Below are 115,343 nucleotides of genomic sequence, written 5' to 3'. Positions count from 1 at the left end.
CTTTAGATTCGGAGGACTTTTAGGGTTGTGCCTGCTGTTGTTCTTCAGCAACAGGTTAGCGGCAAACATTAAACTTCCTGCCCTGCTTTCTGATAATATGGTTTTGCAGCAGAATACAGGTGTAACACTCTGGGGTTGGGCTGACCCGGGCGAAGCAGTGGAAGTGACCGGGAGTTGGAATAACCAGGCGGTAAAGACGAACGCTGATGCAACCGGCAATTGGCAGGTAAAGCTCTATACCCCGAAAGCAGGCGGACCTTATACCATCTTGTTCAAAGGGAACAATGTCATACAACTGAATAATGTGCTGGCAGGCGAAGTGTGGATTTGCTCCGGCCAGAGCAACATGCATTTCCCTGTGGCACCGATTGAAAATTCCGGCTGGGCAACGGGTGTGGTCAACTACCAGGAGGAAATAGCAAAGGCAGGTTACCCCCAGATAAGGATGTTTACGGTAGCGCGCGAAGTAGCAGACGAGCCACAGCAAGATGTGGAAGGAAACTGGCAGGTTGCCAGCCCGGCTACTGTTGGTGACTTTTCGGCAGTGGCTTATTTCTTTGCAAGAGAAATCTATGAAAAGACCGGACTGCCGATAGGCTTGATAAACACCTCATGGGGCGGAACACCCGCAGAAGGCTGGACCCAAAAGGAGGTGCTAGAATCTGATGCTGACTTGATACCGATACTGGAAAGGTATACGGTGGATGTAGAAAAGTATCCGGAGGCGATAGAGGTGTACAGGGAGGAGCTGGAAAATTGGAAAAAGGAGTCGGAGGAAGCAAAGGATAGAGGCGAAAAGCCTGCCGCTGCCCCGCGTGAGCCAATGGGGCCGAAGCATCACAAGTCTCCTTACAAGCTATACAATGCCATGGTTGCGCCGCTGTTGCCTTATACTATCAAAGGTGCTATCTGGTACCAGGGCGAGTCCAATGCCGAGAGAGCCTACCAGTACCGCAAGCTTTTCCCGGCTATGATTGCCAACTGGCGGCAAGGCTGGAAAAGTGATTTCCCTTTCTACTTTGTGCAGATTGCCCCGCACCGGAGCCAGCGGCCAGAGATACGGGAAGCGCAGTTATTAACCATGCAAACGGTTCCCAACACAGGTATGGCTGTTATCACCGATGCCGGAGACTCGCTGGATATTCACCCGCAAAACAAGCAGGTGGTCGGAAAGCGCCTGGCACTATGGGCACTGGCAAAGAACTACGGGCAGAAAAATATCGTCTATTCCGGCCCTGTCTACAAATCCATGCAGGTAGCTAAGAATAAGATAAAGCTATCGTTTGACCATGTCGCCGGAGGTTTGGTAGCAAAGGATGGCGACTTAACAGAGTTTACCATTGCCGGTGCTGATCAGCAGTTTGTTCCGGCGCAGGCTAAGATAGAAGGAAACAAAGTGGTGGTCTGGAGTAATGAGGTGAAGAATCCCGTAGCCGTACGGTTTGCCTGGGAGCGGATACCGGAACCAAACCTGTACAACAAAGCCGGACTGCCTGCTACTCCTTTCCGGACAGACACCTGGCAGGCGGAGACTTATGGTAAAAATTGATACAACTGCGGAACTAAGAAGCTAAGTAATCCTGAAAAAGTGTTTCAACCTGATATTCCTGAAATATGCAAATAAGCTGTTCTACCCTTCAAATAGCAAAGCGACTGAAACTACTTTTTCTGACATCAGGAGGTGCCGGAATGGTGATAGCAGGTGTAAGTATTCTAGGGCTTTCTTCGACGGCCTCGGCACAGGTTGTGGAAGGTATAGATTACTCTGACAGAGCCCATGTGGACAAGACCTTTGATATGGCGGGTACCGATATCTTTGGGCAGCGTTTCCCTTCGGAAAGCCTTATTATAACAGACCCTGTAACAGGCGTTAAAGTAACAGCCCTAACCACCTCCAGGCACAGCAGTTCTAAAATCTACCAGGACCACCCCAACTGGACGGCGGATGGAAAGTACATCGTCTTCAGCTCGAACAGGAATACTGCGGCAGGAGGGAACGTAACGTTTGCCAGCGACAAAACACCGCAGAGAGTCCGGCAGTATTACGCCATCTCCATGGATAACCACGAAATTGTTCAGGTGACGACAGGCCGCAGTGGTGGCGATCTGCTGCTAGGACATAAGCGAAACGTAGCTTTTCAAATCCGGGATAACCAGGTAGTGGAAGTGAATCTGGAGAAATTACTCGCTGACAGCAAACAGGGAAAGGTGAAGCACCCCACCAACTATGAAAAGGTAGTGGCTACTATCCCTGACGAACTGAAGCCAGGTGGGATGTGCCTGGATGTAAGCGAAAAAAGAATTTTCTTCTCAACAAGAGCAGATAACGATCACTCTGCTATTTATAGCGTGGACTTTGACAGCAACAAAACGACAAAGCTTGTAGAAGTACCTTTCAGAACAGGCCATTTTCAGGCAAACCCCTTTGTTTCCGGTGAAATGATGTACTGCTGGGAAACAGGTGGCGACGCGCCGCAACGGATGTGGGTCTTGAGTGTCGACAAAAAAGGTAAAGTAACGAACCGGCCCGTCTATAAAGAAAAGGCTGATGAGTGGGTAACGCACGAAATATTTGCAGGTCCCGACCATATCATGTTCAACATAATGGGTCATATTGATCGGCTGAGAAAGAACCCTACAGGAATTGTCTTGTTTAACATCCGCACCAATGAAGTTGTCAAAAGACTGGGGCAGGCCAAAGAGCTAGGAGGCTACTGGCATGCTGCAGGCACAAAGAATTTAAAGTGGGCAGTAGGCGATTCTTTCGACGGTAATATTTATCGGATAAATGTAGAAACAGGTGACGCAACGCTACTCACGACTGGCCACCGACCTAACACCAAAAGCCCTTTTTCAAGCCAGGCACATGCCCATCAATCTATTAGCCCGGATGGAAAATGGGTACTCTTCAATTCCAGTATGCTCACAGATAGTGATATCATGATGGTGCCGCTGCATCCGGAAGGGTTGTAGAGTAGGAAAACGGCAGTAGGAGCGATTGTAGCAGTAAAGCATTAGCAATGGAAAAAGTCTGAGGCAAAACGAAGCAGCAGACTCCCCTCCTTGGATTAGCCAAAACGAGAGTTTTGACCTAACGAGCGTAGCTCTGAGGGATAGGGGTGGTTTGACCCGGAAAGCACAAGCGCGTCTGGAGACTCGCACCCACTGTTCGTCACCGGTTGGATACCGGCGCCAGAATAGACTATAACCGCTTCTTGCTCTTATCTTTATTGTCGGTCTTTTTTGGAACGATAATATCCGGACGGGGCGGCTTTTCCATACCATGCCCCAGGTAGAAACTGGTGTGCGGCGGCTGGTTATATCCTACGTTCTGCCACGTAATGCTCAGCCGGTACTGCGGGTCGTGCATCAGGGTGTACAGGCGGTGGTTAGTGGGGATGGTGGTGGTGTAGATGCGGAGGCTTTGATTGTCTTCTGTTCTGAAAATCACTTCCTCGCGCCAGTCGCCAAACAAGTCTGCGCTTAAAGCGGGGGTTGCTTTGGTACCGTTGTTAGAAGTAGCACCTTCCGCTGTTAGTAAGCGCACCTGTTGCTCCTGATTATAGTCCCACTTATCAATGTAGTTGCTGTTGAGGAGTTCCCGCAGCAGGTCACCGTCCCACCAGATGGCGAAGTTGGTGGAAGAGGGATTTTTGCCGATTTTCTCGCCCTTTACATTATACAGCCCCTTGTTGCCGTTCCACCACATTTCTGCACTGGGGTTACGTGGATCGATGTCTGCTGCCAGGCCACGGCCAACATCCTGTCCTTCTTCGCCTCCCCAGATGATTTCTCCTGTCCGGGCGTTGTAGAGGGCTACACCGTAGCCGGTTGCGTTTGTTTCGTTTTCATGGATGCCCCAGGCCAGCTGGTCGGGGTTGCTTGGGTCAAGCTGACTTACGTGCAAAGCATCGCCGTGGCGGAGGCCGGTGGTGTAGATGCCCTTGCCATTGTCGTCTACCGCCATCGCACCGTAGACAATTTCATCTTTGCCGTCTTTGTCTATATCGTTTACGCTGAGGCTGTGATTGCCCTGGCCGGAAAAAGGATTTTCACCGTCTTCTGTATCAAATACCCAACGGGAGGTTAGCTTTCCGTCGCGCCAATCCCAAGCAGCTATCACAGACCGGCCATAGTAGCCGCGAGCCATCAGCACACTGGGCAGTTTACCGTCGAGGTATGCGGCTCCTGCCAGGAAACGATCTACCCGATTGCCGTCGCAGTCGTTGCCGCTGTTGCCACCCACGCCGCCCCAGCCGCACAAGTCGCCTCTGCCGGGTATGAAATCGGCGGTAGCAAGCGCTGCACCGGTTCGCCCATCAAACACGGTAAAATATTCCGGCCCTTGCAGGATTTTCCCGTTTTTATCGCGCCAGTCTTTACAAGCATCGCCAATCACTTTGCCCTTTCCGTCTACAGTGCCGTCGGCGGTTTTGCAGGCGAACTCTGCGATGCCGTCTCCATCCATATCTATAACGATGAACTGCGTGTAGTGCGCTCCTTCCCGGATGTTCTTGCCCAGGTTTATTTTCCAGAGCAATTCACCGTCCAAAGTATAAGCATGAAAAATGGGTTCATCGGTGAAGCCTTTTGCAGGCGTGTCGCGGCTCCTGCCGGTCATATGGATGATGATTTCATATTGTCCATCCCCGTTCAGGTCACCTACAGAGGCATCGTTAGGCGAGTAGCCTTCCGGCGTTTGTAGCGGAAGGGTTAGGTAGTTCTGGCGCCATGCAGCTGCGGCTTCAGAAGCTTCACGCTCTTTTCCGTTCAGCACTGGTCTCACAAAATAAACAGTTTCCTGATTCTGGTTTACTCCTGCATCTGTGTAATTCGTACTTTCGGTAATCGGCTTTTTGTTTAGCTTCACAGGTTTTTTACTTCCTGTCTTCCGATAAAGGTTGAAGGCTGTTTCTTCTGGCTCTGTTCCGAGCAGGCGCCAGCTTACAAATACAGAATCATCCCCTGCAGGTACAGCTACCACGCCACGGTTCAGGTATTCCATTTGCCGCTGCGCAGTAGCCTGCGTCAGATTCAGGAAAAGGAAAAAGCTTAACAAGGATATTATTTTACTTTGGTTCTTCATGTCCATTTCTTTATGGAAGCAGATGTGTCAAAAAAACCGTCTTAGCTTCCGTCTGGCTTTACTGCCGTTACATCAGGACTTTGCGGAAGCTGCCATTTCTCCACCGGGTCCGGGTTAGCGGGATCAAATGGTTTCACATCGTCCCGCAGGTAATCTGCCAGCTTTAAGTTGTTTTTCTTAATGCCCTCCACTATGCCTCTGGCAAGCTGGTAGGCCCCATACGTGCTAAAGTGGGTGTTGTCTTCCAACTCTGTATCCTGTCCGGGAAAAGTGCCGGCAGGATAATGCACAAAAGCTTTTTTAGACTTTTCAGGCCCCATGGCTTCATAGAACTCCTTGCTCATCGCGTTCAGGTCAACCAGTGCTACCTGCTCTTCTTTTGCCGTCTGGCGCACCGCCTCCGGGTAGTCTCCCAGCGTGTTGATGATCTTGCCCTGCTCGTCAAAGTTGCGGCGATGCATCGACGTGACCAGCACTGGTATGGCTCCGCGTTTACGAGCCTCGGAGATATAGTGCTTCAGCATGTCTTTGTACGTGGTGAATGGCTCTACATGAGAGGAGCCTGGTTTCTGATCGTTATGGGCAAATTCAATGAACAGGTAGTCGTTGGGCTTGATGACACTCAATATTTTTGCCAGCCGTTTCTCCCCGACAAAAGCTTTTAATGACTCCCCTGATTCGGCATAGTTGGTGACTACCACACCGGGTTTAAAGAAGCGCGGAATCATCTGTCCCCAGGCGGCCCATGGTTCGAATTCCTGGTCTACCACCGTAGAGTTTCCTGCCAGGTACATGCTAATCACATCGTTTACCTCCCTGATTTCAATGGCGGCCACACAGGGGCGGGAGTTGTTGAATTCCAGTGTCAGCTTATCGTCCCAGTTCAGGTATACATTTTCCCGGGGCTTCAGGCGGATGCTTTCTTCAGCACCAATGCGAGGCGTGCGCACGTTTACGGTGAAGGTGTGGGATTCTACTTTGCCGGATGGCGTTTGCACCTCTTCCAGCATCAGCCTTCTTGACTCCGCTTTTACAGTGGTATTGGAAATGCCCTGCAGGTCGCCCAGCAGTACCGTTACTTCGTAATTTCCCTCTGGCAGGTCTACTGCAAAATAGAAAGGAGCTTGGCTGGTTACAAAGTCGCTGCGTAAGGCATCTGCACCTTCCCGGTTGATGGCCTGCACAGGAGATTTGCTGATGATGCCGTAGCCACGCTCTTTTGTATAAATAGTAGCTGGTGTTATCTGCTGATACCCTGGCTGCACCTCTCCGGAGCCAAAGTCAAATTTTTTTAGAATAGCCTGCGCTGTCTCAGCGTTGGCATTGTCAGGTGTGGTTGGCGTTTCAGAAGGCTGTGGGGCAGCGTTGTTAGCCTCCAGTTGTGCATTCGCCTGCCCTATACCTGTCTCGTCCGTCTTTGTTGTTTTACAGCCTAACAAGAAGCAGCAGATAGTGCTGCTTAGCATTACCTGCCTTATAAACTGATGCCTCATTGGCTGACGAACGCTCTGCCTCATGCCGGGTTGTGGTAAATGATGAAATGGTTTCGGCTATTGGTTCTGGGAAGAGAACTGCACAGAACTATCGTTTATCTCGTATTTGCTTCCCTTTAAAAGGTTGATAACTTCAGCGCCTGCCAGTAACACCGGACCATAGCCATGGGCTGCATACACATTGATAGGGCGGTAAAAATAAAAGGCGGGGTCAAAGGCCATGCCTGTGCCCACGCAGGTTCCTCCCACCTGCCCCTTGTCGTTCACCTGTGTAGCGACTGCATTCCAGGCCAGCAGCACCATCGGACCATACGCCTGCTTATCTACCCAGCCTTTATTTATAGCCCGGGCGATGGAGTAGGCATATATGGCGGTAGCGGAGGTTTCTAAATACGAGTTGTTGCGGTCGATGAGCTGGTGCCAGAAGCCTTCACCTGCCTGATAGGATGCAAGGCCTTTTGCATGTGCCTGTAGCTGGTCCATCACTTTTGGATAACCCGGATGGTCCTGCGGCAGTACTTCCAGCAGTTCAACCAGAGTCATAATAGCCCAGCCATTGGCACGTGCCCAATGGAACTGTGGATGCGGCTCCATGCCTTGCACCCATCCGTGCATATATAAGCCTTTCTCTTTGTTAAACATGCGTTCCGAGAACTGCACGACCTGCTTTACGGCATCATCATAATAGCGGCGCTCCCCGGTCAGTTTTCCCATCTGCGCCAGCGCCGGTACACTCATAAACAAGTCATCGAGCCATATGGTGTTTGGCAGCGGGCGGTTACGTGCAAGCGTGCCGTCAGGAAGCCGGAATTCTTTGTTGCTGATGTAGTAGATGTAGTTGTCGATGAGGGGGCGCAGGTCTGACTTTGTTACCCCGTAGCGGCTGGCCTTTATCATGGCGGCACACATAGCACCTGCGTCATCGAGGGCGTGCGGTGCCAGCACCTGCCGGAGCGGTGTATCTACCTGCGGGTTTTTCTTCATCTCGTTCCGGTAGTAGGGTGCCAGGTCAGCCAGGAAATTTAACCGCTCTGCCGTATAGTTCGTAAAGCGCGGATCCCCGGTGGCTTCCCCCGCCAGGAGCATCCCCGCATAGGTCACGCCCCACTCGTAGCTGGTTAACCGGAAGTCGCCCTGTTCTAATTTCGCATCACTGTTCAGCTTCTTGAGGTTTGTGATTTGCTTCCCTGTTTTCTGGTCTACCATGCGGGCGGGAGTAGTGGCGTCGAGGTAGGCATGCACCCGCGTCAGTACCTTAGTAACATCGGCTACCGTGGTGTTACCATATGGGGTGGGATAGTCGGGCTGCATGGCGTGCAGCGGCGTATTAACATCTGAGACTTTGGCTGGCGTCGTCTGCGCCTGCGCCGTTTGAAAAGCAGCTACTAAGGAAAGCGCAAAGAACGCTTTACGGGCTTTAGTGCTAAACCAATGGTAGTTGCTGCTATGTACAACAGGATTTGAGTATTTTGCTACTGCTTTCATTCGAATGTTTTTTTGTATTGCGGGAGATGCTTTACCTCACAGACTTAAGCCATTAATGTTGTTCCTGTTCTTGCTGAGATAAGAATAATGTTTCTAAAATAGGAAGAATTAGAAAAAAACCTATCCTGTACTGTCCGGCTTCTGGTTTGGAAGGGGCTAAATTTCAGAAGCTAACTGCCATTACCTTACCTGTACATCAACCTCGGCAGCTAACTGGCGGGTGAGGTCCTGCACATAGTTTCGGAAGGAGGCGGAATCTTTGAAGGCTTCGTTGCTTAGCTCCCAGCCACCTACTGCATAGTAGGTTACAGGTTGGTTTTCCTGCACTTTCATTTTGGCAAAGTAAGCCTGTGCCAGTCTGCCTGAAGCTGGTGCTTCCATATAGCCCTGGTAGGCAGTCTTCGGTAAAATTAGCGCCAGGCCCAGTATCCATTCGTTGTTGTAGGTTTCGCGGTCGTGCGTCAGCAGTATCACCCACTCATCATCCACATTAATTTCTGCAATGGAGTCTGTCTGATCCAGGTTATTCATGCCGATGAGCAGCGTTTCATCACCCTGCAAACCAGAAACGCTGGCCGTATTGCGGTACGCGTACATGCCTGGCCAGATGGTGGGCTGCTCTTCTACCTTATATGTTCGGTCTGTGCCATCCGGCTTCCAGTTGTTATAGCGGAGGTGCATCATCGACCGTACCGGTCCTTCGGTGATGATATTGAATGTGGTGTTCTCGACATTGTTTGCCGTGTCATTTACGGTTACTCCCAAGCGGTAGGGGGTGTCGCCAATCATGAGGGCAATGCCGCCAATGCCTGTTGAACTGCCTACTGCCATAATGTCCCGGCCCCATTCTTTCATTTCATGATAGTTGTCTTCCACGGCACCAGTGTTACTGATGCCCACCGTTTCCGGTGACATATAGGAAACTTTCTTGCCGAAAATATCTTTGGCGTTCCGTCCATCTAAGTAGTGGCGGAAGCCCACCTTGTCGTTTTCCCATGCAGGCCCATCTGTTTGGTAAGGCTGATAGCCCATGCCGGCACTTTTAGGCAGTTGATTGGCATAAAGCGTGTCGCTAGTTCTAGGCTGCACCGGCGACTCTGCAGCCGTGCGTTTCCCGAACCGGACACTGGTGCGTGTGGTATAATCAGGTTGTGCGCTTGCCCATGACAGTTGCAGCGTCTGCTCGCCGTTAGCGGGTAAATCAATGACAAAAAACAGCTCATCCCATTCATTGTCACCATCCAAATCATCTAACTGTGCCGCAATGGTATCACCGGTTTGGGTAAGGAGAACTGGATATCTGGCTCCGTCGGGCATACCAGAAAGTTTGTCCCGTTTGATGGAAATGGCTTTATCGGTGAGTGCAACCGTTGATTGGTTTGTGAGAACAACTTCCTGTGGTTGGTTCTCTTTTGACTGGCACGAAAATAGCATGCTGCAAAAGCAGACCAGGGAGAGCGGAGCAATACCTTTTATTATCATGGAGAATAATGGTGGTTAAATGTTTGGAGATATAACTGCTGCTGATAAACAGGTATTTCCAAATGTAATAAATAAGACATAGCTGGCTATCCTGTTCTAACCTGTTTGGAAAGAAAACCAGAAAGCAGGCGCTGTTGGCTGGAATGCTGTACATCTAGCTTAACATCATTCATTTTTAGGGAGGAGGCTCACAGGATAGAGCAGGATAGAAAAATAAGTATTGTCTCTTACTTTAGCTTTACAGAGCATACTATTTACTTCTTTTGTATTCAAAGTTTATAAATTGGTGCTGATAAAACAGTGTTTTTTTGTTTTCTTATCAGCTTAAACAACAGCGAAAGAGTTCTAAAATTTAAATAACCAGCATGACTATCAGTATCACATCCCTTCGGAATACCTTCTTTTTGTGTTTGCTAGCGCTCACCTGTGCAGCCCAGACTACTGGTGTTGAGAAACTGCCGAAGAAGAAAAAAATTCTAAAAACCCTTACGCTTGCCAATGACTATTTCATGCAGAAATGGACGGACCCTGGTAAGGAGATAGTGACAAACAAAACCCGCCCAAGCAATATCTGGACGCGTGCCGTTTATTATGAGGGCCTGATGGAGTTATACAAGGCGGACCCGCAGCAACGATATTACGATTATGCAGTGGAGTGGGGTGAGAAGCACAACTGGGGTTTGCGCGACGGTGTGTCTACCCGAAATGCCGATAACCAGGCTGCCGGCCAGACTTATATTGATCTGTACATGATAGATCCAAAGCCGGAGCGAATCCGTGATATCAAGGCATCCATTGATAACATGGTGAACTCTGAGAAGAAGGATGACTGGGACTGGATTGATGCGCTTCAGATGGCCATGCCGGTGTATGCAAAGCTGGGCGTCTTGTATAAAGATGATGCTTACTTTGAGAAGATGTATGACCTATACGATGCGGCCAAAAATGAAATTGGCGGTGGCTTGTATAACTCGGAAGATGGCCTGTGGTGGCGTGATGCTGACTTTGTGCCACCTTACAAAGCACCAAACGGGGAAGATACTTATTGGTCAAGAGGCAATGGCTGGGTAGTAGCAGCTTTGGTAAGAACCATGGAAATTATGCCGAAAGACGCACCACACCGTGAGGAATACGAGAAAACATACCTGGAGATGATGAAGGCGCTGGTGCCACTTCAAAGACCAGATGGTTTCTGGAATGTAAGTTTGCACGACCCTACTCACTTTGGAGGTAAAGAAACCACCGGTACTGCTTTATTTGCATATGGTATGGCTTGGGGAGTAAACAATGGCCTGCTGGACCCTAAAGTATATACCCCAGTTATTGCAAAGGCGTGGAATGCAATGGAGAAAGATGCGGTACATAAAGATGGGTTTTTGGGCTATGTGCAAGGCACTGGTAAAGAGCCTAAAGATGGTCAACCTGTGTCCTACACCAGCAAGCCTGACTTCGAAGACTACGGCCTCGGCTGCTTCCTCCTCGCCGGCACAGAAATCCTGAAAATGAAGTATTAGTACCCGTTTTAGAACACTCTACAATGCAAAAGGGATGTGGCTAACGAAGCCACATCCCTTTTGCATTGTAGAGCAGTTTTATGTAGATGATTACTGCTTATTCTTTATTCAGTGAATTTTGGGTTCAATAAGGTTGCATACATTGTTAGCCTTCATAATATATTCCCTAATAACTTTTTTATTTCATTACCTCCTCATTAAGTTCTGTTCCTCTTGACTGCTGCTGCTTTTTGAACTCTCTTCTAAGAAATGTATAGGTTAGGCCTACCTGAAAAACCTTATTAGCCCCTACTGTTCTCAAGGTGTGTACATGCGCATCCTGGTCAAAGTAAACGAAATGAAAATAATTCCGAAGGCCGTGAGCGTATCTTACCTCTACACCTAATTTAGAGGTTATGCTGTAGGCCAGGCCCCAGTTGAAAGCCCAGTCGACTTTCCGATTTGGATTACCAAGGGTATGAATCTCATCCCTGTACCTCGAATAGTACCCTGCTAACAAATTGATTTCAGGACCAACAAGTAGCTTTAGCCCTTCATTTACCTTAAACCCGGCCAAGACAGGAACACTTATATAATTATAGTTTATCAAGCCGTCACCATAAACTTCATGGTCCGAGAACCGAGTCCCTTTACTAGAATACAACACTTCGGGCCTGATGATGAGTTTCTCTGTTAGGTTCACTTCTGAAAACGCTCCAAAGTAGTAACTTGGCTTGATACGGCTATCTTCTACTCCTCGTAATTCCATGTTTGCTAAAGCTCCTCCCGCTTTTATGCCTAATTCTATTTGGCCGTGGCTAAACTCAATGGAACAAACTAAAAGGGTAAGTGCTAGAATAACCTTTTTCATAAACTGTAATATTACTTTCTTTTGAGAGACAGGTAGTAAATAAAGGCTATAAAATTACTGTAATTTCTCAAACTCAGCCTTCGTCACTTTGAAGATGCTGCCATGACGCATTCCTTCGGGGAAGGAGATTTTATCGGAGATGTCGGTCCAGTTTTTCAGGTCGTCTGACTGCACCGCACCCATGCTGTGGTCTATGTATTTATCAAAATAAACGAGCCACTTATCTTCGAGCTTTAAAGTTGTGGGGCCTTCTGCCCAGTAGCTACCAGTAATGGGAGGGCTGGCGGCACTGTAGGGACCTGTTAAGTTATCGCTGTAGGCCACCTTTATGTTTTTCTGAGCTGGCTCACGTGTTTCGTCTTTCAGAAACATCATATAGCGGTTGTTGTCATTTACAATAGTGGCATCTATCACATTGAAGCCCGGCTCATAAAGCAACTTTGTCTCACTAAAATCCTTGAAATCTTTTGTGGTGACATAGTACATGCGGTGGTTGTAGGCATCATCTTTCTCAGATTGAGTTTCAGGGTAAAGCCCCGTAATAGTAGTAGCCCAGTAGATCATGTATTCCTTCTTCTCGTCATCGTAGGTTGCCTCCGGAGCCCATGTATTGCGGGCATTAGGTTCATGTGCCATCACGGGTATAAACTTCTGCTCCGACCAATTGAGCAGGTCTTCTGAACTGGCGTAGCCAAGACCTTTTTCATTCCAGCTCACCGTCCATACCATATGGAACCTGCCGTCTGCTCCGCGTATGATGCAGGGGTCGCGCATGAGTTTGTCGTTACCGGCAGTAGGTTTTAGAAAAATAGAGTCATTCTTCAGGGCTTTCCATTCATAGCCATCCATGCTGTAGGCCAAATGCAGGCCATCTCCGTTTCCTTTGAAGTAGGAGAACAGGTATACATCCTCTTGTGCCGCTTGTTGTTGCGAGATGGTACAGGAAATGAAGGAGAGTAGTAGAAAAATGAAGCACAGTGGTTTTTTCATAAGGTTTATATAGTGGCAGCTTCAGTGCTGGCATGTGAAGTAGATTTAGTGCGGAGGTTTTAAAAACTTGTAATGAATAAACAATGGAATTACCGAAGTATAAAAATGTTAGCCTAGAAATGCAAGAAGCTTATAGATAGTAGTATTGTATAGTGGGCTTTTGCTACATACTTGCCAAACTTTTAGGATAGAGAAAGTACTTCAGCTGCAAGCAGATTTTGCTCAGAAATATACTTATTCCTGTAGATGTGCTCAACTATAATTATGCCTTCATGTCTATTTCATACTACTTTCATCTGTTCTGATGTACCGGGTCAAACCACCCCTTCCCCTCCTGGGGGTGAAGGGGCCCCCTTTAGAGTCCAAGGAGGGGAACCTGCTGCTTCATTTGCGTAGGACTTTTCCCATAGTAAAGGCTATACTTACTACTTTAATCAGCTAGAACGAAATGAAAGCGATTCCAGTCTTTGGGTTGAGCGCCTTGTATTTGATGTGATGCCGAACGCAGTGAGGCAGCCCGCAGCGGAGCGAGGGCAGCTTCAAATGCACAGCGCGATGCACAAAGACGAGGCCTCTCGGCCTAGAGAGCTAAGACAAATAAGGTGAAACAGTAGGTGAGGTGCCGCTGGATAAACTATCACTACGGTAGGTTAAACAGAATCAAGCACCAGCAGATGCCCCTGACTCAGTAAATAACTTCTGTACATGTGCTTGTTAAAACAGGCAAAGCGTAGAAGCGAATGCCCCTTCAGAACATCCGCTTCTACGCTTTACCACCCCAACAGAACCGCCTTTAATGGCAGGGTATAAAACAGGTTAACTGTCCCAGGTCATGATTTCGCCCCGGTCCTCGATTTTAAGGCATTGCGCCAAGGTCTTTTCGTCGTAATACAGGCCGTATTGTTTTAGCACTTCATCCGGAACACCATCCCAGGCGTTGGGTTTATTGCCCTTGTAGTTCATGTCTTCGATGCCCATTTTGCTCGAGAAGAAGCCCATGGCGGTCATGTTGCGCATCTGGTTAAAAAAAGTTACGCCCTGGCTATTCTCCGGAGCCGCTTTCTCGGGGTAGGCAATCAAATCTACCAGTTCTATCTGCTGGGCTTTACTGGCCTTTGCAAACGGCTGCCCGAAAAGCTTATTTGATTTTATATCCAACCAGCGTAACCCACCCCGCATCGGAACCTGATTTTCAGGCCGGTCTTTCACGATGAATTCAATAAACTCGGGAACGCCTGCATCCGAGGCACTGCCGGAGCGGTCATCTGCCGGAATGATAATATCGCTCAACATAGTTATCGTGACCATTTCCGCATCAGTAAAGAACTTTTCCTCCATAAGGCGGGCATCGCGCTCTTTTTCCTCGGCTGTCCGGCCGTATCCTTCTGAGTTGGCCTCCCTTTTAACGGCTTTGGCACTCTTCTTTTCGTCAGTAATGATATTGTTGTCGCAGCCTGCCAGCAAGGTGCCGGCACTTAACGACCCGATAGCTAGTGCTTTCAATGATTCTCTTCTATCCATAATGATAATGCTTATACTAAACGATATTTTGCTTTTTAACCTGATCTAACATGTATTCGGAAGCCCGCATCGATAAGGCCATAATCGTCCAGGTTGGGTTTTTATCGGCCTGCGACACAAAAGGTCCGCCATCTACTACAAAGAGATTCTTTACTTCATGCGCCTGGCAGAATTTGTTTAGTACAGAGCGTTTCGGATCATTGCCCATACGGGTGGTGCCCACTTCATGAATAATACGTCCTGGGTTTGCTAAACCATACTTTTCATCTGCCCCTGGTTTATCGCCTAAAGCCACGCCGCCCATAGCATCGATGATACTCTCGAAGGTATCGTGCATGTGTTTGGCCTGTTTTAGCTCGTGCTCACTCCAGGTGTAGTTAAAGCGCAGTACTGGTATACCGTATTTATCCACCACGTTTGGGTCTATTTCGCAGTAATTGTCTTCGCGGGCAATACACTCGCCACGACCGGCAAAGCCGACGTTGGCTCCGTAGAAGCGGCGGTAATCATCTTTTAGCGAAGCCCCGTAACCACCAGCCGCTTTCATTCTGCCATCGCCTCCGGCATACTTGCCATTTAAGTTTTCGATACCGGAGCCGAAACCATAACCAGGCATGCCCATGCCACCACCATATTCTATATGGTAGCCCCGGGCAAAGTCAAGTTTACTGTTGTCGAGCCACCACGGAGAATACACGTGCATGCCGCCTACGCCATCTTCGTTGTAGCGCTTGCGGTCCATGAGCTTTGGGATAAAAGCACTGCGAGAGGCACCGGTAGAATCGTGCAGGTACTTGCCGACCATGCCACTTGAATTGGCTAATCCATCGGGGTGCTGCGCTGATTTAGAATTAAGCAACAGCCGTGCTGATTCGCAGGCGCTGGCGGCTAAAACAATCACTTTGCCGTTTACCTGGTATTCCTGCATATCGGTTTTATCAGTATATAAGATACCGGTAGCTTTCCCAGACTTATCAGTCAATACCTCACGGGCCATGGCGTTTACATATACCTCCACATTGCCCGTATTGCGGGCGGGCTTCACGAGGCAGGTAGAAGAAGAAAAGTCAGCGTGCACGGAACAGCCCCGGTTACACTGGCCGCAAAAGAAACAGGTGCCACGCTCCTTGTTGATAGGCCGGGTTAGCATGGACTTACGGGCCGGAATAACTGGTATGCCTATACCCATCGCCGCTTTTTTAATCATGAGCTCATGCAAACGGGGTTTAGGCGGTGGCAGGAAATAACCGTCTGGATCATTAACCAAGCCTTCGTTCGTGCCAAACACCCCTACCATTTTGTCTACCCGGTCATAGTAAGGCTTGATGTCAGCATAGGAGATAGGCCAGTCGTCGCCGAGCCCATCTAAACTTTTATGCTTAAAATCATGCGGACCGAAGCGCAGGGAGATACGGCCCCAGTGGTTCGTCCGGCCACCCATCATCCGGGAGCGGAACCAGTCGAACTGCGTGCCATCTTTGCGGGTGTAAGGTTCGCCTTCTATTTCCCAACCCCCGTAAGCCGCGTCGAAATCACCAAAGGCCCGCGTGGTACTTGCGCCCCGCCGAGGCGACTGATAAGACCATTTTAACTGGGTTTGCTGCTCCGGGTTAGCGGGGTCATAATCAGGTCCGGCTTCCAGCAGGGCTACCTTAACGCCTGCTTCCGAAAGTATTTTTGCCGCCATACCACCGCCGGCCCCGGAACCTACAATCACTACATCGTATACTTCGCCCTTCTTTTTAATTTGAAATGCCATAAAGTTGATTCGTTATCTAAGCACTTATAAATGGTGGATAAATTAGTTCTTCAATATTCTAATGAAAGCTGTGCTGGCCTTGCCTAGTAAATCCAGGCGTTAGTGGAGTAGGAAAAGATAGTAGCCGCTTCTGTAACCAGAAAAGCCTGGCACGCATTGTACCAGGCTTTCAGGAAGCTATTAGAACTCAGGATAGCCTGGGTTCTGAGGGCTGAGGTTCGGATTGTTCCGCCGTTCCGGTGTTGGTAGCGGGAACAGCAAGTGTTTTTCCTGTAAAGCCTTGTTTGAGTTAAGGTTGACATGCCCTACAAAATCATCAAATCCCTTCGTAGTTTCATTGAAGACTTTACGTAGCCGCACCATGTCAAACCAGGTGATTTGTTCGTAAGCCAGTTCATGCCAACGCTCCTTCCACACCGCTTCCCGGAAGGAAGCCTGGTCATAAGTGCCCAGGGCGGGGGTGCTCAACTGCGCCCGGTCCCGGATTCTTTTGAATGCATCGTAAGCCTCTTGTGTGGGACCTGTTAGTTCGTTTTGCGCTTCGGCATAAATTAACAACACATCGGCATACCGGATGATGGGTACATTCAGATTGTTGTTGCGAGTAGGAGTAAGGCCGGGGGCGCCAGCGGAGGTAGTATTAAAGTGCTTGAAAATATAAGGAGCACCTAATTCGAAGGGATCGCCTGTGCCGTTGGTATAGTAACTGGTATAGAAATAGCCTTCCTGGTTCTTGGTCCGCAAGTCGCCTGCCTCATAAGAGTCATAAAACGAGGTAGTAGGCACCGTGCTTCCAGTACCGGAAGGACCAGCATACGTAACCGGTTTAAAGTTCGGATACATGTTCTCCATCGGGTTACCTGCTACCAGGTTATTGTACTGCACCATAAAAATGTGCTCTAACGTGTTTTCGGTACTCTCATTATGTACATCGGCATAGGAAGAGAACAGGTTAATGGTGCCGGGGTTGGCATTGGCGTACGTAATCACTTCATAGGCTTTGTCGGCAGCTAACTTGTAGTGGGAAGCGCCTTTCTGCAGCGGGAAGCCGGCCATAGTCAAGTAAACCTTAGCCAGCAAAGACTTAACAGCAGCCGTAGATACCCGTCCGGTGGCGTCCATCCACGGTAAACCAGCCGCTTCCGCCTCCGTTAGATCCGCTACAATCAAATTGTAAACCTCTTCTTTAGGTGCTCTGCCGGGCATAAAATCCTCTGAGGTCAGGCTTTGCGGGGTGGTAATCAATGGAACATCCCCCCACAGCTGCACTGCCTGGAAATAAGCCCATGCCCGTAAAAACTTTGCCTGGCCTAGAATCCTTGTTTTATGGGCTTCGTCCATTGGCGTAATTGCCGGAACCCTGTCAAGCAAGAGGTTGGTTTGCGCTATCAGCCGGTACAGGCCATTCCAGTAGTTGGCTACATGGCCGGTATTACCATCGTAAATTAAACCGTACAGGTTGTTCAGGTCTGAGTTCTGGCCGGTTTCAGTCGTGGAGGTTCCGGTAGGTGCCTCCAGCATCTGCCAGGTAGACGAAAATATTCCGGAGCCATCATACACCAGGCGGGTATCGGCATAGGCTGCGGCTAAGGAAGCTTCCGCATGATCCGGTATGGTATAAAAGTTATCCGGGGTCAGGTTGGAAGGTGGCACCTCGTCCAGGAAGTCTTTACATCCTGTTGCGCTGAGCAGGAGCACCCCGCCTAGCAAAACCTGTGTTAATTTTCTTAATCTATAAATCTTCATGATGCGTTTCTTTTTTAAAATTGATAAACCATTTACAAGCCGATCTGCAGACCTACCAGGAAGGTTCGTGGTTTTGGATAGCCATGCCAGTTTTGCCCCTGGGAGAACACGTTTTGCGCATCAGAGGCCCTGATACCAACGGTCTCTGGGTCTCCGATGAGTTCGTCATCGACGATCAGAAATAGGTTCTGGGCGGAGGTATAAATTCTCAATCTGCTTAGCCTTGCTTTTTCAGCGACAGCAGTAGGGAAGGTATAGCCGAAGAGGATGTTTCTGCCCCGGATAAAGGATCCGTCCTTGATCCAATGCGTGTCCACGTTGGTTATATAGCCGGCCCGGGTGTCTCTTATTTCAGCAATCATGGTATTCTGATTGTCCGGAGTCCAGGCGTTTAATACAGTTTTGTAACTGTTTGCCAGGGCCTGGCGGTCCTCGCTGGAGTGCAGGGTCATGTCCAGTACATCATTGCCGTAAGAATACTGCAGATCTACTAATAAATCGAAGTTTCCAAAACGGAAGGTGTTGGTGAGCGCCCCCCAGGCTTTAGGACTACCATTGCCGATGATACTTCTGTCAGCATCCGTAATCGCATTATCACCATTTACATCCAGGTATTTAATGTCACCCGGCATAAGGGTTTGTCCAGGGCGATAGCTGGTAAAGCGTGCCGCTTCCTCTCTTTCAGCTTCACTCCAGATGCCTACTCGGGTAAGTCCCCAGAAAGAGCCTACTGGCTCACCGACACGTATGATGTTTGTTTGGTTTGTGAAACTAGGACCACCCACTCCAAAAATGTCGGCTGGTGAAGCTAAAGCCAGCACTTTGTTCCGGTTCATGGAAACATTAAAGCCAGTACTCCAGGAGAAAACACTGCTTTCAATGTTCACTGTATTAAGTGACAGTTCTATGCCTTTATTTTCCATAGAACCCACGTTCTTCCGGATGGTGGCATAGCCAGAAGTACGAGGCACAGGGGCATCCAACAGCATGTCAGTAGTCTTGCGGTAATACACATCCGCTTCCAGGGTAATGCGGTTGTTTAACAAGCCCAGTTCCACACCAATATCTGTTTGTGCCGTCTTTTCCCACTTTAGTTCCGGGTTTGCCAGGCGCGTAAGACCGGTTCCGCCTACTCGTATATCATCTAAAACAGCGGCATAGTTAGAGCTTAAAAGCGCCAAAGAGGAATAAGCCGGAATCTCGGAGTTACCCGTCAGGCCATAGCTGCCTCGTAACTTCAGGTTAGAGATAACACTGCTTTCTTTCAGGAAATCCTCTTCTGAAATACGCCAGGCCAGAGCGGCCGAAGGAAAAATGGCAAATTTGTGGTTTTCCCCAAAGCGCGAGGAACCATCTGCCCGTCCGGTTAGAGTAAACAGATACTTATCCATTAAACTGTAGTTAACCCGTCCGAAATAAGAGTTATAGGCCGTACGGGAAGCGCCCGTGCCCACCAAGGGAGACGTGCTGCCAGCACCCAGGTTGTTGTACAGGAAGTAGTCTGTGGCAAAGTTCCGGATAGAAGCATCTACGTTAAAGTTATTGGTTTCCTGCCAGGACAATCCCAGTAAGCCGGTGAAAGAATGAATGTCACCAAACTTCTTGTTGTAAGTAAGGTAGTTCTCCAGAGACCAGAAGCTTTCCTTCCGGTTACGGGAGGCTGCGTTTCCGCGGTTGCCAATGTCCAGGGTTCGGGTAGTAGATTCGTTGTTTTCCTGGGTGAGGATGTTGGCGCCCAATACTGTTTTCATTTCCAGACCTTCCGCGAAACGGATGTTGGAATATATACTACCGATAGTCGTTTGGGTATTCAGCAGGTACTTGCGGCCATGTAAACGGTGCATGGAGCTCATGGTTCCTTCCGCTAAAGGATAATCCCGGTTGTTGGCAAAAGTGCCATCGGGGTATCTTACCGGCATAAAAGGAAAGTCTTCCACAATCTGACGCGCCACCTGGTCCGATATATCCACCAGGTTCTCTTCCTGGTTATTATAGCTGAGTGTTCCCCCCACATTCAACCATGATTTTATCTGGTCGTCGATGGTAAACCGGCCAGAGTAACGCTTCATGTAAGAGTTTATCAGGAAGCCCTGATCATCGCGGTAGCCCAGGGAGAGGGAGTAGGTCGTGCGTTCGTTACCACCGCTAAAACTTAACTGGTGGTTTTGGGAAAGCTCAGACTGCGTCGTCTCTTTGAGCCAGTCGGTATCGTGCAAGGGGTTGCCATTCGCATCGAAAACACCTCTGGCAATCAGGTTCGGATCAGCCCGCTTCAGGGCCGGATTAAGAGACTCCCATTTGCCCGAAGCCCAACCTACCGGGTCGTATTTCTCCATATTCCGCCAGGCCAGTTCTTCTACTGCCAGGTATTCCTGTGCGTTGAGTACTTCCGGACGATTCGGGCCAATAGTTGTTGTGCTAAAGTCTACGTTGTAGCTTATCTGGCCTTCTCCGGAGCGCCCTTTCTTAGTCGTTACCAGTATAACGCCATTGGCGCCCCTGGCACCGTAAATTGCCGTAGAAGAAGCATCTTTCAACACTTCGACAGACACGACATCATTCGGGTTGATGTAGTCTATCGGAGAACTTGACTGCGCCAGGTTGCTCTGCGGCATCATTACCCCGTCAATCACATACAAGGGATTGTTAGAGGAGTTAATGGAGCTGAAACCCCGGATACGGATATTGGTTCTTCCGCCCGGGCGACCTGAGTTGGTGTTTACCTGCACGCCAGGCATTCTACCGGCTAGCGCCTGGTTTAAAGATGGAGTCGGGCGCTCCCGAAGCTCGGCTTCTTTTACCGAGGCAACTGCCCCCGTCAGGTCAGACCGTTTTGTGGTGCCATAACCGATTACAACCACCTCCTCAAGCGCCTTGGTATCTGCCTGAAGTTGAACATTGATAACAGATTTATTGCCAATCGGCACCTCTTGATTTGTAAAACCAATATAAGAAAACACCAGTGTCCCGTTTTCCTGCCCATCCGGCACGTTCAGGCTAAAAGTGCCATCTAAGCCTGTCGTAGCGCCCAAGGTTGTTCCTTTTAGCACCACGGACACTCCAGGCAGTGGCTCTCCATTACTGTCTGTCACCTTACCACTAACCTGAATGGCGTAGGCGAGTGGGCTGTTTATTGAAAGTTCTTCCCCCTTAGCTGAGGCCTCCATATAAGTTGCCGGCTTATACTTTTCAGCGGCATGGCTGTGTGTAGCAGTTAATCCTGCACACAATGTAAACGTAAGAATGCCGGTATAGAAGAACCGCCCTCTTGCTTTTACATGATCACCATCAAACAGACTTGTAAATTGGTGTTTCATCTGATTAAAATTTTAAGTGAATAGTTAACTTAAGTTGCATCTACAAAGATTCTGTTGGTGGTTTGGGCAAAGGTGAGTAGGCCCTTCAACATTGGAAGGCGAAGCAAAAGTCTAAAGCACCAACTTGTTAAGCATTAATGTTTAACCACTGATACTGCTGAGGCATAACACAGAATAATCTAAAAAACTTGGTTAGATTATTCTGTGTTCACTGTTGATAATATAAAGCTGCTATATAAAAAGGTGTACTTTCTCCATAGCGGTTTTTAAATGCTGGTTTACAGAGAATTAAAGCACTTTAAACTTGAAACTGAGGGAATGTTACTAATTGTAAGTGTATAGTCACTTGTAATGATTAAATGTAATGGTTAGTTTTTATATTGCAAAAATTTCTTTAATTATTTTATTTATGCAATATAAATGCTGTGGAATAAGATTAGTCTTCTGTAGTGTCTCTATCTATATGCTGATTGACAGGAGGTATACATATCGTGAGGACTAAGACAGAACGCTATAATTGATTACTATTGACAATGCTATAAGTACATACGGAAGAGGGGGAGCTCACTGGATTATCAAATTGTCAGCAGCAGTGTCTGCAGTTAACATCGGCGGGCAAACCGGGTATTAAATACGCTCATTAGCGGACGTGTCACGGAGTGAAGTGAGACTCTTCTTCTTTTATACCTCAATTGCGCTGGTGAACTGAGGCCTCTGGAGAGGTTTAATCTCTATCGCTGCTTCTGTTTAATCTTGCCGTTATACCTATCATAAAAAACTTTAGCTTACTCTTATATTTTTATGCTGAGGCAGCAAATATGATTAATCACTTGCTTCATAATAAATTGTTTATTAAGGCTTTTGTTTTTCGATATTACCTCTAAATTTGAATATATAAATGGTGGATGGGTATTAATTAGAAACCCAATATCTGTCCATAACTTATTTACTTGGTCTATTATTGAACTCACTTAATGAGCAATAACAGAAATTTGCAAAGATATGCTTGGTGGTATTGTGGCAGAGAGAAAGACATGGCTATGTATAGTAGAGGGAAAAAGGCTATGTGCGGCATATGAGGGAGGCTGTCTTATTTGATAGAAGTCTCACGCATGCGATGTTTAAGTGTACAGTATCTTCTTCTACCCAATATGCACAGAAATTCAAGTCTACCCTCAGGAACTAAGCCAACAAGAAATGCGGTGCGTGTGTATGTTTCAAAACATACGAATGATCCGGTTGACTTCCTTTCTATATGTCGGCCGCTCCTAACAAACAAAAAGGGCAAAGGCAGACGCCTTCCCTTACACGCTTTTAAATGAAAAACAGTGATTTGTATTTTGTAAACCTTGGGTAACCAAATAATAGACGGTATATGATTAAAAATAAAACAGCAACCATTCGTGGCGTACTGCTGGCGGGGCTAGCCTTGATGTGCAGTACAGTCATGTCTCTGGCGCAGTCTGCGGCACCTCAGACAGTGGAAATTCCTCTCACCGATTTGTCGGTTTTCCAAAGTCCGGGAAAGAGCTGGCAGATAGCCGGGGATGTGACGGCAGAGCTTGACAAGGCGAACAGGCTCAATACAGCGGAGGGCACGGGCGTGCTGGTGAACGAGCCCGGCAGAAGAAAGAAAGGAACCGACCTGGTCACCACTTTCGAGCACGGCGACATGGACCTGGAGCTCGACTACATGATGGCCAAAGGCTCCAACTCCGGCGTTTACCTGCAGGGGCGCTATGAAGTGCAGCTGGAAGACAGCTGGGGCGTGAAAAACCCGACCTCCGCCAACAACGGCGCCGTGTATGAGCGCTGGGACGAAAGCCGCCCCGCCGGGCAGAAAGGCTACCAGGGCTATGCCCCCCGCCAGAACGTGAGCCGGGCACCGGGTTTGTGGCAGAACCTGAAAATCTCCTTCCAGGCGCCCCGCTTCGATGCCAGCGGAAAAAAGATAGAGAACGCCAAAATTCTGCGCGCCGAGCTGAACGGCGTAATCATACATGAGAACGTGGAGCTCTTTGGCCCCACACGGGGCGCCATGGGCAAAGAAGAAGTAGCCATGGGTCCGCTGCGCTTGCAGGGAGACCATGGCGCCGTGGCCTTCCGCAACATGAAAATAACCAACTATGGCAAGCCCCGCCCTGAGCTTGTGAATCTGCAGTACAAAGTGTACAAAGGCAAGTTTCAGGGGGAGCTGCTGTATGACAGCATCCCACCGGAGGCCGAGGGAACTTCAATTGCCCTGACATCGGACATCAGCCCCTTCTCCAACGACTTCCTGGTGCGCTACACCGGCACCCTGCGAGTGACGGAGCCGGGGGAGTATACCTTTAACCTGAGTCCCAGCGGCGGCGGGGCGCTGATGAAAATAAACAACAAGATGGTTATCCCGCCAGGGGAAAGGAACCTGAGGGCCTCCGTGAACCTGCCCGCAGGCGAGATGCCTTTCGAGCTGGTGTACTCCAAGATTGCGGAGTGGGGCAGGCCGGGCATCGGCGTTGCCGTGGTGGGCCCCGGTATCAGAGAGTACCTCATGGGCGACCCGGTTGCGGGCGGGAACAACAACTCTCAGGGGCCGATTCTGGTGGACGCCCCGGTGAACACCATCCTGCGCAGCTTCATGGACCTGCCGGTTGAAAACGAAGACGGCAGAAGAGGTGTCAGGGTGGTTCACGCCGTGAATGTGGGAAGCCCTGAGCAGGTGCACTACACCTACGACATGGACAACGGGAATATGGTGCAGGTGTGGCGCGGAGGCTTCCTGGACGCCACACCGATGTGGTACAGCCGGGGCGACGGCTCGTCCCGTCCGGTCGGGGCGGTGCAGCACTTCGGACAGCCGTCCTTCACGTTAGCCAGGCTTGCCTCTCCGCAGGCGGCCTGGGTGGCAGACACAGCAGGCAGCGGCTTCCGCCCCGGAGGGTATGACGTGGACAAGGCAGATCAGCCAACCTTCAGCTACAGGGTATATGGCACTGCCGTGCAGGACGCTATCCGGGTACTGGAAGGCGGAAAGGGCTTTCGCCGCGAGCTGACGGTGCAGAACCCAGGGGAGAACCTGTACGCCCGCCTGGCAGGGGGTAGCACCATTGAGGCGGTGTCCAAGGACACATACCTGGTAGACGGCAAGGCTTATTACAGGATAGACGAGGCCGGTGGGGCAAAGCCCGTGGTGAGAGACGCTGGCGGCCAGAAAGAGCTGATTGTGCCGGTACGGGGCAAGGTGGCCTATTCTATCATATTTTAACCTCAGACCTTTTCACTTATGGAACATACAAATAAAAAATACCGACACGCCGCGCTGGCCCTTCTGCTGACAGCGGCAACTGCAACAGGTTTCAGTACCTCCGCCATGGCCCAGGAGTCACCGATGGAGGAGGATTACTTCAGGATTATGGGCGTAAGCTCGCCTGAGGGTGCCTTGCTGGAAGTGGGGGGACTGACAGTGCTTCCCTCCGGCGACCTGGGCGTCTCCACGCGCCGCGGAGACGTGTACATCGTGGAGAACCCCACGAGCCCGCGGCCCTATTTCCGCAAGTTCGCGACCGGGCTGCACGAGATTTTGGGCCTGGCCTATAAGGACGGTGCCCTGTACGCCGCACAGCGCGGGGAGCTGACAAAGCTCGTCGACACCGACATGGACGGCAAGGCGGATAAGTACAAGACTGTCTACTCCTGGCCGCTCTCCGGGCATTACCATGAGTACAGCTTCGGCCCTAAAATTGCGCCCGACGGTGACTTCTTCGTGACCGGCAACGTGGCCTTCGGTAATGAGGAATGGTGGCGCGGCGAGAGCCGGGTGCCGTGGCGCGGCTGGACGATGAAAATTAGCGAGGACGGAAAAATGGAGCCCTGGGCCACGGGCATGCGCTCCCCGGCAGGGCCGGGTCTTATTGACGGGGAGCTTTTCTACACCGATAACCAGGGCGAGTGGATGGGCTCCGGCGGTCTCTGGCACGTGCCGAAAGGCGCCTTCACCGGGCACCCCGCCGGCCTTCGCTGGACCAGCATGCCCAACTCACCGGTGAAGCTGACGACAGAGCAGATGTACGCCAAGCTTGACCCGCGCCAGGAGAAGAACGAGCAGGGGCGCTACATCAAGCCAGAGAACATTGTGGACGAAGAATATGTGGCGATGTACGAGATGAAGGAGGCCTTCCCGGAACTGCGCACCCCGGCGGTGTGGCTGCCGCACGGCATCCTGGGAATATCCAACTCAGAGCCTGTCAAGATACCGGAGGAGAACTTCGGCCCTTTTGGCGGCCAGGTGCTGGTGGGGGACCAAGGGATGAGCCTTATCTCGCGCGTGTTCCTGGAGAAGGTGAAAGGCGAGTACCAGGGGGCGTCCTTCCTGTTCAGGACGGGCTTCCAGTCAGGCGTGCTGCGCATGGCCTGGGCAAAAGACGGCTCCCTGTTTGTCGGGGAGACGAACCGCGGCTGGGGTTCTGCCGGCGAGGCCAACTACGGCTTGCAGCGCCTGGTGTGGAACAACAGGGTGCCTTTCGAGATGAGGGCCGTTCGTGCCATGCCGGACGGGTTTGAGATAGAATTCACCAAGCCCGTGGACAGGAAGTCGGCGGAGGATGTGAACTCCTACGATGTTTCGAGCTTTATCTACAAGTACCACCCGGTTTACGGCAGCCCGCCTGTCGACACAGAGGAGAACGTCATTAAAGGGGTAAAGGTGTCAGAGGACGGGATGAGGGCCCGCCTTGTGGTGGACAACCTGCGCCGCTACCACATCCACAACATCACCGTTGGCGGCGTGCGGGAGCGCGACAACTTTCATTCGCTGGTTCACCCGACCGCCTACTACACACTCAACAACATTCCGGAAGGGCAGAAACTTTCCCTGAGCGAGCTGAGCACTGCCAACTCCGCCGCGGCGGCAACCAGGGCAAAGGCAGCTGCAGGCACCTCTGCCAGAAAGGCTGCGCCGGCAAACAAAGCCGCTGCTGCCAAGAAAGCAACTGCCAGGGCCACTGCCCCTACCTATGACGAGGTGAAGGGCCTGCTGGCAAAACATACCTGTCTGGCCTGCCATAACACAGACAAAAGACAAGTGGGCCCCGCCTATGTGGATGTAGCCAAGCGCGGCTACACGCCCGAGCGGATCGTGGAACTGATTCACAACCCGGAGCCGCAGAACTGGCCGGATTACGCCACGGAGATGCCGCCAATGCCGCAGGTGCCGAAGGAGGACGCGCTCAAAATCGCCAGGTGGATCAATTCGCTTGCCCCTGCCGGCAGTGCTTCTTCCAAGTAAGCAGGGCCGGTTTTGTTCTGATTTTTACTTCACTTTACAGTCTGTTCCTCTCCATACAAAGGAGAGGAACAGACTGTATTTTTTTGCTACTCATACCAAATGACGTAAAGCTTCTTCTAAAGAACTCTAGCATTTCTACTCGTTAGCACGAAGTGAGACTGTTTCCAGTCTTTGGGTTGAGCGCCTTTGGAGATTTTTGGTGCCGCTCGCGCGGCAGCGCCCCGGCGCAAAAAACTCCCAGCGCGATGCCCGAAGACGAGGCCTCTCGGCCTGGAGAGCACAGAGCAATAGCTATGGAACAGTAGGTCTGATGCCGCTGGATAGGCCGTTGCTACGGCAGGTCAGACAGAATAAAGCACCAGCAGCGTATGCAGACTCTGAAACTCTGTGGAGTAATGTTTAGGAGAGGTGGTATCATATATAGAGGATAGAGACACTGCAACATCGCGAAGCTCAATGATGATTTCACCGGCTTTGTCCCATTAGAGGGATGCGAACCACTGGGTTACCTGTATCGATGAAATGTCTTTTGACGCAAACGGCCTCATTAAGTCTGTTACAATTACGATGGAAGGTGTACCTAAGCTTAAAGTAAACAAGCAGTGTAGCCGGTATGATTTTGCATGAACTAAAAAAAATGATGCGCTTTATCTATGTGGCGTTATAGCCTTCTTTGATGAGCCCGTCATTCGTTACCAAGCTAGCTTTTACCCTTTGCAAATGCCAAGCAGGTTACCACAGGATTGTGAAGGTATGGAAGTTAATTAATTTGCTGTAACTTAATCAATAGGATATCGCTCACTTAACCCCGGCTCTCTTATACAGGCAACAGATATGAAAAAACTGGTTTCTATACTTTCTGTTTTAGTGACCGTGCTTCCTTTCTTCGTTTTTGCTCAGATCCCTAACCCCACTTTGCCCGAGGAACTGCTAAACAAGCCCTGGCCCGCCCAGTGGATTGCAGTAGCTGGTGAGCCGGCTAAGGATTTTGGAGTATACCATTTCCGGAAAAATATTGACCTGACAGTTAAACCAGCCACTTTTCTGGTGCATGTTTCCGGTGACAACAGGTATAGGCTGTATGTAAACGGGCAGCAGGTGTGCTTTGGCCCCGCACGCAGCGATGTCTTTCACTGGAACTTTGAGACAGTTGACTTAGCACCCTTTCTGCACCAGGGCAACAATACGCTGGCGGCCGTTGTGTGGAATTACGGAGAAACAATGCCAGTCGCGCAGATGAGTCTTCGCACCGGTTTTATTATGCAGGGCAACGGACAGGCAGAACGCATGGTGGATACCGGTCCTAGTTGGAAGGGCATCAGAAGCAGAGCGTATGCGCCCATCAACACAAACCTGCATACTTATTTTGTTGTAGGGCCAGGCGAAAATCTGGATGCTGCTGCCTACGACTGGGGTTGGGAAACCGAAGCGTATGATGACAGCAAGTGGCCTGCAGCAAGTGCTATATCTCCTGGGCTTGTTGGTGGTTTGTTTGAGCCCTGGTATGAAGGCTGGCACCTGCAGCCCCGCAGCATCCCGGCAATGGAGCTTGCGCCACAGCGCCTGGCAAGTGTCAGAAGAACTACTGGAATTCCGGCTCCGAAAGGCTTTCCGCAGCAAGTGGCAGCCTTTACAATACCCGCCCATACAAAAGCAACTTTAATACTTGACCAAGGGGTTGAAACGACTGCTTTCCCGGTCCTGACCGTAAGTGCGGGGCAGGGGGCAAGCATTTCTGTTCGTTATGCTGAGTCTCTTTTCGTTGACGGAGGAAAGGGGGTGGCAGAGACAAAGAATAAAGGCAACCGCGACAAAGTAGACGGCAAGGTATTTATAGGCTACGAAGACAGAATCATTTCTGATGGAGGTGAAGCCCGCACTTATATGCCGCTGTGGTGGCGTACGTACCGCTATATTGAGTTAGTAGTAGAAACGAAAGACCAGCCGCTCACAATAAATGATTTGTACGGACTGTATACCAGCTATCCTTTTAAAATGCAGGCTATATTTGAAGCCAAACGACCGGAGTTAAAAAAGATACTGGAGGTCGGCTGGCGCACGGCTCGTTTGTGGGCCCATGAAACCTATGTCGATTGCCCCTATTACGAGCAGTTGCAATACGTAGGCGACACCCGCATCCAGGCGCTGGTTTCCCTTTACAACAGCGGGGACGATCGGCTGATGCGGAATGCAATCAATCAGATCCGCTACTCGCACGGCCTGAGCGGCATAACCCAGAGCCGCTATCCGAGCCACTTACCCCAGTACATTCCACCCTTCTCGATGTGGTGGATTGGAATGGTGCATGATTACTGGAAATACAGAGGAGATGAGGCCTTCATAAAAGAGCAGCTGCCGGTAGCACGGTCCATTATATCATTCTTTGAATCAAAGCAGCAGGAAAACGGCTCCATGGGAAGCGTGCCTTACTGGACCTTTACTGATTGGGCGGAAGCACCCGGGTGGAAAGCCGGTATGGCTCCAAAAGCAGCAGGAGGTGGCAACTCTGCAGTGCTGGATTTGCAGTTGTTGCTAGCCTATCAGGCGGCAATGCCTTTAGAGCGTGCAGTTGGCTTGCCTGCTTTTGCGCAGCAATACGAACAGAAAATAAACGAGCTGAAGCAAACAGTCAGAAACCTGTATTGGGATGCTGACAAAGGCCTTTTTGCCGATACGCCTGATAAAGAAAGTTTTTCGCAACACGCCAACACGTTTGCCGTGCTGGGCGGAGTGGTAGAAGAGGAAGAGGCGCGCCAGGTTATGGAGAAGATCCTGCGTGAGCCCGGCATAACACAGGGTAGCATTTACTTTAAGTATTACCTGCACCAGGCTGTTGCAAAAGCAGGCTTAGGAAACAGGTATCTGGAGTTACTGGATGAGTGGCGTGCACAGCTTTCGCGGGGGCTAACCACCTGGGCAGAGCAACCGGAGCCGTCCCGTTCAGATTGCCACGCCTGGGGAGCCAGCCCTAATATTGAGATCTACCGCATCGTGCTGGGCATAGACAGCGACGCCCCTGGCTTCAGCAAAGTCCGCATCTCTCCTAATCTAGGGGAGTTGAAAGAAGCCAGCGGTTCTATTCCCCACCCGAAAGGCCAGGTAACAGTGAAGTACAGTGTCGACAGGAAAAACCAACTGAAGGCGGAAATAACGTTACCAGCCGGTGTAAGCGGCACTCTTGTCTGGAACGGGAAAGAGACACCCCTTACCGGAGGAGAAAAGAATCGTGTTGCACTCTAACTTGCCTGAGACGAAAGCGCATAAATTACGGCATATGCGGGCCATTTGATTATGCTATGAGAAACAGGAAACCGAAGTTTTTGCTTCTCTTCTGAAATGCATTGTGTTCTAATAATGATATGCCTGATAAAATGTCTGTGAATGAAGTAGAAAAAGAAACGAGTGAATACGCACTTTGCGGAGGTCAATGAGCAAACGTTTCTGCGCGATTGGTAGTATGAGGGCGAACAGCAAAAGACGAAAGAATCAGACTACTATTGACGCATACTATTATCTTGCTGTTACCCAGTTTGTTTAGTTAAATTTCACAACTTCTTATTCGGTATGCCCCCAAATCAGTTTGTTTGATAAGTAATTGGTCACTTTATTATGGAAATAATTTTTTTTCTACGAACTGATGGCTATATTTAATCATCTATACAGGTTGGTTCAAGGACCAGGCTTGGGGAAAGTGTTATCTAGTTAACCTTAACCGTGAGAAAATGAATTGTTGTCATTGCTTTTTTCCGTTCCCAGAGCATCATACTATCTCTCTTAAAGAGGTTTTCTTTAATAACGTACTAGATAGCAATCGATTGCGGCTTAGCTTGAAGCCATTTCAATAGCATGATTGTTTAACCCAGGAGCGCATTGTGGTTTGATTACTTTGTAGAATCTCAAAAAATCTTGTTTAATTCAGGCGTAAGTTAAACTTGCTTCTCAATAAAAGGATATTGCACTAAAGACTTATAAAATTTTACATAACAAATGTCAAAGTTAAATAATATAGGTGTAGCAATACAGTCAGTGTTTAAGCTCTAATAAGTGTAACTGACACAGTTAAGTTTTTTCATTTTGAACATTACATAATCTCGATACTATATGGGATAATGGAATACGAGTCTTTTCTTTCACTTTAATTATAACTATTTGGTTTATTTTTTACACTTTAAAAACACAATCTATGCAACATTATTTACTGAAAGAGTTGAAATACCTGCTTGTATTTCCTCTTTTCTTTCTGTCTGTTGCCGTGGCACTAGCACAGGGTGTTACGGTGCAGGGAAAGGTGACTGACGAAAGTGGGGTAGCCCTTCCTGGGGTTACAGTGCTCCTGAAAGGAACCTCTACCGCAGCGCCAACTGGCGCTGACGGCAACTACACTCTTAACGTACCGGATGGAAGTGGAACACTTATATTTTCCTTCATAGGTTTCTCAGCACAGGAAGTGCCCATTAACAACCGCACCACTATCAACGTGCAATTGGGTACTGATGCACAGGCATTAGAGGAAGTAGTGGTAGTAGGGTATGGTACCCAAAAGAAAGAGACCGTTACAGGCTCTGTTGCCGCAGTAAAAGGCTCTGAACTTGAAAGGTCACCAGCGGTTAACATCACCAACTCCATCGCTGGCCGTATGCCCGGCGTTGTAGCCGTAAACAGAAGCGGTGAGCCAGGTTATGACCAGTCAACTATCCGGATCAGGGGCTCCAATACTTTAGGAGAAAACGGAGCACTGGTTGTTATCGATGGTGTTCCGGCCCGTGCGGGTGGTATCGAGCGTCTTAACCCGGCAGATATTGAGAACATTTCTGTTTTGAAAGATGCCTCGGCAGCTATTTATGGTTCTCGTGCGGCTAATGGAGTTATCCTGGTTACAACAAAGCGGGGTACAGCAGGAAAGCCAAAAATTTCTTATTCCTTTAACCAGGGTTTTGCCCAGCCAACGGTTATACCTGATCTGGCGAATGCTACCCAGTTTGCTGAAATGCGAAACGACCTGGAGATTTACAACCGCGTGCCAGTGTCTTTGTGGGAAGAAGCCAACGAGGCTTTCCGTGAGACAGGAAGTTATACTTTGCCAGACGGTTCTACTGTAAACGCGCACTACGATCCGGAAGATATACGGAAGTTCGGAGACGGCTCCAATCTATGGACGCACCCGAATACGGATTGGTATGATGCCACGCTAAAGAATTGGTCACCGCAGTCGCAGCATACCCTGCAGTTGTCAGGCGGCAGCGACAACATCAAGTTTCTGACCTCCCTGAACTACATCAACCAGGATGCCTTTTATAAAAACTCTGCTACCGGCTACAAGCAGTATGACCTGCGCTTAAATCTGGATGCAAATATTAGCCAATATGTAAAGGCAAGTGTTGGTATGTTAGCGCGCCAGGAGAAACGCTTCTTCCCTACGGTGGGTGCTGGGGCTATCTTCAGAATGCAGATGCGCGGTCTGCCTACTATGCCTGCCCGCTGGCCTGACGGAAGACCGGGACCTGATATCGAAAACGGTCAAAACCCGGTTGTTATCACTACAAACGAAACCGGCTATGACCGTGACAACCGCACTTACCTGCAGACAAATGGCTCGATTGAAATTACCAACCCATGGATAGAAGGCCTGAAGTTTACCGGAACAGCTGCAGTGGATAATTTTACCCGCCGCATTAAAAGATGGCAGATTCCGTGGTTCCTGTATTCTTGGAACGGAACGGATTATGAAGCAGACGGAACTACTCCTTTGCTGACATCCGGCCGCAGAGGGCCAGCCGATCCAAACCTTAACATGGCGGATGAGGAGCAGCTGAACATCTTGCTGGGTGGTATATTAACCTATGAGCGTACTTTCGGCGACCATGCAGTAACAGTGCTGGCAGGTACCAATAGAGAAACAATTGCTCATGATGGTTTCTCTGCCTACCGCAGGTATTTTATATCTCCTGCCATTGACCAGATCAGTGTTGGGGGCAACTTAGAGCGTAACAATAACGGATTCGCATCTGAAAGAGCACGCCTGAGCCACTTTGGCCGCTTTGCCTATAACTACAAAGAGAAGTATATGGCAGAGTTCCTTTGGCGCTACGATGCCTCGGATATCTTCCCGGAGGAAACCCGCTATGGATTCTTCCCTGGGGTGCTGGCTGCATGGCAAATCTCTGAAGAAGATTTCTTCAAGAACAACGTCTCCTTTATCAATTACCTGAAGTTACGCGGTTCATGGGGACAGATGGGTAATGACAACCTCGGACCAGAAGGAAACGCTTATAATTATCTGTCTACCAACTCCTTCAATACCTACATCATTGGAGGCCAGGAAGTGTCAACACTGCGCGAAAACAGAGTTCCAAATCCTGGCATTACCTGGGAGGTGGCAAACAACGCTAACATTGGCTTAGACGGCCAGTTGCTGCAAGGCAAAATCAACTTCGAGTTCGACGTCTTCTACAACAAGCGGACAAACATTCTGGCATTCAGAAACGCTTCATTGCCTCTAACTACAGGTATTGATCCGCCGCGCGAAAATATTGGAGAAGTTGTCAACCGTGGTTTTGACGCTTTGATAGGCTACAACAACCAGATTGGTGAGGTCCTGTTCAACGTGAGTGTGAATGGTGGATACGCTAAAAACGAGATCCTTTTCTGGGATGAGGCACCTGGTGCTCCTGCTCATCAGCGCTCTACCGGCAGCCCAATGGGTACTGGCCTTCGATATGAGTATGATGGCGTGTTTGTGAACCAGGCTGAAATTGATGCTAACCCAATTGACTATAGCGCCATTGTAGGTACGCTGCGTCCGGGTGATATGCGATACAGAGACGTGTCTGGCCCGAATGGTGTGCCTGATGGTGCAATTACACCAGACGATAGAACAAGAGATCCTCGAAATGACATCCCTACTTTCCAGGGTGGCTTGAACGGCCGCGCAACCTTTAGAAATTTCGATTTTAGCGTTCTGTTCCAGGGATCAGCTGGTGCTGTAACCACAATCGGAACCTGGGAAATGGGTAGTATCGGTAACTTCCTAGAGGACATTTATGTGAACCGTTGGACTATAGAGAACCCTAGCGCGGAGCATCCACGCATTTCAGACCGCGGAAACCAGTATTTCGCTGGCGGTAATACTTACTGGATGAGAAGCACGGATTATATCCGACTGAAGAACATTGAGTTGGGTTATACGCTTCCGACTGTAGTAGGCCAAAAGATAGGCCTGGAGATGCTGCGCGTGTACGTGAATGCACTGAACCTTGCGACCTGGGATAAACTGAAAGTGTATGACCCTGAAAACGTGAATGCGAACGGCCAGTACTATCCGCAGTCAAGAATCATAAACACAGGCGTAACTGCAACATTTTAAGTGATACCGAAAATGAAAAGAATACATAAAATAAAAACTTTGTCTTTAAGTTTTATTGCTGCCCTGGTGCTTTCTACCGGCTGTAATGATGACTTCTTGAACACACAGCCCTTAACAGCTATTCCCAGTGAGGTTGTATGGACAGACGCTGCCCTTGCCGATGCTTTTGTAACAGACCTTTATACCGTTTTAGGTCAAGGAGGCTTTGATGAGCAAATGCAGGCTTCTCTCACTGATGAGGCTGTTTTTACCCACCCGGGCAGGGGAATCAATGTTATTACGGAGGCCCGCTCTAACCCTGCTGATCCAGGCTTTATAAACTACACCCTCAACTGGCCAAATATGTACAGCAGGATCAGAGCGGCTAACTTAGCCATAGAAAACCTGCAGGAGCCCCAGTTTGACAATCCGGAAATGGCGGAAAGACTACTGGGAGAGGCACTCTTTATGCGAGCCTACATGTACCACCAGTTACTCAGGTATTATGGTGGTGTGCCACTTGTTGATCGGGCATATGAGCTTGGTGAAGCGGATTATACCATCGCCCGCAATACCTTTGCTGAAACTGTTGAGTTTATTGTAAACGATGCCGATCAGGCAGCCCAGCTGCTGGATGGTGAATCAATGGTTGATGGACGAGCTTCTAGAGCAGCAGCACTGGCCCTTAAGTCCCGTGTGCTGCTGTATGCAGCCAGCGACCTGCATGATATCCCTACTGCCAGTGCACAATCAAGCGTGATTGCATCTTATCCTAAGCCAGAGTTACTTGGTTATGTAGATGGTGACCAGATGCAGCGCTGGCAGAGAGCGCAGGCCGCAGCCAAAGAGGTGGTGGATTTGGCAGGCTATGGGTTTATGATGGATTTGGCAGCACCGGTAAGCCCGGATGAGGGAACGCAGAACTACATCGACATGTCATTGTTCCGTAGTAATGCTGAAAATGAAATGATCTTCGGCCGGTATTTTATACAGTCCAAGAATGAAGGCGGTGGAAGGGTAGGCTTATTTAACGGCCCTAACGGATACCGTAACTGGGCGGGTAACACCCCGCTGCAGGACCTGGTGGACGATTATGAAATGATGGACGGCACTGAGTTTAGCTGGGATAACCCGGAGCATGCAGCATCCCCATACGAAAACCGCGATCCACGTTTAGAAGCTACTATTCTGCATGACGCATCTGACTGGAAGCCGCGCTTCACGACCACAGCAGACCCTGCCGACGAGATTCAGACAGGGCAGTATGAGGTGATTGTTGATGGTGCAAAAACAACTCATTTCGGCTTTGATACCCGTCAGAGCTCTATCGAAGACTGGAACGGTACCCGTACGGGCTATTACATGAGAAGGTTTGTAGACCCGAACCCGAACCTGGTGGATATGAACATGTGGCAGCAGGTGCCGTGGGCTTTCTTTAGGTATACTGAAGGTGTGTTGAATTACGTGGAAGCCAGTATTGAATTGGGAGAATATGACAAAGCGCAGGAATGGTTGAACAAAATTCGCTTCCGTGCTGGAATGCCGGCTATAACTGAAACAGGCGTCGCACTGATGGAACGCTACCGTAACGAGCGCAGAATTGAGATGGCCTACGAAGAACAGCGTTACCATGATGTTCGCCGTTGGATGATTCCTGAAGAAACATTTGGGCAACAACCTCGGATTATCGATATCATAGGCACGCTGAAGCCAGGTAAAACGGTAACTACGTACCAGTACAACCCAGAGAACTACAACTATTCCTACAATGTAGTAGAACTAGGAGAAGGGGTTGAGAACCGGGCCTGGGACGATAAAATGTACTACCTGCCAATTCACAGGGACGAGATAAACCGGAATGAGCAATTGAATCAGAACCCGGGATACTAAGAAATATTTTCTTATATTACACTTGAAATCTATGCCAGTCTTGTACTGGCATAGATTTCTCTTTTTTACCTTTTATTTAAATCGCTTATTTAATGAGCAAGTTCCGAGCCTCTCTACCTACCATCCTGTTACTCGCCCTTTCCCTTTTTTCAGCTTGCCAGGAAAATGCCTCCGTAGAAGAGCAGGAGCCATCTGATGCCCCTGCCGTTGTCGCTAATCCTCTGTTTACCCTGCTCCCTGCCAGTAAGACTGGTGTTCAGTTCTCCAACAACCTGACCGAAGGGCTGAATACGAATGTATTAATGTACGAGTACTTCTATAACGGCGGCGGCGTAGCGGTAGGCGATGTAAACGGAGACAGCCTGCAGGACATCTACTTTACAGGAAACATGACCCCGAACAGGCTGTACCTGAACAAAGGCAACATGCTGTTCGAGGATATAACAACCGCCGCAGGCGTGGCCGGAAGGGAAGGCCCCTGGACAACCGGGGTAACCATAGCTGATGTAAACGGAGACGGTTTATTAGACATATATGTCAACTACTCCGGGAAGTTGCGCCCTGAAAAGCGGGAGAATCAGCTGTTCATCAATGAAGGGCCAGGTGCCAACGGTATACCGCAGTTCTCAGAACAGGCGGCACAGTATGGTCTGAACAGCTCTTCTAATAGTACCCATGCTGTATTCTTTGACATGGACCGAGATGGAGATTTAGACATGTTTCTCCTGAACCATAGCCCGGAGTCTTTGCCTGTGCTGGATGAAGTCTCTACTGCGGAACTGCTTGAAAAGGAAGATGTGCAGCGCGGGGTACGGCTTTTCAGGAACGATAACGGGAAGTTTCAGGACATAACAAAAAAAGCAGGTATACAGTCATCGACCCTAACGTATGGCCTGGGAGCCGGAGTAGCCGATATTAACGGCGATGGCTGGCCGGATATTTATGTTTCCAATGATTATGATATCCCCGACTACCTCTACATCAACAACAAAAACGGAACCTTCACTGATCAGCTGAAGCTGAGTATGGGGCACACTTCTCACTTTTCGATGGGCAGCGATATAGCCGATATCAACAACGACGGCTTCCCGGATATTTTTACCCTGGACATGCTCCCGGAAGACAACCGCCGGCAAAAGCTGTTGTTCGCCCCGGACAACTATGAGAAGTTCAATCTCAGCCTTAGATCCGGGTTCCATTACCAGTACATGCGCAATATGCTGCAGGTAAATAACGGCAACGGTACTTTCAGCGAGGTGGGGCAGCTGGCAGGGCTTTCTAACACCGACTGGAGTTGGGCTCCTTTGGTGGCTGATTACGACAATGACGGCTGGAAAGACATGTTCATTACCAATGGTTATCTGCGCGACTACACTAACATGGACTTTATTAAATACATGGGTGGCTTTGTGCAGCAAAAGGGTGGCAGAATGCAGCGGGAACACGTGCTGGAACTGGTAAATAAAATACCTTCGTCTAACGTCACCAACTACATCTACAAGAACAATGGCGACTTGTCCTTCACGAACAAAGGCAGGGACTGGGGTATGAGCGTCTCTTCCAACAGCAATGGGGCGGCGTATGCTGACCTGGACAATGACGGTGATCTGGACCTGGTCGTCAACAACATCAACCAGCCTGCTTTTATTTACCAGAATGAATCGAACAAGCAACTGGACCACCACTACCTGCAACTCAGGCTGCAAGGAGCCGGTAAGAACACAGCCGGAATAGGCGCCAAAGTGATGCTTTATGCCAATGGCAAGCAGCAGTACCAGGAGCAGATGCCTTCGCGCGGCTACCAGTCCAGCGTGTCGCCTGTGCTGCATTTTGGCCTGGGGCAGGAGAACACAATAGACTCTCTTCAGGTTGTCTGGCTAAGCGGAAAGCAGCAGGTGCTGCGCGATGTAACATCAAACCAGGTGCTTACCCTGAAAGAGAGTGAAGCAGGCGCTCCTTCTCGTTCACTAAGGCCAAGTGCCCCTGCTTTCGAAGAAGCCAAAGCACCCGTTTCCTTTGCCCATCAGAAAAACACGACAAATGATTTTAAGCGGCAGCCGCTGCTCGTTAATCCACTCTCTTTCTCCGGGCCCTGCCTGGTAAAAGCCGATGTTAATGGGGATGGGTTGGAGGATGTGTTTGCCGGTGGAGGCAAAGGGCAGTCGGCGGAACTGTACCTTCAGCAAAGGAATGGTACCTTTGCACATAAGCCTACGCCAGCCTTTGACGCCGACAAAATGAGCGAGGATGTGGATGCCGTATTTTTTGACGCCAACAACGATCAGTTCCCGGACCTGTACGTCGTTAGCGGTGGCTACCACGACTTTGCGCCGGATGACGCGTTGCTGCAGGACAGGCTATACCTCAACGATGGCAAGGGCAATTTCACGAAGAGCACCAATTCGCTGCCGGCGATGCACACGAGCACGAGCTGCGCCCGGGCAGCCGACATAAACGGTGACGGATTTGCCGATCTGTTTGTGGGAGGACGCGTGATACCGGGCCGGTATCCAGAGACACCGCAAAGTTATCTGCTGCTAAGCGACGGCAAAGGAGGCTTTAAGGATGCTACTGCGTCGCTTGCCCCGGAGCTGCAAAAGTTAGGTATGGTGACCGACGCCGCCTGGCATGACCTGAACGGGGACAAAAAGCAGGAACTGGTTGTAGTAGGGGACTGGATGCCGGTTACGGTTTTCAAGAACACGAATGGCCGGTTAAGCGATGCGACCGATGCTTATTTCGACAAGAAGTACAGGGGCTGGTGGAATGAGTTGCTGGTGAACGACTTGAACCAGGACGGCAAGCCTGATTTGGTAATAGGCAATCTGGGTCTGAACGCCCAGGTGAAAGTTTCAGACAAACAGCCGGCAGAACTCTACTACAAGGACTTCGACGACAATGGCTCTGTTGACCCCATCCTGACCTTCTACATACAGGGCAAAAGCTACCCTTATGTAACCCGCGACGAGTTGCTGGACCAGATAAGCCTGATGCGTACGCGCTTCACAGACTATAAGAGCTATGCAGACGCCACCATGCAGGATATTTTCACACCCCAAGAACTTGCCGGAGCAGGCCATTTAACTGTCAATCATTTAAAGACTACTTATTTTGAAAGCGGCACAAATGGGAAGTTTTTAGAAAAGCCCCTGCCCATGGAAGTGCAGTATTCCCCGGTGTACGCTATGACCAGCCTTGACTATAACGGGGATGGTAATCAGGATCTGCTGTTAGGAGGCAACATAAGCCAGGCCCGTCTTCGCTTTGGCAAGTATGATGCGAACTATGGTATGCTGCTGCAAGGCAATGGAAAAGGAGGGTTTACTTATATTCCGCAAGCCAAATCCGGCTTTAAAGTGAATGGCGATGTAAGGAGTATACTGCAGGTAAACAACACGCTGTTGTTTGGTATAAATCAGCAGGATGTGAAGGCTTACAAGATGAAATATCCAAACTAAATGAATGCACTTTTCTGCCGTCATTTTCAGTTTTGCGGGTCCCTGAGGGAACGGCCAGGCTTTGGCTCGAGCAGAAATGTGCTGAAATTTTAGAGGTGGCGGTGGAGGGTGTATTATTGCTATTTCTGTTAATAGTGTTTTAGCTACAGTTGATCTTCGTGCTAAATGTTTGTTTTCTTACCTGATATACATATATTTAGAATAGCTTACAATTATGGAGTAAAGCTTGAACTTCCTTTAAGGTAAGTAGAAAGGCTTTTTCCGCTCTGCATTTTATTCACTTAAGTTAAACACTGCTATACTTTAACATGAGTCGCACAGAAGAATTAACGGCTATGGTAGTAAGTGATTGAGCGCTTAAGGAGATGATGCATGGCTTGATAAAATTTGCCAGCACGTCCTATACCGTTTAAAGCTGATACTCTTATTTTCTGAAAAAAGATATAATGACATTCTTAACAGTGCCTTGTACAGAGCACAGTAACATTAAAAAGACCATTACCCAATGAAAAGAAATATATTTCCGGTAGCTTTTCTGATGAGTGTGCTGGCAACGTCGTCCTGCAACAATCCGCAGCAAACGACCACAGCCCAGCAGGTACTACCTAAAGCGGATCAAACCGAATCTACTCTTGCATCGCGGGAGGAGCAATACAGCAAATTAACTGAAGAGGAAAAAAGGCTTCCTGAGAATGCGCTTTTAGGTCTGGAAGTTGCGGACGGACTGGAGGTAAAGCTTTTCGCTTCTGAGCCTATGATGGGCAACCCCACCAACATTGATGTAGATGCTAAGGGCCGGGTGTGGGTGGCTGAGGCTTATAACTACCGTCCGGAGCTTAACCCAACCAACCCACAGCGGGGAGAAGGAGACCGTATTCTGATTCTGGAAGATCTCAACAACGATGGCCGCGCCGATACTGCCAAGGTGTTTTACCAGGGCAAAGACATTGATGCTGCTCTTGGTGTAGCTGTGCTGGGTAACAAGGTCATTGTGTCCAGTAGCCCGAACGTGTTTCTGTTTACAGATACCGATGGAGATGATGTGGCAGACAAGAAAGAGATTTTGTACTCTGGCTTAGGCGGAGAGCAGCACGATCATGCCATCCACTCTTTTACTTTCGGCCCGGATGGCAAACTGTACTTCAACTTCGGTAACGAAGGCCAGCAGATACTCGACCGCAATGGCAAGCCCATAGTAGACAAAGACGGCAAGGTAGTAAACAACAGCGGCAAGCCCTACCGCCAGGGAATGATCTTCCGGGTAAACCCTGACGGCACAGAATTTGAGGTACTGGCTCACAACTTCCGCAATAACTATGAAGCTGCTGTGGATTCCTATGGTACACTTTGGCAGTCGGATAATGATGATGACGGCAACCAGGGCGTACGCATCAATTATGTAATGGAATTCGGTAACTACGGCTATACCGACGAAATGACAGGCGCTGGCTGGCGATCTCACCGGACAAACATGGAGAAGGAGATACCAAAACAGCACTGGCATTTAAATGACCCTGGTTCCGTTCCGAACCTGCTTCAGACAGGCGCAGGTTCTCCTACAGGCATGGTGGTGTACGAAGGTAATTTGCTCCCTGAAGTATACCGTAACCAGATGATTCATACAGACGCTGGCCCGAACACGGTCCGATCATACCCTGTAACAAACGACGGCGCAGGGTATAAAGCAGAGATTGTGCCGCTGGTAGATGGGGTGCGTGACCAGTGGTTCCGCCCCTCTGACCTGAGTGTTGCCCCTGATGGCTCTATCTATGTGTCTGACTGGTATGACCCAGGCGTGGGCGGCCACCAGATGGCGGACATGAACAGGGGACGCATCTACAGAATTGCCCCTCCCGGAGTACCTTACAGAACTCCTCAGCTGGACCTGAGCTCACCAAAGGGAGCTGTAGAGGCGCTGCAAAACCCTAACCTCGCTACACGTTACCTGGCCTGGGAGAAGCTGCACAACTGGGGAACAAAAGCAGAGCCTGCGCTGCAAAAGCTATGGAAATCTGATAACGAGCGGATGAGAGCAAGAGCGCTCTGGCTGCTGGCAAAAATCGAAGGAAAGAGCGACAAATACATTCAGCAGGCACTGCAGGATAAGAACCCTGACATTCGCATAACCGGCCTCCGTATTGCCCGCCAGGAGGTAGATAATATTATCCCTTACGTGCAGCAGCTGGTGAAAGACCCTAGCCCACAGGTGCGCCGGGAAGCAGCCATTGCGCTCCGGCACAACAAATCGGCAGAGGTGCCTGCGCTTTGGGCAGAGCTGGCGCAGCAGTATGATGGGCAGGACCGCTGGTACTTGGAAGCCTTGGGTATCGGGGCTGACGAGCAATGGGACAAGTTCTTTACTGCTTACCAGGCGAAAGTTGGTAACCAAATGACTAATAAAGCCAGCCAAGATATTGTCTGGCGTTCCAGGACTGGCCTTGCGCTGCCGTACCTTTCACAGTACATCACAAATGCGGGTACCTCGTCAGAGGACCGGGCAAAGTTCTTCAGAGCTTTTGATTTTATCGATGATCCTGCTAAAGAGAAAACACTGTTAGCCTTGCTCGATGATCAGGGGCAGCATAAAGCAGAAGTATCAAAGCTAGCTTTAAATCACCTGAGCCCATCCAACATAGAAAAATCGCCAAAAGCGAGGGCTGTACTAGATAGGACTTTGGCGGAGCTAAAAGGGACACAGGAGTATTTGAACCTTGTACGACGCTATAAACTAAAAAACCAGAATGAGGCACTCCTGCAAATGGCACTTGCTAACCCGGATAACAACCTCGGGGTTGAGGCAGCCAGGTTATTGCTTAATTCAGAGGGAAGCAGCCTGTTAAATAAGACTATCAACAGTAAGAATCAGGCTGATGCGTTGGCAGTGCTAAGGGCATTGAGCCGCGTGGGCAATAACGAGTCTATGGACCTGATTCAGTCTGTTGTGATGGACAAATCAGCAGATATGGCCATTCGCAAAGTAGCTGTGAAGTCGCTAGGTACAGGCTGGAGCGGAGAGGAGCGACTGATGAACGTGGTCCGTGACGGTAAGCTTCCGAAGGAGCTGGAGCCGGCAGCGTCGATAGCATTGGCCGGCGCCATGCGCACGGGTATACGCGATGAAGCGCTGAAATACCTGAAGGTTGCTAATGCAACAGGAGGCAAGCCGCTGCCACCGATTAGTGAATTGGCCATGCGTCCGGGTTCTGCAGTAAAGGGTAAGCAGGTGTTCCTGCAGTCTTGTGGTGTTTGCCACCAGGTGGGAGATGAAGGCGCTAACTTTGGCCCGGCACTGACACAGATTGGCAGCAAACTCACCAAAGACGCCCTGTATGTATCCATTCTCCACCCTGACGCTGGTATCAGCTTTGGGTACGAAGGCTTTCTTTTCAAAATGAAGGATGGCAGCGAAGTAGCTGGCATCATTGCCAGCGAAACAGAGGATGAAGTGGAGTTAGTTTTCCCGGGAGGAATGAAGAGTAATTTAGATAAGTCAAATATCGCATCCAGAAAACAAATGGATAACTCTATCATGCCTTCTAACCTGCAGCAAGCCATGTCAGAGCAGGAACTGGTGGACCTGGTGGAGTATCTGTACTCCCTCAAAAAGCCGACAGCAAAATTATAACGAGCAGATAAATTCATGCCGGACCTCCGGCAACCATAAATTGATAATAGTTCAAAAGAAACATTGAAATGAAAAACCAACATACCCGGCGCAGCATGCTGAAAAATATGGCAGGTGGCGCCGCAGTGCTCACCTCTGCCATGTTGTTGCCCGAACCACTGAGAGCCGCTGGCTTAAAGGATTTAAAATTAAAAGGCAAAATCAAGCATTCCGTTTGTAAATGGTGCTACAATGACATGCCGCTGGAGGATCTGTGCAAAGCGGCAAAGGGCCTGGGCCTGTCTTCTATCGAGCTGCTGGGTCCTGATGAATGGCCAATGCTGAAGAAATATGGCCTGACCTGCGCCATGGCCTGGGGAGCGGAGAAAAGCTTGACTGAAGGCTTTAATAATCCGAAGTACCACGACGAACTGGTTGCAAGCTACGAAGCAATGATCCCAAAAGTGGCTGCTGCCGGACTCGATAACCTGATCTGCTTTTCAGGTAATCGCAACGGTATGAGTGATGAGGTGGGAATGGTGAACTGCGCCAAAGGTCTTAAACGCCTGATGCCTACGGCAGAGAAGTATAATGTGACGCTGTCGATGGAGTTGCTCAACAGCAAGGTAAACCACAAAGACTATATGTGCGACCACACCAAATGGGGTGTTGATTTGGCGAAGATGATAGGCTCTGATAAGTTTAAGCTCCTCTACGACATCTACCACATGCAAATTATGGAAGGAGACGTAATTCGCACTATCAAAGAATACCACCCTTACATATCTCACTACCACACAGCTGGTGTGCCCGGTCGCCACGAAATTGACAATACACAGGAGCTGTATTACCCGGCTATCATGAAGGCGATCGTTGATACAGGCTTCAAGGGTTTTGTAGGACAGGAGTTCGTGCCGGCGTCGGGGGATCCGCTTGCTTCGCTACGGGAAAGTATTGTGATCTGCGATGTATAAGCTGTAATAAGTGCTACATCTGGTATAAGTTATTTTGCTGATTCATAACACTGTGTATGCCGCAGCCATCACAACATTCAGTTTGTCTGCTGCTGTATCACTAAACACCAAAAAAAATGAGAAGAAGTGAGTTTTTAAAAAGCAGTCTCCTGGGTGCCGTAGCCCTTACAACTGGAACATCAGCCTTCGCCGGAAGCCCTTTTTCTGAGAAGCAGGCAGGCAAAACTTTTAACCTGAACTACGCCCCACACTTTGGCATGTTTAAAGACTTAGCAGGTGATGATCTGATAAGCCAGCTCAGGTTCATGCGGGATCAGGGATTCACTGCCCTTGAGGACAATGGCATGATGGGACGCCCGGTTAGTGATCAGGAGAAGATAGGGAAAGAACTCGCCAAGTTAGGTATGACAATGGGCGTATTTGTGGTTGACAAAGGTGGAAACTCCCAGAATACACTGGCGGCAGGAAAAAAAGAACACGTTGATATATTTTTGGACGGCTGCAAGCGAGCCGTTGAGGTAGCCAAACGGGTAAATGCGAAGTGGGTGACAGTGGTGCCCGGTGATTTTGAACGGAACCTTCCTATTGGAGTACAAACCGGAAACGTTATTGAGGCTTTACGCAAGGGAGCGGAGATTCTGGAACCACACGGTATCGTAATGGTACTGGAACCGCTCAGCGATTCGCCAAACCTTTTCCTGCGCAACTCGGACCAGACGTACATGATCTGCAAAGGAGTTAACAGTCCTTCCTGTAAGCTCTTGTATGATATCTATCATATGCAGAAGAATGAGGGACACATTATCCATAACATGAACCAGACATGGGACGAGATTGCTTATATACAGATAGGAGATAACCCAGGAAGAAAAGAGCCTACAACAGGGGAAATTAACTACAAAAATGTGTTCAAGCATATTTATGAAAAAGGCTACAGAGGTGTGATGGGCATGGAGCATGGCAACGCCGGAAAAGGCAAAGCAGGAGAGCTCGCCGTTATAAAAGCCTATAGAGAAGTGGATAACTTTATGCAAGCGTAGGTACAGGTAAATTGGTTACAGTTTATTTTGCTTATGCCAAAACGGGCAGTGTGATTTCAGATAATCACACTGCCCGTTTTCCCCTTTAGTAACTAAGGTAGGCTCTTTATCCTATTTTGTCTAAGCTATCGTGGCTACAGCTTATACAGCGACTCATGAGCAGCCTTTTGCATGGATATAACTTAGCGCTCCACTCCCGCGAGGGCGCGTTTTCCAGTTCGGCGCTGTGTACATTTCCTGCCTATCGGCTGCCACTAGCGTGGCACCGGAAATCTACAAATAGAGGGCCCCTACCCCCGGCGCCTCTCTGAAAAACTGGAATCACTTTTCCTTCGAGCTAATAAAATGATATTGTGTACAAATTCTATGTAAATATTTTTTCTACATAACCTTACTCATTCGTCAGCACGGAGTGAAGGTGTTTCCAGTCTTTGGGTTGAGCGCCTTTGGAGATTTTTGGTGCCGCTCGCGCGGCAGCGCCCCGGCGCAAAAACTCCCAGCGCGATGCCCGAAGACGAGGCCTCTCGGCCTTGAGAGCTCAGAGAGACACAATGAAACTGTAGGTTAGTTGCCGCTGGATGTACAGTCACTATGGTAGCTTAGACAGAATCATTAACTCTTAATCCTGAAAAGCCTAAAGATGCTATGGAGTATGGTCCACAAGAAGCGGTATAGCTTATTTCATTAACTTATAGAAACCAGTTGTAGCGGTATCCGCCACAGATTTATCCGGCTTTCGGTATATAAAATATGCCTCCAGCCCCTTCTGGCGGTCAACAAAACGGAGCGCTTTTTCCAGCCCCATTCCCATCAGCGCATTATCATAGGCATCAGCTGTCATGGCATCTTCAGCCCAAACGGTCACGCTTATCAGTTCATTATCTAAGGGGTATCCAGTAACAGGATCTATGAGGTGAGAAATTTTTCTGGAGCCGCTTTGGTAAAACTTTCTGTAATTGCCGGAAGAAGTTATCGCCCCTTTTTCAAGTGTGATGATTTTCTGTATGGGATAAGGATTAGAAAGATTACCCTCAGCCGGTCCTTCAATTCCTATAGCCATCAACTTGCCACCGGGTTTCCGCCCCTTCACCCGCATCTCACCGCCCAACTCTACCAGGTAGCTCCTGATACCCTTTTTCTCCAGGAAATCTGCCAGTACATCCACACTGTAACCCTGCGCAATTCCGTTCACGTCTATTCTCACACAGGGTGCTTGTTTTTTTAAATGGTTTCGATGAAGCTGTATTTTACCTGCACCCACACATTGCAACAACGCTTGTATGGCGGCTGAATCAGGAAGAGCCGAAGCCCGTTCGGTTCCGAAACCCCATGCCTGCACCAGGGGCTGTACCGTAATATCAAAAGCGCCGCCTGTTTTACGTGAAACCTGCTGTGCCTTTTTTACCACCTTTTGAAGGTGCCTGTCTACCTGTAACCCGGAAGCAGAGCGGTTGAACTGGCTAATCAGGGAATAAGGCTGGTAAATGGAAAGGGAGCTGTCGAGTTGCGCCAGAATGTAAGTTACCTGCGCCTTTGTGATACTGCTGTCTTCGGCGTAATAGGTTATCTGGTAAGTTGTTCCCTGGGCAAGGCCTCTGATGGTATACTGTTTTAGCTCAGTTTGGGTGAAAATGAAAGGAAGTGAAGCAAAAAGGCACAGCAACAACAATCGCATAGGTCAGAAAGAGTAGTGGTACAGCGTGTCAGAAATACTGACACAAGGTTGCGCAAGTCTAAGAACAAAAGAGATTGCCCCGTCAACCAAACCGGAATGCTTGTCTCAGCAGCCGTGGTTTTCGGAACAATCTCCTCTGAAAGTAAATCAGAATTTTGTTAAATCACTTTTGTTTTGCCTGGCATAGGAATCGGGTAAAATCCGTTGGCGTCTGGCAGAATCTTTGGTTTAGCATCCCAGGCGAACGTATCCGGCATCAGGTTGATGTCAGAGTTCAGGGCGTCTTCCCACTTAATTTCCTGACCGGAGTAGGTCGCGTAGCGGCCTAAGAGCGACGTCATGGTACTCATTGCAGAGCGCTCAGCGTCTGCAAATTTATACTGGCCTGCGGCAATGGCAGCAAATAGCTCGTCATGCTCGGTCTGGTACGGGTTAGGGTCGTTTTTGCCGGCATGGTCATACAAGGAGTTGCCTTTGTAATCCCACAGCTTTCCGTCGTTGTTGGCAGAAAGGTATACCTTGCCCTTTGTGCCCTGGAAGCTTTCGTCTACCCGGTTTTTGGTGCCTTCGTAGTGGCGGCACTGGCTTTGGATAACAGCGCCATCTGCGTATAAAAACTCCACCGTATGGTTGTCGAAAATTTCACCATACTCTTTTCCTGTTCGCAGGAAGCGGCTTCCTGTACCCTGTGCTGAAACCGGGTAGCTGTTTTTTACCCAGTTAGCAATATCTATGTTGTGCACGTGCTGTTCGGTAATATGGTCTCCGCAAAGCCAGTTGAAATAATACCAGTTGCGCATCTGGTATTCCATTTCGGTTTGATTGGCTTCACGTGGCCGCACCCATACACCGCCACTGTTCCAGTAAACCTGCCCGGATACCACATCGCCTATAGCTCCATCCTCTATGCGCTTGATGGTTTCACGGTAATTGTTCTGGTAACGGCGCTGCAGACCCACCACTACGTTCAGCTTCTTTTGCTTCGCTTCCTCAGCAGTAGCCAGCACTTTGCGTATACCTGGAGAGTCTGTGGCAACAGGCTTTTCCATAAACACGTGCTTGTTTCGTTTCACGGCCTCCTCGAAATGGATAGGCCTGAAACCCGGAGGAGTAGCCAGCAGCACAACATCAGCATCGGCTATCGCCTGTTTGTATCCATCAAACCCTACAAACCGCTTGCTTTCCGGAACATTGACCTTCGCTTTTCCGAACTTGCCAAACAGGCTTTCGTAGCTCTTGTCCAACCGGTCCTGGAAGGCATCAGCCATGGCTACCAACTGCACATCATGCTTCGTTGCCAATGCCTGAAAGGCTGCTCCTGTACCTCTGCCGCCGCAGCCGACTAAGGCAATTTTGATAGTGCCTTTTCCTGCTGCATAGGCACCTGCTAAGGGAAGGCTGCTCAATACTGCTCCGCCAGCCAGTATGGCAGACGCTTTCAGGAACTCTCTTCGCTTGTTCGAATCGAAATCTTTCATGCTGTTTTATAGGTTAAGGTTTGTTATAAACAAATTAATAATCAGGTGTCGGTTCCTGGTTGTAGTAAGCGTCGATCTCTGCTTTTGAGGGTGGGTTCACCGGCCTTACAAGCCTTAGGCCAACAAAGGGGGCTTCCGGGAACCACCAGTTACTTTTGGGTATCTGCGGGTCTATCCTTTTCCAGTTCGGGTCTGAGCCCTCCCTATTGGCAGACCGTAATGCCGGCGCCTCATCTTCAAAAGAGCCACCCCTGATTACATGCGGGTAAAGTTCTGTTGGAGTAGCTACAGGGTTGCTGGTGGCCTTACTTTTAAACTTTTTATAATAATCCGGGATGTACTGGTCTGCTGTCCATTCGGCCACATTGCCGTGCATGTCATAAAGGCCCCAGGCATTGGGCTTTTTGCTTCCGACAGGGTGTGTTTCTTCTTTGCTGTTCGCCCGGTGCCACGCGTATGCATCGAGGTCGGAGGAGTCATCACCGAAGGCATACGCTGTTGTTGCGCCCGCCCTGCTGGCATATTCCCATTCCGCTTCGGTTGGTAGCCGGTAGAAAACACCTGTTCTGGCATACAACCATTTGCAAAACTGAATGGCGGCATACTGTGTCATTCCGACGGCAGGGTGGTTTTCTTTGCCCATGCCAAAGGTCATGTCCAGGTAAGGCTTTGTAGGCCGTGCGACAGCATCTACTTCTGCACTCACGGTGCCGTTGCTTTGGGTTATCTCATAATCCTTGTAAACGAAAGGCTCAAAAACATCCCAGGTTACCTCATACTTGCCCATCCAGAAAGGATCGATTTTCACTGGATGCTGCGGCCCTTCGTCTTCGTCTCTTCCCGGCTCACTAGCAGGGCTCCCCATCATAAATTCGCCACCCGGAATAGGAACCATTTCAAACTTAAGTTGTGTGCCGGCAATTTCCTGAGTATAGGGCTCTTTGTTAGACTGTTGGGAATATGCGGTGTTGGGTGTAAGTGTGAAATAAGTTAACCCTGTAAGAAACAGGCTAAAAGATAGTTGTGAAATATTCATGCAGGCTGTTATTGTTTTTTACACCACTTTGGGGCTCCTGTAAACGCCGGCAGCTTTTACACATGCCACTTTTCAAAAAAGGAACTTTAAGGGTAATTAAAAATCATAATTCATATAATTTTATTATAAATAATGAAATAAGCAAGTAATTACTCATTATTATTTGTGAGTGTGACAGTTATACCGGTGTTGTTGCTGATTTTTGATGAAGTGGCGATGGAAAATGGGATACTACTTACTTGAATTCTGTTCCGGCGATGTTTGCTAAATTCCCCGCTTTGGGCAGGAGGGAGAGGGGTGGTTCGACCTGGTGACGCAGAATCAGGAAGCATGAAGCAACTATGCAGGCATCATAAAAGGAGAGGAGGTGCTTCATACCCGTTAAGTATGCAACACCTCCTCTTTTAATTCAATTTAAACCGGAACAGCTTATAAGCTGTGAAACTCTAAGCCGTTTTTGTCATCAGCTGTCTTCCTCTAAAGTAGAAAGGAAACTCACTAAATCCCGTATCTCTCTTTTCGTCAACAGATACTGCATATTAGGCATACTGGAAGCAGCATTGGTCCTTTTCGCAATTTCACTTTTCTTGATGACGGTTTCAGGTTGCCCGCCTACCTTCACTGAAATGCTGTCGTCCTGCTCATCCTGGAGTATACCGCTTACTGTCTGGCCGTTTTTAAGCTCCAACGTTACCACGCCATAACCTGGAGCCAGTCGCGCGCTCGGGTTGATCAAAGCCTCCAGTAATTGAGGGCGGGTAAGTTTTTTGGATATGCCGTTTAAACGGGGACCGGCATTGCCGCCCAAATCATCGTAGGAGTGGCACCTGATGCACTGCGCCGTCTGATGGCTGAAGAATATCCTTCTGCCCTGATTCGGATCGCCGCCATACAAGCTTCCTTCAAAAGCGGCCTCCGGAGCACCAGAAGAATGCTTCGCGCTGATTTCTTTGTGTCTGGTAATCAGCTTTGGGGAACGGGTGCTGGCAACAGCTTCCGCTAACTCCAGCTGGATTTCCACAGGAAGCTTGCCGTTCGCCAGTTTCGTCAGTAAGTCGTTAAAGACAGGCTGGGTATTTTCTACAGGTAATTCTCCGAGCGTCATAAGGGCAGCCTGCTTTTCTTCCGTCGTCCGCTTGTTGATGACGTCAGAAAGCAGCGTCACCATCAGTTCTTTCGAAATATCCATGTCTGCTAGCATATCAAGGCCTGCTACCCGAACGCTTTTCTCCTGGTCCGATATGGCCTGCTCAATGGCTTTTCCTATCTGCGCATCTTCAACGGATGCCAGTGAGCGCAGCGCTTCTACTCGCACCTCTGCTTCTTTGTCGTTTTGCAGGCGGGTAAAAAGCGGAGTAGATGCCTGGTCTACTTTAAGCTTGCCAATCGCCCTGACAGCGCTCAGCCGTACCGGGGCTTCGGCATGTCCTGATGCCTGTATGAGTGCATCCGCTGCCTTGTTTCTAACCAGCGTCGGATCTCTTTCTATAGCACCTCTGTAGCGGCCGTCCACACGGTCCAGCACAGATGGTTTGGCCCAGGTGCTCAGTGCATCCATGGCTTCAGCCCGCATGGCTACCGGAGCGCCTTCCTTAAGGGAATAGTCGATCAGGTTTTGCATGGCCTGCTGGTTGCCAACGCGCAGGTTTGCGTTGATGGCGCGTCTTAGCAGCGCTTCATTCGTAAAACGAGATTCCTGCAGCACATTGCCCAAAGCAGGAAGTGCCTGCTCTATAGACAGGTCGTCGTTAATGGCCCGTGCCGCTTCTGTTACAATGTACTCATCCTGGTCCTTCAGGAAGTTAGCTATTCCCGGGTGCTTCATGCGGCGCAGGGCTACTACGGCGGCAATTCGCGCACCACGCGACGGATCGTTGGCTAAGGCAACTACAGGTTCAGCTTTACCGATGCGGGCTAAAGCAAGGCTTCCGGCATGGCGTATGTAGGCGTCTTCGTCGTTATTGTCCTTCAGCAATTGAATAAGCGGCATAACAGCCGGTTCGTAAGCTATACGACCAAGTGCTTCTGCGGCGAAGAAACGGGCCCTGCTATTCTGGTCTTTCAGCAATGGCATCAGGTTAGCACCAGCCTCCTTATACCGTATATCACCCAACCATTTGGCAGCCTGCGCTCTTATTTCAGGGTCACTGTCTTTTAGGAGCGGCAGGAGTACTTTGGCATATTTCTTATCCTGGCGGGCCAACTGGCTGATACCCCAGATACCGTGCACCCGGGCTAACTGGTTATTTTTTTGCCGGATGCTTCTCTGCAAGACACTAGCGCCTTTTGCACCACGCTTTGCCAGCTCAAACTGGGCTTTCTGCCTTACGCGCATGTCCGGGTTTTTTAACAGCTCACCCAGTTCTTTCTCTTTGCGTTGGGTGAAGTCTTCTGCTAAAAGCTTCTGTGTCAGTTGTCGCTCGGGCCATACCGCCCCGTCTTCATCATCCAACTTCCAGATGCGGCCGTGGTCTTTTGTGTTCCAGCCGTCAATCCAGTCTGCCACATACATGGCGCCATCCGGTCCAAAGTCTATACCGGTTGCCAGCACACCACTCATGATCTTTTCACTTTCTCCAAGCTCAAAGGAGGCTCCTTTAGGATTCAGCTTAAAGGCATGGATGCCGGACCTGGCGGGGTTACCCACAAATTCTGCAATAAAAAAGGTGTTTTTGTATTTAGGGCTCAGTGCTGTGCCAGGGTTATACAACATACCGGTAGGGCCGCTTACAAAATTGGCAATGGCCGGTGTAATATAGGCGGCTTGTCCCTCAAAGCGTGGCTTGTACATGTTCTCGTCCATCCACACTTTATAGGTGTTGTTGTCCGGGTCACGGTACTTGCCAAACTGCCAGTTTGTGCGCCAGCCGGTGTCAGAGCCGTTCACAATGTATACCAAACGCTCTTTTTCACCAGGGTGATCACCGTCATTGTCTTCGCTGATGAGGTTGCCATATTCATCAAAAACAAATTCATGTGTATTCCGGAGACCATGGGCAAACACTTCAAAATCACTGCCATCAGGGTTAGCTCTTACAATGACGCCTTCGTTCGGGTGTTCCCACTTCTGCCCGTCAGGGCCGGTGCCATTAAAGCCAATGTCGCCAATGCCCCAGTATATTTTGCCGTCAGGTCCCATTTCCAAACCAGACATACCATGGCCACCAAACCCCACGTGTATACCGTAGCCATGCGAAAGAGAAGTCTTTTCATCTGCTATGCCGTCCCCATTCTTATCCCTCATGCGCCACAGATCGGGAGCCACGCCTACAAAAAGGTCGTCACCATAGGACATAACAGCCCCGGCTACATCGGTTACCTCCTCATGAAAATCCTCTACCACCAGTTGCGATCTGTCTGCCACGCCATCGCCGTTTGTGTCTTCTATGCGGTAGATGTGCTCTTTCTCAACAGTCATGTCTCTCCAGTCGTGCGAGCCATCTTTGTTCAGGTCGGCCAACCACTCGTTTTTCTCGCTGTTTTCCGGAGACAGGACCTTGCGCAGAAAGGCGCGCTTCTCTTCAACCGTCTGCAACTGTATAGACTCAATCTCCCAGTCCTGATGACCCCGAATATCGAATTCAGAATTCTTCTGCCTGTTGGTTCTGGCATAATACAGCCGCCCCTGGTCATCAATATCGATGGAAATAGGGTCCGCCACCAGGGAATCCACGCCCCATAAGCGGAGCGTCAGGCCATCAGCCAGTTCAGGGGTGACGAGCGCCTCAATGGATTTAGCCATTTCAGCGGCCTCTTCAGGAGCCAATTGCTTGATTCTCCTGTCCACAGGGTCTTGTATAGTATATCCTGAAAGAAGCAAGGCAGGAAACAGGGCAGAGACCCAAAAAGCCTTTTGGTTGTTTTTCAGGGTTGTTAAAACAGCCTTTTTCATATTAAATGACATGTAATAAGAATTGATTTTTAAACGCTTTTGTGAAAATTAACAGCACGTGCTTCTTCCATTAGGTACTGTTCTTGGTTTCGTTCTTCTAGAAGTCAAAACATTGGAATCTGAAGGTAAGAAATTTTATGCTATTTCGTAACAGAAACTGCCTGAATGTGACTGCTTACTTTTAAGGAGGCAGCAGCAAAGTCTTTTCTTTCATAACATCCGCTTTGCTTAAAAAGCAACAGAGGGAGCGCAGGTATAAACCTACGCTCCCTCTATATATAAAGCAATTTCTGCTAAACTCTATGATTCAGCTGCTTAGCAAAAGACTACTTCTTCCCTTTAGCCATTCCTTTGCCACTGTTTGTCGGCATAATCTGGCCACAAGCTACAGGCATAGTAGGTACGTAAACACTGTTTACAGTCAGGCCGTGTAATACGATGGCTCTGTTCTGGAGCGGCTTCAAGTCCTTGTAATCGATAACCTGGCCTTCTTCTTCAAACTCAATTTCGCCAAGCTCAAACGTACGCGTATAGTTTAAGTTTCCATCTGCATCAGCAACAGGAAACTCGTCAATTGGTACGTAGAGTTCAAGAAGAACTGGTCCATAAGAAGGAAGTCCTTCCACGAGGTCTACAAATCCATCTCCGTTTGTGTCATCAGCAGGAGTCGGGCAGGTTGCGTTTCTGTTGTCATCCTTAAATCCGTGGATGTGTTGCGGGTGGGGTAGGTTTGGCTCCAGTCCAGATGCCATTACCTCTACAGTTAGTACATTCGCATCCACTGTGATAGTGGCTGTGCCTGAAACGCCAGAGTTGTTTAGTGGCTGGAGGTTCGCCATAAAAGTACGCTCAATAGCAGAGCCTTTGTTCACGCCTTTCTGGTGCGCTTCCGCTACATTCTGTGCTGAAAGTTTCGCATCAGGAGAAATATCTGATTGCTCGCAAGAAACAAATGTGAATGCCATGGCAGCTGCCGCAATAAATTTTGTTGGTGCTGGAAATAAAGTTTTGATATTCATAATTTTATATTTTTTTTTAGTACACTCTACCTACGGGGGACTAATAACCGAATCTTCTGAAACCCACTTTTTAACTGGTAATGAGCTATGTAGAAGGTGTGAGTGTAGTGTTTTGATTCGTGAATGATAAATCCAGTGTTTTTTAATAAGGGTAAGTTGTTTGAACATCTATTAAAAAAGTTAAAATTATATAAGAGTGTAATCCGCGGCTGCCGCTATGCTTAGATACCAGTTGAAGGTATCAGGGGAGGTGTTGTTGTAATAATGCTTCTATTGCACCAACATAGTACAATAGTGCTTTGCTGTTCCTCCGGCACCAAAAGGTAGTATAGGTGATAACCTGAAGATGATAGTTGCGTTCCGCTGTATGGGGAAAGAGCCTTTTACAACGTACACTGTGGATTAGTGCGTCGCAGGGTGTTGACGTTGCATACTCCTTGAGTCCGCGCGCTAATTACTATAGTGAGCTACTTGCTTTTATCGCCCCTGATAAATTTGAAGAAACCCTTAATAATCAACAGCTGATGGCAGACCTAAGGAAATATTCAATGGAGGGTGCTTCTGAGGTGGCAGATAAAGCAGCCGCAGAAATTGAAGCATTGTTGCGAAGGCAGCCTGCCACAGTAGAAGTTATCAATGTGGAAAGTGATCCATCCTACAGGGAAAAAGACATTGATTTGTTGTGGAACAGGAAACTTGACGACGGAAGTATCAAGACTATCAGTATAGAGGTAAAAGGGGACAGGTGGTACAAAACCGGCAACTACTTTTTTGAAACCTGCAGCAACGAAGGAAAAGGCACACCCGGATGTTTTATGTATACAGAAGCCGACTATGTATACTATTATTTTGTAAATGCAAAAGAGCTGCATGTGCTGCCAATGCCCGCCACAAGAGATTGGTTTAAGAACCATATAGCAGACTTCAGCGAAAAGAAAACTTCAACTCCTGTAGGTAACGGCAAAAGCTATGTTACTGTTGGCCGTCTAGTGCCAAGGTGTCTTGTTGCTGCGGAAGTAGCAGGAGTTAAAGTTCTGAAACTAAAAAATTCGTAAAGCTTTCCTTTCAGCGGGTTGAGTGTCAGCTAAAATGCTGTCGTTGGAAATAAGCAGCTCAAATATTTCACCCCGGCCGCTGCCTTTCGAATTGATGGCTCTTTTTGCTTTTACCTTTTCTATTGTATAATCTTGATACAAGTCCTGGAAAAAGTTATTGCTCTCATCGTTGTTGGTAGTATCTGAATTGCTTTGCACAAAATACGCCTGTCCTTCATGCACGGCATCACAAAACTTCTTTAGCCTGACTTGGTCCTCATCTATAAAGCCTTCTTTCGCATAAGCGTTAAAAGAGGCTGTCGTGCTGATGGGTTTGTAAGGTGGGTCGAAGTAAAAGAAGGCATCCGGGTGGATGTGTTTTTCGGTTTCTCTGAAATCGGTATTTAGTATTTCTACTTTTTGAAGCGCCTCGCTGTTGGCCCGTATCACTGGCGCATTACAAATGGTAGGATTGGCATATTTGCCAAACGGAACATTGAAACCACCCTTGGAGTTAACCCGGTACAAGCCGTTGAAGCATGTTTTGTTTAGAAAAATCATCAAAGCGCTTTTCCGGGTTGGGTTCTCTTCCAGGTGATTAAACTCCTCCCTTATTTCCAGAAAAAATTGTTTCCTGTCTTCCTCTGATGCATAGGTATAATACTGCTCTTCAAGTCCGGCTAGTTCTTTTATGAGGAGCTCCGGCGACTGCTTGATGGTTAGGTAGCAGTCGGTCAGTGTAGTGTTGATATCATTGATGACAGCGTGCTTTACATACTTGCCGTATGCTCTGAGCATAAAAAACAAAACGGCACCACTACCAGCAAATGGTTCGATAAAGTCTATGGTACTTTTGCTTTCTAACCGCTGGATCAGCTTTGCTTCAATAGCTGGAAGTAATTGTGTTTTGCCACCCGCCCATTTTAAAAATGGTTTAATATCCGCCTCTCTCGTTGTGTTAGATAACATCTATATTCCTTTGCTAGGGCGCAAAAATACTTATTTATCCCGAGGTGTCCTTTACGACAGGTGATTTTTAATGTACGGTTCATCTGTATGCTTTTCCCTTTTCACCAATACAGCATCTGTATGAAAAAAAAAGACACTGCACCTGTATCTGATTCACCTACCTAACGTTTGTTAGCTAAATAAAAATGCGTATATTTGATTAGAGTCACTTCGCTGAATGATATGAGTTAGTTGCAGGGAAGTAATCAAGTCAGGTAGCGTATAGGATATAAGAACTGAACATTGATGAGCAAATTTCATAAGGTAAAAATTAAACGTATTAACCGTGAAACGCACGACTGTGTCACCGTGTCGCTGGATGTGCCGGAGGAGCTGAAAAATACCTTCCGCTATACCCAGGGGCAGTACCTTACCTTCAGGCGGCAGTTTAACGACGAAGAGCTGAGGCGCTCTTATTCCATCTGCTCCAGCCCGCTGGAAAACGAATGGAAGGTGGCCATCAAGAAAGTGCCGGAAGGTGTCTTTTCCAGCTACGCCAACGAGGCGCTGCAAGTGGGGGAGGAGCTGGAGGTAATGCCGCCAATGGGGCGTTTCTACACCGAACTGAACCCGGAGAACGAGAAGCTTTACGTGATGTTTGCCGCTGGCAGCGGTATTACACCGGTGCTCTCTATCATGAAGACCATTCTGATGACGGAGCCAAAGAGCCAGGTGTACCTGATTTATGGGAACAAGGGCCGCAACTCCATCATCTTTAAAGAAGAAATAGAAGGACTGAAGAACAAGTACATGAACAGGCTGAGCGTGTACCACATCCTGAGCCGGGAGCACGGCGACACGGAACTGTTCTTTGGCCGTATAGATAAAGAGAAGACCAAGGTTTTCCTGGGCAATATCATTGAGCCTGACCAGATTGACGAGTGCTTTATCTGCGGACCCGAGGAAATGATTTTTGGCGTGAAGGATGCGCTGCTTGAAGCGGGCGTGGAGAGTAAAAAGGTGCACTTTGAGCTGTTCACCACAGGCGACAGCGGGAATAATAAAAGTCGCAAAGAACGACCTGCCGGGGAGGTAGACAAGCAGAGCAAGGTAACCGTGAAAACGGATGGCGTGGTTATGAACCTGGACATGTCGTACTACGGCAATACCATTCTGGATGCCGCGATAGAAATGGGAGCTGACCTGCCATACTCCTGCAAAGGAGGCGTTTGCAGCACCTGCCGTGCCAGGGTAATAGAAGGCGAAGTGGAGATGGATGTCAACTACTCGCTTGAACCCGAAGAGGTGCAGGCGGGTTATATATTAACATGCCAGGCTCGTCCGCTGACAGAGAAGGTAATTGTTGATTTTGACCAGTAATAATTTAAAAAATATAACCTGACGAAGGTTTTTAAAAGATATAGAAGCTATGGAAGAGGTAGAAGTAAACCTGGAGGCACAATTTGAAGAAAAGGTCGCCAAAGACATCAGAATAGAACCAAAGGACTGGATGCCGGATGCTTACCGGAAAACACTTATCCGGCAGATATCGCAGCACGCGCACTCCGAAATTGTAGGCATGTTGCCGGAAGGCAACTGGATTACGCGCGCTCCCTCACTCAAGCGCAAAGCCATACTCCTAGCCAAGGTGCAGGATGAGGCAGGCCACGGTTTGTATCTGTATAGCGCCGCCGAAACATTGGGTGCCTCCCGTGACCAGATGATTGCTGACCTGCATTCAGGTAAGGCAAAGTACTCCAGCATCTTCAACTACCCGACTCTTTCCTGGGCTGATATTGGAGCGATTGGCTGGCTCGTGGATGGTGCTGCTATTATGAACCAGGTGCCGCTGTGTCGTACGTCTTATGGCCCTTATGCCCGGGCCATGGTGCGGGTGTGTAAAGAAGAAAGCTTCCACCAGCGCCAGGGCTTTGAAATTATGATGACGCTGTGCAACGGTGCGCCGGAGCAAAAGAAGATGGCGCAGGAAGCTTTTAACCGCTGGTGGTGGCCAACCCTGATGATGTTCGGCCCGAAAGACGAGGAGTCGCCGAATACAGAGCAGTCGATGCGCTGGAGAATTAAGCGATTCACTAATGACGAACTGCGCCAGCGCTTCGTGGACATGATGGTGCCGCAGGCGGAGTTTCTGGGCCTGACTGTACCAGACAAGGATCTGACGTGGAACGAGGCCAAAAACGGCTACGACTATGGCCAGATAGACTGGGATGAGTTCTGGAGCGTGGTAAAAGGTAACGGCCCCTGCAACAAACAGCGCATCCAAACCCGTGTGAAAGCCGACCAGGAAGGCGCATGGGTACGCGAAGCCGCCCTCGCCCACGCTGAGAAAAGAGCACAGCGAGAACAGCAAAAGGTAGCGTAGGAGCAGTGTGCCTAAGTCAACACGTATTGTCATTTCGAACAAAGCGAGAAATCTGAGATATTTTATGACCCCACAATGCCACAGATTTCTCACTTTGTTCGAAATGACAGCCATTAAGTGAAAAGCCTCAGGTTAAAGGGAAATCACAAAAAGATAAAACATATGAACACAAAAGAATGGCCGCTTTGGGAAGTCTTCATTAGAAGCAAACAAGGCCTTGACCACAAACACGTAGGCAGCCTGCACGCGGCGGATGCAGAGATGGCTGTACAGAATGCCCGCGATGTGTATACCCGCCGCATGGAAGGCATCAGCATATGGGTAGTAGAGTCAAAGCACATACACGCCTCCAACCCCGACGATGCCACTGCTTTTTATGAGCCGGCCAACGACAAAGTATACCGCCACCCGACATTCTATGAGGTGCCGGCGGAAATCAAAAACATGTAACAGCTATGATGCACAACCACGAAAACGCACCGCACCTGCACGAGCAGCACTTCAACACCCCGGTACAGGACTATGCCCCCGAAGTGAAGCAACTGGTGCTGGAGTATACCTTGCAACTGGCGGACACGTCCTTTATACTTGGCCATCGCCTTTCAGAGTGGTGCGGGCATGGCCCGGTGCTGGAGCAGGACATGGCTTTGTCGAACATCGCGCTGGATTTAATTGGGGAGACCCGCAGCCTGTACCAGTATGCCGCTGAACTGGAAGGCAAAGGACGCACAGAAGACGACATGGCGTACCTGCGTGACACGGTGGAGTATAAAAACCCACTACTGGTTGAGCAGCCAAACGGCGACTTCGGTGATACCATCATGCGCCAGTTTATCTTCGATAGCTTCCACTTTTTCTTCCTGAAAGAACTCCAGAACAGCACAGACCACCGCCTGGCTGCTATTGCTGAAAAGTCTCTGAAAGAATCCAGTTATCATATCAAGTGGAGTTCTGAGTGGGTGATCCGCTTAGGTGATGGCACCGAAGAAAGCAGGAAGCGCATCGAAAAAGCCATCGACAACCTCTGGCCTTTTTCCGGTGAGTTATTCATGATGACAGCTACAGAGAAAAAGCTTTTGGAACATGGGGTTATCCCGGATTACAGCCAAATTAAAAATAGCTGGGATGCGCACGTTGCCAAGGTTTTTCAAGAAGCAACGCTAGCCGTGCCACAGAACGTGTGGATGCAGTCTGGAGGCAAGGAAGGCAGGCATACAGAACACCTCGGCTTTGTGCTAACAGAGCTACAATACCTGCAAAGAACCTATCCGGGTCTGGAGTGGTAGAGATAAAACACGCCTTTGTCATCTCGAACGGTAGTGGGATATCTACCTTAAATTAATCAGATATCTCACTACCGTTCGAGATGACAAGTGATTTTTAAAACGTAATTCAAGATTTGAATACAGAAGAAAGAATCTGGCAATACTTAGAGGATGTTTCCGACCCTGAGGTTCCGGTACTGAGCGTTGTGGACCTGGGAGTAGTGCGCGATGTGCAGGTGCAGGACGAAGAAGTGCAGGTAACGATTACCCCTACCTATTCCGGCTGCCCCGCCATGAACACCATTGCCACCGATATTAGGCTCAAGCTATTGGCAGAAGGCTTCAAGTCTGTCCGCATCAATATGCAACTGAGCCCTGCCTGGACCACCGATTGGCTGTCAGAAGAAGGTAAGATAAAGCTGGAAGAATATGGTATTGCTCCTCCTGTAGAAGATGGCGGAGACATTCACGCCCTGTTTGGGAGAGACACGACCGTGCGCTGTCCGCTTTGCAAATCAGAAAATACAAAACTTGTCAGCCAGTTTGGCTCCACCGCCTGCAAAGCGCTTTACCAGTGCAACGAGTGCCTGGAGCCATTCGACTATTTTAAATGCCTGAAATAAAACATGGAAGAAAACAATTACATCAAGTACAATTTTGAAGCTGGCGTCGCCACCATCACCCTGAACAGACCGGATGTTTTCAACAGCTTTAACCGCGAGATGGCTTTAGCACTGCAGGAACGCCTGCGCGAAATCCAGCAGAACGAGGAGGTGCGGGCCGTACTGCTAACCGGGGAAGGCAAAGCCTTCTGTGCCGGCCAGGATTTGGCAGAGGCGACGGCGGAGGATGCAATGGACATCTCTGAAATAGTAGACCAGCATTATAACCCGATTGTGCTTTTGCTCCGGCAACTGGACAAGCCAGTTATAGCTGCTGTAAATGGTGTAGCAGCAGGTGCCGGTGCTAACCTGGCTCTTGCCTGCGACATTGTAGTGGCCAAAGAGTCGGCTGCCTTTATCCAGGCATTCAGCAAAATCGGCCTTATACCCGACAGTGGTGGCACCTTTTTCCTACCCCGCCTGATAGGCTTGCAAAGAGCCAGTGCTTTGATGATGACAGGCGATAAGGTGCCTGCGAAAGAGGCGCAGGAAATGGGCATGATTTACAAAGCTTTCGCAGATGATGCTTTCGAAAGCGAAGTAAAGAGTTTAGTGCAAAAGTTGGCCCAGATGCCGACCAAAGGCCTCGCCTATACCAAAGCCCTGTTGAACTGCACCTTCGACCTGAGCTTGGATGGACAGCTTCGCCACGAATCTACTTATCAGCAACGTGCCGGAGCTAGCGCCGACTTTAAAGAAGGCGTGCAAGCCTTCATCGAAAAGAGAAAACCGAACTTCAAAGGTCAGTAGGACCAACCTCTAATACCGCTAATGCATGAACACGAAGGACAAAAGTACAAGTAAAGCAGAAGAGGTCATGCACCGTATGCTGGAGAAAGATGCCTTCAGTAAGCTGCTCGGGCTGCAGGTAGACGAAGTAGGGGAAGGCTACTGTCGGTTGCATTTTCTGGTTAGAGACGACATGCTGAACGGCTTTGGCATTTTGCATGGTGGAGTAACCTATTCTGCCGCCGACAGTGCTTTTGCCTTTGCCTGCAACAGCCACGGCCGCCTGAGTATGGCACTCAGCACCAACATGGACTACCTGGAAGCAGGCAAGCTAGGCGATATTCTAACGGTTGAGGCTAAAGAAGAAAGCCTAAAAAACAAAATAGGTGTCTATCAGATTCGGATAACGAACCAGGAGGATGTACTGGTGGCGCTATTCAAGGGCACCTCTTACCGCACCAGCAAAGAAATTTAAGTTAAGAACCTAATTCCCCTCCTCGGAGGGGCAGGGGTGGGTTCATCAAAGTATCATAACCTGCTTCCATCAAACAGAAACAACCATGAAAGACGCATACCTCATAGACGGCATCCGCACGCCAATCGGCAACTTCGGCGGTACACTGGCCACCGTAAGGCCGGATGACATGGCTGCCCTCGTGATAAAAGAACTCATGAAGCGCAACCCTTCTGTAGACGGGGCGGAGATTGCAGATGTGATAATGGGCTGCGCCAACCAGGCAGGTGAGGATAACCGCAATGTGGCGCGCATGTCGTTGCTTCTGGCGGGCCTGCCTTTCTCTGTGCCCGGCGAAACGATAAACCGCCTGTGTGCCTCCGGGCTGTCAGCTGCCATAGCGGCCAGCAGGGCCATACAGTGTGGCGACGGTGATTTCTTTATTGCCGGTGGCGTGGAAAACATGACGCGTGGACCTTGGGTCATTTCCAAAGCCAGCACCCCTTTCGGCAGAGATTCAGAAATGCACGACTCCAGCTTCGGCTGGCGCTTCGTGAACCCAAAGATGAAGGAGCTTTTCGGCACGGATGGCATGGGAGAAACGGCCGAAAACCTGGCGGAGCGTGAAAACATCAATCGCGAAGACCAGGACCAGTTTGCCCTCCACTCCCAGCAAAAGGCGGCGGTGGCGCAGGAAAAAGGCCGCTTCGATAAAGAGATTGTACCGGTAGAGATTCCGCAACGCAAAGGCGATCCGAAAATATTTGACAAAGACGAGTTTATCAGACCAGATACAACCCTGGAGGTGCTGGGGAAGCTTCGCCCTGCCTTCCGGAAAGACGGTACGGTAACGGCTGGTAATGCTTCCGGTCTAAATGATGGTGCTGCAGCACTTTTACTCGCGTCAGAAGAAGGCATCAAAAAAAATAACCTCACACCAAAGGCACGCATTGTATCGATGGGAGTGGCAGGCGTGGAGCCGCGCGTAATGGGTATAGGCCCTGTGCCGGCCAGCCAGATTGCTATGAAAAAGGCTGGTCTTACCCTGGATGACATGGACCTTATAGAGCTGAACGAGGCGTTTGCTGCGCAAAGCCTGGCCTGTATCAGGGGTTTTGGTTTGGAAGATAACGACCCACGTATCAACCCGAACGGCGGTGCCATTGCCTTGGGGCACCCGCTGGGCATGAGCGGCGCCAGAATCCTGAATTCCGCAGCCATTGAGCTGTACAGGCAGAACAAGCGCTATGCCTTGGTGACGATGTGTGTGGGCGTAGGGCAAGGGTATGCGGCAATCATTGAGAAAGTATAAGCTATGATTTACGAGTTCAACGGGTATAAACCAGTCATACATGAAAGCGCTTTTGTACACCCACAGGCAGCAGTTACGGGCAATGTCATCATTGGCAAAAATGTTTATATCGGTCCGGGTGCTGCTATTCGGGGTGATTGGGGGCAGATTGTAATAGAGGATAATTGCAACGTGCAGGAGAACTGTACCATCCATGTTTTTCCGGGGGTAACGGTGCTGCTGAAAGAGATGGCGCACATAGGCCACGGCGCTATTATTCACGGCGCCACCATCGGCCGGAATGCACTTGTCGGAATGAATGCCGTGGTGATGGACCGAGTAGAATTAGGGGATGAAAGCATTGTAGGCGCTCTGAGTTTCATCCAAGCAGATGAGAAAATCCCGCCGCGCAGCTTAGTAGTGGGCAATCCGCACAAAATCATCAAGCAGGTAAGCGATGAAATGATAGGCTGGAAGACAAAAGGTACACACGTCTACATGCAGCTTCCCGCCGATTGCCACGCCACCCTAAAAACCTGCGAGCCTCTAAGAGAAGTGCCAGCAGACAGGCAAAAGCAGGAAGGCAGCTATAAGACTTGGAATGAGAGTAAGGCGTGATAATTTATGCCCATCATTGAACCTGAGTAAGGAATGATTTTCTTATTCGTTCCAGAAGCATAGCGTTTGCTATTGAAATGTTTCCAGTCTTCCCGTTGAGCGCATTTGGAGATTTTTCGGTGCCGCGGGAGCGGCAGCGCCCTGGCGCAGAAAAACTTCCAGCGCGATGCGGGAAGACGAGGCCCCGCGGCCGTGAGCACACCAAGGCGAGAGATGAAACAAAGGGTATGTGAAACTGAGGAATACAGTTAACTATAGAATAAATAGCTTGTCTAAGTATAGTAGAGGCTTTAGCAACAAGCTTTTAAGGATTTCTCTCTCGTTCGGAATGACAATATTGTATTGAAATGACAAATAACTATATGGCAAATCAACTGCAAAACTATGCCTTAGGGCAATGGACTCCCGGTTCAGGACAAGAAAGCCAGATACTGGATGCCGTAACAGGCGAACTGATTTATACAGCCTACAGCGGCGGGCTCGATTTTGAAGCGATGATGCATTACGCCCGCAGCAAGGGAAACAAAGCACTCCGGAAGATGACCTTTCAGGAGCGCGGCCTGATGCTGAAAGCCTTGGCCCTGCACCTGATGTCGAAGAAGGAAGACTACTACAAACTCAGCTACCTAACAGGAGCTACCCGCGCCGACAGTTGGGTAGATATTGAAGGCGGTATCGGAAATTTATTTGCCTATGCTTCCCTGCGCCGCAAATTCCCGGACAAACCTTTCTTTGTAGAAGATGAACCCATTGGGCTGTCGAAGGGCGGAACGTTTATGGGGCATCATATCCTGGTTCCGAAAGAGGGCGTGGCCATTCACATCAACGCCTATAACTTCCCGGTTTGGGGGATGCTGGAGAAAATAGCCGTGAACCTGCTGGCAGGTATGCCTGCCATTGTAAAACCGGCTCCCATCACGGCTTTTCTCACAGAAGCGGTTGTAAGAGAAATTATTGTATCTAAAATCTTGCCGGAGGGTGCGCTGCAACTGGTAACTGGCACCGGGGAAGGCATCCTGGACCACGTGACCTATCAAGACGTGGTGACGTTCACTGGTTCCGCCAGTACAGGCCGTAAACTGAAAGCACACCCGAGACTGATAGAGGAAGCGGTGCCTTTCACCATGGAAGCAGATTCTCTGAATAGTGCTGTACTGGGGGAGGATGCGGTGCCCGGAACAGCAGAGTTCGACTTGTTCATCAAAGAGATACGCAAGGAAATCACGTCCAAAGCAGGCCAGAAATGTACGGCCATCCGGCGGGCTATTGTGCCGGAGAAACTGGTGGAAGATGTACAGATAGCCCTTGGGCGCGAGCTTTCTAAAACAGGCATCGGCGACCCGCAGGCGGAAGGCGTACGCATGGGCGCTATTGTGGGAAGAGAGCAACTAAAGCGACTGCGGGACCAGGTAAAAGAACTGGCAAAGCAGACGCCTATTGTATATGGTAGCCTGGATAAGGTAGACCTGATTGGAGCAGACTCTGAAAAAGGTGCCTTCATCTCACCTATAGTTATGCTGAATGAGCAACCTTTCCGCTATACCGATACCCATGAGTTGGAAGCCTTTGGACCAGTAGCGACAATTATGCCATATAAAGGCATAGATGAGGCGATTGAGATATCCAAAATGGGCAAAGGATCGCTGGTATCTTCTATTGCTACTGCCGACCCTGCTATTGCGCAGGAGTATGCCATAGGTGCCGCCACACATCACGGACGTATCCTGGTGCTAAACCAGGAGTGCGCGAAGGAAAGCACTGGTCATGGCTCACCAATGCCTATGCTGATTCATGGCGGACCGGGCAGAGCGGGTGGCGGAGAAGAAATGGGCGGCATCCGTGGCGTGAAACATTTCATGCAGCGTGTTGCTATTCAAGGCTCTCCGTCTATGGTAACGGCTATTACAGGCGTGTACCAGAAGGGCGCAAAGCAGGTAGAGTACGATAAGCACCCTTTCCAGAGGTACTTCGAAGAACTGGAGATAGGGGAAACTTATGTCACGCACAACCACACCGTAACAGAGGCAGATATTGCCAATTTTGCAAATGTATCGGGTGACCACTTTTATGCACACGTGGATGCTACTTCCCTGGAAGGAACACTTTTCGAAGGGAAGGTGGCACACGGATACTATATCCTGTCGAAGGCGGCGGGCATGTTCGTTCATCCGAAAAAGGGACCGGTATTGTTGAACTATGGCCTGGAAGAGTGCCGCTTTACTAAACCTGTTTACCCGGGCATGACCATCGGCGTAAAGCTTACCTGCAAAGAGAAAGTCGGGCAGGAGAAGCGCAGCGAAGAAGATGTGGCAAAAGGCATTGTGAAGTGGCTGGTAGATGTAACAGATGAAACAGGGGAGACGGTAGCCATTGCTACTATCCTGACAATGGTGAAAAAGTTAAATCAGGAGTAAAAAACATACAGAACAGAAGTAGCAAGTCACAAGATATGGCTGTATTTCTTTTACAGAACTTTATCTCTCTTCTGGAAAGGGAATTGTTCATAAAAGAGAAGCTTGGCATTTTATGTCTTGCTACTTCTATTTTCATTAATAAACTATGAGCATAACAGATACAACAGCAGGTAAGGTAGAGGCATCAATAGATGAGCAGGGTATAGCCACCATTACATTTTTTCATCCATCGCATAACTCTTTGCCAGGTGCATTACTTGATGAACTTGCTGCTACTATTACCAGAGTAAGTCAGGAAGAGCAGACAAAAGTGATTGTTCTGAAAAGTGGGGGAGAGCGCACGTTCTGCGCCGGTGCAAGCTTTGATGAGTTGATGGCCATTGAGAACAAGGAGCAGGGCCTGGTCTTCTTTTCAGGCTTTGCGAAAGTAATCAATGCCTGCCGCACCTCTGGCAAAATAATCATAGGCAGGGTACAGGGGAAAGCGATAGGAGGAGGCGTAGGAGTAGCGGCCTCTACAGACTACTGCTTTGCAACCAAACATGCCTCTGTGAAACTGAGTGAACTGGCTTTAGGCATCGGCCCCTTTGTAGTAGGACCTGCAGTAGAACGGAAAATTGGTCTGGCAGCTTTCTCCCAGCTTTCACTTGATGCAGCAGAGTTCCGTTCGGCGGAGTGGGCCAAAGAAAAAGGCTTATATGCTGATGTGTATGATACAACAGAACAGATGGATGCCGCCGTGCAGGCTTTTGCTGCCAGGCTGGCCACCTACAGCCCTGCTGCGCTCAGGGCAATGAAAGAAGTGTTCTGGCAGGGAACAGAGCACTGGGATAAACTACTTATAGAACGGGCCGGCATTAGTGGCACCCTTGTTTTATCTGACTTTACCCGTGATTTTATCCGTTCCTTTAAAGAGAAGAAATAAGCTGCACACTGTTGGTAACTGCTTCTTCTGTTATGAAGACAGCGCATTCAGCTTCATCATTTCCTGAAACGCTATGGCCTTTTATAAGACCAAAGCGTTTTTGTTTTCCTGGTAGCCTACCCCTGTTCAGCCTCCTTTTCCTGCCATAGACCAAATTGCCTGGAGCTCAAGCCTTTCATATAGGTAATACTACATCCTATCAAGACCGTTCCATAGTACCTTCGCATTTTCTTATATACCGGGTCCAACCACCCCTGCCCCTCCTGGGGGTGCAGGGGCCCCCATTAGAGTCCAAGGAGGGGAGCCTGCTTTTCTTGTCGGCTAGGGCTTTTTCCATTGAGGACTTTAGTTATGAAGCAGATTACTAAAATTAGTCAGCACGAAGTGAATATGTTTCCAGTCTTTGGGTTGAGCGCCTTGTATTTGATGCGGTGCTGAGCTTGCTCAGCAGCCCGCAGCGGAGCGAGGGCAGCTTCAAATGCACAGCGCGATGCCCGAAGACGAGGCCTCTCGGCCTAGAGAGAACAGAGCAATAGAAATGAAACAGTAGGTCTGATGCCGCTGGATGAACTATTACTACGGCAGCTTAGACAGAATCATATCAATACGATGTAGTTCAGTTCATGAGAACCGGTAATAACCCCAGAAAAACAGCTACATTTTAGCTACTCAGTTCAGGCTTCTTAATTTGATTAAGTCGTTGATTATAAGGTGATTTATGCTTATTTAGAACTGGTTTTTTCTACATTCTGTATAGGTGAATTGCTGTTGGCTGTAAAGTCCTGCTTCTTTGTAAGTGAGTACTTATATAGCTCATGCTACCATGGGCGTTTTTCTAAGAGTATAGAGAAGTAAAATCAAATAAATTACAACTACAGAATGAGTATAGAAAGAGCAGAAAAGATTATTTACCCTTCCCGCCAACTGATGCGCGGGTTATGCACCCTACTCCTTATCTGTACATGTATAATACAGTTGCATGCACAGGTGATTACCTCCCCTGATAAAAACCTAACGCTAACTTTTGAGCTGGCTGAAAACGGAGCACCAACCTATCGGCTGAGTTATAAAAAGAAGCCGGTTATAAAGCCGAGCAGGCTGGGCCTGGAAACAAACGATGCCGGTTCTTTTATGGAGGGCTTTACCGTTACCAATACAGAGCAAGCCTCTGTGAATGATACATGGCAGCCTGTGTGGGGCGAGCAGAGCACCATACGCAATAACTACAATGAGCTACTAGTAAACTTGGCCCAGAAAGATCAACAGGATCGTTTTATCCGTATCCGTTTCCGCTTGTTTAACGACGGGCTGGGCTTTCGCTACGAATTTCCGGAGCAGGAAAACCTGAACTACTTTATTGTTGAAGAAGAACATACAGAGTTCAACCTAACAGGTGACCACAAGGCTTTCTGGATACCGGGAGATTATGATACGAACGAGTATGCCATCACAACTTCTAAGATTTCAGAGATACCGCAGCTGATAGAGAAAGCAACGATCGATGTGCATGCGCAGCATCCGATTGAAACGCTGGCGGTACAGACACCTTTAATGATGAAATCTGCCGATGGCCTGTACATCAACATTCACGAGGCGGCATTAGTGAATTATTCTGCCATGCATCTGAATGTAGATCCACAAACGTACAGGATGAGCTCTCATCTCACACCCGATGCGGTGGGTAACAAAGCATACATGCAGACGGACACGAAAACGCCATGGCGCACGATTGTGGTGAGCGACAAGGCCACCGACATACTTGCCTCTAAACTTATCCTGAACCTGAACGAGCCTACAGCCTATGAAGACGTGTCGTGGATAAAGCCTGTTAAATACATAGGTGTTTGGTGGGAGTATTTTGTGGCGGGCAAAAGCACCTGGGCCTACGGAACCGAGACAAACGTGAAACTGAGCGACGACTTCACCAAACTGACACCGAGCGGGCGCCATGGTGCCACGACAGAAAATGTGAAGAAGCACATCAACTTTGCCGCGGAGCATGGTTTTGATGCTGTACTGGTAGAGGGCTGGAATGTGGGCTGGGAAGACTGGTTCGGTAACTGGAAAGAAGATGTGTTCGATTTCATAACACCATATCCAGACTTTGATGTAAGGGAGCTATACAAGTACGCTTTATCGAAAGGAGTGAGGATTATGATGCACCATGAGACTTCCGGTGCTGCTACCAATTATGAGCGCCGCCTGCACCAGGCCTTTCAGTTCATGAAGGACTATGGGTACAACTCTGTGAAGACAGGGTATGTAGGCAAAATCATACCGCGCGGTGAGCACCACGACGGGCAGTGGATGGTAAACCACTACATCTATGTGGCCAGAACGGCAGCTGATTATAAAATTATGATTAACAGCCACGAGGCAGTTCGGCCTACTGGTTTGCACCGCACATACCCAAACTATCTGGCGCAGGAGTCTGCACGCGGTACAGAGTTTGAGGCCATGGGTGGCTTAGCGCCTGATCATGCGACCATTCTTCCTTTCACCCGCCTAATGGGTGGGCCGATGGATTATACCCCAGGAATTTTCCAGACGGACCTTTCGTACTACGGGACCGGCAATCAGCGTGTAAACACCACATTGGTAAAGCAACTGGCCTACTACGTAACCATGTACAGCCCGCTACAGATGGCAGCGGATTTGCCTGAGAACTACATCCGTTTCCCAGATGCATTCCAGTTCATCAAAGATGTGGCGCTGGATTGGGATGATACCTATGTGCAGGAAGCAGAGCCAGGCGATTACGTGACGATTGCCCGCAAAGCCAAGGGTAAGCAGGAGTGGTACGTGGGCGGCATCACAGATGAAAACCCTCGCACAGCAGTTATACCTTTCAACTATCTTCCAAAAGGCAAGAACTACGTGGCTACCATTTATGCTGACGGAAAGGATGCCAGCTGGAATAAAAATCCACAAAGCTACACCGTCCGCAAAGTGCTTATTACTCCCAAGAGTGTGCTAAAACAGCGTTTAGCTGCCGGGGGTGGCATTGCCATCAGCATCAAAGAGGCAACCAGCGAAGACAGGAGAAGCCTTAAAAGACTATAGAAGGCAGCAATAATCAACTAAAGAGGGTGAAGGGTATAAGTTCTTCACCCTCTTTGGTTTTAAAGAGATTCAAGAGTATTCGCACCTATGGCCGCTGCATTTTATACTGTTACTAAGCTTGTTTTTTCTTAATTTAAGGGGATGTTACAACTCATGTTAAGAACGGCCCTTCTCATATTATGCGCCTTTGTGCACTCTATGGCGCTCTCACAATCCGTTTCCGGGCAACTTTCTGCGGCCTTCAAGGCATTCCAGAACGACCCGCAACTTCGCAACGGCATAGCATCGTTGTATGTGATGGATGCTAAAACCGGCAAAGTGGTTTATGAGCAAAATGGTATGCTTGGCCTTGCACCGGCTTCCACTATGAAGGTGATAACAAGCGCAAGTGCCTACGAGCTTTTAGGAGAAGACTTCCAGTATAAAACGAACTTTGCCCTACACAAAACAGGGGAGGATGCTTCGCTCTTGATTGTACCTGCCGGGGATCCAACGTTCGGAAGCTGGCGGTGGCGCACCACGAAAGAAGATGTCGTGCTGAAGGGAATAGCGAAGGCTATTCAGAAGCAAGGCATAAAAACTATCAGCTCTGTTTTAGTAGACAATGAGGCGTGGGATGAGGAAACCATACCCGATGGCTGGATGTGGCAGGACATCGGAAACTACTATGGGGCAGGACCTGCAAAACTAAACTGGCGGGAAAACCAGTATGATGTTCTTCTGAAGTCTGGTTCGAAGATAGGCGACCCGGTGAAGATTGTGGGTATGATGCCTGAAATCAAAGGCTATACCCTGCGTTCAGAACTCTCTTCTGCGGCGGCGGGTACTGGCGATAACGCTTATATTTACTTCCCGTTAAATGCCGCCTCCGGAGTTATCAGAGGCACTATACCAGTGAATGAAAGCAGGTTCAAAATATCAGGTGCTATACCTGTTGTTTCAGACTACTTTGTGAGCACGTTGCAGGAAGCATTAGCCGGAGTGGGGGTTAAGAGTCTGGGAAAGGCATTAGCGGGTGGTAAGACTCCATTAGCGAAGCACACCATATTTTATACCGTAACATCTCCTCCACTTGATAGCATCATCTACTGGTTTAACAGGAAAAGTGTGAACCTATATGGCGAGGCGCTGGTGAAAACAATTGCCGCTAAAAGTAGTGGTGCTGGTTCTACAGACAAAGGAGTAGAACAAATCAGGAAGTACTGGAAGCAACAAGGCATACCGGACACGGAACTAAACATTGTGGATGGTTCAGGACTATCTCCGCAAAACCGCGTGACAACACATGCACAGGCCAGCATTCTGCAACATGCCAGAAAGCAGCCTTGGTTCGATGGTTTTTATGCTTCGCTGCCGCTCTACAACGGTATGAAAATGAAAAGTGGTACTATTAGAGGAGTAAAAGGGTATAGTGGCTATCATAAAGCAAAAGACGGAAACGAGTATGTTTTTGCCTTCCTTGTCAACAATTATAATGGCTCGTCAGGGGCTGTTGTCAGGAAAATGTATAAGGTACTGGACGTACTAAAGTAGGCTGTATCAAAAAGTTCTCAGGTGGCAGGTTCCCGGCAAAAGCTTTTCTTATTTGAGACTTCACAATTTCTCATAAGGTTCTGGAGATAGTATATCATCATAAATGCTTTAGCGCTTACATAAGTGGTGTTATAATTTTTTTCTATAACGAGATAGTATTATTGATTTGGTATACTGGCGTGTATATCGTATGTTTGTACATTAAGTTTGTTTTCATAGCTTGGAAAGGCACTCTGCTCTGCAGGGTGCTTTTTTATTTTCAGCCTTTTGCTAAAACAAGGTTCTACCATGTCCGAACCGAAACAGATGTGCGGGTACAGGTCATTTTTAGAGACCACGTCTTTTGTGTAACACAGAGTTTCAGGTTGTTCAGAATAGAGCTTACTTTAATCCGGGTTTTGCTCATCGGCAAAGAAGTAAAGAGGGGAGGCAATGTCGCAGGCACAGCCAGTATAAACATCGTCGCGCCAGGTGCCACCAACTTCTGCCGCTCTTCTTCAAACGTAAAGCCACAGTAAGCCCTGCGAAACCAGCGCCTACTATTCCAACCTGATAGTCTGTTTCCATACTTCGTTTGTATGCTTACATAACAGATGCTTTTAAATGACGATGTGTGGTAGCAAGGGAACAACACGTATATCTGTGCTAGGTGCGGTTGCGATTTGCTCTCTCACTCCTGTTTTTATACGGGTTGGCAAATACTTGTTCAAACTGCTTTTTCAGTATGCTGGTATAAGAGACCGGGAAAAGCCGTGTCACCAAGTCAATGATTTTCCCATCGCTCCCAATAACCAGTCGCTGCTTCTTTTTTTCAACCGCATCCAGAATCAGCCTCGCGGCCTCTTCAGGTGTCGTTTTTGCCGTTTGTTCAAAGCTTTTAACTGAGATTCTGTGCATCGCGGCAGTCGCCACAGGGCCTTTTGGAAAGGCGGCTTTCACAATATTCGTTTTGATGCCTCCCGGGTGGACAGCAGTAGTAAAGACACCAGTGCCCAGCAGTTCCATCCGGAGTGTTTCTGTGAAGCCTCTCACAGCAAACTTAGAGGTGCAGTAAGCAGCTTGGTTGGCGACGCCTCCTAGACCGAAAACACTGGAAAGATTGACAATGTGGCCTTCGTTCATTTCCATGAAGTATGGGTAAAAAGCTTTGGTCATGTTAATGGTGCCCCAGAGGTTAACCTGAAACAGCGCTTCAAAGTCTTTCAAGTCTGTGTGGTGGAAGCTGCCGGAAAACAAGGCCACACCTGCATTATTGATGAGAACCAGTCTGTGCCCCTTTATCCGGGAAATTACTGTTTGAGCAAAAACAAGCACAGCCTCTCTGTCTGCCACATTCAACTCATGAATTACCATCGCTGCCCCCTGCTGCCAGGCGGTTTCTCTCATCTCTGTCAGGCCAGCATAATTGATATCTGTTGCTACAACCACTGCCCCACGGCCGGCAGCCTGTAAAGCAAGCTCCCGGCCAATGCCAGAGGCAGCACCTGTAACAACAACGACTGTATTAGAAAAGCTGGATAATGCCATGATAGTCTCATATATGGTTCTGTGGTAAATAACGGGGTAGAAATGATTTTGATATAAAGACTCGTTTTCTCATCTTGCCCGAATAAAGCAGCAGTGTAAGGTCTCTTAGCTGCATACGCTGTTCTGTCGTATCAGCTAAATATTTTACTTTCATAGAAAGTGATTCTTAAAAAGCATAACCATCAATAACGAACGGAAGCCGGGAAAGACATGTCAAAAAAGTTAGGGGTACTGACCATACACGGAATGGGTAATCAGCGGCCGGATTATGCCAATGCCCTACAGCATAATCTCTATGAGCAGCTCAGTGAAGAGACAATTGCGGATTTAAGCTTTAAGTCCATCTGGTATCACGGAGATGTTCAGGTGCACCAGGACAGGGTGTGGGAGAAAATGGTGCAGAGCGGAAATCCACTGGATCAGGAAAGGCTGCGGAAGTTCTTTCTAAACTTTCTCAGTGATGCCGCCACTTCCGAGTTCAGGCCAGGTGAGCCGGACAGTTCCTACAGGAGAATACAACACACCATCCTGCGGCAAATAAATGCGCTGCGCGTGGAGTTGGAAGACCAGGACCGACCAGTAGTGATTATAGCGCACTCTTTAGGCTGCCAGATTATCTCAAATTATATATGGGATGCGCAGCAGAACAAAGGAATATGGGAAAGCGGGGAGCCAACAGAGTTCCAGAAGCTGGAAACTGCCAGACTGCTGGTAACATCCGGCTGCAACATCCCGCTTTTTGTCTCAGGCCTGGAGAAAATAGTGGCGATCAGCAAACCAAACAACCTGTTCGAGTGGCATAACTTTTACGACCGGGACGACATACTCGGCTGGCCCCTCAAGCCACTGAGCAAAGGTTTCCCCAATGCTTATGATAACATTGTGACGCAGGACCGCGAAATAAATACAGGCTGGACTCCCCTCAGCCATTCAGATTATTGGGAGGATAAGGATTTTATTAACCCGGTTGCAAACCTCATTCAGGCTATACACGATAATTTATCAGGCTATACACGATAATTTATCAAACGACACCAGCACTACGAATCACGTATAGCGAATCACGTATTAGGAAATTGCATCACAACCGATATCAACTAAAGGACAAATTTCCTTCTGTCAGCATCGCTTCATACTGCGCTTTATTAAACCGGTACAGGTAAGGGGCTTTATGGGCACCACCCGTTCTCCGGGTTTCCAGGCGCTCAACTATTCCGAGGCCCTGTATCTTTCTGTGGAAGTTACGCGGATCCAGCGTCCGCCCAAGTATGGTTTCATACAGCCGCTGTAGTTCGGGCATGGTGAATTGCTCCGGCAGCAGGTTATAGCCAACAGGCTGCCAACTTAACTGGACCCGGAGCGCCTGCAGGGCAACCGATATGATGTGGTTGTGGTCGAATAGCAGTTGGGGTATGTCCTGTATGTCCCACCACTGGCATTCTTCTGTAAAGGCATCCGGCGTGGGACTTACTCTGGAGTAGTCAACCAGGGCATAGTAGCCAATAGATACTGCCCGCTCATACCACTTCTCCGGGTCTACAACGTGCTTCAGCTTTTTCTTTATTTCCTCCTGGTTGTAGCGTGCCACATCGCCGAACACATGGAACTGTTGCAGGAATATCTGGTCCAGGCCTGTTCGTTCTTTTAATATACGATAGGCAGCCGCATCCACAGATTCGTTCTGACGAACCGGCCCACCAGGTAAACTCCATTCCTGCGTGTCTTTCCAGCGGAGCAGCAACACCCGCAGCTGGTCTTCGTGAAAGCCCAGGATAATACAGTCTAGTGTAAGTTGTGGTAATAAGGGAAATTGTTCTTCATCAGGTTGCTCAATGAGATTTCCTGTGTCAGGCATAGGGTAAAAAGTTTAATATGTTATTTTGACATAATGAAATTATTGACTATCATTATGTCAAAATAACATAAAGTCTGATTGTTTCCCAAACATAGAAAATAAATGATACGTCCCCTTAAACTACTTTTAATATTAATGCTGCTGAGCGGCCAGGCAATGCCAGAGGCATCTGCCCAAACAAAAAAAGCAAAGACAAGCCAAGGCAAGCAGGCTGCTACGCAAGCTAAAACGGTGAACGGCATTGTGGAAGGAACCACAGAGCAAAGCGGGATTCGCGCCTTCAAAGGCGTGCCTTTCGCCGCGCCGCCTGTAGGCGACCTGCGATGGCGGGAGCCGCAGCCTGTTCAGAACTGGCAGGGGGTGCGGCAGGCAAAGCAGTTCGGGCCACGGGCCATGCAATTGCCAGTGTTCGGTGACATGGGCTTCCGCTCTGACGGTATGAGCGAAGATGCCCTTTACCTGAACGTGTGGACACCCGCTAAATCAGAAAACGAGCGCCTGCCGGTGCTGGTGTATTTCTACGGCGGCGGCTTTGTAGCCGGAGACGGCTCAGAGGCACGTTACGATGGGGAAAGCATGGCGCAGAAAGGCATTGTGGCTGTTACGGTAAATTACCGGCTCGGCGCATTCGGCTTTTTCGCACATCCGGAGTTAACGAAGGAGTCACCGCACAACTCGTCAGGCAACTACGGTTACATGGACCAGAATGCTGCCTTACGCTGGGTGCAGCAGAACATTGCTGCCTTCGGCGGTGATCCCTCTAAAGTGACGATTGCTGGCGAATCGGCCGGTTCTATATCCGTTAGTGCGCAGATGGCCTCTCCTTTGTCCAAGGGCCTAATAGCAAGAGCAATTGGAGAGAGCGGTGCATTGGTTAATTCAAGCCTGGACCCTACTCCGCTTGCTGAAGCAGAGAAAAACGGGGTTGAATTCGCTTCAAGTCTCGGTGCCAATTCATTGGCAGCGCTTCGTGCCCTGCCGGCACAACAAATTTTAGATGCTGCAGGCAAACTACCTATGGGACACTTTGTCGCAACGGTAGATGGCTACTTTTTTCCGAAATCACCGGCGGCCATTTATGCAGCCGGAGAGCAGGCAAAGGTGCCGCTGCTGGCCGGCTGGAACTCAGAGGAGATGAACTATATGATGGTGATGGGGCGAGAGAAACCCACAGTGGAAAATTATGAGAATGCCGTGCGCAGGCTGTATGGCGAGAAGGCAGACGAGGTGCTGGAGGTATACAAAGCCACTACAGACGAGGAGGCATTACAGGCTGCCACTGATCTGGCCGGCGACCGCTTCATTGCCTATAGCACCTGGAAGTGGATGGACCTGCACAGCCAGACCTCCGGAAACCCGGTGTATCGTTACCTGTTCTCCCGCCCCCGGCCACCTATGACAGCGGAAATGGGCAATGCCTCCTCTGGTTTGGCCGGAGGTGTCGTAAAAGAGGAGGACCCGAACGCCTTTAAAATGCCTGCTGCCCGTGGAGCGGTACATGCCGCAGAAATCGAGTATGCCATGGGTAACTTAGCTTCTAATAAAGTGTATGCTTGGACACCAGAGGACTACATAGTATCAGAGGTGATGCAAAACTACTTCGCCAATTTTATTAAAACCGGAAACCCGAACGGAAAAGGCCTGCCTACCTGGCCAACTGCCAGCAATGGAGATAAAGTGCAGGTGATGTACATTGATGTAAATACAGCAGCCAAACCGGAAGAAAACAGAGGACGCTATCTGATACTGGACAAGCTTCAGACGAAGTAGGTAAGGCATTGTTCTTTCAGAAAACCCTATCCTGATGAAAAAACTAATTCGTTTCTATCTGCTCGTTTGCCTTTCGGGCCTGAGTTTACAGTCCTTCGCGGCTAAAGTAGACTCATTGGACATTCCGAGCGCGGCCATGCAAAAAACTTACCGGGCGGCGGTGGTACTTCCTGATTCCTATACCAAAAGCAAAGCCACTTACCCTGTGCTTTACCTGCTGCATGGGGGAGGAGGGCAGTTCAGCGACTGGCTCAGGCAAACGCCTGACAAGAAGCTGCTACACAAACTGGCTGACCAGTACAATCTTATCATTGTAACGCCGGAGGGCGAGAAATTAGGCGGTTACCTAAACAGCCCTGTCCAGAAAGACAATCAATTTGAGACCTATATCACAAAAGAGGTGGTGGATAAAATTGATAACACATACCGTACCATCCGCGACCGGAAGGGGCGTGTAATTACTGGCTTGAGCATGGGGGGACACGGCGCCTTATACTTAGCCACACGCCACCCCGACCTGTACTGCGCTGCCGGTAGCATGAGCGGAGCTTTAGACCTCAACATTGGTAGCTGGCGCATACCTCCCGAGTTTGCGAAACAAATTACACCCGGGTTTGAACGTATACTTGGACCCATGGGAGCCACACCTGATGCCTACGCCGCTAACTCAGTGGTGAACATGACCGACCAGATGAAGGCAAATGATGTGAAACTCATTTTTGACTGTGGCGTGGATGATTTCCTGATAGAGCCGAACCGGGAACTGCACCGGCGACTGGTATATAAAAATGTACCTCATGACTACACAGAGCGCCCCGGTGGCCACACCTGGGACTACTGGGAAAATGCGCTGGGCTACCACATGCTGTTCTTCGATAAAGTACTAAAAGCAAACGGAGGTGTTGCAATGAGCAGGAAATAGGCTCTACTCCATCCTACATAAAAAAAGACTGTCAGCTTTGGCAGTCTTTTTTTATGTAGGATGGCTCGTTCTAAATGCCTGTAGTAAAGAAGCAGCTAGTGCCGTAGGGACAGCGACATAAACAAGAAGAAGCGTAGAGAGCGGAATCACTAACTGGCTTTTATACTAAAAATGCCAGCTGAAGTAGAGCAGAGAAAGCCAAAATACTAACAAGCCTGATACGGTACAGGTACCTGCAAAAGGAATACCATTTGAACTATAAGCTGCTGTTAAAAGAACAGATAGCGATATCTATGATTTGCTCATATCAGATAAAAAGACAAATCCTGCAGTAATTTTTGTCCTACTCCCTAACTACTGCTAAATTTACATGGGGTATTGTATCGTTAGAATAGCTGCAAAGCAGTTTCCCCTTTATCTAAAATTAGTGAAACAGCATGTTTATAGCGTTAAGTGTATTTGAGGTTGCCAATGATATGGCGGATGAGGTGAAGCAGGCTTTTGTGAAAAGACCGCACCTGGTAGACAATGCAGCCGGGTTTCTGGAGATGAAAGTGCTCTCGCCGCAGGACAATGGCAGCGAGATATGGGTGATGACATATTGGGAGGATGATAAAAGCTATAACGTCTGGTACAAAGACCACATGAAGGAGGCACACCAGGATATTCCAAAAGGATTGAAACTTGTCCCCGGAAGCACGAAAGTCCGTTTTTTCGACTAGGTAAGTAAATAAAATATAAGATAAGTAACGGCTGGTTCAAGCAAAAAGCACGTATGGCAATTATCAACCTTGAAACCGACCAGCTGTAAAGCCCCTGACGAAGGGCATCACCCACTAGACTGCATGGAAAAAAAAGCGGCAACAATTAATGTGAGCATTGAAAAAAACTACGATTCGGAGTTCTGCGGAAGTATTCCCCTACACCTGGTCAACCTGATACAGCCGCATGGCATGCTGTTGGTGGTAAATAAGCCGGAGCTGCACATTGTGCAGGCCAGTGACAATGCCAACTCTTTCCTAAGCATACCTGTCGATGAATTGCTGGAGCAGCCGCTTTCAGCTTACCTGCCGGCCGGGGAGTATGCCGATATCCAGGCAAAGATTGCAAACCAGAACAACCAGGCGAAGATTCCCTTAACACTTACGTTTACAGTGCAAGACGCGCCACGGGCATTTACTGCATTGGTGCACCCCAGGGAGGAGTATGTGATTATAGAGTTGGAGGAGAACAAAGCTGCATCAAATGGTCAATCGTTCCTGGGCCTTTATCAGCAAATCAAATACATTACCTCCTTGCTGAAACAGGCAAACTCCACTGCGGAAGTAGCGCAGCTGGCAGCCGATGAGATGAAGAAGTTTACCAATTTTGACCGCGTGCTAGTATACCAGTTTGATCCGCAGTGGAACGGAATTGTGATAGGGCAGGCAAGAGAGGATGATATGGCGGATTACATGGACCTGCGCTTTCCAGCTTCCGACGTGCCCAAACAAGCCAGGGACCTGTACTTCAGCAACCCTTACAGGCTTATCCCTACCCGCGATTACGTACCCGTGCGCCTCATCCCGGTTATCAACCCGCTGACACAGCGCTTTACCGACCTCTCAGACAGCAACCTGCGCAGCGTGGCCAGTGTGCACCTGGAGTACCTGGCAAACCTGAACATCATGGCTTCTATGTCGCTGCCCCTCATCATCGACAACAAGCTTTGGGGACTTATCTCCTGTCATCATAAGTCGCCTATGCACCCCAGCTATGAACTACGGTCAGCGCTGGAGCTGCTTTCGGGTATTGTGTCTGCTCAGATAGCCTCCAAGGAAAGAGAGCATACTATCCTGCTACAGGCACAGCTGCGAGGCGTACATGCCCGGCTGCTGGAGCAGTTATATACCAGCTCTGATTTTGCGGATGGCCTCTTGTCTGGTACCACCAATTTGCATGACCTGCTACACCTTACGGGTGCTGCAATTTTATTTGAGGGCGGCATCCGGACGAGCGGGAGCACCCCCGGAAAACAGGAGATAAAAGAGCTGGTGGCCTGGCTCCGGCGAAATAAGAAGGACGGCTTGTTCATGTCGGATTCCTTGCCCAAGCAGTACGCACAAAGCAAGGCCTATAAGGAACTGGTGAGTGGGCTAATTGCTTTGCCAATTAATGCTGAGCAGGGGGAGTATATCTTAGGGTTCCGGCCTGAAGTGCTGCAAACCTTAAGTTGGGGCGGCAACCCGAACAATGCCATTCAAATGGAACCAGATGGAAAAACATATCACCCCCGAAATTCTTTTGCTGCATACCAGGAGACGGTTAAATACACCTCACTGCCCTGGCTGGCCGAAGAAGCAGATGCCGCGGAGGCGCTGAGAAGCGCTGTACTGGAAAAGATAATTAAAGAAAGATAGTAAGAGCATGCCAATTTCTGCCTTATTCAAGGTTAGTGCTTTATGATTGATATAGATAAACAAGCACCTGTACGCAAAGAGTTGCCCCGACCGGCAGATCATTACCTGGTGGGCATAGGTGCCTCTGCGGGTGGTTTGCAGGCCATTCATCAGCTGTTCGACCATTTCCCAAGCAACTCAAGCTTCTCCTTTGTTATTATACAGCACCTCTCGCCCGACCACAAGAGCCTGATGGCGGAGCTGCTATCGAAGCACACCCAGATGCAGGTGCAGGAGGCGGAAGACAACATGCTCACCAGGCCGAACTGTGTGTATGTGCTCCCAAGCGGCAAGCAACTGACCCTGGAAAAGGGCCGGCTTCGGCTGGCAGATAAAACACGGGACCGGGAGCCGAATTTTGCCATCGATGTTTTCTTTGCCTCTATGGCCAGGGACCTTGGCCGGTATGCCATTGGCGTTATTTTGTCGGGCACAGGCTCTGACGGGACAAAGGGTGGCAGGGCCATTAAAGAGGCCGGTGGCATGGTGGTGGTGCAGGAACCGAAATCAGCCAAATTCGATGGCATGCCCCGAAGCGCCATCGACGCCGGATTTGCAGATTATGTGCTGTCTCCGGAGCATATGCCGGAAGAAATTATCGGCTACACCCGTAAGGTACCGTTGGTGAAATCGCAGGAGAATGGTGAAGAGGACGGCGCCGTACTACAGGAAATACTGGACCTGATCTATACCCACACGCATACTGATTTTACGGACTATAAGCAGGCGACAATTAACCGTAGACTCCGGAAGCGCATGGATGTCCTGCTGTTGAAGACCTTGCCGGAGTACCTGAACTATCTGCATGAAAACCCTGCGGAGATTAACCTGATAAGTCAGGATTTCTTTATTGGCGTTACCCATTTCTTCCGCGACACGGAGGCATTTGAATTACTGAAGAAGGAGGTTATCCCCCAGATTATAGAAAGCAAGGCAGCGGGTGAGCCCGTTAAAGTGTGGGTAACAGCCTGCAGTACGGGCGAAGAGGTATACTCCATGGCCATTCTTTTCAAGGAATGTTTTGAGGAGATGGAGAGAGAGCCTCTTATAAAACTCTTTGCCACAGACATAGACAAGCGTGCTATCACGCAGGCTTCAAAAGGCTCGTATCCGGCCTCCATAGCGAAAGACGTTTCTGCTGAAAGGCTGGAACGCTTCTTCCACCAGCGTGGGGAACGGTATTTTTTAAAGGAGGAAATTCGGAAGCTGGTCGTATTTGCACAGCACGACCTGCAGAAAGACCCGCCTTTTGGCCGGATCGACCTGATCAGCTGTCGGAATATGCTCATTTATCTTAACCCGGACCTTCAGAAGAAGGTTCTTTCCCTGTTTCCCTATGCCCTGAACCAGAACGGATACCTGTTGCTGGGGCCCAGTGAGAACATCGGGGAGTTGAAAGCCTACTTTTCTGAAGAACACCGCAAGTGGAAACTATACCGGAAAATAAAAGAAACCCGTAGCATCCAGCAAAACTACGGTATCACAGACTATGTCCCCGCCTTGTCTGCGGAAAAGCAGTCTACATTTAAGGTTGCCCAGCTCAACCGCTACAGCGAAACTTTTATGGATTCAGTAGCGGAGGATTTTAAGGTGACGGGGCTTTATATAGATGAAAATTACCAGTTGCTGCACGGCATCGGGGACATCAGCCGATTCTTGAAGTTCCCTAACAAGCGCCTGCACTTTAATCTTCTGAAAATGGTGCCGGAAGAACTGGCGGTAGCCATAAGCGTGGGTGTACGGAAGGCGCTGAAGCAGAACAGGAAAGTGCTCGTCCGGCAGGTGACTGTAAAATACGGAAAGAAAGACTGGTTTGTGAATGTCTCCATCCGGCCCATCGCTGCTGACAAAAACCAACCGAAGGTAATACTCATCCTGCTGCAGGAGATAGCGCAGACAAACTTACTGCCGAAAGCCGCCGACTTGTCCATGGTTTCGGATTCGGACTATTACCAGCAGCTTGCTGCCCTAGAGATGGAACTGAAGGAAGCACGGGAGGGCCTGCATTTAACGGTGCAGGACTTAAGTACCTCTAACGAAGAGCTGCAGTCCACGAACGAGGAACTGATGTCTTCTAACGAGGAGCTGCAAAGCTCGAATGAGGAAATGCAGTCACTGAATGAGGAGCTGCATACCGTAAACACGGAGCACCAGTTAAAGATAAAGGAGCTGAATGAACTGAACGAGGACCTGGATAATTATATCCGGAGCTCTAACATCGGGCAGCTCTTCCTCGATCACCACCTCATTATCCGGAAGTTTACGCCTACGGTGAAAGAGCTGATCAACATCATCGACAGTGATTTGGGCCGCCCCATCCATCACCTGTCTCACAACCTGAAGCACGCTGATTTACTTGAGTACATACAGCAGGTGAATAACACGTCTGGAGAGGTAGAGCGGGAGGTAGAAACGAATGAAGGCAAATGTTTTCTGATGCGTATTATTCCGTACCTGAAGCATGATGGCCATAAAGATGGCATTGTACTCAGCTTTGTGGACGTTACTACGCTAAAGGAACTCAGCAATGTGGTGCAGGGCGTACTGAACAGCTCATTGAACAATATCATGGTTTTCCGGGCTGTGCGGGATGAGCAGCAAAAGGTAACAAGCTTCAGCTGGAGTCTGCTGAACAGGAAGGCGGAGGAATTGTTCGGTAAGTCAAACGCGCGGCTTGTAAACAATAATGTGTTGGTCGACCTTCCCTTTCTGAAGAAAAACGGCCTCTTTAAAAAGTTTGTGAGCGTGGTGGAGACAGGCCAGCCACTACACATCGAACAGCAACTGGAGGTAAACAACCGCAAAGCCTGGTACGAAATTGCTGCTGTGAAAATGGGAGACGGGGTAACCATCACCATGGCCGACATCACGGTGAAAAAAACCACGGAAGAAAAAGTCTTACTCGCTTATGAAGAAATCAAAAAGACAGAGGAAGATTTAATCAGGTTGAACAATGAGCTGGAGAAAAGGGTGGCAGAGCGCACACAGGCGCTGGGCGACAGCGAAGAGCGTTTCCGGCTGGTGTCCATGGCTACGAATGACGTGGTGTGGGACTGGAACCTGGTGACAAATGAAATCTGGTGGAGTGAGAGCCTCACAAACATATTGGGCTATGAGACAACTGAGATGAACCCGGGTGTGCAGGGATGGTTTGATATAGTGCATCCCGAGGATAGGGCACAGATGGTAAAGGAGATAAACAATGCCGTGAACTATGGCAAAGACCAGTGGTCGGGGGAGTATCGGATTGCCAGAAAAGACGGAACCTACGCCTATGTAGCGAACCGTGCTTATATCCTGCAGAATGAGTACCAGATTCCGTACCGCGTGCTGGGTTCCTTTATCGATCTCTCAGACTTGAAAGCCACCCAGGAAAGCCTGCAGAGCACAAACGAGCATTTGCTAAAAGTAAACGCTGACCTGGACACTTTTGTGTACACGGCCTCGCATGACCTGAAAGCACCGGTAGCCAACATTGAAGGTTTGCTGCTACTTTTGGAAGAACAAATCGAGTCGTCGGACCCTTTGCCAGGGGAGCCAACCAAGCCTCTTTTTGAAATGACAAAAGATTCTATCCGCCGTTTTAAGGATGTTATTAAAGATTTAACAGACATTGCCAAAGTACAGCGGGATGTGGACAGCGAAGCGGAGCTGGTAGAACTGGAGGAGGTTTACAAAAATGTAGCGGCTAACACCCAGGACATGGTCTCGCATGCACAGGCCCAGCTGCATACCGATTTTGAAGAGGGAACTCATGTTAACTTCTCCCGGAAAAACCTCTACAGCATTCTGTATAACCTGGTAACCAATGCCATCAAGTACAGTTCGCCAGACCGGCAGCCCCAGGTGCGTATTAAAACGGAGCAGGTGGAGGACCACGTACTGTTAACCGTGGCGGATAATGGATTGGGAGTTAGTGAGGAAAATGTTGTGAAGATGTTTACCCTCTTCAAGCGCTTCCACTCCCATGTAGATGGCACAGGTATGGGACTTTACATTGTAAAGCGCATGATGGACAATGCCGGAGGCAGAATAGAAGTGGAGAGTGAGGAAGGAAAGGGAACAACTTTCAGGTTATATTTCAGGAATGATAAAGCTTAAGTCCATTTCTGCTGGCTAATACCAATTCACATGAAGCTTGTTCCATAAAGCCAAGCCTTTTCAATTGGTTGGCACGAAGTGAAGGTGTTTCCAGTCTTTGTGTTGAGCGCCTTGTATTTGTTGCGGTGCCACACGCAGTGTGGCAGCCGAAGCAGCGCGGAGGCAGCTTCAAATACACAGCGCGATGCACAAAGACGAGGCCTCTTGGCCTTGAGAGCTAAGAAAAGAGAGATGAAACATTAGGTAAGCTGCCGCTGGATGAACTATAAATACGGCAGTTTAGACAGATTGGTATTTACCGCAATCAATTCCCTGAACTGAAGTCCTTGAAGGTTTTGGTCACGTTTTCATTTGTTGGCTTGGATTTGTTTTGCCAGCCAGCATCCAGTTCCAGAGCCACCATGCCTTTCAGGCTCATCACGGCCACAAAATTATCAACTTCTTTCATAAACTCCGGGCTGCGGCGCGATGATTTAAGTGCATACTTCCTGGCAAAAATATCGCCCTTTGTCTGCAACTCGTTTCGTTTCTCCATAATGTAGTTCAGGCGTTCTATCAGGTCTTTGGTAGAGCGTCCGATTACTTCAGTTGCTTCCAAGGTTCCAATCGTCATCACCATGGTGCCCCCAACGGCGGTTATCTTTTTGGAAGTGCCGGGCTCCTCCACCACCACCGGCGAAATGCCCGTTACGGCTCCTAGGGAAGCATTGGTAAGCGACCTGCCTTTTTTCCCTCTCTTGGCCCGGTTGTACTTTTTCTTCAGGTCCTTTTCAGCCTCCTTTAGCTGCTCCATCAGATCCCATGCCTTTACCAGCGACGACCGATACTCGTTATAGAGCTTTTGGTCCATTTCTTCCTCATTCACAGCATTCTTTATCGAAAAAGTCACTGTGCGGGTATCCCGCTGGTTCGATCTATCCATTACAAAGAAGGTGACATCAAACGTAAGAGAATCCAGAGGGTCTTTCACAAAGTCATAGCCCGGCCTCCAGATAAACTCATATTGGGAAGGCGTATTCTTCACAAGCGCCGAGGCAGGAACATTCGTGTTTTCAGAAATAAAGCTAAACGATGCAATATCGCTTTCCCCGTTTTCGTCTGTCAGCTGAAACATAATATTAATGGTGGCATTCTCGTCATAGGCGAATCTTTTCTGAGACGGAATCATCTGTATGCTGGGAGGTAAATCCTGCTGGGTTGCAGCAATCTTAAAAGTGCCTTTCGTACGGGCTTTTGCCGGCTGGTCCTCTACGTAAAACTCCAGCATAAGCGGTTCTCTCTGTAGCTGCCTGAACTGGCTGGTGGATGGCTTCCAGGTAAATTCTCCCTGTGCTGACAGTTTGGCTCCCTGCGGCATTGCGTTTGTAACAGGTACAAAGACAATGGGGTCATTGTCTTCGTCCTTCACAGCTGATGATTCTATGGTATAGGTATTCTCCGTGCTATACCGGACATAGAACGGCTTTAGGTCGGCAACAACAGGAGGGCGGTTAACATGTTCTACTTTTAACTCCACTACTTGGTTTACGCTCCCGCCTTTTTTGTTTTTTGCCTCAAAAAGAAGCTGAACCGTGCGCCCATCGCTCAAGCGGTCCACAAAATCGTAGCTGGGGGTCCAGGAAAAGTGGCCAAGGGAGTCGAACTCCATTCCTTCTTCCCGCCCCTGGGTGAGGGCATAGGTGTAAGTATTAGTGCTATCAGCACCACCGGAGGCTTTGGCCTGAAACTGAAGTTTTTCTCCCTCTTTCAATACGTTCCAGTTTGGTTGTTCCGGGAAGTTAAGTTTGAGGGGAGTATTTGTAACAGTTTGGGGAGAGACTATAATAGTAGGAGCCGGCACTCTTACCGTATCATTCTGTGCAGATACTTTAGTGATGAACAATAAGGAAACAGAAAAAAACAGGATACTTTTTTTCATATTAAGAAAACAGACGTAAGATTCAGGCTTCGAGAAGACTCTAAAGTTAGCAAAGGTTGATGTACTGCAAAAGTACAGCGCCATTAATAAATTTTGAACCGGCAATTATACGTTTTCAGCACTAAATATTGAGGTGTACTGCCAAGGATTTCAATGAAAATACAACGTAATTCTTTCTTCAGTATTTTTCGTTTTCCGCTTCCTATATGGAGAATTTCACAAAAGTCTGTACCTTAATAGTTAGAATATTCAAGGCTATCATGATTAAAATTAACCAGCGCAGCAAGTTAAGCCTGCCAGTGCTTTTATGTTTGTTATTCTTCCACGCAATTTTATTTCTGCACCAGGAGGCTGCCTCTGCACAGACGATGAAGTCAAAGAAACTAATTCAGAAAGTCCTGAAGAAACACCCTGAAAAGTTTCAGGAGATACTGAATAACCCCGACAAGTACCGGGTACAGATCCTGTACACGCAGATAGACCGCGATGCGCAGAACCAGCCGCATTTTACGTCCTATAATTACCGGCTTAACGCGAAGGAGTATTTTTACCCGGCCAGCACCATAAAGTTGCCAGCGGCGCTGGTAGCGCTGGAGAAGCTGAATGAGTTGAACATTGCAGGCTTAAATAAGTACACGCCTCTGCAGGTAGACAGTGCATATGCCGGGCAAAGTGCTGTAAAAGCCGACAGCAGCTCAGAAAATCAGCTACCGTCTGTTGCGCATTACATCAAAAAGGTGTTGCTGGTGAGTGATAACGATGCCTTTAACCGCTTGTATGAGTTTGTAGGGCAGCAGCAGCTTAACCAAACGCTGCACCAGAAAGGCTTTGAGGATGTACGGCTGGTGCATCGCTTATCCATCTTCCTGAGCCCCGATGAAAACGCCCATACAAATCCTTTTACTTTTTATGCGGGGGATAACATTTTATACCAACAGCCACTTACCAGGAATCCTGCTCCTGTACCAACCAGGTTGAGCACTGTGCTGTTGGGGAAAGGCCATTACAAGGATGACGAGTTGGTAAATGAGCCGATGGATTTCTCAGGTAAGAATTACATCTCCGTAGATAACCTGCAGGGCATTCTGAAGACGGCCCTGTTTCCGGAGGCGGTGCCGGAAAAGCAGCGCTTTAATCTAACGCCTGATGACTATGCTTTTCTGTATAAGTACATGTCGATGGTGCCCCGCGAAAGCGACTTCCCCGCTTACGACCCACAGGAGTACCCTGACCCTTACGTAAAGTTTCTGATGTTTGGAGATTCAAAAGAGCGGATGCCGGACAACATCCGGATTTTCAATAAGGTGGGGGATGCCTATGGCTTTTTGATTGACAATGCATACATCGTAGATTTTGAAAACAAGGTGGAGTTCCTGCTAACGGCCGTTATACTTGTGAATGAGGATGAAATTTTTAACAACGGGGAGTATGAGTACGAAGAAGTTGGTTTTCCCTTTATGAGAGATTTAGGGCAGGTGATTTACCAGCACGAGCTTAAACGAAAAAAGAAGCACCTCCCGGACCTGGAGAAGTTCAGGATAGATTATAGCGAAGGCAGTAGTAGCAGGTAATTGTCCCTTTGCTAACGGAAGTTCGGAGGAGTAAGAGATGAATTCTCCTTTGAAGGGTTGCCAAAAGAGGAGCAGCTACATTGGGAAGAGAGTGGAATATTAGCATCCATAGATTACTTCCTCTACTCTCTAAGCTGCGAAGAGTATTCAGCATTATTCATAACAGAAGGGTTTCAACAAGAAGAACCGGGTAACACCGGTTTTTTTGCTTTTACAGCTTTCTATATAGGAGATATAAATATATTTATTTTGGTTAGGAGCATTAACAAAATCTTTATATCTTGAATGGAGTGTGGGGGTACCTACAAAATTGTTTTTTTTAACCAAACCAAGTACTGCAAGGCAGCGGAAGAAAAGGCAAAACCACTTCCATACATAGTGCAGTTAACAGTATGTTCACCCATTTCCGCTAGTTCTACGCATTTTATATATCCAGCCCAATATGAAAAAGACAATATTTACCTTTGTTTTAACCATGCTAATGTGTGTTACAGAAGGAAATTCTCAGGTACTTAACTTTAGTAATTTTAAGGAAAAGGTTGTTACACCATCAAGGGAGGCTTTTAATAAAGCCTCAACAGACAAGGAAAGAGATTCTCTAATGTTTGTACCGCATAAGGCAATCAAAAATTTAGTTGGTTCCCCAATGCCAGAGTTTACCGCTCAAACCCTCGATGGTAAGCCAATCAGTAAGCAATCTTTGGCAGGGAAAATAGTGGTAATGAATTTTTGGTATATCGGCTGTAAGCCATGTGTGGCAGAACTGCCAGCTCTCAATAGGTTGGTAGATGAGTATGAGGGTAAAGAAGTAGTCTTTCTCGCATTCGGAAATAGCTCTCGACAGCGAACGGTTGAAGATTTCTTGCCTAAGCATGATTTTAAATATCAATTAATTACCGACAGTGAATCTTATTCGAATATGTTCTTAGCTACAGCATTCGGCTTCCCTACAAGTATGGTCTTTGACCAAGATGGTATTTTACGACATATTTCCGCAGGTGGCTTCGTTGATGATAGAGCCAAAACAGCCGTTTTTAACGAGTATTCACCTGTGATCAATAGTTTACTTATTCAGAAAAAGGTAAAGTAAATGAATTTGGAACCAAATAATTTACAATAACAGCGTAGAACAACAGCTAAAAAGCATTGAAGCACTTTTTATTAACAAGTATATCATTCTGTCCCCTGTAATGTCCCCAATGTAAATAATTATTGTGTATATTACTGTTTTACAGTACATTAAACTAAGTAATAATACACGGCACCGGAACATCTGCAAGGCGCATTGAAGAAAAACTGGAAACACTTTTCCTTTGAGCTGAAGAAGTGGGTAATGTCTATATAAAACTTATATAACAGAAGTTTATATATTCTAAATTCATTTTTCACAATGCTTTGCTCCCCTTCGTCTTGCCGCACCTGGTAGTATGTTTATCCGCACCTGAAAATTAGAATTTCAGATAAGTTTGCTCCAACTGCCCGGACAGCGCATGAAGGTTAGCCAGTGTTTTTTTCAGAAAGTCTACTGTTGTTGCTGCCTCATTCCCTGGAGTGAAAGCTTGACATTGCGAAAGAATAGTGTGGGAAGTAGATTGGAGAGCACTCTCCTGTTCCTGCCGTGAAGCGTGCAGGTCTTTCAGTATCGTGTGGATGGAAGTGAGGGTATGCACGACAGATTTCGGAAATTCATTATTTGAAACCAGGAAGTCGAGCGCAAGCTTACGGGAGGCGTTCTTTTGATACCCCTGTTTAAACATTTCGTAGCCCCCTATGCTTCCGAGCAGCAGGGCAAACCGGTAGCTTTCATCAGACCCGCTCTGCCCCGAACTTCCCTGTGTGGCAATGGCCTGCATCTGGTGCAAAAGTGTCCGGGTTATCAGGAAGGCTCTTTCCATATACATGCCCAGTGAAAACAGCATCCAGGCCTCATTCCGGAGCATGTTATTGTGTATATAGCCTTTAATACGGCAGCTGTTAGACTCTATTGCCCCGGCAAAACCCTGTATACCCTCCCGGTGTAGTCTTTCAGTGCTATAGCTGTTCATGGTATGATAGAAGCGGTTAATGTACTCCCAAAGCTCAAGCGAAAGTCCGTCACGGGCGCCCCTTGCCAGTTCCCGAACCCTGTCTACATAAGCCAAAACCGAATTGGGGTTCGCTTCTTCAATGCATATAAAGGTGAGCACATCCTCTGCCTTCAGTTGTGAATGGGCATAAAAATAATTCTCCTGTGCATCTGCCACATGCAGTATATCTTCCAGTAAATCTTCTTTCGACTGCCTTGCCGGCAAATCCATCAGGTTTTCATATTGTACCCTCGAATAAAGAGCGACGAACTCAGCCCATTCCAGGTCGCGCCCCATCCAGTATATCTTTTTTGCGCTTCTTGATAGCATCATGCCTTGCGTTTTAGTATCCAATCAAATTCTTTACACCTCCTGCGTTCCCGCTTTGCTTCCAACAGGTTCATAAGAAGTAGCTTACTCTTCCAGCACCCAGGTGTCCTTGGACCCACCACCCTGGGATGAATTGACAATCATGTTGCCTTCTATCAGCGCCACCCTTGTCAGCCCTCCCTGGAGCACATACTGCATGTCTTTGCCAAGCAGGGTATAGGTGCGTAAATCTACATGGCGGGGCTCAAACTGATTGTTTCCGTCAATGTAGGTGGCATGGTTCGACAGCGCCATAATCGGCTGCGCGATGTATTTGCTCCGGTCCTGGGCAATCTTCTGCTTGTATTCGCTCAACTCCGCCTTTGTGGCAGCGCTGCCGATGAGTATGCCTTTGCCCCCGTACTCATCCACTGGCTTAACCACCAGCGTGTCCATATTTTCGATGACGTACTTATAGTCACTTTCCTCCGAGCACAGGTACGTGTGCACATTGTTGAGAATAGGTTCTTCGCCCAGGTAGTACCGGATCATAGCAGGTACATAGCTGTAAACGGCTTTGTCGTCAGCGGCTCCGCAACCCGGCGCGTTCAGCATGTTAATGTTACCTTTCCTGTAAGCCCTCATAATACCCGGCACGCCAAACACTGAGTCGGCTTCAAATACCTCGGGGTCCAGGAATTCATCGTCCAGTCGTCTGTACATGACGTCGATGCGTTTGGGGCCAGCCACTGTTTTCATGTATACCGTGTCCTGCTCTACGTACAGGTCCTTTCCTTCTACCAGTGGAACGCCCATACTATGGGCCATATAAGCATGCTCAAAATAAGCCGAAGCCTGCATCCCATCTGTCAGCACCGCACCGTTGGGCTCGTCTACACCTGCTGGCGCCACGGAGCGCATCATCGTCAGAAAGTGCTCTGTAAATTCCTTCACCGGTTGCAAGGAGTATTTGCCGAACAGCTGAAACATAGTTCGCTTCATTACCTCCCGGTTAGAAAGCACATAGCTCATACCAGAAGGGGTGCGCACATTGTCCTCCAGGATATAGTACTCACCGTCACTGTGTTTCACCAGGTCAGTGCCGGATATATGGTTGTAAATTCCTCCTGTCGGATTCAGGTCGACCATAGCCGGGCTGTAGTGTACAGAGTTTGTGACCAGTTCCTGCGGTACTAGCTTGTCTTTGAAAATATGCTGCTGGTGATATACATCGTGGATGAACGCGTTGATGGCCATGTTCCGCTGGACAACTCCCCGCTGAAGTTTTTCCCACTCCCTGCTGTTGATTAATCTGGGTAAAAGATCAAAAGGAAAAACCCGTTCACGTGTTTTAGCCTTGTCAGAAGGAAGTCTGAAGGTTATTCCCTGTTCAAAAAAAGCCTGATGGGCGCGCTCATAAAGTTCAGCTAAGTCCGCTGTCGAATACTGCTTCAGCTGATCGATTATCATGGCGTACGCAGGCTTCACTGCGCCGTCAGGGGAAAAAACCTCATCCAGAAAATCCGGATTAATACTGTAGTCATCAAACATCCCGTTTGTTGTATCGCTGTTGTTATGCTGCATCTCCTATCATATTTATCAGCACCAGGTTTTCCTCAGCAAGAGAAACTCATCTGCTTTTTGTTCTTTGATTATGTTGTGGTTTTCATCCGGACACATAAAAAACTGCTTCATGATGAAGATTTCCGGAGAAAAGTACTGTTTTCAACGCATCAGCTTCGGGAGTGTTTTAAGAGTATGTTTAAATTTTGTTTTTGAAAGCGCACGTTTGCAGCTCAGGGAATGAGTTTGGAATATGCTCTAAATAGAAAAAGCCGCTGTACTCACAGCGGCTTTTTCTATTTATTTACTCGTTATCTTACACAGATTCAGGTTTTACTCATCCCACCAAAGTTCTTCAGATAAAACCGGACTTTCAGGCGTATTCGGGTTTTTGGATGCCTCTCCCTGCGGATAAGCTACCCGGCGAATAAAAGTCGATAAGTCTGCATTAGCAGGTAACTCGAAGCCTTCATAGGCATAGTCATACCGTCTGGCATCGTTCCATGCTTCCGGGTTCAGGTAAGTTACCACATACTTCTCATCAAAAATGAGATCTAGGGTGAGGTTGGAGGCACCTACAGCTACGGCAGGGTCAGAGAGATATTCCTCAGCGGCAGCCGGTTCTACCTCTAGCAGATCCATGCTGGCCTCAATTGCTTCCAAGTAAGCAGCATAGGCTCTGTCGGTTTGCCCGGCGCGCAAGGCTGCCTCTGCTTCAATCAGCTTCACTTCCGGGTAGGAAATAAGAATAAGAGGGGATTCATCTCCCGTGAGAGGGGAGTTACGGGAAATGTAGGACTCGTCTCTGACTGTATTACTGGCTGTCCCCACATTGCCTACTCCGTTAGGCGTGCCGATATATTCTCCAGTGATAGTTGTGTCCGTAATCTGGGCAATACGAGGGTCAAACACGCCGGTAGTTGTGCCTTTCAGGTGCTCTACAAACTGCTCAGACAGCCAGCCGCCTAATAAAAGGTTCTCGTTGTTCAGCGCAACAGTAGCCCAGGGGTTCCGTGTCTGGAATACGCTCATCGTTGCATTATCTGCATTGGATGTATAGGCGTTATCAACAGCGCTTAGTACGGCTTCAGGATTATAAGAAGCGGTTTCGCTTAACTTGTTCAGGAACCTTGCCTTGAGCGCGTAGGCGGTTTTTATCCAGTTTTCCTTGTCACCGCCATGTATCAGGTCACTTTCCGGATCTAACAACACATTAGAATCTGTTCGGGATAACTCCGCTATGGCTTCGTCGATTAGCTGTAAAGATGTATTGTAAAGTTCCTCCTGCGAGTCGAAGCCTGGCGTGAGGGTGGTGCTGATAAAGGCTTCGCTGTAAGGTGCATCACCCCAAAGGTCGGTTACCAGACTCAGGTTGTAAGCCATCAGTACGTTGGCTACGCCTACATAATCACTGGCTCCCGCTTCTATACCTCTTTGTTTCATGTCATAAATGTCAGCCATCGCCAGGTACAACGCGTCCCAGGTGCTGGTGTAATCGGTTACCTGGTAAGTGTCTGTTGATCCTCCTGCGACAGGGCCTGCCAGGTACTGCACAAAGTAGGACGTAATATTAGCCACCCGCTGGGTGTTGAGGCCGGTTTTCTGAGTGGTGGTGGCCAGCATGGTAGCCAAGGGAGGATTGTTTACCAGGTTCGGGTTCTCATCCAGGTCAAAATAATCCTCGCAACTCTGTAAGCTGAATAGTGCCCCCATCATGACAAGGGCAAATGTATATCTAAATATCTTTTTCATACCTCTTCTAATTAGAATCCAAGATTAAGGGTGAACAGATAGCTTCTAACTGCCGGATAAGTAAAACCGGCAAAGCCATCCACGCTGCTGCCGCTAGGCGTTGAGCTGTTTTCAGGGTCATAGCCGGAATAGTCTGTAGAAAGCAACAGGTTATTGCCGGTGAGCGAAACATTGGCATTTCTTATAAAGATGTTGTTGAACCACTGCTCCGGAAGACTGTAGCTCAGCGTAAGGGAACGTAGACGAAACCAGGAGGCGTCTTCCACAAAGTTCTCAGATACGCCGCGGTGCACGTTACGGTAGAAGCCGTTGCCATAGTTTACGCCATCAGGTCCTACACCCTGTCCTAACCAAACAGGTTGTGTGTTAGGCGTGCCATCTGCCAGCACCCCATCAAACACAATTACATCGTCGCGGTTTTCGGTGTATTCCGCTATACCGAAAGCTGAGAAGAAGTTGCCCATCTGGTTGTATTTCTCATGGCCTATGCGGGCATCAATTAAGCCTGTCAGGCTAAGGTTTTTGTAGGTAAAGGTGTTGGTAAAGCCTCCAATCCAATCGGGCTGAGAGTTACCCAGTATTTTCTGGCTTGAAAGCGGTGCCCGTACCGGGAAACCATTCTCCCCGATAACGATTGGCCTTGACTCATCCAGGAAAAGCGGATCTTCTTCTTCACCGGGTCCGTAGTAGCGCTGGTAATGAGAGCCGTAGATATTACCGTAAGCTTCCCCTGGTATCAGTTTCATGGTAACAGTTGAGCCAACGTAGCCGAACTGCGAGGCATACGTAATCTCTTGCAGTCCTTCCCTGATGCTCAGGACTTTGTTGCGGTTAGCAGAAAAGACTAGTGATGAATTCCAGCTGAAGTTATTGGTTACTATCGGAGTGGCATTTAGCGCGAGCTCTATACCTGCGTTTCGCATTTCACCGGAGTTAACCGCCGCGGTTATAAAACCAGTAGAGTTTGCCACATTGACGTTCAGGATCTGGTCCTTGCTCAGCGAATAGTAATAGGTAAGGTCAAAACCCAGGCGGTTGTTGAGGAACGACATTTCGAGGCCTGCTTCATAGGTGTTGGTGAATTCCGGACGGAGTTCCGGATTACCCAGTAGGGCAGATCTGGTATAGCCGGTATAGCCTGTTGGAAGCACATCGTAACCCCCGTAACCAGAGGAGGTAGAGTACTCTAAAGCATCTTTACCTATCTGGGCGTAAGACAGCCGGAACTTACTCTGGTCGATGAATGCAGGTAGCTCCAGGTGCTCGCTGAACACATAGCTTAAACTGGCAGAAGGGTAGAAAAAGGAGTTGTTGAGGTTTTCAAGCGTAGAGGTAATATCATTCCGGCCCGTCAGGGTCAGGAAGAGGAAGTCTTTGTAATCAATAGAAGCCTCTCCGAAAAAGCCCATCAGCCGGTACTCTTTCTGCTCCTGCCGTGATGATAGAAACTGTGCGTTTGTCAGGTAAAAATAATCATAAACAGCCAGGTTAGAGCCTTCCACCCCAAAGCTTTTAATGTTCCTATCATAGAGTTCATGGCCAAGCCGCAGTGTGCCGTTAAAGTTTTCGCCGAACGAGGAATTCAGCGTGGCAATAAAGGTAGAGTTGATGGCTCTGAACTTGGTAGTATACTCATTTACAAAGCCTTGATCATTGTCTTCATACACGCGCTCACCGGCCAATCCACGCGGACCTGGCGCAGTAGCGGTACGGGCCTCATTATACGTGTCAAGGCCGATGCGGTAGCTAAAATCCAGCCAGCTAAGCGGAGAATAGCCGAAGCTCAAACCCCCGATAAACCTGTTTACGTCGTCCTCCAGTTGGTTGGTGGCAGCACCATATATCGGGTTGTTGTTGCCGTACGTGTTCATGGTGCCGTCCGCCGTTCTGTAATCCGTTACGTCCCAGCGCGGCGACCAGTAGCTGAGGCTTTCGTTGAAGCGGTCTGCGTTGTAGCGGTTTCCGCCGGAGTTGATGTAGTTGAAGTTGGCGCCTGTTCTGAATTTTTCGCTGACCTTTATTTCTGCATTCAGGCGGGCCGAGATATTCTCATAATCTGTAAAAGGCAACACCCCCTCATGGCGCAGGTGTGAGATAGAAGACAGGAAGGTGAAGCGCTCAGTACCGCCTGCGAAGGAAAGCGAATTCCTGAACTGGCTGCCGGTTTCGTAAGCGTCCTCGAAATGGTTGTAGAGTTCGGCAGGGTGTGAAGGATCTATCTGGCGGGCCTCTGCCACAGTAGGTCCCCAGGATGGCCAGAAGCTCTCAGGGTCATATGCACCTAAATAACCTTGGGTGTAAGTGTCCTGCACATCCGGGAATTTGTTTACTTCTTCGATGCCAGCCGTACTGGTAAAGTTAACACGCAAACCACCTTGTGCCCCCTTCTTGGTTGTGATAACCACCACGCCGTTGGCTCCTCTCAATCCATATAAAGCAGTAGCCGCACCGCCTCGCAGTACGTTTATACTTTCAATGTCATCCGGGTTCAAATCGGCTAACCTGTTACTCATGCCCCGGAGTTCTGTACCCTCCCCGAAAGTAGAGGTGGAGTTGTCCATCTGGATTCCATCAATTACGAAGAGTGGCTGGTGAGGCCGGTTCGGGTCGATAGAGTTTATTCCCCGGATACGGATGTCTGTGCCCTGACCCGGAGCGCCGCCTGTGCTGGAGATAACGGCTCCTGCCACTTTACCCTGCATCGCGTTCAGCACGTTCGGCTGGCGGTGCTGTGTCAACTCTTCGGCATTTACTGACTGGGCGGCATAGCCCAGCGCCTTTTTCTCACGCGAAATACCCAAAGCAGTCACTACCACTTCAGAAAGCTGCTCACTATCAGTTTCTAAGCTCACGTTGATAACCGACTGGTTTCCTACCGGCACTTCCTGGGTTTTGTAGCCCAGGAACCGGAACACGAGTACCGCGTTATTGTCCGGAACCCTGATTTGGTAATTACCTTCAGCATCGGTTGCGGTGCCTCTGGTGGTTTCTTTCACAATCACGCTAACACCCGGCAGCCCTATGCCATCTGCGGCACCCGTGACCCTGCCGGTAATTACGCTCTCCTGCGCAAAGGCACTGGTTACCCAACACACCAGCAAGAGAAAAGTAAAGATTTTTTTCATAATGTAGTAGATTAAACTGTAAACGATAGTAGAATTTTGGTAAATATAATTTGCTAATATATTACAACTTTAAAATAAACTTAAAGCTTTGTGCCATATTGTTAAAAAAGTGCCAAAGTAGCTGAAAATATGTTGCTTTCTGAGAAGAGTGTTTGCCTTAAGTGGAATGGAATATATTCAGAAAACGTGGTTTTCGCTATTGGAAGCAGGAAAATATTTCTGATTTAGCCTTGCGCTGTATGTTCAAGGAGGTTTTGGAGATAAAATAACATAGAATCAAGAAGCATATGAGCAGCAATGGTTACTGGATCATTGTTTGTCATGACCATAGAAAGAATAGAAGGGCTTCAGTAACTTTGTTTTTAGGTGAAATATTGACTAAGCATTAAAGTTTTAGCACATTTAGATAGCTATATTAGCACGTAAACCCTGCTCTTATATAAATTATCTATGAAAAGGTATATAATTTATTGCTTTCTTATTGCTTTTGCTTTTCTGTTACAAGATATGCCACTGCAGGCGCAGGGCTTTGCACTAGAGGCTGTTCGTAGCTACCCTTTCCCCAGTGGCTTGACAGCCTCCGAACAAGGCTCCCGAATTGCCTGGGTGTTTGACGAACAGGGCAGGCGTAACGTGTATGTTGCAGAAGGGCCTGCTTTTACTCCCCGCAAACTCACAAACTATACCCTTGATGACGGACAGGAAATTACCAGTTTGTCTCTTTCAGCGGATGGGCAGTGGGTGGTATATGTAAGAGGAGGGGAGCACGGGGCAATATGGGATGAGGGTGAAACTGTGAACCCACTATCTGATCCGGTGCCGCCCAAAGTGGAGTTGTGGTCCATGCCTTTTGCCGGAGGAGAGCCAAGAGCCCTGGCGGAGGGAGATGAACCTGTCATCTCTCCGAACAGCGACCGGGTTGCCTTTATCAGGAACGGACAGGTCTGGGAGGCGCTGTTAAAGAAAACAGCTGCTGCGAAGCCGCTTTTTAGAGCGAGAGGTTCAATAAGTTCGTTGGAGTGGTCACCTGATGGAAAGAAGTTAGCTTTTGTCTCAAACCGGGGAAGCCACGCATTTGTAGGAATCTATACCGATAGCAACACACCAATCAAGTGGATGGCGCCGTCCTTTTACAAGGACACGTCACCACGCTGGTCACCAGACGGGAAGCGGATTGTCTTTGTACGCACTCCCGGCACAGGAGGCGCTCCTGAAGCCTACCTGGAAAAGCACCACAGGCCCTGGGCTATCTGGATGGCCGACGTAGCTTCCGGAGAAGCCACACAATTATGGAAAGCACCGGAGACGCTGCCTGGGTCTGTGCCTAACACACACGGTGGGTACAACCTGCATTGGGCAGCACAAAACCGCATCGTGTTTCTTTCCTACCACGACGGGTGGCCGCATCTGTACTCCATGCCGGCGGCAGGAGGTGAACCGCTGCTGCTCACAAAAGGGGAGTTTATGGCCGAACATATCAGCTTGAGCCAGGATGGAAAGTGGCTGCTGTTTAGCGCGAACACGGGACCAGAAAAGGCAGATATAGATCGCCGGCATGTGGCACGTGTTCCCGTGGACAAGCCCGCGATGGAGTTACTCACACCCGGGGATGGCCTGGAGTGGTCGCCGGTGTTAACGGGTGATGGTGCCACAGTAGCTTTGATAACGGCTACGGCGCAGCGTCCGCCGCTTCCGTCTGTTATGTCCTTTGATAAGGGCAAGGTGAAAGTGCTCGCCCAGGATCTTATACCTGCTTCCTTCCCGCAAAAGCAGCTGGTAACGCCGCAGCAGGTTACTTACAAAGCTCCGGACGGTTTCACCATTCATGCGCAGCTATTTGAGCCGAAGGGTGGGGCGGCCAAAAAGCCAGCTATCGTGTATGTGCATGGCGGACCATCGCGGCAGATGCTCCTAGGGTGGCACTACTCCGACTACTACGCCAATGCCTATGCCATGAACCAGTACCTGACCAACCTTGGCTTTGTGGTGCTGTCTGTGAATTACCGCTTGGGTATAGGGTATGGTTATGCCTTTCAACAACCCGAAAAAGCAGGACTTGCCGGAGCTTCTGAGTACCAGGACATACGGGCAGCGGCTACCTGGCTGGCAAAGCAGCCGCAGGTGGATGCCAGCCGCATCGGTATATATGGAGGTTCTTACGGAGGCTACCTCACTGCGCTGGCGCTGGGCCGCGATTCTGACCTTTTTGCTGCAGGCGTGGATATTCATGGTATGAGCGATCGCTCTCTCGGGCGAATCACTGAGCTTGTTGCACCCGATAGGTATGAGCGTGCACCGGATGCTGATCTGGCGGCCAAAGTGATTTGGGAGTCCTCACCGGCTTCTTCTGTTGGCACCTGGAAGTCACCGGTTCTGCTTATACACGGAGATGATGACCGCAACGTGTCGTTCAGCCGCAGCATTGATATGGTACGACGCCTTGAAGCCAAAGGAGTACCTTTTGAGACGCTTGTGCTGGTAGACGATACCCACCATTGGATGCTGTTTTCCAACGCACTGAAAGCGGGCAATGCCACAGCAGATTTTTTCCAGCGGAAACTCCTTAGAAAAGGGATTGGGCAGCGGTAGCTAAACCAGCTGATGGTGGCATAGAAGTTTATTTTTATATTAGAAAAACAAGAATACACTTTATGAGACTGAATACACACAAGTTGCTTTTTCTGCTGCTGGCAGGTATGGCGGCTTCCTGCTCATCTAACCCTTATGCTGTTACGAACCGGGCACATAAAAAGCAGGTGAAGGCGTATACGCGAGCGCTTCGCACGTATCCGGCGCTGAACCCTCAAGAGGAAACACTGCAGCAGGGCGATTATTGGGTAGGCACCACCAATTTCAGCATGCGCAGGCCAAACTATGTGGTCATCCATCATACCGCTCAGAATTCTACTGAGGAAACCTTGAAAACTTTTACTGAACCTGCTACACAGGTAAGTGCCCATTACGTGATAGGAAAGGATGGCGCTGTATACCATATGCTGAACGATTACCTGCGGGCATGGCACGCCGGTTCCGGCAAATGGGGCAACAACACCGACTTGAATTCCTCCTCTATCGGTATAGAACTCGACAACAATGGTGCGGAGCCTTTTACGGAGGCGCAGATTAACAGCCTGCTGAAAGTGCTGGCAATTCTGAAGAAGACACACCACATCCCGGCAGCCAATTTTATCGGCCACTCCGATATCGCGCCGGTCCGAAAAGTAGATCCGAACCCGACGTTTCCCTGGAAGCGCCTTGCTGAAAACGGGTATGGCCTGTGGTATGACGAAGAAGTTCTGGACGATTATTTCCTGCATGCCACAACGCTTGTTTCTGACACAGCAGTCACTGCGCTTATTTCAGATACGACTGCTGTTGCGCTTGCTCCTGACAGCACTGCCACGGTTGACAGTACGACCATGCTTGACGGTGCCGAAGTCGTGGTGCCTGAATTTTATCCGGCGCATTTCAATCCGCAGGAGGCGCTTCGGATTATTGGGTATGATGTAGAGGATATGGAAGCAGCTATTCGCGCCTTTAAGCTGCATTTTATTCAGACGGACATCACGCCTATACTAACAGAGCAGGATAAAATTGTGCTGTATAACCTCTACAAAAAGTACCTTTAAATCTTCGCTGCAAAAGAATCTATGATGTCATCTAAACCCTTACTTTCCTGCCTCCGGCAGTACGTTCTCTCTTGCCTGTGCGCCTGCCTGTTGCTGGCATGTAGTACTCCTAAACATACACCTGTTACCTCTGCCCCATATGGGCCGGCTGAAATCAAAAGGCAGGTGCTGGAGTCGGAGGTGCTGAAGCAGCGTTTTGTTGGTTTTGCGCTGTATGACCCGGAGTTGGGCCAGATGGTGGTGGAGCACAATGCTGACAAGTTCTTTGTGCCTGCCTCTAACACAAAGCTTTTTACCTTCTACGCCTGCCTTAAGATGCTGGGAGATTCCATCCCGGCGCTGAAGTATGCGGTGCGGGGCGATTCGCTGCTGTTCTGGGGAACCGGTGACCCTACCTTCACCCATATGGATGTGAAGAACACCATCGCCTACGATTTTTTGAAGAACCGGCCGGAGAAGCTTTATTATATAGAAGCGCCATTTACCAGCACGCCCTTCGCCGTAAACTGGGGCTGGGATGACTATAACTATTACTACCAGCCGGAGCGGAGCGTGTTTCCTATACATGGCAACATCATTAAATTCACCCGGAAAGAAGCCAATCCCTATACCACTGCCCCTGCCTTGTTCAAGCCGCTTGTGAAAGCAGATACTGTAGGCGTATCGCGGAGCGGCGCTTTTGTGCGGGAGTTGCGAACAAACGACCTGACATTTTACCCGAAGCTCACCGAAGATGATTTCTCAGTAGAAGTCCCTTTTATCACATCGCCTGAAATGACAGTGCAACTGCTGGCAGATACCCTGGAGCGCCCCGTGGAGTGGCTGAAGCGGCCTGTGCCGCCAGATGCTCAGACGCTGTACGGTTTGCCTGCTGATACAGTATACAAGCGCATGCTGAAGGTGAGTGATAACCTGCTGGCAGAGCAGCTTATGGCCTTATGCTCCGGTGCTATCTCCGATACCTTATCAGTGGAGCGCGGCATTGAGTACGCGCTGGAGACGTTTTTAGCTGACCTGCCGGATAAGCCGGTGTGGGTGGATGGTTCGGGCTTATCTACCATGAACCTGTTTACCCCGCGCAGCATTATTGCACTGCTGCAGAAGCTGCGGCAGGAGCGGCCCGATGACCGTTTGTTACCGCTTTTGGCTACCGGAGGTCAGTTAGGCACCTTCCGCAATATCTATAAAGCTGATGTTCCTTACGTGTTCGGTAAGTCGGGTACACTATCGCATGTACACAACCAGAGCGGCTACATCTTCACCAAAAGCGGCAAAATGCTGCTCTTTAGTTTCATGAATAACAATTATACTGTTCCAACTTCCGAAATCCGCGAAGAGATGGTGCGTATCATGACGGAAGTGCATGAAAAGTATTGAGGGTGAATTGAGGTGTAACTGTAAGTTTAATCAGGCCTGATGTGGCAGATATAAATAAAAGTGCATATTTTCCCTATCCCAAACAGAACTATGATGAAACTAACCATTCGTGATTTCAATCTCCCGCTTAAACACACCTTCACCATCTCCTACGACTCTAGGGATGTGCAGGAAACCCTGATTGTGGAGTTGCAGCAGGGGCAGCATAAAGGGTATGGCGAAGCCACCAGCAATCCCTATTACGGCTTCACAATTGAAAACATGTCCCAAGCGCTGGAGAATATCCAGGAGCAGATTGAGTCAGTGGACCTGACCACCCCTGAGGAATTCTGGGCGCAGATGCAGCCCTTGTTGTCGGATAACCCCTTTGCGCTCTGTGCCCTCGATATGGCTGCCAACGACCTATTCGGTAAAATACAGGGCAAGCCGCTGTATAAAATTTGGGGGCTGGAAGCGAAAGATATGCCACTCACGGATTATACCATCGGCATCGATACTATGGAGAACATGGTGAAAAAGCTGCAGGAATGCCCATGGCCCCTCTATAAAATCAAGTTAGGTACGCCGGACGATGTCGCCATAGTGAAAGAACTGCGCAAACACACAGATGCCGTGTTTCGGGTAGACGCCAACTGTGCGTGGGGAGTGGCAGAAACAATTGAAAACTCACATCAGCTGAAGGAACTGGGGGTGGAGTTCATAGAGCAGCCTGTGAAGGCCGATGATATGGAAGGCATGAAGGAAGTGTACCAGCGCTCTGCGTTGCCACTAATTGCCGATGAAAGCTGCATTACGGAGGCCGATGTAAAGAAGTGCCACGGCCATTTCCATGGCGTGAATGTGAAGCTGGTAAAATGCGGCGGCCTGACACCTGCCCGCCGTATGATTGCCGAAGCCAAACGGCTGGGCATGAAGGTAATGGTCGGCTGCATGACGGAATCAACGGTCGGTATATCGGCCATCGCTCAACTGCTGCCATTGCTTGATTATGTGGACATGGATGGTGCACTGTTGTTGCGTGAAGATATTGCTTCGGGTGTAACGATTGATTACGGCAAAGTAAGCTTTAGCACAGAAAACGGAACAGGAACGACCTTGCTTGCCTGTGTCTGATCATGTACATACTGACCATCTGCCGGGGCGCACGCTATTGGTAGATGGTGTAGAATACCTGTATTGCAGCGGAACCTCGTACCTCGGCATCTCATGCAACGAGGCATTCAGGGAGAGGCTGGTGGAGGGGATGCTGCGGTACGGTACAAACTACTCCAGCTCCCGCCGTTCTAATCTTCAGCTGAAGGTATATGAGGAGGCTGAAAGTTACCTGGCTGCCTATACCGGAGCAGAAGCAGCCTTAACCATGTCATCCGGCTTTCTGGCAGGCCAGACGCTGATACAGACCTTGCATGGCAGCGGACATTTTCTATATGCCCCCGGTACGCATCCGGCGGTGTGGCGCAGCCCTGCTGATGCGCCGGATGCAACACAGGAGTTCGAGGAATGGGTAGAATGGCTGCTACAGGAGGTGCCTGCTATGCCGGAGCAGCATATTGTGCTTGTCTGTAACTCGCTTGACCCACTGCAGGCCCGTAACTACTCCTTCAGCTGGATAACAGCTTTGCCCTCTGAAAAGCAGTTTACGCTCCTCATCGACGACTCCCATGGGTTTGGTGTAACCGGAGTGAACGGAGCCGGCATATACAGTCAACTGCCACAAATGCCGCATGTACGCCTGATAGTGGTAAGCTCCTTCGGAAAAGCTTTTGGTATTCCGGCCGGCGTTATTCTGGGAGATAGACAGCTGATAGCACAACTGCAGGCTAGCCCATACTTCGGTGGAGCCTCGCCTGCCGTACCAGCTTACCTTTATGCCTTCAACCATTGCGAAAAGGTTTTTGTGGAGGCCCGGCAAAAGTTGTTCTACAGCATTGCTTATTTTCAGGAAAGGCTCGAACGGCCTGAAATGTTTAACTTCTTTGACCATTATCCTGTCTTTAGCACGCACAGAGAGGATCTCTGCGCATATCTGCAGCAGCATAAGGTGCTGATTTCCAGTTTCCGCTATCCAACGCCTGCTCATGAACCCATTACGCGTGTTATCCTGAACAGCCTGCATACCCGGGAAGACCTGCAGCGCCTGACGGATCTCATCAACAATTTTAGCTCTGCACCCACATAGGCCGGAACAAGCCTGTTTTTCACAATATAGCATCCGAGCTTAGGCTCGGGAATTTTACCCTTTTTCTGATATTAGAACTTTATGGAGCAAGTCTCTGAGCAAACACCTCTTATCACCAACGATGCCGTTGTATTAGGCATTTTAGTATTGATTCTGGCTTTCGTTTTCAAAACATCTTCAAGCAAGCACCCTTTTTTCAAGAAGTTCTATTCCGTAGTACCCTCTGTATTGATGTGCTACCTGCTTCCGAGCCTTTTGAATTCTTTTGGTGTGATATCAGGGGAGCAGTCGGGGCTATATCATGTTGCTTCGCGCTACCTGCTGCCAGCCAGTTTGGTGTTGTTCACCGTCAGTCTTGATCTGAAAGAAATCTGGAAATTGCGGCACAAGGCAGGTGTCATGTTTATTACCGGCACCTTCGGTATTCTGATTGGTGGCCCATTGGCAATACTGATTGTATCTTCCTTTGCCCCTGATATAGTAGGAGGGGCAGGACCTAATGCAGTATGGCGGGGCTTAGCCACTATTGCAGGCAGCTGGATTGGAGGTGGTGCTAACCAACTGGCCATGTTCGAAGTGTTTCAGCCTGACCCGAACCTGTTCTCGGCCATGATAGCAGTGGATGTAATTGTGGGAAATATATGGCTGGCATTGTTGCTGTTCGGAGCTGGTAAAGCAGAAAAGCTGGACCGCTTCTTTAAGGCAGACAGTACTGCTGTGAACGAACTGCAGGAGAAAGTGGAGAAGTACAGGCTCAGCATCATGCGCATCCCCACCATGCCTGACACCATGATGGTGATAGGAGTGGGCCTGGGCATTACGGGTATCTCACATTTTTTTGCCGATATCATTGCCCCCTGGATTGAGACAAACGCGCCTTACCTGGAGCAGTTCAGCCTTACCTCCGGCTTTTTCTGGCTGGTAGTTATCGCCACCACGCTGGGTGTGCTGTTGTCTTTTACCAAAGCCCGTGAGTTGGAGGGAGTAGGGGCCTCGCGTATTGGTTCAGTTTTCCTGTACCTGCTGGTGGCCACCATTGGCATGCAAATGGACATCACCGCTATTGTAAGCCAGCCCGGCCTGTTCCTGATCGGCTTTATCTGGGTTATCATTCATTTAATTTTGTTGGTCATAGTTGGAAGGCTTATCAGAGCACCCTTCTTTTTCCTGGCGGTGGGAAGTGAGGCGAACATTGGAGGCGCGGCATCTGCGCCCATCATCGCTAGTGCTTTTCATCCTGCGCTGGCTCCGGTTGGTGTGCTCCTGGCTATTTTCGGGTATGCTATTGGAACTTACGCTGCCTATCTATGCGGTATACTGATGCAGATGGTGGCCCCATAGTTGAAGAATGAACTGCATACCCCAAAGAATTCGTTTAAGCGTTATACCTACTCCCGTTACTCATGCAAAAGAGTCCATTTATACTTCTGTTATCCTTTCTGATATCATGTGCTGCCTGCAGTACCACGCTGCAAACTTCAGCTCCGGAGGCGGGTGCCTTACAGCCTCACGTGGATGCTGTACGCCAGCAGTATGCGCCTGATAAGCGTGTAGCATTGTTCCAGGTGGAGCAGCATGGCAGTGTGCTTCGTGGTGAGACTAATATGCCCGAGGCGAAAGAAGCTTTGCTGAAGCAGCTTCAGGTAGCAAATCTACCCTATGTGGATAGCATACAGGTGCTGCCAGAGGCAGAACTGGGAGGAGAGCATCAGGCAGTTGTTACCATTTCGGTGGCTAACCTGCGCTCTCAGCCCAAGCATTCAGCGGAGCTGGCTACGCAGGCTACTATGGGTACACCGCTTCAGGTCTGGAAAAAAGACGGTAGCTGGTACCTGGTGCAGACGCCGGATAAGTATTTAGCTTGGGTAGATGAAGGAGGGATTACGCTTATGAACAGTAGCAGTTTCAATAATTGGCAAGATGGCAGTAAACTACTTTACACCAACCCTTACGGATTTGCCTATGCAACGCCAGATGCTGCAGGAGCTACCGTTTCTGACCTGGTGTATGGCGATGTGATGTTGTTAGAGGAGCAGGCGCAGGATTTTTACAAAGTTGCTTTTCCGGACGGGCGTATAGGGTATGTGCCGGTTAGCAGCGCCATCAGGTATAAAGATTGGGTGTCCAGCCGCCAGCCAACAGAAGAGAACCTGGTACAGACAAGCAAGGGACTCCTCGGGCTGCCATACCTATGGGGTGGTACCTCTTTCAAAGGTGTAGACTGCAGTGGTTTTACCAAAACAGTATATTTCATGAATGGGCTGGTGTTACCGCGCGATGCTTCGCAGCAGGTGCACTTAGGCGAACTTGTGGATACCTCAGAAGGCTGGGAGAACATGCGCCCCGGTGATTTACTGTTTTTTGGTGTGCCTGCCAAAGACGGTAAGGCAGAGCGCGTGGTGCATGTGGGCATGTGGATTGGCGGCGATCAGGAGTTTATCCATTCTTCCGGAAAAGTGCGTGTCAGCAGTATGAACCCAGCCTCTCAGAATTTTGAAGAGAGTGAGTTGAAGCGCTTCCTGCGGGCAAAGCGCGTTTCTCCAAAGGAAACGCTAGATCTCCGCACTGCTTCGCTTTATGAGTAGGCTTGTTCAAAGCTTTTCGTTCCTGTTGTCCTGCAAATGAATTTGTGAGTGACCTGCAAATAAACGTACTCATTCGGATTATTAATCCTCCTCAGGTTGATACAAGGACAATGGCCTAAGCGAGTCTGGAGACTCTCACCCACTGCACGTCACGGGATGGATTCCCGCGCCAGGTCAGCAACTGCTGCTCTGCTGCTCTTCCAGACATCCATGTCTGGAAGTTTTCTGCCGGGGGACATCCTTGTCCCCGTTGGTTGCCTTTTCTTAACGGCTACAATCAAAATGCAAATCTCCCATGCTCCAAGTTGAAAACTTGAAGAAAGGGTAATGTATAGGGCTTGTCTATGTTAAACTTGTGTCATGTTCATAGCATAGTCTTCTTAATGAAAGAACAGATAAGCTATAAAGATGGCGGCAATAACGCCCGCTAAGTCTGCTATAAGGCCGCAGGTAAGCGCATACCTTGTTTTCCGGACACCTACAGAGCCAAAGTAGACAGCCAGCACATAAAAGGTCGTTTCTGTAGAACCTTGAATAGAGGCAGCCAGGCGTCCCACAAAAGAATCTACGCCGTAAGTATTCATGGCTTCCACCATCATACCTCGCGCTCCGCTACCACTCAGAGGCTTCATAAACGCAACCGGTAAGGCCGGGACAAAGTCAGTATTCAAGCCTGCTGCGGCAATAAGAAAGCCTAATCCATCTACTAGCAAATCCAACGCGCCCGAGGCTCGAAAAACTCCTATGGCTACGAGAATGGCAACTAAGTAAGGTATGATGGTGATGGCAACGGAGAATCCTTCTTTTGCGCCTTCAATAAAAGCTTCGTACACATTTACCTTCCGGATTAAGGCCAGCGTGATAAAAGAGACAATGATGGAGAACAGAATCACGTTACTGGCAACCATAGAGATGACGCTGATCTGCTCCTGCGGAATAGTGCTGAAGTAGTAAATTAGTCCGCCAATTAACAGCCCCAGGGTGCCCAGGTACGCCAGTATGACTGGGTTCAACAGGTTGATGCGCTGGTAAAACGTCACGGCCAGCAAACCTGACATAGTAGAGAAAAAGGTGGCCAGCAGAATCGGGATAAAAATATCAGAGGGGTCGGCGGCTCCCAGTTGCGCCCGGAACACCATGATGCTGATAGGGATAATGGTCAGGCCGGAAGTGTTTAGCACCAGGAACATGATCTGGGGATTGGAAGCGGTGTCTTCACTGGGATTCAGTTCCTGCATTTCCTTCATTGCTTTCAGGCCGAGCGGCGTGGCGGCATTGTCCAAGCCCAGCATATTGGCGGAAAAGTTCATCAGGATGGAGCCAAACACAGGGTGGTTTCTCGGGATGTCAGGAAACAGGCGGTTAAAGAAGGGGCCTACTATTTTCGCAAAAATGGCGATGATGCCTCCGCGCTCACCAACCTTCATCAAGCCGAGCCACAGCGTCATCACGCCGGTGAGGCCCAGCGATATTTCAAAGCCAAGTTTGGCATTATCGAACGTGCTGGTGACAAGCTCCTGAAAAATACCGGTATTCTGAAAAAAGATAAGCTGAAATAAAGCAATGCAAAAAGCAATCAGGAAGAAACCTGCCCACAGATAATTAAGAACCATGCAAATTTAGATCGGTATGGAATGAGCCTGTAAGATACAAAGCCATCCATCATAAAAAAACCACCGGCTTTAGAAGTATAGCCAGTGGTTGATGTAGTTTTTATCACTGCGTTCATTTCACCTCATGTCAGGTGAAAGGCGATGCTGTAAAACTTCATGGTTATAGCACCAGGCCATGAAAAAGAGCGGGTTTGTCACCTTGCAGGTTGTATACAAAACCATTCACGATAGCATATTTCACTTTGCCGTCAGCACCTTTTAGTACAAAGTTAGCACCGCCTTCCAGCCGGAGTGTATGGTTGATCTTGCTGTTCAGGGCTGTTACATTCAGTGGCAAGTCAGAAGGAGTAATATTGGCGGAAGACAGTTTCTCTACCCGTACGGTGGTATAGCCATCTAATAGCAACTCCCGGGTTCGCTCCGGTGTCAGGGCTGCAATGCTTTTGAAGGGTTTGCTGTATACCTTGCCCGGCACCAGTGTCAGGCCTTTACCGTCGATATCCTCATAGCCGTAGAAAACGCTCATGTCACCAATCTCCTGTACACTGCTGCGGTGATAGAAGCCTTTGTCGTTAGGAGAGGGTACCTCATCGCGGATGATCCCAAAGTCAAGGAGAATGTTCATGTTGTTGTCTTCATAACGCACGTTCCGCACCACTACATCGTACAGGTAGCGCTCGTTTTCTGGTATCCTGTAATAATCTTCTAAGGCATAATTGGTATAGCCGTTTTCTGCAATCAGGTGCAGCGCAGAAACGATAGATGCAAAATTGAGCTGGCGGATGAGCTGCTTTTCCGGGTCGTCCTGGTATCCGCCAGATTCAATCAGGATAACACTGGTGCCCCATTTCTGTATATTGTCGCCAAAGGCCCGTGGCTCGTGCTCATCAGAGTACTTGGCCACCTGCCCCGGTATCAGTTGCTGCAACGCTTCGTTCATGCCTACAATGGTGCGCATGGCCCGGTCGCGGACGGTGTTTACGGTTTGGGCATGATCAAAAGCGGGAGCGAGAAATGAAATGGTAGCGGGTTTGGAGGTGGTGCCAACCGTATAGTGGCGGCTCTGGTCGTGCAAATTAAATCCGAACTCAGGGTTAAGGCTGTCGCGTAGGCTTTTAAGCAACTGTGCTTCCGGGCTTTGCAAGCGCAGTGCATCCCTGTTCAGATCTAGTTGCAGTGCGTTCCTGCGTTTGAATTGCTCTGCACCGTCCGGGTTCAGCATGGGCACGATGTAAAGCGTCAGATTCTGAAGAATCTGCTGCCGGACAGGGTCTAGTTGATCAGACTGCTGCAGGAAATTGAAAAGATCAAACAGCGCCATAGTAGCAGTGGACTCATCACCATGCATCTGGGACCAGAGCATGACCTTGATTTCACCTGTACCAGCTTTCACCAGGTACAAATCACGCTCTTCCACGGACTTGCCAACTACCTCCACCTCAAACAGCGGGTGCTGCTTCAGTTTCTCCAGAAGCGGCACAATATCCTGGTGCTTAAACCTCCGGTTCTGAATAGCGGGTTCTTTGTAAGTCGAATGCTGTTTAAAAGCTTGCTGCGCTACTTCGGTACTGGGAATTGTCTGGCACTGCGCTTCGAAAAGTGTCATGAACAGGAGTATGAGAATTAAGAATCTTTGCATCAGCCACAGGTTTTTAAATGGCTCTATTTTACGACAAGTTAGTAAAGATGCCTGGTTAACGCAGCAGCAATTCAAATCTTTTATATGTATGAGGTATGTATGGTTAAAGTAGGAGGTAGACTTGGAGCGTGGCTGCTGGTTTTTGTATGCCGTATGGCAATGGCGAGAAAGTGAGCGGATTTTGTGAAGCTGCAGGAAGTATGGCGCTTATGCTGAGTGTAAGGAGCACGTTTGAATGTAGATGAGGAGTTAAGCGGTCACGGCCTCTGATATATCTATCATCTGCAGGTACGGTTCCAGCTTTTCCCCGCTTCTAAAGCCAGTGGTGCAGGCAAGTGTGCCGGCAACAGGATTATACCACACTTCAACAAAGAAATTCCCCATGTGGTAGAGCGCCACATAATAGTCTGCCTCTGACCGTATAGCCAGGAAAGTGCCATATACCCAGACTGCTTCTGCTCTTACGTCTGAGGTCATGAAATGAAAGTCAGTTAGGTCCATGACAGCGATTTACTTTTAGTGCTAATAAGATAAAGGTCAAAAAGCTACTTTAAACTAAAAAATGTATGCTATTATATAAATGTTAATTTGTACTGATAAAAGAGGTAAGCTGCTGGAACCTTAATAGCATGAGGAGAGCCTGTGGGGCAGGAAATTCAACTCACTATCGCTAAGGTTTAGAGTGTAAGTGTTTTACGCGTATGAATATAAAAAGTTGAATATTGGTTATCCTTTGGTTTTGACAAGTAATATTCTCTCATGTATTCTTTAGGTGAGGCTATATCACGGGCCAGCATGAGACCTGTTTCTCAGTGGCTGAAAAAGCTATACTGCAAACAACTTCCCACTGCTTTTGCTTCTTACAACCCCTTTCTTATCCTATGGCTTAACATGTATGGAGGGAACATGTTGTTTAGCCGGGAAGTATAAGGTTACGATTAACAATAAGTATACATGATTCGGAATAATATGAAATGGATTTTAGGAACCTTGGCAGCGGGTGCAACCGGCCTGCTGCTACTGGACGCTTTAATCCTGGAGAAGTACTTTTTTAAAGTGAAAGTGTTTAATATCGGGAATAAGGGAGGCAGCAAAAAACTTAAGCTTGTCCTGCTGACGGACTTGCACATCAGGCAATTTTTACTTCCCCAGTACCACAGATTGGCGGCAAAGGTAAACGAACTTCAGCCAGACCTTATCATAATTACAGGCGACACGCTTGACTCCACTGGTAAGGTGGAGCCTATGGATGAATTTTTGAGTCTGCTCCATCGGCATACAACGAAAGTAGCTATTCCCGGAAACAACGACTACAAGGCAGACAGAAGCCTACAGCATGTAAAGGCTGCCTATGAAAAGCATCATGTTGATTTACTGGTCAACAAATCGAAAGCATACACTGTCCGAGACACCCGCATCATGGTGACCGGTTTAGACGATTTTATTGAAGGTGATAGCCGTTTTAAGGCTGCAGTGAAGGAGATAGGACGTGAAGAGCACCATTTGCTGCTTATTCATAGTCCGCTTCAGCAGGAAGCTGTTAAAGAGAAGATGGCGGAGATAAACAAGGAACGTCGCGTTTCTGAGCAGCTGAATATCCGCTATATCTTTGCAGGACATACACACGGCGGACAGATAAGGCTACCAGGCTATGTACCGGTGTTACCCGGTATGTCTGGTGACTATGTAAATGGCTGGTATAACGCCAGCGCACCTTACCTCTATGTGTCGAAAGGCTTTGGTACGTCTACTATTCCTTTGCGCTTTGATGCAAGGTCGGAGATAATACTTTTTAATTATCATGTTTAAAAGGGTGACAGTTTCTTGAGGTTTTCCCGTGGAACGAATGAAGCGTATAAAAAACAATCTACCGGTATTAAACGCTGCAGCAGGTTGAATAACAGGCTGAAATGTGGTTACTTTGCAGCCTTATGCAATTGTCTATTACATCATTGAACTCTGGTAGCAACGGGAACTGCTATTATATCGGGAACGGGAGAGAGGCCATTTTAGTGGATGCGGGTATTTCCTGCCGCGAAACAGAAAAGCGGATGAAGCGCCTGGGGCTTTCTATGAGCAAGGTGAAGGCAATATTCGTTTCGCACGAGCACTCCGATCACATCAAAGGCATTCCGGTGCTGGCAAAGAAATACCAGCTGCCGGTCTACATTACCCCCGGTACACTGCAAGGGTGCAGGCTAAGTTTCGACGGAGTTTCTGTGCAGTCTTTTCAGGCCCATGAGCCGATGCAAATCGGCAAACTCTCTGTTACAGCTTTCCCTAAATACCACGATGCCGCAGACCCGCACAGTTTTGTGGTGGATTGCCAGGGTATAAAGATTGGCGTATTTACAGATATTGGAGCACCCTGCGATCAGCTCATATCTCATTTCGGGCAGTGCCATGCGGCCTTTCTGGAAGCCAACTATGATGACGAACTGCTGGACCGGGGGCATTACCCCTATTATCTCAAGAAACGGATTAGAGGAGGGAAAGGGCATCTTTCCAACAGGCAGGCTCTTGCGCTGTTTGCTGCCTACAAACCTTCTTTTATGAGCCATGTGCTGCTTTCTCACCTTTCAAAAGACAATAATTGCCCTAATCTGGTGAAGAAACTGTTTACCACACACTCCCATGGAACTGAGGTTGTCGTTGCATCCCGTTTTGAGGAAACACCGGTTTACAATGTTGTATATGCTGAGGGGGCTCCTTCAAAAGCCATAGTGAGACACGGAACACAAACCAGCTTATTTGACCTTCCCGTATAAACCAGAAGCAACCGGCTCTGACAATATTAAAATAGAAAACAAATGAAAGATACTACGAAAGCGTTCCTGTTTGATTTGAACGGAACCATAATTGATGATATGCACTATCATGCCGAAGCATGGCATCAGATACTGACAAATGACTTAGGCGCTGATTTAACCTGGGATGAGGTGAAAGTGCAGATGTATGGGAAGAACCGTGAGGTACTAAATCGCATTTTTGGCGAAGACCATTTTTCAGACGAAAAAGCGGATAAATTGTCCGTGAAAAAAGAAAGATATTACCAGGAAGCTTACAAACCGCACCTGGAGCTGATTAACGGCCTGAAAAGTTTCATGGCAGAAGCCGCCGCACATAACATTAAAATGGCTGTTGCATCAGCTGCCATTGCCGATAACATTGATTTTATTGTCGATAACACAGGCATACGGCAATATTTTGATGCTTTGGTAAGCGCTGATGACGTGAAGAGTAGCAAGCCAGACCCGGAAACTTTTCTGAAGGCTGCCGAAAAGCTAGGAATAGCTCCGGAAGACTGCATTGTGTTTGAGGATGCGCCAAAAGGAGTAGAGGCAGCACAGAATGCTGGAATGAAATGCATTGTTATCACCACAGCACATCCCAAAGAAGACTTTGAGCAGTACGATAATGTGGTGGGCTATATACAAGACTATGAAGATGTGCTAATCAAAAATTTCTTTAATAAAAACAAAAAGTAAAGCGCAAGGTGTACCAGGGCAACTAATATGAACCTGGCACCGGAATCCATCCCGGGACGTGCAGTGGGTAGCGCGTCTTTTGATTACCCATAAAAGAAGAAAGCAGGCCGAACGGCCTGCTTTCTTCTTTTATAAAAAGAGTATGTCTCTATCCTTTGTTCAGTTGGTAGTATACTTCACTCCAGCGTAGCTCGTTCTGTAACTGGCGCAGGCGTGTCTCCTTATCAATAGTCACGCACTCTATACCGGCTATGTCAGCGAAATCCTGCAGCTGCTCTGAGCTCAGGTTTTGGCTGTAGCAGGTATGGTGGGCACCTCCGGCCAGTATCCAGGCGGCACAGCCTGTCTTCATATCTGGGTATGGTTTCCAGAGCACACGCGCCACCGGCAGGTTTGGTAGGTCATGCTGCGGCTCCACGGCCTCTACTTCATTCACGAGCAGGCGGAAGCGGTTGCCCATATCCACGATGGAGGCATTAAGTGCCGGACCACCGGCCACATTGAACACCAGGCGCACCGGATCAGCCTTGCCACCGATGCCCAACGGGTGCACTTCGCAGGAAGCCTTTCCGCTGGCAATAGATTCATCTATCTCCAGCATGTGCGAGCCCAGCACCAATTGGTTGTTTGGGTCGAAGTGGTAAGTATAGTCTTCCATAAACGCGTTGCCGCCTTCCAGGCCGCTTCCCATTACTTTCATGGCGCGTACCAACGCGGCTGTTTTCCAGTCGCCTTCGCCGGCAAAGCCATAGCCCTGGCCCATCAGGCGCTGGGCTGCAATGCCTGGCAACTGCTTCATGCCGTGCAGGTCTTCAAAAGTATCCGTAAAGCCTTTGAAGTTGCCTTCCTCCAGGAACGTGCGCAGGCCAATCTCAATTTTAGCGGCATCGCGCAGGTTCTGGTACTGCTCACCGCCTTTGCGCAGTGCTTCTACCACCGTATAGCGCTCTTCATACTCCTGCGTCAGCGCATCCACAGACTGGTCGCTGATCTCGTTTATTACTTTTACAAGGTCACCGATGCCATATGTGTTCACAGAGAAGCCGAACTTCATCTCAGCCTCTACCTTGTCGCCTTCAGTTACGGCTACATAACGCATGTTGTCGCCGAAGCGGGCAAACTTAGCGCCCTGCCAGTCGTGCCAGCCGCAGGCTACACGGCTCCAGGCGCCAATCTGCTCCCGCACCGAATCTTCTTCCCAATGGCCCACCACAACTTTGCGGTTGATGCGCATCCTGGACACCATAAACCCAAATTCGCGGTCGCCGTGCGCACTCTGGTTCAGGTTCATGAAATCCATGTCGATGGAGTTCCACGGAATGTCGCGGTTAAACTGCGTGTGCAGGTGCAGGAGTGGCTTTTTTAGGATTTTCAGGCCGCCAATCCACATTTTGGCAGGGGAGAAGGTGTGCATCCAGGCTACAACGCCCACACAATTCTCCGCTACGTTCGCATCCTGGCAGATGCTGTAAATTTCCTCTGTCGTTTTTACAACCGGTTTAAAAACAACGCTTACCGGAACCTGACCCGCCTGGCCTAAGCCATCGGCAATCTGCTGCGAGTGTTCTGCCACCTGGCGCAGGGTTTCTTCCCCATACAAATGCTGGCTGCCCGTCACGAACCAGATTTCGAATTTTTTAAGATCTATCATATGATTAAGTGTGTTTTATACAATAATGTTTAAAATCAAAAAGAAGGCGTTGCTACAGAAACGTGCAACGCCTTCTTAAGTTATTTGCTTAGTACCAGAAGAAGTAGTAAAGCAGACCGATGATGAGTATGATACCGGCTGCGCCTATGTTGAACGGTGTTCCTGTATTAAACAGCACAGGGTCCGAAACAATGGCTTTTTTGTCGGCTACTGTCATTTTAGCATTCGTGTAAAGAATGATGCCCAGCATAATAAAGAAAACACCAAGGAAGTAAGCAGACTCTATTCCTATGTAGCTGTATTCTCCAACAAGCACCGCAGTTCCTATCAATGTAATAACACCTAGTGCGAGGAAGAAGTAAGAGAACCCGGCAATTTTTCGCTGCCTTGCCGGCTCAGGAAGCGCAACGCTTACCTTATGGCCCTTCTCCATAAAGGAGATAACAGAGGCGATAACGCAGAGGATGATGAACACATACCCCATACGCATCAGGAACGGCATATCAGGAGCTGTAATCTTAAAGAGGATACCAGCCGGAATGGTAGCAATGGCAGTCCAAAGGGCTGCGTTAGGCGTAATCTGCGTCCAGAACAGTCCCATACCAAACACCACCAGCACACCCGGATAAATATAACCAGTATATTCCTGTATGTACTGGAACACCTGGTCAAGCGAACTTAACTGAGGAGCCACGGTCATGGCAATAAAGAGTGCAACAACTGCCACAATCCTACCTGCTCTTACCAGTTGACGGCCTGTTGCATCCGGCTTAAAGTAAGGGCGGTAAATGTCCATTGTGAAAATGGTAGAGGTACTGTTTACCATAGAAGCAAGCGAAGAAACGATGGCTGCGGCCAGTGCGGCAAAGGCCAAACCTCTCACACCTGATGGCACAAAGTTCTTCAGCAACCAGGGGTAAGCCTGGTCTGACTTCTGTATAGTGCCTACTGCCTCTGGCGTAGTGTTAAGTACCGCTGCCAGTTGTTCAGGAGAATACTCATTAATCAACACATAAGCAGCTATACCAG

73 protein-coding genes (2 of these 73 cut by a window edge) are annotated in these 115,343 nt (G+C 48.9%); 45 read left to right on the top strand and 28 right to left on the bottom strand.

Annotated elements, in window-relative coordinates; genetic code table 11:
* Nucleotides 1-1,549 carry the 3' portion of a sialate O-acetylesterase gene (locus E1919_RS10830; RefSeq protein ID WP_162053404.1) on the top strand. 5 nt of this gene lie to the left of the window's left edge, so only the last 1,549 of its 1,554 coding nucleotides appear in the window; the start codon falls outside the window, past its left edge; it ends in the stop codon at nt 1,547-1,549.
* Between the two features lie 65 nt (nt 1,550-1,614).
* Nucleotides 1,615-2,973: a TolB-like translocation protein gene (locus tag E1919_RS10825; RefSeq protein WP_162053403.1), complete on the top strand. Its 1,359-nt coding sequence runs from the start codon at nt 1,615-1,617 to the stop codon at nt 2,971-2,973.
* Between the two features lie 229 nt (nt 2,974-3,202).
* On the opposite strand, the gene E1919_RS10820 is transcribed toward E1919_RS10825, so the two are convergent.
* The 4 genes from E1919_RS10820 to E1919_RS10805 all read right to left on the bottom strand — a co-directional run bounded on the left by E1919_RS10820 (nt 3,203) and on the right by E1919_RS10805 (nt 9,498).
* Nucleotides 3,203-5,086, bottom strand: coding sequence for a rhamnogalacturonan lyase (locus E1919_RS10820; RefSeq protein ID WP_202915899.1), 1,884 nt, complete (start codon nt 5,084-5,086; stop codon nt 3,203-3,205).
* A 41-nt stretch (nt 5,087-5,127) separates the two neighbouring features.
* The gene (locus E1919_RS10815) at nt 5,128-6,603 is read right to left on the bottom strand and encodes a rhamnogalacturonan acetylesterase (protein ID WP_237144253.1); all 1,476 of its coding nucleotides are present in this window, start codon (nt 6,601-6,603) and stop codon (nt 5,128-5,130) included.
* 33 nt (nt 6,604-6,636) lie between these two features.
* The gene (locus tag E1919_RS10810) at nt 6,637-8,064 is read right to left on the bottom strand and encodes a glycoside hydrolase family 88/105 protein (protein WP_162053401.1); all 1,428 of its coding nucleotides are present in this window, start codon (nt 8,062-8,064) and stop codon (nt 6,637-6,639) included.
* 180 nt (nt 8,065-8,244) lie between these two features.
* Nucleotides 8,245-9,498: a DUF4861 domain-containing protein gene (locus E1919_RS10805; protein ID WP_202915898.1), complete on the bottom strand. Its 1,254-nt coding sequence runs from the start codon at nt 9,496-9,498 to the stop codon at nt 8,245-8,247.
* Between the two features lie 413 nt (nt 9,499-9,911).
* Between E1919_RS10805 and E1919_RS10800 the strand changes: the two genes are divergently transcribed.
* Nucleotides 9,912-11,060 (top strand): glycoside hydrolase family 88/105 protein, encoded by a 1,149-nt coding sequence (locus E1919_RS10800; protein WP_162053399.1) that lies wholly within the window; start codon nt 9,912-9,914, stop codon nt 11,058-11,060.
* A gap of 178 nt (nt 11,061-11,238) precedes the next feature.
* Here E1919_RS10800 and E1919_RS10795 read toward each other — a convergent pair whose 3' ends face one another.
* The 6 genes from E1919_RS10795 to E1919_RS10770 all read right to left on the bottom strand — a co-directional run bounded on the left by E1919_RS10795 (nt 11,239) and on the right by E1919_RS10770 (nt 21,243).
* Nucleotides 11,239-11,910, bottom strand: coding sequence for a porin family protein (locus E1919_RS10795; RefSeq protein ID WP_162053398.1), 672 nt, complete (start codon nt 11,908-11,910; stop codon nt 11,239-11,241).
* Nucleotides 11,911-11,964: 54 nt separating this feature from the next.
* A complete protein-coding gene (locus tag E1919_RS10790) occupies nt 11,965-12,900 on the bottom strand; it encodes a glycoside hydrolase family 43 protein (RefSeq protein ID WP_162053397.1) in 936 nt (311 codons plus the stop codon).
* An 816-nt stretch (nt 12,901-13,716) separates the two neighbouring features.
* The gene (locus tag E1919_RS10785) at nt 13,717-14,421 is read right to left on the bottom strand and encodes a gluconate 2-dehydrogenase subunit 3 family protein (RefSeq protein WP_162053396.1); all 705 of its coding nucleotides are present in this window, start codon (nt 14,419-14,421) and stop codon (nt 13,717-13,719) included.
* A 16-nt stretch (nt 14,422-14,437) separates the two neighbouring features.
* On the bottom strand, nt 14,438-16,180 hold the full coding sequence (locus E1919_RS10780) for a GMC family oxidoreductase (protein WP_162053395.1): 1,743 nt from the start codon (nt 16,178-16,180) through the stop codon (nt 14,438-14,440).
* Nucleotides 16,181-16,360: 180 nt separating this feature from the next.
* Nucleotides 16,361-17,926, bottom strand: a complete 1,566-nt coding sequence (locus tag E1919_RS10775) for a RagB/SusD family nutrient uptake outer membrane protein (RefSeq protein ID WP_162053394.1) — start codon at nt 17,924-17,926, stop codon at nt 16,361-16,363.
* Between the two features lie 32 nt (nt 17,927-17,958).
* Nucleotides 17,959-21,243, bottom strand: coding sequence for a SusC/RagA family TonB-linked outer membrane protein (locus E1919_RS10770; protein WP_237144251.1), 3,285 nt, complete (start codon nt 21,241-21,243; stop codon nt 17,959-17,961).
* 1,375 nt (nt 21,244-22,618) lie between these two features.
* Between E1919_RS10770 and E1919_RS10765 the strand changes: the two genes are divergently transcribed.
* The 9 genes from E1919_RS10765 (at nt 22,619) to E1919_RS10725 (ending at nt 44,817) form a co-directional block, all read left to right on the top strand.
* Entirely contained in the window at nt 22,619-24,490 is a 1,872-nt protein-coding gene (locus tag E1919_RS10765; RefSeq protein WP_162053393.1) for a 3-keto-alpha-glucoside-1,2-lyase-like domain-containing protein, read from the top strand.
* Between the two features lie 18 nt (nt 24,491-24,508).
* Entirely contained in the window at nt 24,509-26,509 is a 2,001-nt protein-coding gene (locus E1919_RS10760) for a hypothetical protein (RefSeq protein WP_394351762.1), read from the top strand.
* A gap of 834 nt (nt 26,510-27,343) precedes the next feature.
* Nucleotides 27,344-29,749 carry an alpha-L-rhamnosidase-related protein gene (locus tag E1919_RS10755; RefSeq protein WP_162053392.1) on the top strand — a complete coding sequence of 802 codons (2,406 nt, stop codon included), beginning with the start codon at nt 27,344-27,346 and terminating at the stop codon, nt 29,747-29,749.
* Nucleotides 29,750-30,692: 943 nt separating this feature from the next.
* Nucleotides 30,693-33,872, top strand: a complete 3,180-nt coding sequence (locus E1919_RS10750; RefSeq protein ID WP_162053391.1) for a SusC/RagA family TonB-linked outer membrane protein — start codon at nt 30,693-30,695, stop codon at nt 33,870-33,872.
* A 12-nt stretch (nt 33,873-33,884) separates the two neighbouring features.
* Nucleotides 33,885-35,741 carry a RagB/SusD family nutrient uptake outer membrane protein gene (locus tag E1919_RS10745; RefSeq protein ID WP_162053390.1) on the top strand — a complete coding sequence of 619 codons (1,857 nt, stop codon included), beginning with the start codon at nt 33,885-33,887 and terminating at the stop codon, nt 35,739-35,741.
* Nucleotides 35,742-35,833: 92 nt separating this feature from the next.
* Nucleotides 35,834-39,199, top strand: a complete 3,366-nt coding sequence (locus E1919_RS10740) for a VCBS repeat-containing protein (protein WP_162053389.1) — start codon at nt 35,834-35,836, stop codon at nt 39,197-39,199.
* A gap of 505 nt (nt 39,200-39,704) precedes the next feature.
* Nucleotides 39,705-42,824: a PVC-type heme-binding CxxCH protein gene (locus E1919_RS10735; RefSeq protein ID WP_162053388.1), complete on the top strand. Its 3,120-nt coding sequence runs from the start codon at nt 39,705-39,707 to the stop codon at nt 42,822-42,824.
* A 68-nt stretch (nt 42,825-42,892) separates the two neighbouring features.
* Complete coding sequence (locus E1919_RS10730) at nt 42,893-43,777, top strand: hydroxypyruvate isomerase family protein (protein WP_162053387.1); 885 nt, start codon at nt 42,893-42,895, stop codon at nt 43,775-43,777.
* A gap of 116 nt (nt 43,778-43,893) precedes the next feature.
* On the top strand, nt 43,894-44,817 hold the full coding sequence (locus tag E1919_RS10725) for a hydroxypyruvate isomerase family protein (RefSeq protein ID WP_162053386.1): 924 nt from the start codon (nt 43,894-43,896) through the stop codon (nt 44,815-44,817).
* Nucleotides 44,818-45,493: 676 nt separating this feature from the next.
* Here E1919_RS10725 and E1919_RS10720 read toward each other — a convergent pair.
* The 5 genes from E1919_RS10720 to E1919_RS10700 form a co-directional block, all read right to left on the bottom strand.
* The gene (locus E1919_RS10720) at nt 45,494-46,492 is read right to left on the bottom strand and encodes an FAD:protein FMN transferase (RefSeq protein WP_162053385.1); all 999 of its coding nucleotides are present in this window, start codon (nt 46,490-46,492) and stop codon (nt 45,494-45,496) included.
* A gap of 158 nt (nt 46,493-46,650) precedes the next feature.
* A complete protein-coding gene (locus E1919_RS10715) occupies nt 46,651-47,970 on the bottom strand; it encodes a Gfo/Idh/MocA family protein (RefSeq protein ID WP_162053384.1) in 1,320 nt (439 codons plus the stop codon).
* A 34-nt stretch (nt 47,971-48,004) separates the two neighbouring features.
* Nucleotides 48,005-49,006: a formylglycine-generating enzyme family protein gene (locus tag E1919_RS10710; RefSeq protein WP_162053383.1), complete on the bottom strand. Its 1,002-nt coding sequence runs from the start codon at nt 49,004-49,006 to the stop codon at nt 48,005-48,007.
* Nucleotides 49,007-49,469: 463 nt separating this feature from the next.
* Nucleotides 49,470-52,898 carry a DUF7133 domain-containing protein gene (locus tag E1919_RS10705; RefSeq protein WP_162053421.1) on the bottom strand — a complete coding sequence of 1,143 codons (3,429 nt, stop codon included), beginning with the start codon at nt 52,896-52,898 and terminating at the stop codon, nt 49,470-49,472.
* A 326-nt stretch (nt 52,899-53,224) separates the two neighbouring features.
* The gene (locus tag E1919_RS10700) at nt 53,225-53,863 is read right to left on the bottom strand and encodes a hypothetical protein (protein ID WP_162053382.1); all 639 of its coding nucleotides are present in this window, start codon (nt 53,861-53,863) and stop codon (nt 53,225-53,227) included.
* A gap of 578 nt (nt 53,864-54,441) precedes the next feature.
* On the opposite strand from E1919_RS10700, the gene E1919_RS10695 reads away from it, so the two are divergent.
* The gene (locus tag E1919_RS10695) at nt 54,442-54,972 is read left to right on the top strand and encodes a hypothetical protein (protein ID WP_162053381.1); all 531 of its coding nucleotides are present in this window, start codon (nt 54,442-54,444) and stop codon (nt 54,970-54,972) included.
* On the opposite strand, the gene E1919_RS10690 is transcribed toward E1919_RS10695, so the two are convergent.
* Nucleotides 54,958-55,920, bottom strand: coding sequence for a DNA adenine methylase (locus E1919_RS10690; RefSeq protein WP_162053380.1), 963 nt, complete (start codon nt 55,918-55,920; stop codon nt 54,958-54,960). The genes E1919_RS10695 and E1919_RS10690 overlap by 15 nt on opposite strands.
* Nucleotides 55,921-56,205: 285 nt before the next feature.
* Between E1919_RS10690 and paaE the strand changes: the two genes are divergently transcribed.
* From paaE to E1919_RS10620, 14 genes are all read left to right on the top strand, one after another.
* Nucleotides 56,206-57,279 (top strand): 1,2-phenylacetyl-CoA epoxidase subunit PaaE, encoded by a 1,074-nt coding sequence (gene paaE, locus E1919_RS10685; RefSeq protein WP_162053379.1) that lies wholly within the window; start codon nt 56,206-56,208, stop codon nt 57,277-57,279.
* 49 nt (nt 57,280-57,328) lie between these two features.
* The gene (paaA, locus tag E1919_RS10680) at nt 57,329-58,282 is read left to right on the top strand and encodes a 1,2-phenylacetyl-CoA epoxidase subunit PaaA (protein WP_162053378.1); all 954 of its coding nucleotides are present in this window, start codon (nt 57,329-57,331) and stop codon (nt 58,280-58,282) included.
* Between the two features lie 162 nt (nt 58,283-58,444).
* The gene (paaB, locus tag E1919_RS10675; protein ID WP_115565404.1) at nt 58,445-58,732 is read left to right on the top strand and encodes a 1,2-phenylacetyl-CoA epoxidase subunit PaaB; all 288 of its coding nucleotides are present in this window, start codon (nt 58,445-58,447) and stop codon (nt 58,730-58,732) included.
* 5 nt (nt 58,733-58,737) lie between these two features.
* The gene (paaC, locus tag E1919_RS10670) at nt 58,738-59,568 is read left to right on the top strand and encodes a 1,2-phenylacetyl-CoA epoxidase subunit PaaC (RefSeq protein WP_202915897.1); all 831 of its coding nucleotides are present in this window, start codon (nt 58,738-58,740) and stop codon (nt 59,566-59,568) included.
* A gap of 113 nt (nt 59,569-59,681) precedes the next feature.
* Entirely contained in the window at nt 59,682-60,170 is a 489-nt protein-coding gene (paaD, locus tag E1919_RS10665) for a 1,2-phenylacetyl-CoA epoxidase subunit PaaD (protein ID WP_162053377.1), read from the top strand.
* A 3-nt stretch (nt 60,171-60,173) separates the two neighbouring features.
* Nucleotides 60,174-60,959 (top strand): enoyl-CoA hydratase-related protein, encoded by a 786-nt coding sequence (locus tag E1919_RS10660; protein ID WP_162053376.1) that lies wholly within the window; start codon nt 60,174-60,176, stop codon nt 60,957-60,959.
* Nucleotides 60,960-60,984: 25 nt separating this feature from the next.
* Nucleotides 60,985-61,413, top strand: coding sequence for a hydroxyphenylacetyl-CoA thioesterase PaaI (gene paaI, locus E1919_RS10655; RefSeq protein ID WP_162053375.1), 429 nt, complete (start codon nt 60,985-60,987; stop codon nt 61,411-61,413).
* Between the two features lie 85 nt (nt 61,414-61,498).
* Entirely contained in the window at nt 61,499-62,704 is a 1,206-nt protein-coding gene (gene pcaF, locus E1919_RS10650) for a 3-oxoadipyl-CoA thiolase (protein ID WP_162053374.1), read from the top strand.
* A 3-nt stretch (nt 62,705-62,707) separates the two neighbouring features.
* Entirely contained in the window at nt 62,708-63,301 is a 594-nt protein-coding gene (locus E1919_RS10645) for an acyltransferase (protein WP_162053373.1), read from the top strand.
* A gap of 362 nt (nt 63,302-63,663) precedes the next feature.
* On the top strand, nt 63,664-65,715 hold the full coding sequence (paaZ, locus tag E1919_RS10640) for a phenylacetic acid degradation bifunctional protein PaaZ (protein WP_162053372.1): 2,052 nt from the start codon (nt 63,664-63,666) through the stop codon (nt 65,713-65,715).
* Nucleotides 65,716-65,860: 145 nt separating this feature from the next.
* The gene (locus E1919_RS10635) at nt 65,861-66,640 is read left to right on the top strand and encodes an enoyl-CoA hydratase/isomerase family protein (protein ID WP_162053371.1); all 780 of its coding nucleotides are present in this window, start codon (nt 65,861-65,863) and stop codon (nt 66,638-66,640) included.
* Between the two features lie 927 nt (nt 66,641-67,567).
* Nucleotides 67,568-69,703 carry a glycoside hydrolase family 97 protein gene (locus E1919_RS10630; protein WP_162053419.1) on the top strand — a complete coding sequence of 712 codons (2,136 nt, stop codon included), beginning with the start codon at nt 67,568-67,570 and terminating at the stop codon, nt 69,701-69,703.
* A gap of 153 nt (nt 69,704-69,856) precedes the next feature.
* A complete protein-coding gene (dacB, locus tag E1919_RS10625; RefSeq protein ID WP_237144249.1) occupies nt 69,857-71,236 on the top strand; it encodes a D-alanyl-D-alanine carboxypeptidase/D-alanyl-D-alanine endopeptidase in 1,380 nt (459 codons plus the stop codon).
* Between the two features lie 365 nt (nt 71,237-71,601).
* Nucleotides 71,602-71,754, top strand: a complete 153-nt coding sequence (locus tag E1919_RS10620; RefSeq protein WP_162053369.1) for a hypothetical protein — start codon at nt 71,602-71,604, stop codon at nt 71,752-71,754.
* Nucleotides 71,755-71,881: 127 nt separating this feature from the next.
* Here E1919_RS10620 and E1919_RS10615 read toward each other — a convergent pair whose 3' ends face one another.
* A complete protein-coding gene (locus tag E1919_RS10615; RefSeq protein WP_162053368.1) occupies nt 71,882-72,763 on the bottom strand; it encodes an SDR family NAD(P)-dependent oxidoreductase in 882 nt (293 codons plus the stop codon).
* 210 nt (nt 72,764-72,973) lie between these two features.
* Between E1919_RS10615 and E1919_RS10610 the strand changes: the two genes are divergently transcribed.
* On the top strand, nt 72,974-73,783 hold the full coding sequence (locus E1919_RS10610) for an alpha/beta hydrolase (protein ID WP_162053367.1): 810 nt from the start codon (nt 72,974-72,976) through the stop codon (nt 73,781-73,783).
* Between the two features lie 73 nt (nt 73,784-73,856).
* Here E1919_RS10610 and E1919_RS10605 read toward each other — a convergent pair whose 3' ends face one another.
* Nucleotides 73,857-74,618 (bottom strand): NUDIX hydrolase, encoded by a 762-nt coding sequence (locus tag E1919_RS10605; RefSeq protein WP_162053366.1) that lies wholly within the window; start codon nt 74,616-74,618, stop codon nt 73,857-73,859.
* Between the two features lie 135 nt (nt 74,619-74,753).
* On the opposite strand from E1919_RS10605, the gene E1919_RS10600 reads away from it, so the two are divergent.
* The 5 genes from E1919_RS10600 (at nt 74,754) to E1919_RS10580 (ending at nt 83,849) form a co-directional block, all read left to right on the top strand.
* Nucleotides 74,754-76,388, top strand: a complete 1,635-nt coding sequence (locus E1919_RS10600; RefSeq protein WP_394351760.1) for a carboxylesterase/lipase family protein — start codon at nt 74,754-74,756, stop codon at nt 76,386-76,388.
* A gap of 34 nt (nt 76,389-76,422) precedes the next feature.
* The gene (locus E1919_RS10595) at nt 76,423-77,310 is read left to right on the top strand and encodes an alpha/beta hydrolase (RefSeq protein WP_162053364.1); all 888 of its coding nucleotides are present in this window, start codon (nt 76,423-76,425) and stop codon (nt 77,308-77,310) included.
* Nucleotides 77,311-77,747: 437 nt separating this feature from the next.
* Nucleotides 77,748-78,032 (top strand): antibiotic biosynthesis monooxygenase family protein, encoded by a 285-nt coding sequence (locus E1919_RS10590; protein WP_162053363.1) that lies wholly within the window; start codon nt 77,748-77,750, stop codon nt 78,030-78,032.
* Between the two features lie 123 nt (nt 78,033-78,155).
* A complete protein-coding gene (locus tag E1919_RS10585) occupies nt 78,156-79,709 on the top strand; it encodes a GAF domain-containing protein (RefSeq protein WP_162053362.1) in 1,554 nt (517 codons plus the stop codon).
* Between the two features lie 42 nt (nt 79,710-79,751).
* On the top strand, nt 79,752-83,849 hold the full coding sequence (locus tag E1919_RS10580) for a chemotaxis protein CheB (protein WP_162053361.1): 4,098 nt from the start codon (nt 79,752-79,754) through the stop codon (nt 83,847-83,849).
* Between the two features lie 304 nt (nt 83,850-84,153).
* On the opposite strand, the gene E1919_RS10575 is transcribed toward E1919_RS10580, so the two are convergent.
* A complete protein-coding gene (locus tag E1919_RS10575) occupies nt 84,154-85,767 on the bottom strand; it encodes a hypothetical protein (RefSeq protein WP_162053360.1) in 1,614 nt (537 codons plus the stop codon).
* A 260-nt stretch (nt 85,768-86,027) separates the two neighbouring features.
* On the opposite strand from E1919_RS10575, the gene E1919_RS10570 reads away from it, so the two are divergent.
* Both E1919_RS10570 and E1919_RS10565 read left to right on the top strand, forming a co-directional pair.
* Nucleotides 86,028-87,338, top strand: a complete 1,311-nt coding sequence (locus tag E1919_RS10570) for a serine hydrolase (RefSeq protein ID WP_237144246.1) — start codon at nt 86,028-86,030, stop codon at nt 87,336-87,338.
* A 442-nt stretch (nt 87,339-87,780) separates the two neighbouring features.
* The gene (locus E1919_RS10565) at nt 87,781-88,428 is read left to right on the top strand and encodes a TlpA family protein disulfide reductase (protein WP_162053359.1); all 648 of its coding nucleotides are present in this window, start codon (nt 87,781-87,783) and stop codon (nt 88,426-88,428) included.
* 358 nt (nt 88,429-88,786) lie between these two features.
* Here the strand turns inward: E1919_RS10565 and E1919_RS10560 are convergent, their stop codons facing one another.
* From E1919_RS10560 to E1919_RS10545, 4 genes are all read right to left on the bottom strand, one after another.
* Entirely contained in the window at nt 88,787-89,737 is a 951-nt protein-coding gene (locus E1919_RS10560) for an alpha-E domain-containing protein (RefSeq protein ID WP_162053358.1), read from the bottom strand.
* 81 nt (nt 89,738-89,818) lie between these two features.
* Nucleotides 89,819-91,297 carry a circularly permuted type 2 ATP-grasp protein gene (locus E1919_RS10555; protein ID WP_162053357.1) on the bottom strand — a complete coding sequence of 493 codons (1,479 nt, stop codon included), beginning with the start codon at nt 91,295-91,297 and terminating at the stop codon, nt 89,819-89,821.
* A 312-nt stretch (nt 91,298-91,609) separates the two neighbouring features.
* Nucleotides 91,610-93,028, bottom strand: a complete 1,419-nt coding sequence (locus E1919_RS10550) for a SusD/RagB family nutrient-binding outer membrane lipoprotein (RefSeq protein WP_162053356.1) — start codon at nt 93,026-93,028, stop codon at nt 91,610-91,612.
* Between the two features lie 11 nt (nt 93,029-93,039).
* A complete protein-coding gene (locus tag E1919_RS10545) occupies nt 93,040-96,153 on the bottom strand; it encodes a SusC/RagA family TonB-linked outer membrane protein (RefSeq protein WP_162053355.1) in 3,114 nt (1,037 codons plus the stop codon).
* A gap of 450 nt (nt 96,154-96,603) precedes the next feature.
* Between E1919_RS10545 and E1919_RS10540 the strand changes: the two genes are divergently transcribed.
* From E1919_RS10540 to E1919_RS10510, 7 genes are all read left to right on the top strand, one after another.
* A complete protein-coding gene (locus E1919_RS10540) occupies nt 96,604-98,742 on the top strand; it encodes a S9 family peptidase (protein WP_162053354.1) in 2,139 nt (712 codons plus the stop codon).
* A 62-nt stretch (nt 98,743-98,804) separates the two neighbouring features.
* Nucleotides 98,805-99,782 carry an N-acetylmuramoyl-L-alanine amidase gene (locus E1919_RS10535; RefSeq protein WP_162053353.1) on the top strand — a complete coding sequence of 326 codons (978 nt, stop codon included), beginning with the start codon at nt 98,805-98,807 and terminating at the stop codon, nt 99,780-99,782.
* 21 nt (nt 99,783-99,803) lie between these two features.
* Nucleotides 99,804-101,159 (top strand): D-alanyl-D-alanine carboxypeptidase/D-alanyl-D-alanine-endopeptidase, encoded by a 1,356-nt coding sequence (locus E1919_RS10530; protein WP_237144244.1) that lies wholly within the window; start codon nt 99,804-99,806, stop codon nt 101,157-101,159.
* Between the two features lie 93 nt (nt 101,160-101,252).
* A complete protein-coding gene (locus E1919_RS10525; RefSeq protein WP_162053416.1) occupies nt 101,253-102,272 on the top strand; it encodes a dipeptide epimerase in 1,020 nt (339 codons plus the stop codon).
* Complete coding sequence (locus tag E1919_RS10520) at nt 102,265-103,338, top strand: aminotransferase class I/II-fold pyridoxal phosphate-dependent enzyme (RefSeq protein ID WP_162053352.1); 1,074 nt, start codon at nt 102,265-102,267, stop codon at nt 103,336-103,338. Before E1919_RS10525 ends, E1919_RS10520 begins: the two co-directional genes overlap by 8 nt.
* 81 nt (nt 103,339-103,419) lie before the next feature.
* Entirely contained in the window at nt 103,420-104,679 is a 1,260-nt protein-coding gene (locus E1919_RS10515; protein WP_162053351.1) for a DUF819 family protein, read from the top strand.
* A 62-nt stretch (nt 104,680-104,741) separates the two neighbouring features.
* Nucleotides 104,742-105,923 carry a C40 family peptidase gene (locus E1919_RS10510; RefSeq protein WP_162053350.1) on the top strand — a complete coding sequence of 394 codons (1,182 nt, stop codon included), beginning with the start codon at nt 104,742-104,744 and terminating at the stop codon, nt 105,921-105,923.
* A 380-nt stretch (nt 105,924-106,303) separates the two neighbouring features.
* On the opposite strand, the gene E1919_RS10505 is transcribed toward E1919_RS10510, so the two are convergent.
* From E1919_RS10505 to E1919_RS10495, 3 genes are all read right to left on the bottom strand, one after another.
* Nucleotides 106,304-107,536, bottom strand: a complete 1,233-nt coding sequence (locus tag E1919_RS10505) for a nucleoside recognition domain-containing protein (RefSeq protein ID WP_162053349.1) — start codon at nt 107,534-107,536, stop codon at nt 106,304-106,306.
* Between the two features lie 160 nt (nt 107,537-107,696).
* Complete coding sequence (locus E1919_RS10500; RefSeq protein ID WP_237144242.1) at nt 107,697-109,175, bottom strand: M14 family metallopeptidase; 1,479 nt, start codon at nt 109,173-109,175, stop codon at nt 107,697-107,699.
* A 249-nt stretch (nt 109,176-109,424) separates the two neighbouring features.
* Complete coding sequence (locus E1919_RS10495; RefSeq protein ID WP_162053348.1) at nt 109,425-109,676, bottom strand: hypothetical protein; 252 nt, start codon at nt 109,674-109,676, stop codon at nt 109,425-109,427.
* A gap of 468 nt (nt 109,677-110,144) precedes the next feature.
* Here E1919_RS10495 and E1919_RS10490 point away from each other — a divergent pair, with 468 nt between their 5' ends.
* The 3 genes from E1919_RS10490 (at nt 110,145) to E1919_RS10480 (ending at nt 112,663) form a co-directional block, all read left to right on the top strand.
* On the top strand, nt 110,145-110,984 hold the full coding sequence (locus tag E1919_RS10490; protein ID WP_237144240.1) for a metallophosphoesterase: 840 nt from the start codon (nt 110,145-110,147) through the stop codon (nt 110,982-110,984).
* Between the two features lie 122 nt (nt 110,985-111,106).
* Nucleotides 111,107-111,943, top strand: a complete 837-nt coding sequence (locus E1919_RS10485) for an MBL fold metallo-hydrolase (protein WP_162053346.1) — start codon at nt 111,107-111,109, stop codon at nt 111,941-111,943.
* 42 nt (nt 111,944-111,985) lie between these two features.
* Nucleotides 111,986-112,663 carry an HAD family hydrolase gene (locus tag E1919_RS10480; RefSeq protein ID WP_162053345.1) on the top strand — a complete coding sequence of 226 codons (678 nt, stop codon included), beginning with the start codon at nt 111,986-111,988 and terminating at the stop codon, nt 112,661-112,663.
* A gap of 148 nt (nt 112,664-112,811) precedes the next feature.
* On the opposite strand, the gene araA is transcribed toward E1919_RS10480, so the two are convergent.
* Together araA and E1919_RS10470 are read right to left on the bottom strand one after the other, a co-directional pair.
* A complete protein-coding gene (gene araA, locus E1919_RS10475; protein ID WP_162053344.1) occupies nt 112,812-114,314 on the bottom strand; it encodes an L-arabinose isomerase in 1,503 nt (500 codons plus the stop codon).
* A gap of 88 nt (nt 114,315-114,402) precedes the next feature.
* On the bottom strand, nt 114,403-115,343 hold the 3' portion of the coding sequence (locus E1919_RS10470) for a sodium/sugar symporter (RefSeq protein WP_162053343.1). It continues 934 nt past the right edge of the window; 941 of the gene's 1,875 nt are visible here — the last part of the coding sequence; its start codon lies beyond the right edge, outside the window; its stop codon occupies nt 114,403-114,405.

The organism is Pontibacter pamirensis (genome assembly GCF_010015475.1).
Taxonomy (GTDB): domain Bacteria; phylum Bacteroidota; class Bacteroidia; order Cytophagales; family Hymenobacteraceae; genus Pontibacter; species Pontibacter pamirensis.
This window is presented reverse-complemented; position numbering and strand designations above follow the sequence as displayed.

Coding starts and splice junctions, on each gene's coding strand:
- E1919_RS10505 (WP_162053349.1), bottom strand. CDS start 107,536: ATGGTTCTTAATTATCTGTGGGCAGGTTTCTTCCTGATTGCTTTTTGC.
- E1919_RS10730 (WP_162053387.1), top strand. CDS start 42,893: ATGAAAAACCAACATACCCGGCGCAGCATGCTGAAAAATATGGCAGGT.
- E1919_RS10760 (WP_394351762.1), top strand. CDS start 24,509: ATGGAACATACAAATAAAAAATACCGACACGCCGCGCTGGCCCTTCTG.
- E1919_RS10825 (WP_162053403.1), top strand. CDS start 1,615: ATGCAAATAAGCTGTTCTACCCTTCAAATAGCAAAGCGACTGAAACTA.
- E1919_RS10705 (WP_162053421.1), bottom strand. CDS start 52,898: ATGAAAAAGGCTGTTTTAACAACCCTGAAAAACAACCAAAAGGCTTTT.
- E1919_RS10735 (WP_162053388.1), top strand. CDS start 39,705: ATGAAAAGAAATATATTTCCGGTAGCTTTTCTGATGAGTGTGCTGGCA.
- E1919_RS10570 (WP_237144246.1), top strand. CDS start 86,028: ATGATTAAAATTAACCAGCGCAGCAAGTTAAGCCTGCCAGTGCTTTTA.
- E1919_RS10485 (WP_162053346.1), top strand. CDS start 111,107: ATGCAATTGTCTATTACATCATTGAACTCTGGTAGCAACGGGAACTGC.
- paaA (WP_162053378.1), top strand. CDS start 57,329: ATGGAAGAGGTAGAAGTAAACCTGGAGGCACAATTTGAAGAAAAGGTC.
- E1919_RS10660 (WP_162053376.1), top strand. CDS start 60,174: ATGGAAGAAAACAATTACATCAAGTACAATTTTGAAGCTGGCGTCGCC.
- E1919_RS10510 (WP_162053350.1), top strand. CDS start 104,742: ATGCAAAAGAGTCCATTTATACTTCTGTTATCCTTTCTGATATCATGT.
- E1919_RS10545 (WP_162053355.1), bottom strand. CDS start 96,153: ATGAAAAAAATCTTTACTTTTCTCTTGCTGGTGTGTTGGGTAACCAGT.
- E1919_RS10690 (WP_162053380.1), bottom strand. CDS start 55,920: ATGTTATCTAACACAACGAGAGAGGCGGATATTAAACCATTTTTAAAA.
- E1919_RS10755 (WP_162053392.1), top strand. CDS start 27,344: ATGAAAAAACTGGTTTCTATACTTTCTGTTTTAGTGACCGTGCTTCCT.
- E1919_RS10530 (WP_237144244.1), top strand. CDS start 99,804: ATGATGTCATCTAAACCCTTACTTTCCTGCCTCCGGCAGTACGTTCTC.
- E1919_RS10740 (WP_162053389.1), top strand. CDS start 35,834: ATGAGCAAGTTCCGAGCCTCTCTACCTACCATCCTGTTACTCGCCCTT.
- E1919_RS10540 (WP_162053354.1), top strand. CDS start 96,604: ATGAAAAGGTATATAATTTATTGCTTTCTTATTGCTTTTGCTTTTCTG.
- E1919_RS10610 (WP_162053367.1), top strand. CDS start 72,974: ATGTCAAAAAAGTTAGGGGTACTGACCATACACGGAATGGGTAATCAG.
- E1919_RS10770 (WP_237144251.1), bottom strand. CDS start 21,243: ATGAAACACCAATTTACAAGTCTGTTTGATGGTGATCATGTAAAAGCA.
- E1919_RS10790 (WP_162053397.1), bottom strand. CDS start 12,900: ATGAAAAAACCACTGTGCTTCATTTTTCTACTACTCTCCTTCATTTCC.
- E1919_RS10605 (WP_162053366.1), bottom strand. CDS start 74,618: ATGCCTGACACAGGAAATCTCATTGAGCAACCTGATGAAGAACAATTT.
- E1919_RS10715 (WP_162053384.1), bottom strand. CDS start 47,970: ATGAAAGATTTCGATTCGAACAAGCGAAGAGAGTTCCTGAAAGCGTCT.
- E1919_RS10765 (WP_162053393.1), top strand. CDS start 22,619: ATGATTAAAAATAAAACAGCAACCATTCGTGGCGTACTGCTGGCGGGG.
- E1919_RS10745 (WP_162053390.1), top strand. CDS start 33,885: ATGAAAAGAATACATAAAATAAAAACTTTGTCTTTAAGTTTTATTGCT.
- E1919_RS10805 (WP_202915898.1), bottom strand. CDS start 9,498: ATGCTATTTTCGTGCCAGTCAAAAGAGAACCAACCACAGGAAGTTGTT.
- E1919_RS10560 (WP_162053358.1), bottom strand. CDS start 89,737: ATGATGCTATCAAGAAGCGCAAAAAAGATATACTGGATGGGGCGCGAC.
- E1919_RS10500 (WP_237144242.1), bottom strand. CDS start 109,175: ATGCAAAGATTCTTAATTCTCATACTCCTGTTCATGACACTTTTCGAA.
- E1919_RS10600 (WP_394351760.1), top strand. CDS start 74,754: ATGCTGCTGAGCGGCCAGGCAATGCCAGAGGCATCTGCCCAAACAAAA.
- paaZ (WP_162053372.1), top strand. CDS start 63,664: ATGGCAAATCAACTGCAAAACTATGCCTTAGGGCAATGGACTCCCGGT.
- E1919_RS10815 (WP_237144253.1), bottom strand. CDS start 6,603: ATGAGGCAGAGCGTTCGTCAGCCAATGAGGCATCAGTTTATAAGGCAG.
- E1919_RS10725 (WP_162053386.1), top strand. CDS start 43,894: ATGAGAAGAAGTGAGTTTTTAAAAAGCAGTCTCCTGGGTGCCGTAGCC.
- E1919_RS10810 (WP_162053401.1), bottom strand. CDS start 8,064: ATGAAAGCAGTAGCAAAATACTCAAATCCTGTTGTACATAGCAGCAAC.
- E1919_RS10750 (WP_162053391.1), top strand. CDS start 30,693: ATGCAACATTATTTACTGAAAGAGTTGAAATACCTGCTTGTATTTCCT.
- E1919_RS10480 (WP_162053345.1), top strand. CDS start 111,986: ATGAAAGATACTACGAAAGCGTTCCTGTTTGATTTGAACGGAACCATA.
- E1919_RS10630 (WP_162053419.1), top strand. CDS start 67,568: ATGCGCGGGTTATGCACCCTACTCCTTATCTGTACATGTATAATACAG.
- paaI (WP_162053375.1), top strand. CDS start 60,985: ATGAACACGAAGGACAAAAGTACAAGTAAAGCAGAAGAGGTCATGCAC.
- E1919_RS10700 (WP_162053382.1), bottom strand. CDS start 53,863: ATGGCATTCACATTTGTTTCTTGCGAGCAATCAGATATTTCTCCTGAT.
- paaC (WP_202915897.1), top strand. CDS start 58,738: ATGATGCACAACCACGAAAACGCACCGCACCTGCACGAGCAGCACTTC.
- E1919_RS10535 (WP_162053353.1), top strand. CDS start 98,805: ATGAGACTGAATACACACAAGTTGCTTTTTCTGCTGCTGGCAGGTATG.
- E1919_RS10820 (WP_202915899.1), bottom strand. CDS start 5,086: ATGAAGAACCAAAGTAAAATAATATCCTTGTTAAGCTTTTTCCTTTTC.
- E1919_RS10595 (WP_162053364.1), top strand. CDS start 76,423: ATGAAAAAACTAATTCGTTTCTATCTGCTCGTTTGCCTTTCGGGCCTG.
- E1919_RS10550 (WP_162053356.1), bottom strand. CDS start 93,028: ATGAAAAAGATATTTAGATATACATTTGCCCTTGTCATGATGGGGGCA.
- E1919_RS10585 (WP_162053362.1), top strand. CDS start 78,156: ATGGAAAAAAAAGCGGCAACAATTAATGTGAGCATTGAAAAAAACTAC.
- paaB (WP_115565404.1), top strand. CDS start 58,445: ATGAACACAAAAGAATGGCCGCTTTGGGAAGTCTTCATTAGAAGCAAA.
- E1919_RS10695 (WP_162053381.1), top strand. CDS start 54,442: ATGGCAGACCTAAGGAAATATTCAATGGAGGGTGCTTCTGAGGTGGCA.
- E1919_RS10515 (WP_162053351.1), top strand. CDS start 103,420: ATGGAGCAAGTCTCTGAGCAAACACCTCTTATCACCAACGATGCCGTT.
- E1919_RS10800 (WP_162053399.1), top strand. CDS start 9,912: ATGACTATCAGTATCACATCCCTTCGGAATACCTTCTTTTTGTGTTTG.
- dacB (WP_237144249.1), top strand. CDS start 69,857: ATGTTAAGAACGGCCCTTCTCATATTATGCGCCTTTGTGCACTCTATG.
- E1919_RS10615 (WP_162053368.1), bottom strand. CDS start 72,763: ATGGCATTATCCAGCTTTTCTAATACAGTCGTTGTTGTTACAGGTGCT.
- E1919_RS10525 (WP_162053416.1), top strand. CDS start 101,253: ATGAAACTAACCATTCGTGATTTCAATCTCCCGCTTAAACACACCTTC.
- E1919_RS10495 (WP_162053348.1), bottom strand. CDS start 109,676: ATGGACCTAACTGACTTTCATTTCATGACCTCAGACGTAAGAGCAGAA.
- paaE (WP_162053379.1), top strand. CDS start 56,206: ATGAGCAAATTTCATAAGGTAAAAATTAAACGTATTAACCGTGAAACG.
- E1919_RS10645 (WP_162053373.1), top strand. CDS start 62,708: ATGATTTACGAGTTCAACGGGTATAAACCAGTCATACATGAAAGCGCT.
- E1919_RS10780 (WP_162053395.1), bottom strand. CDS start 16,180: ATGGCATTTCAAATTAAAAAGAAGGGCGAAGTATACGATGTAGTGATT.
- E1919_RS10490 (WP_237144240.1), top strand. CDS start 110,145: ATGAAATGGATTTTAGGAACCTTGGCAGCGGGTGCAACCGGCCTGCTG.
- araA (WP_162053344.1), bottom strand. CDS start 114,314: ATGATAGATCTTAAAAAATTCGAAATCTGGTTCGTGACGGGCAGCCAG.
- E1919_RS10590 (WP_162053363.1), top strand. CDS start 77,748: ATGTTTATAGCGTTAAGTGTATTTGAGGTTGCCAATGATATGGCGGAT.
- E1919_RS10555 (WP_162053357.1), bottom strand. CDS start 91,297: ATGCAGCATAACAACAGCGATACAACAAACGGGATGTTTGATGACTAC.
- E1919_RS10795 (WP_162053398.1), bottom strand. CDS start 11,910: ATGAAAAAGGTTATTCTAGCACTTACCCTTTTAGTTTGTTCCATTGAG.
- E1919_RS10785 (WP_162053396.1), bottom strand. CDS start 14,421: ATGGATAGAAGAGAATCATTGAAAGCACTAGCTATCGGGTCGTTAAGT.
- E1919_RS10565 (WP_162053359.1), top strand. CDS start 87,781: ATGAAAAAGACAATATTTACCTTTGTTTTAACCATGCTAATGTGTGTT.
- E1919_RS10575 (WP_162053360.1), bottom strand. CDS start 85,767: ATGAAAAAAAGTATCCTGTTTTTTTCTGTTTCCTTATTGTTCATCACT.
- pcaF (WP_162053374.1), top strand. CDS start 61,499: ATGAAAGACGCATACCTCATAGACGGCATCCGCACGCCAATCGGCAAC.
- E1919_RS10775 (WP_162053394.1), bottom strand. CDS start 17,926: ATGAAGATTTATAGATTAAGAAAATTAACACAGGTTTTGCTAGGCGGG.
- E1919_RS10720 (WP_162053385.1), bottom strand. CDS start 46,492: ATGCGATTGTTGTTGCTGTGCCTTTTTGCTTCACTTCCTTTCATTTTC.
- E1919_RS10710 (WP_162053383.1), bottom strand. CDS start 49,006: ATGAATATTTCACAACTATCTTTTAGCCTGTTTCTTACAGGGTTAACT.
- E1919_RS10580 (WP_162053361.1), top strand. CDS start 79,752: ATGATTGATATAGATAAACAAGCACCTGTACGCAAAGAGTTGCCCCGA.
- E1919_RS10635 (WP_162053371.1), top strand. CDS start 65,861: ATGAGCATAACAGATACAACAGCAGGTAAGGTAGAGGCATCAATAGAT.